Origin of the sequence: Neobacillus sp. 204 (genome assembly GCF_046562815.1) — a bacterium.
Classification (GTDB): domain Bacteria; phylum Bacillota; class Bacilli; order Bacillales; family Cytobacillaceae; genus Neobacillus.
In genome coordinates, this window is the sequence record NZ_JBJORY010000010.1 from 1 (window position 1) to 115,343 (window position 115,343).

The following is a 115,343-nucleotide window of genomic DNA, read 5'->3' on the forward strand; positions in this document are numbered from 1 at the left end:
TTACTTAATCTTTTTATGTACAGGAAGATAAATTTTTACAGTCGTACCTTCGCCTTCTTTACTTTCAATATCCATAGTTCCGTGATGGTTTTCGATGATGCTGAAACTAGTCATAAGTCCGAGACCCGTTCCCTTTTCTTTTGTTGAATAAAAAGGTTCGCCCTATTATGGAGGTTTCTGTAGGGGAAAATTGTGTATAGCTTCCGTTAATTAAGTTAAGCTACAGAACCATTCTGCAGCTTAACTTATTTAATCATTTACACACCTATCTAACCAACCAGCCGCCATCCACTGCTAAAATATGGCCATTCATATAGTCAGATGCCTTACTTGATAGAAATACCACCGTCCCCATTAAATCAAAAGGTGTTCCCCAGCGACCGGCTGGAATCCGTGATAGGATTTCTTGATCACGGGTTGCATCTTCCCGAATCGGTGCGGTATTTGCTGTTGCAATATATCCAGGCGCAATGGCGTTAATTTGGATATTGTGCTGGCCCAATTCATTAGCAAATGCTTTGGTTATACCTGCCACACCATGTTTACTTGCTGTGTAAGGAGGTACAAATTTACCCCCTTGGAACGATAACATCGATGCAACATTAATAATTTTCCCGCTTTTTTGCTCGACCATGACTTTCGCCACCTCTTGGCTTAAAAAGTATAGAGCATTTAAATTGAGATCGATTACGGCATTCCAATCTTCTTCTTTATATTCAAGGAGCGGCGCCCGACGAATCGTCCCTGCGTTATTGACCAGAATATCAATTTTTCCGTACGCATCTAAACAAGCCTTGACGATTTCATTGATTGTGTCGCTCTTTGTTAAATCCCCTTGAAAGAATGTTACCTTACGCCCATCCTTTTCAATGAGATCCTTTGTTTCTTCCCAATTGGATCCATGGGCAACAATGAACAAATCAGCACCTGCTTTCGCGAGTGCTACGGCATATCCTTGTCCCAACCCTGTATTTCCACCTGTCACAATCGCCACTTTTCCGTCTAAGCGAAAGAAGTCTATTGAAAATTCATCTAAATTAGCCATACACAACCTCCTGTCCATATGATTCTTATCGTAAATCTTCCATTTTCACTGCATCCATATCATCGTAGGTGATATTCTCGCCGCACATGCCCCAAATAAAGGTGTAATTGCTTGTTCCAACACCTGAGTGAATCGACCAGCTTGGCGAAATGACTGCTTGATCATTGCTGACGACTAAATGCCTTGTTTCATATGGCTGGCCCATAAAGTGGAAAGCACGGGTCTCCGGCTCCATATCGAAGTATAGATATACTTCCATGCGGCGTTCATGCGTGTGGCATGGCATCGTATTCCATGCGCTCCCCGCCTCTAGCATCGTCAATCCTAATTGAAGCTGGCAGCTTTGACATACATTAGGATGAATATATTGATAAATCGCTCGTTGATTTAATGTCCTTGCATTTCCCAAACGAAGTGGTTCAATGCTGTTAATATCGATTTTTACGGTTGGAAATGTTTGATGCGCCGGAACAGAGTTAATATAAAATTTGGCTGGGTCTGCTGCGTCTTTTGAATAGAACAAGATTTCTTGTGTTCCTTTTCCAACATATAAACCATCACGGCGTTTCATATAGTATTCGACACCGTCGAGCACGATCACACCTTCGCCGCCGATATTAATAACACCCATTTCACGGCGTTCCAAAAAGTAACTGACACCCAATTCTTTGCTTAAAGAAATCGTTAATCCTTCGGTCATCGGCATCACACCACCAAAAATCATACGATCTACATGTGTGTATGTTAAGTTCACATTGCCCTCTGTAAAGATACTCTCAACTAAAAATTGACTTCGCAATTGTTCAGTTGTGTACGTTTTAATATCCTCAGGATGATGGGCGTAACGAGTTTCCATGTTCATTCCCCTTTTCCTTTTTCATAAATTTTTTAGTTAGTGTAAAATATTCCCAGAACCATTTTCGGCAAATTGAAATACTTCTTCAAACGTAAAGTATTGCAATCACCAAAAATTTCTTTTTTTAAATCTAGGGACAATTCTCAAAGTCGACTTTCTTACTAACTAAAAAGAAACGAGACTATTTCTATTTTTAACCTTATCGAACCATGAGCTGGCTGACTCTTTCAAAACGGCATTTAGTTCTTCATTATTCTTTTTGCCGGTTTCTTGTAACCATGCACGCCCTGCTTGTTCACCATTGAAAGCAAAAGGTTCAACGCCGTCTTTCCAGGTTGCACGGCCACATAATACTCCGTTAAAGGTGGAACCGGATTCTTTGGCAAATTTCAATGTTTCTTGGAAAATTTCAGCGCTTACTCCAGCGCTTAAAAAAATAAATGGCAGCTCTGTTGCCTCACTTTGTTCTTTGAAATACGCTGCAGCTTCTTCCTTACTATAGACTGTTTCACCTTCCGTATAACCTTCGACAAAGTTCATATCCACTGGAACTTCTACTTTTAAAACATCGACATTGTACTGAGGTTTGGAAAATTCCCTCATTGCCTCAATCACTTTATGTGGCTTCACTTTTGCATACTGTTTACTTTTTACATCATCATTTTTGGCATCATAAGACACAATTTCCAAGAAAAACGGAATGTCTTCGGCTGTACACTCGGATCCAACACGTTCCATATAGACGTGTTTATAATCATTAATTTTCTTGTCTTCATCCACATCATAGTAGAGTAAGAATTTAATAGCATCTGCACCGGCGGCTTTCAACCGTTTTACTGACCACTCCGATAATAAATCTGGCAAACGCCCCACCGCTGTCGCATCATAGCCGGTCTTTTCATAGGCTACCAATAAACCTGCATCTTTGCTGCGGACCTTTGCAGCCGGGAGTCCATATTCTGGATCTAAAAGTATGGCAGTAGAATAAGGTGTCAATTCTTCAGAAACCAATTCCTTAAAGCGGATGATGCCTTCATCCCCGACATTTTTCGTACTTCCTGCCGTAATCATTTTTTTCAATGAGCCGCGTTGATCAATCGCTAAAGCTCCGATTACACCATTTTCATCGGACAAGCGCTTTAAAGCTGCCAATTTGTTATTGGTTAGTTCTAACATTGTTATTCCCCCTATCAATCTATTTTTTCTACTTTTACCAAATCAAAATACTGGTTAAACTTGGCCATGTTAATATAACCGGTTCCGGCTTCCATCGTATTTAACATTCCAGTGGTCATAGCCGTTTTCAGTACAACCTCTGTGGGCTGATTTCGATTCAGTGCAACGGATAATCCAGCAAATGTCGCATCTCCGGACCCAACTGGATTCACGACGTCTATTTTTGGGATTGTAATTCGATAATCATCCTCACCATGCCTTACAAAAGCACCTTCACTGCCCATCGAGACAACAACCCATTCAATCCCTTTAAATAACTCATTGTCTAAAGCTTGTTTCAAACTGCTTATCTTACCATCCACTTCAAACCCAAGCAGCTGAGACAACTCAGCAGTATTCGGCTTAATGGCAAATGGTTTCACCTTATGCAGCATGGCTAGCCTTAAGGGTTCTCCTGACGAATCCAATATCATGGGAATCCCCTTTTTCTGACTAATCTCTAACATTTGTTGGTAAAAACTAGTTGGAAGCCCCTTCGGTAAACTGCCAGAAACCGTCACAAATGAAACTTTAGACAGCAGCTCTTCAAATTTCCCTAAAAAATCCGCCCCTTCTTCTTTCGTTAAGGTTGGCCCAGATTCTAAAATTTCCGTTTGCATGCCTTCATGGAGAATAGCAATACAGTTTCTTGATTCTTTATTGATTCTTAAAAAGTCATTTGGAATGTTGCTTTTATTTAATTGCTGAACAATGTATTCACCAATGGTTCCGCCAAGCACACCTGTCGCCAGGACTGCTTCTTCCATTTGCGCAACTACCCGAGCAACATTCAAGCCTTTTCCACCGGCCGTTTTACGAACCGTTTCCACCCGGTTAACAGCATCTAACTTGAATTCATGAATCGGATAGGAAATATCGACGGATGGATTCATGGTGACAGCTAAAATCATCGCAATCCCTCTTTCAGAAAATTGTTAAGCTTGATAACGACAAACACCATCAAGGTAAGTCGCAGTTAATTCCAGCACTGGAGTCAGCACAATAAAGTCAGCCGCATATCCAACAGCAATCTTCCCGCATTCTCCATCCAACTGAATACTTTTGGCAGGTGCCGTACTCGCCATATATATTGCTTCCTCCGGCATGGCAATTCCCCAGTCGACGACATTTTTGACAGCATCTTTTAATTGCAAAATACTGCCTGCTAAACTTCCACTTTCCAAGCGGGCCGTCCCATCTTTGACTTCCACAGGGAATTCTCCCAGCTGATAGGATCCGTCCGGCATACCTCCAGCCATCATACAATCGGTCACCATAACGATAGTATCTCTGCCACGGGCATTCATTAAAATGTTTGCAGCAACGGGATGAACATGGTGTCCGTCACAGATAATTTCGGCAAAAACATCTTTTAAATTCATGGCTGCACCAACCATCCCCAGCTCCCGATGGTGCAGCGGACTCATCCCATTGTAAGTATGAACGAAAATGGAAGCTCCTTTTTCAACCGCTTGTTTTGCTTCTTCATAAGTAGCGGCACTGTGGGCTAATGCCACCGCAATCTCTTCTTTTACGGCATATTCAATAAATTCCGCTACACCTTTTCTTTCAGGCGCAATGGCTATTTTTTTTATCGTATCGTTTGATCGTTTCTGCCATATTTTCAACATTTCAACTGACGGGTCACGGAAATGGTTCTTGTTTTGCGCCCCTTTATGTTTTTCTGTAAAAAATGGCCCTTCCAAAAAGATGCCTCTTATTTTTGCGCCTTGTACTTTTGTATAATTTGCACCAATCATTTCAACAACGTCATTCAATGATTCGGTTGAGGAAGTTAAAGTAGTTGGCAAAAAGGATGTTACTCCACAGGAGAGCAGCCCCTCAGAGATGGCATTCAATCCCTTAAAGTCATTGTCCATTACATCATGGTTCTTGTAGCCGTGAATGTGCGTGTCAACTAAACCGGGAGCGATCCATAGCCCGCCATAATCAATGACTTCCGCTGCTTCATTAGGCAATACTTCAAAAAAAGCACCGAATTTCCCCTCTTTGATTTCCAGAAAACCGGGACCTGCTGCCTTTTCTTCAAGAAAGAATTTTTCTGCAAAAATAAACTTTTCCATTTATTCACACCTCCATTGAGAAGCAAATGCAGGAAAGGGCGAAGAATTCCTTTCCTTTTTTTAAAACTTCTAATCTATTTACTTGTATTCGTGAATGGTTACGCCTTTTACAACACGGTTGACTGTTCCGGATGGAGAAGGAGTGTCCGGTGTATTCCCCACTTTAATGGAAGCCAGCAGTGAGACCGTTTGACCGATCATGACAAACGGAAGCGCCAAGTACGCGTCTGGAACATCTTGGGCTTCACGGCCAAAAGAGAAGGTTTCACCATCATAATTTTTTTCTCCGTCCACTACGATGGCACAAATGTAGTTAGCAATGTTATCTTGTTTCAATTCTTGTAATAAATCTAAATCGTAAAGACGTGTATAAGGATGGTTGGAAACAAAAACACACACTAATGATTTTTCATTCACAAAAGATTTCGGACCGTGTCTGAATCCCAGCGGTGAATCAAAAGAGGTGGAAATTTTACCAGCAGTTAACTCCAATACTTTTAACTGAGCTTCTCTGGTTAAGCCTTCCAGGCATGCTGAGCCAAGATAAACGATGCGCTCAAAATCAGTATCGATCATTTTTTGTATTGCTTCTTCCCGATTAATGACACTTTCACCCATATGGCGGATTGTTCTAACAATTGCTAATTTTTCCCCAACGGACAATGGATCAAAAACGAGCAAAGCCGTTAACGCCATGCAAGTAAAACTTCCGGTCATGGCGAATCCTTGATCATTGGATTTTTCAGGCATCAATAACAAAAAATGATTCTCATCATCTTTTGCCCGCGTGGCTAGCTTGCCATCTTGTGAGCAAGTAATCGTTAACTGATACAAATCGGTTACGATTTGTTCAGCTAATTGTACGGCAGTCACACTTTCTGGACTGTTTCCGCTCCTTGCAAAAGAAACCAATAATGTTGGAAAATCTGCTTTTAAAAATTGATAAGGATTTGACACCAAAGTAGTTGTTGGAATACTTAGCAATTCCCACTGTTTCTCATCTACTTTTTCTTTTAGATAAGGGGTGACTGTCTCACCGACATAAGCAGACGTTCCGGCTCCTGTAAAAATGACCCTTACTCTGCTGTGTTTACTAGATAATTTTTGTAGAAACTCTCTAATCTCGATGCTTTTCTTTGTAAACAAGGCAAATGTTTCATCCCATAAATCGGGCTGCTGTTTGATTTCCGCAGTTGTTATGGATGCACCTAGTGGCAATAATTTATCTTTGGTTAATGTAAACATACCGACATCTCCTCTTTTTTTATTTATATCCTTTCAAAAACTCGCATCCCTGCTCCAATCACTCCATTATCCTGCTTCAATGTGCTGAAACTCATTTGATCTAATAGATGCTGCTGTTCAGGCAATTGATAGATTTTCAGCTTTTCTTTTATGATGTCGAGCAGAAAAGGATTGTTTATGATCACACTGCCTCCGAAAACGATTTTATGCGGGTCCAATAAGCAGGAAATCGCATAAATGCCTTGAGCTAAATTGTCTGTTACCTCTTCGATGATCGACACATATTCGAGTGCTCCTGTTGTATAACCGGTAAAGACATCTTTTGTTGAAAGATGTCTAACCTGTAATTGCGTTTTGGCTAAAGTTTGGATAGCTGGTCCGGCAGCGACTTTTTCCAGCCGTTCATTTTTCCTTCCGGCCCCCTTTGAAAGGACGGGTATTAATCCCAACTCCCCGGCAAATCCAGCTCCTCTGATAAAGGTTCCATTATGAATGATCGAGCAGGAGATTCCCGTACTGATGGTCATATAAACAAAGGTCTCAATCCATGTTCTCCGGGCAAACTTCCACTCGGCAAAAGCAGCCATATAAACATCGTTATCGATGGTTACATTCTCAATGAAAAACTTTTCTTGTAAACGTGATACGATCGGAAACCGATCCCAAGGCAAATTGTTTTGAAAAATCGCGATACCATTTTCCCAATCCACTTTGCCTGGTACACCTGCGCCGATTCCATCTATCTCTGACCATTTTAAAGATGACTTTTCCAGAACTTCTTCAACCGCTCGTACTACTTGTTCGAACATTTTTTCGCGGTCGGAAGGATCACTTGTTACTTCTGCACGGGAAAGCAGTTCCCCCGATTCCGTAATGATTCCCGCTGCAATCTTTGTCCCGCCAATATCAATACCAATTGCCTTTCTCATTTGTCTGCACCTCTAATTTTGATATCGCTTAAAAAACGTACCTTTTAAGGTATCATAATTTTTATGAGGTGGTTTCTATAGGTAATATTTAGGGCTGTTTGTGAAAAATTTTTACCTATTCGATTCGGGTGAAAAAGATAATGAAATAGCCAAGGCTTTTAAAAAGCCTTGGCTGACTGTCATGTATTTTACTACTTAAGCGGAAACCTTCTTAATTATGTGATTCTAACAGCATCGTTTTGCTCAGCAGAAAATTACCAAAAACAGGATTGATCATTTTTCCAGATTGAGCTTGAACTTGATTTTCTAGAGCTTTCACTCCTTCATTAATTAAGTCACTGTCATTTTTGTGTTTTTGAATCTGGTCAACCTTCGAATTTAAACTGTTATAGATTCCGTCATTCATAATCCAGCCGTTTTGATAGCCGAAATCGATAACTTGATCCAAACGCTCAATATCTTTCGTCTCATCATCTTGGAATTTCACAACGTGTGTTCTACCAATAGAGCCTGCAACATTGATCTCTACTTTTATAGTTGGAGATGTTTGCAGAACATTAACGGTATCATCTTTACTTATGACAGAAATACCTGTTTTATCTAAATCAATGATGACTTTGTCCTGCTTCTGTGTTGGATCCGAAACAGACAGCGTCAATTCACCTTGTTTCTCCTTCACCATAACAGAAGCTGGATTCTCAGCTGTGATGAAGTCTGCTGTACCAGGCGCAAAAAAGTTGGCAGCGGTTATTCCAAGCGACGTTTCTTTGACGGAATGAACATCCTTTGTATTGCTTAAGATTGTTACATTTGGATTCTGGCTGTATGCTTCTACATCTTCTTTAGATTTATTTGGCAGCAGTACATATGAGTATGAGGCATCCTGCGGGTTTATACCATGATTAAAAGCCAAGCTTAAGTAATTTCTTGTAATCGGAGTGGTTGGACCACCGCTATTAATATCTCTCCATGAACCGGTTCTTGCTTCGCGCAAACTATCAATACGTGCGGATTCAGGAAAATAATAGCCGATGTCTGAATGTTGAACGTTTCCCTCTAGATGAGCCCACTTGACGTTTTCCATCTGTTCTGACCAGCCAAGGCTACTTGGTTTTGTTTCTCCATTCACGGTTAACTGGTTGTCTCCGGCATCGCTCAATTGCCGGTTTTCAACAATCGTTTCCACTTTACGATTGTCCCCGCCTTTAATATCGGATCCGAGAGCAACGATTTCATCATCAAACATGAACCAAGACTTCTTACCTTGTAGACTGCTTCCCGTCACATTTGCAAGTGAGAAGTCCATACTTGCTGTTCCATAATACCCATCCATTGTGGATCCGCCAGCCCAAGTTCTGGTGTTATAATAAGCGGCCCAATCTTTTAATATTCCTTTTGACCCGTCTGTGGTTGTACCCGCTAATCGGAAGCTGTCGACCGTTGGCCAAAAATCGTTTTTAAATTGCTTAAGATCATTGTTGTATAAATTAGTCATGCCGATTCCTGTATACCAGCCCTTTGAGTTCTCGCCATTGCCGAATTCAAATGCGGATATCCGGTCGGAGAACATACTTATCGCAAAACCAAAGCCCGGCCGTAAATGTACGACGCGGTCCATACCGGCAAGTACCTGGTTTTTAAGTAATTCCCCTCTTGGCTGAATCGCAGAATCGGCCATCAATGATTTTACAAGATTAATATCATAAATCGACAAACCTGCTGTATAGTTAGGGAACGTAGTATCCGTTTGAATCCATTCTTTCACCATACGCTTAATGAAAGTTGATTTTTCCTGAGGAGCAGCATCAGCTAGGTTTAACAAACTTAATATGATGCCTCTGCCTTTATCATGATCATTTTCGTATTGGCGCGAAAGGGTTCTCCCATTCACCATGTCCATTACGGCCCCTTTATAGATAACCGGCTCAAAGGAATCCGTTGCCCAGTTAAACACATTATTTATGTTAGGGTCTGTAATTTCCCACGGAGAACCTTTTAACAAATAAAGGATATCTGCCGTACGAGTAAGCCAAACAGCTCCATAAGCTCCTGTGTAGGCAATATTAAAGTGCTGTACAAGCGATCCATCCTTGTAAACGCCATCTCCATGATCCACATAATCATATTCTTTAGAAAGCGCATCATGTCCCTGGGTGATTTTATCACTGTTTTTCCCGATCACACCCCCAAGGTTAGCGATAAAAATTTTGTCTAGCAGATTAGCTCCTGTTTCTTTCACACCGTTTAATGTTCTAACTTTCGGATCCGGATCAAATCGGTCAATTGCCCTTATATAGTTGTTTAGCTGTGTGGTTGTCAAATCATCGTACATTAACACCATGATGTCATTTAATCTCTTTGGCGTACCAATTTCCCAGTCCCACCAATTTCCATATTCGCTTTTTTGCTCGTTATAACGATTTGCGTACATCCAATCCAAAGCGTTTAAAAGGTCAACTTTCAAAGCTTCATTATGATATAAGTTTGAATCCTTGATCGAATAGGCGAGCGCCATATCTTTCAAGTTGTTATAAGCACTTGTGATTTCTGCTGAATTCGTGGTGCTCACTAAATTTTTCCATAAGCATGTCCGGTCATTTGACTTATTCAGTGTATCCCAAGATCCTGTATTTCCGGAATTTGTCACTCGATTGGATAATTTCAGAAGGTAATTATTCATATCCGGGTCGTTCGGATTGTATTTCTCATTTCCCGTTAATTTGTTAAACCATTTCGCTCGAGCTTGATCATAAGCCTCCATTGTGCCAGACTGTCCTCCCGTTGTGTTTGCTTGTGCGATGCTCTTAACAGAAATAAGTGATATGAGAAGCATAGAAATCATGAATAAAATCATAGATTTCCTTTTTTGTTGTTTAGCCATTGTCTTCCTCCTCAGAATAAATTGAAAATAAATGATCAGTTTTCTAATTTTCAGACTATACATGGAAGCGTATTCAAAAAAAACTAATAACCAGACTATTACTAAATTAATAGTCAACCAGTGAAGTTGCTGCCCGAACAGCCATCTTATGATTTTTACTGTTAGCAACAATACCTAACACTTTTTCCTTTGTATGGTAGCCTGCCCTCCCCAATTGCGGGTTCTTGGCTAGCTCAATTCCGTAACGATGTTCTTGCCCGTTCTCCATACTTGATAAAAACTGGGTGCCTTCTAAAAACTTACTTTCAAATCGATCAAGCGGCAAAAAAGACCCTTCACGAGCGAAAGCCAGGAAAGACTTTTTATCCATAACGACAATATCAACACTTTCTGTTGCAATCATCGCTGCCAGTTTTTTTGGGAATGTGCTATCTGAGAATAGCGTCTCGTCTCTAGTTGCCCAAAAATCAATACTGATGGCTGAATCTGAATTTGTTTTCCCAAGAATTTTTTTAGTAGTCGTCTGCAATTCCAGTTGCTTTTCCCCTTTTACGTAATTGCCAATGAACACTGCCTGTAAGGCTCTTTCTCTTGAGTGATGAAAAGATGGAAGAAGGGAAAGTATCATCCCAGCAACAACGATTCCTAGTAAGATAAATGATTTATAATGGAACCATATATTTCCAGTCTTTTTGATTAATTTTTTTATGTCCATTTTATCAAGTTCCCCCTTTCTTGGTTACCATTACATAAAAAATGTTACTGGAGCTTGGCACCAGTAACAATGTATGATTTTTACTCATATCGTGGAGAATTTTTACTTTTTCAATCATTTACCATTGCCCTTTTAATAGGAATAGATACTCGAATGGACAGGCCTGTATTTTCATTATTGTGAATATCCATTGATACCTCAGGTCCGTAGGTCAGTATTAGTCGTTGAAATACATTTTTTAAGCCAATATGTTTTTTACCTTCCTTTTGCTCTTCTTCATCATGAAGATTTGACTGCAACCACTTTATTTTTTCTTCCGACATACCGATGCCATTGTCCCGCACTTCAATGAACAATTGTTGATTCAAGCTGCGAGCTTCAATAATAATCGTGGGTTTATGGAGATCTTCATTAAAACCATGAATGATGGCGTTTTCCACTAAAGGCTGCAAAATTAAGCGCGGCACGAGAAAATCTTCCCATTCTTCTGGTATATCAATAAGCAAATCCAAATTCATGTCGTTTCGCATCTTCATAATATTTGCATAGTCAATCAATAACTCACACTCTTTCTTGAGGGGTGTTAGTTCATCCACCCTCATGTAACCGCGCAACAGCCTCATTAAAGAATCTATTTGACGGCTATGAATGTGATCATTGTTTAAAATCAAATTACATTTAATCGAATTGAGTGTATTAATCAAAAAATGAGGGCGGATTTGCGCAAATAAGGCTTGAAGCTCAATCAGCCGTTTTTCTTCCTGTTCTTTTTTGAATTTTCCAATCCATTGTTTTATTTGATCGAGCATGTTGTTAAAAGCATTTCCTAGTACAGCAATTTCGTCTTTCCCTTCTACAGGGAAACGAACACTTAGATTTTCATTTCCAAACTGTTCAGCTACTTTTCTTAATCTATTAAGGGGTTTGTAAATCGATCTGCCGATAAAAACAGAAATAATAAGAAAAATTAAGATACTTATAGAAAGAGAAATAGTATAGAATCGAAACGTTTGAGAAATCTCGCCTGTTATATTTCTGAAGGAAGAACGATATAGAAGCTTCCAATTGGAAGCAGGAACGGTTGCACTAACCTTTAATTCCTCCCCTTCCCTAGTTCCTATTTCCTTTTCCGGGTATTGAATAATCAACTTTTTTTTATCGTTGTACAATAGGAATGTACCTGTATCTGGATTTTTAAACAGCTGTTTAAAATATTTATGTGGGATTCCTACAAAAATAACACCTAAATTCTTGCCGTTGGAGAAGTCTTTATATGCTCTCACAGCAAAGTAATACGACTCATTTTCAGTCAATGGCGAGATACCTAAATCGGATTCTGTTATCCAATAGATTCTGTTAGGGTCGAGTGTGTTCCTCCATTTAGGATCCAGAGCCTTTGAATGGGGATTTTTTAGGAATGAGTATTCTAAGGTATTACTTCCAGAAATTAAAAAATTACTGTTATTCAAATAAAATACCTCTGCCTTTAGACCAGAAGTTTTTGAAAAAGATAATCTAAGAAAATCGGAGATTCGGGTATACCTTTGATAGTTTTCAAATGAAGATAACTGACCTAAATCTTTAAAAGCCCTTATATCTTCAAAAGTGCTATTTCCTGGTTTTCCATAAAGATTGGTAGCATAGACGATTTCCTCCACCGTTTGATTTAAATCACTAGCATAGACATTTACCACATTTTGGCGGGAATCCTTCACCTTTTCTACTACCACACTTCTTATGAGGGAATAAGAGAAAACCGTCGCAATCGCAAGGGGAAAAAGAATAAAAACAAAAAAAGAAATTTGAATTTTCCGATAAAAAGTTGATTTCAACAGCCATTTCAACATTCCCACCCCTCCTTTGCATCATCTGACGACAATTTAGTATACCACGAACACTGAACCTAATAATAAGGGAAAAAGCAGCCATTTTTCGGCTGCTTTTTCTAGAGATAAAAGTGTTTACTTGGATTTTGAAATGATATCGTTCCCCTGCTCAACCATCCATTTTTGAGCTTCTTCAGCACTTATACCATCTAACATGAATTTACTGAATCCGTTCTCCAACACGGGCTTTAATTGGCTGGCATAACTTGTCGTATAACTTGTATTATAAGGTACATAACTTCTATTATCGAATACGGAGCTCACTAGTGATTGTTTGTCTACTAGATTTGTGTCTTCCCCAATCATTTGGTCAATTACTGCATTCTTGTCCACATTCTTAGATCCTGGAATATCACTGATAACATCTGTTTGTTGTGCCATATAAAGAGCAAATTTGTACGATTCTTTCTTATGTTTAGAAGATTCTCCAATAGCGAGATAGTGTCCGCCAACATTTGTTGCACCAACCTTTGTATCCTTTGAAGATTGAGGTAGCGGTGCAAATACAGTTTCGAAATCATGTGGGAATTTTTGTTTATCTTTAATTAAACTAACGAAGAACGCAGCTGTAGGCAGCATGGCTGCTTCACCATTTAAAAATTCTGTCGAATAATTCAATTGGGCCGCAATGACATCCTTAAATGGCTTAACAGAGCCGTCCTTTTCCATGTTACGACGTAATTCAAAGAAATTCTTAAAAGATGGATCGTTAAATACTGGCTTTTGATCTTTTGTTAAATATGGATGTGGCAGCTCAGAGTAAGCAACGAAATTATCGTATTCTCCCCATGTATGGAAATATGCACCATACTGCTTGCCTTTGGTTAATTTTTTTGCATACTCACGAAAATCATCCCAAGTCCAGCCCCAAGTTGGTACAGGCAGCCCAGCTTCATCTAAAGCTTTCTTATTTAACGCGACCAGCCAAGGTTGTGAGGTGTCCTGGATACCATATGTCTTATTCTCATATTTCGGCACACTGTAGAATTCTTCATCTGGATTAATAGAATCCGCTTTCAAAAAATCATCTACAGGAGCCAACACGCCGCGGGCTGCACGCTCTACCAAGAAGTCCACATGGGAGAAAGCCACTACATCGATAGGTTGTCCAGTCCCCATCTTAATGTCCAATTTTTTGTAATATTCAAGACTGTTATTATTTGTGACGAGCGGCTCATAATTCACATCAATATTAGGGTTTGCTTTTTCAAAGTTGTCAATTTTCTTCTGGATCACATCATTTGTTTCCCAAGTATAGTAATTGATGGAAACCTTTTCATTTTTCTTTGCAGTTTTTTGATCAACCTTTTCTGTTCCAGCTGAGCAGGCCGATAGAAAAACAGAACCGATCAATGTCATACTCAACATCATATTTCTCATCTTTTTCATCTTCATTTATTATTCCCCCTTTTTCAATTTTCAAATTTATTATAATTTTCTTTTTGGTTTCAATCTGTGTAATATTTTGAGAACATTGTGCACTATTTTGCCTACCCTTTGACACCACCAACCGTGATTCCATCGATAACCTGTTTTTGAAGGATTAAGAATACAACAATCAGCGGAATAATCGCAGCAAGTGCTGCCATCATTGTCGCTGCATAGCTGGTGCCAAATTCATCTGCGAACATTCCCATACCAAGTGTAATAGTATATAATTTTTGACTGGAAAGAAAGATAAGTGGATTCTGATAATCATTCCAAGTCCAAATAAACTTAAGGATTCCTGCAGTTGCTAGAATTGGCTTAACCATTGGCAGCATAATCTGCCAATAAATCCGGAAAAATCCAGCCCCATCCATTTTTGCCGCCTCGATATATTCTGTACTGATTCCAATCATAAACTGACGCATCAGAAACGTAAGCGGGATGGAGAATGCAGACATGAGTATGAGCGCTTCATGAGAATCATACAGACCCAGCCAATTAATCAGGATAAATCTAGGGACAAGCGTCGATTCTGACGGAACTAAGAAAAACGCCATTAGTAAAAAAAACACTGTATTTTTAAACGGAAAATTTAATTTTGCAAAGGAATATCCCGCCATCGAAGAAATGATAAGCGTAATGACAGTAGAGATAATTGCAAGTTTTAATGAATTGAGATAAAACAATTCAAAAGGGACTTTTCCAAGCCACACTGTTTTAATGTTTTCAATTAAATTCCAGTTATTCGGAATCCAGTCTATTGGGTATGTCATTACATCCTTTTCTACCTTGGCTGCAGAAGAGAGCATCCATAGTAAAGGCGATAAGAACAGTAACGACAACATCCCAACTAAAATCGTTCCAATAACTTTTGATACTTTCAAGTTCGCCATATGATCATACCTCCTTAAAATTGTTCCTTTTGCGCTCTGGCGGTAACAAGAGTGATGACTGCAACAATTACAAACAATACCCAAGATAATGCACTTGCATAACCCATTCTAAAATTTTGGAATCCTTCTTGGTAAATATAGTAAACAAGTACATTTGTTGAATTATTTGGCCCACCATCGGTTAAAAAGGCGATCAAATCAAAGACTTTAAACGAGTTTACAATGGATGTAATGAGTAGAAATAGAGTTGTAGGACCGAGCATCGGAACGGTGATATGAAAGAATTGCTGAAGCTTGTTTGCACCATCTATTTGAGCCGACTCATACAATTCGGCTGACACACCTGTCAATCCTGCGATATAAATGACGACATTATAACCAACGATATTCCAAACGGCGATAATAATGATCGCCCAAAGAGCAGAATCAGTACTTCCGAACCAATCAGGCGGGTTTGAAATTCCAATGGAATGCAAGACTTTATTAATTACACCTAAAGATGGATGGAATAATACAGAAAACACGGTTGCTACAGCAACCATCGTTGAAATATAAGGAACAAAGAACGCCACCTTAAAAAATCCTTTAAAATAAACGGCTGATGATATTAAAACAGCGATAATCAGTGATAACCCAATACTGACTGGAACATAAACCAGAGAGAAAATAAAATTGTTTTTTAATGCTTGATAGAAAATCTTATCTTGGAAAACATTGATAAAATTGTCCAATCCAATAAAGTGAATGGCTTTGAGACCACCTACCAAATTCCATTCCGTAAAACTTAAGTACAATGAAAAAAGCAGCGGGAAAACACCTAACCCAATAATCCCAATAAATTCGGGAGCAATGAAAAGAAAGCCGCTTAACGATTCTCTGCGGGAGTTGGTCCAAAAACTCTTTTTATTAATAGACTTGCCAATAGACTTGCTAATCGTTTTTTGAATGTTTGTTTCCATAGATCCTCACCTCATCCTTTTTGTTTATACTCTTAATTTAATCGAATCAATAAAGGGTTCCCATTGACGATTTGTACCTCTGCGTGTAATATTTTTACCTTTTCAAAAGCCTGCTCCAACGTATTTTCGGAGTATTCCAAAGGGTAAAAATCTTGCACATGAGGGTCAAAATTCTCCATGACCGATTATTCCAATTTCCTTTATAATAAAAAAATTATTAAGGATGATTTTCCGTTCAAATAAAGGAGGAGTAAGGATGGAGTGGAAAGGAATTTTGGGCTTAATCTTCCGAACATGCGAGTGGATTATGCTTTTGGCTTACCTTAATATTCTTTGGATTCTATTCACTGTATTGGGCGCCGTTGCGTTTGGGATCTTCCCAGCTACGGCTGCGATGTTTGCTGTAATACGAAAATGGTTAATAGGTAAAAATGATATTCCCGTGTTCAAGACATTTTGGAATTATTACCGGGCTGAATTCTTTAAAACGAACGGATTGGGGCTGATGTTTTTCATTACAGGTCTCATCCTATATCTTGATTTTAAAATCATTGATTTCCAAAATGAATTAATCAATAGGATATTCATGATTGTTACGTTCGTTTTTACTAGTATTTACACCGTTATTTTGATTTATATTTTCCCAGTTTTCGTCCATTATGATTTGAAACTTCTCCAGTATGTCAAACATGCTTTTCTAATTGGTGTCGCTAACCCCATCCGGACAGCGTTGATGGTCTTGTGTCTTATAACCGCATACTTTATGCTTAGAATGGTTCCTGGTTTGCTTCCTTTTTTTTCAGGAAGTCTCCTAAGTATATTGTTGATGACTTTTGCTTATCAATCTATTAATAAAATTGAACGGATAAAAAATAACCTTGCTGCTAGTAATGATGGTTAACAATTGAAATGAAACATTCAGACCATAAGACAAACCCCATTTTCGACTTGGATGATAGAGATCTATCTTGGTCCAAGTAGTGAAAATGGGGTTTTTCATATGAATTTCATAAATTACAAAATAAACCTTCTTGTCTTTACGAATGGATGGAATCTGTTTGCCTGGATTTATATTCTCCAGGGCTATATCCTGTATGTTTCTTAAATATTTTGGAGAAGTATGTTCTGTCCGAATAGCCTAACTGACTAGCAATATTTTCAATGCTATCTTCTTTTTCCTGCAGCATTTTCTCGGCTGTTTTCATTTTAAAGCGATGGATATAATCTGTGAAGTTTTCACCTGCTAATTTTTTAAAATAACGGGAGAAGTAACTAGGGTTTAAGAAAAGGAAGTTAGCCATATCCGCTGAGCTGATATTATCAGACAAATGCGCCATGATATACTGATCAATTTCTTGTAACTTTGGTTTTTTCCTCGAATCGCATGTTTTGTCCTCTAAGCAGCCTTTTAATTGTACCGTTCTATTTTTTAGCAGTAAAATGACTTCATTCAATTTAACAGAATTCTTGAAGAAGTAGGCGAAGTCATCATTTTTTAAAGAGCTGCCGCTTTTTACTTCCATATAGTTAATCCAGCGTTCCCCATGTTCTTTAAGTTGTATAGGATTAATACATTTTTCAATAGTGAGAGCATCCAACTCTTCGATTGTTCTACTAATGGTTGGTAAATCGTTGTTATCATATGCCTTCATCAAAGTTCTTCCTAACGGATTCAACAATTCATTTGAATTAATATTCCATTCGTTTCGAAGGTTAGGTCGCAATTGGTTGATAGTCGAACGATTGTAAAAGGCCTGATAACGGGATTCACTCAAGTTGAAAATTTCATCCCCAAGATCTGTTCTCCTGACTATTTGCCCACTGTATAAAAAAGAGAGATCTATTTTCAAGTATTCTTTAACCCTCTGTTGCAATTCATCTAGATAACGATAATATTCTTCAAAACTGTTTCGGGAAATCGTATATTTAAAGTTCAAAATGAAATACAGATTTTTTTCTTTATCCAGTATGGGAGTCATTCCTTCCACATTTTGAGCCAACTCCTCTGCTATGTTCAAAATCCCATATTTTATAGAAGGAAAATCCCGAAGGCGATATTTTTCCGGTAAACTGGAAAAATCAATAAAAGAGATCCCCGCAATAAAGTCGGGAAAATTCCAATGAATACCTAACCTTTTGCCGTAACCAATTACATTTTCAATATTCTTTCCAGAAAGAATCTGATCTAAAAAGTTTTGCTTTAAGACATCTTTATTTATTTGTATCGTTTCACGGAATGAATAGAGTTCATGATTATCTCGTGAATTTTTTATATGTTGGAGAGATTTTCTAAGACTTTTTTCTAATTGTTCAGAAGTAAGTTCATCTTTAATCAGATATTCGTCTGCCCCTAATTGAACAGCGCGTTTAGCGTAGTGGAAATCTTCATGACATGTAAGGAAAATCGTTCGAACTTCTGGTTTGATTTCTCTAAATTTCTCTGCTAATTCAAGCCCGTTCATTTGAGGAAGTCCAATATCTGAGATGACGATATCTGGGTTTGTTATACCAAATAATTGAAGCGCTTTCAAAGAAGAGTACGTTGAAGCACAAATAGTTAACTCTAGACTGTTCCACTGAACTAACTTTTCTAAATATTTTAGCATTGGGACATCATCATCTATTATCATGATTTTGTACATAACAAGCCCCCCTTTACAAGGTTGTTTTTGGCAATTATTGTGTCGTTAATGGCCATATATACTTTTTGTAGAGAAAATAAGGCTTTATATAAATGGAAAATGATAATTGAAATAAAGACTATCATTAGTTAGATCATATTTATAAAAAAATAAATAACTATTGCCCCTAAAACAACGGATATCGACATTCCCCATAGACAACCTTTTACAAATAAAGGTTTCATTTATATAATTAGCTTCTCCAGTTGTTGCTTATGGTCAATCTCCCTTTGAGGAAATGGAAAATTGCGATTACTAGCGCGATCTTCTGTGTGATGGTTTTGTATATTATAATTTTTAGATGCGATAATCTTTTGATACAGAATGATTAATTGGTCAAGTTCTTTACTAACTTGAATTGTCTCATGTCCCGAGAGTCCATACTGCTCTGCGAGAGCTATCATCTTTTTTCTTTTCCTTTCGATTAACATTTCTAGCATTTTCATATATTTCAACTTCCTTAATCTCAGTAATGAGGAAATATGTGGTAATAAACAATTTGTACTTCTTATGTTTGAAAAATGTAGTTAGGGCTAAAAATGTATAAGCCCGTTATTATTTCAACAAAATGTGTATGAAAGAAACATATCTAATATAATTTTACATTCTTTTAAATATTAAATACATTTAAAATTTAAGAGGCTTTTATGAAGTAAAACTTAAGGAAAAGCTCAATATAAATGAACCATCAAAAAAGCGGCCGCTTGATGTAGTAGTGATAAATTAAAGCTAATGGGATACGTCTTACCATATCGGATAAAATCAAAGAGTATGAAAATTCCTGTTCATCCAATTTTCATACTCTCTTTATTGGTATATTTACTTAAGCTTGATTCATATAAAGCGTCATAGTTAAATATGACAGTTTTATTCATGCCCCTTCAAGTACTCGATATCTTTCAGAAGCAGGATGGCAAATCCCTTGTCTATATACTTTCCTGATTGGGCTCCGACCTCATTCTGCAGCGCTTCCAAGTTCCAAGCTTTAGAAAGCAGGCTTTGCAGAACACCTATATTCGGGACCAAGCCTTTGTCGCCTGCAGCACGGATTACATCATCCAAATGATCTGCATCGATTGTAACCGTAAAGGTGTACTCCTTTGAAAATTGATTCCCTTCTCGATCAAAAACCGTCACGCCAATCGTGTGGCTGCCAATAGAAAGCGAAATTGGTTCGATAACTAACGGATTCTCAGCTTGTTTCCCATCCAATGTGACCGTCGTATTCTCAATCCCACCGCCGATATCATTCACATTGACGCTTATTTCCGCTTTTTCTGACTGCAGTATCATTGACGGAGCATGGGTCGCAATCTCGGGTGGTGTCACAAATTCCGATTCATTTATGACAACATATGCTTTTCCTGGAATCGAAATTTTCGGATAAAATAACGTTTCGACAACTTCCCCTGTCAGTCTGAATGGCGTTAATTGCTCCACGGTAATAACTGTAGAATCGCCAATCTCTTTTAAGTCCTTTATCTTCATGCCATATCCAGATCCATCCCCAAATCTGGTTTGTAGCCATCGTCCCCTTAATTTGCTTGAATTTTCAATTTTCCCCTTGACGGTAACCGTATTTTCTCTTTCAGCCGGATCAATTCCAAGATTGGTAGAAGCTGTCGTTGTGCCCGTAATCTCCAGCTCTTGTGTTTCAATACCATTCAACTTCAGATCCTTGTCTAACACTTTCCCAGATCCATAAACGTAGGAATACACAAGTTTTCCTGTTGAGGCATCTTTTCTTGCGACCGCAATCTTTCCTGCAAACGTAATTTCATCGTAGCTTCGCTCTTTAAGATCGTTGCTTGTATAGATGATATCTACATAGTTATCGGTTTTGACAACGGCAATATTCGTCATTGGGTCTCCATCTTCTGGTTTGACCCATTCTACATTATTGATTTTGCCTTGTTGATCTTTACTAAATATTTCATGGACAGCCCCATACTCTGTAATTTCATTGCTGTCAGATACAAGGTGTCTTCTTACAAGATGAGGTGTCAAATACTTCTTTTCATCTGCTTTTGTTTCAATTTTTCTTGCCGTTGGAATCTCCGATAAAAATATGTCGGAACCACTCACCCCATTCATAAAGGTGTGAATGGATGATCTTGTTTGTTGTCCTGTCCATGTAAAAGAGAAGCTGTCATCTCCAGAACCGGCTTTCGGATCTAATAAAAGATTCCTGTCAGTGGAAAAGCCCTGCGTACTGTTGATACTAGTCAAATAGTCTTGTAAATTGGCTTTTCCGGTATCCGTGAGCTGGGCTCCTTCAACCTGAACATCCATATTTTCCAATTCTGAGCCACGCTGATAAATTTCGTGCGCCTGTCCGCCTTTCATGCGGGTCAAGTCAAAGGTATAGTTGCGGTTCCCCCCCAAATTGACAAGCATGATTAATCTTCTATTGATTTCTGCCCCTTTTCCTTCCGGACCAGGATCGGAAGCTTCCACGAGCTGCACCTTTTTTCCGTTCGCAACTCCGGAGTCGTAAGCCAGCAGCTCCGGTTTTTGCCACTCTCCTGTCGATACCGTATTGGCTCCATCCTGCCTCCATACCCACGGCGTATTTCTCCAAAGCGGCCGCATAGAAGGATAACGCAATGTTGGCCCGCTTCCATCCGCATAGCTGGTTCTATTAAGATAGCCTGTATACGGAAGCATTTCGACTCCACCGCCCCAAAGATCGAGAGATAAAAAGTTGGTATGAGTATGACCGCCGCTAAAACCCAATCCAGTAGGCTGAAACAGCAACCCGGCATGGGTGGCCTCATTCAAATCACCCTGGAACAGGCCAAAATATCCAAGACCCGGCAATTCTATGTTTTTCAACCCCTTGCTGACCATGGGCAGTGGTTGTGGATCTCCGGTTTTACCGTAAGTATCATTAACTGGAATCGCTTTCCCGTCTGGATAAATCAGCTTCTCGGTTCCAAAGCCAAGGGTCATTTGCAATAATGGCCACCTCGAGCTGAGATCAGTCTTATCCAGCTTTAGTCCGAATTTGTTATCTTGATATCCATCAGGATCGGTCCAGTCTTTTAGCACATCCACGGTCGTCTTAACATTATTAGCTACCTGATCTCCGTAGCTGGTGGTTTCTTCATACCACATACTGTCGAAAAGATAATGGTCGCTCGAAAGTAGACGGTCATAGAGGTCAATGACTTCCCGGATCAACACCGGGTCATTTAAAAGCATGGCCGTAACGGCAGAGGATCTGCCGCCATATGGCGTGATATTATTCAAAGGCATGCTGTTCATGAGTCTGATACATTCGTAGGCGCCTGGTTTGAGCCAAAGCTCTTCGATGGTTTGCTTAACCTCTGCTGCGGAAACATCAGGGTCAAGCTCTCCCCATATATTCATGTCAAAAAGCGCGCCATAAGTGTAGACTGCATCCTGCGGAAATTGATAATTTCCTCCCCAAAAATCGCTATAGTTTTTGTTTACCACAATACGGGGATAATCCTGCGCCTGATAATAAAGGATGAGGGCAGCCTTTCTAGCATATTTATTGTCATTTGTAAGCTTATACAGCTGTGCGAAATATCTCGCATATCGTTCAAACTTGGTATGGTTATCTGGAATGTTTATCTTGGCAGATGCATCCATGACCTCCTGAATGAAAGTGCTTTCATTCATATCTACGTATTTTTGGAGATCGGGATTAGCAGTCATGATTTGGTCGAAGCTGTAATTAAGCTCGGGCCGGTACGATGATGTCAGAACCGCTGCCAGATCTGGGTTACTGATACTATGAGAATTCCAAATATGATCCGGCTCTTTTACCGTTACTTGGAAAGACTTGCTTAAGCCGGATGCTTGTTCGGTCACCGTAATCGTTGCCACACCCGTTTGCAATGCTAACAGTCCGTTACCCACTACTTTCGCGACATCGGGATTCGAGGATGTCCAGTTTACTTTTTCTACATAAGCCTCCTCGGGAACCATCTGGCCGGATAAAATCGCGGCCCTGCCTTTATCTACCGTGATGTCAGAGACAATAATATCTTGAAGTGGAGGAACGATATTCCCAACTTTCATATACTCTACCATCATCTGGCTTGGTATATTGCTCGCATTTTTATTTTGAATGAGTTTATTTTGGTATACTCCGACCCAATTGCCCAAATCAAGATTATTGATTTTCAGCTCACCATTGATCCAGACACTGTAACGATGGTTGGGGCTGTCAAGATCAACAACGATGTCATACCATTGATCCGCTGTATAAGAACCAAGAACATTCCCTTTATAGTCTTTGATCTTTCCAAACTCATCAAAAACAATCAGCGTCGGCCAAGCTAGGGACCCTGACGGCGGGGTCATACTCTTCATCTCGAAGATGCCTCTCTTAGAATTCGTATTGTTAAATTTCAGCCGGGTTTGGATACCGAACCGGTCCGTTTTATTAATACCGCCTTTATAAGTGCTTACGCTGCTTCCGGCAGCTTCCAAATAAAATACTTTGCGTTCTCCGTCGGTGGTAAGACCTGTGCTGTTCGAACCGGCCGTGGTAGTTACTGTTCCTAAAAATCGGGAATCCACCGTAGTAACATTGTTATTAACTTGCAAATCATATTGGCTGAAATCGATGTTCACGTAGGACGGGTTGATAAGAAATGGTGAAGAAGACTGTTGTTCTAGTTGATTAATCGAGGAATATTCATTATTTGCATCAGTTGATGCAAAAACAGGCATGGCACCTTCTATCAATGTTCCAGATGCCATTAAAAAAGCTAAACACATTGAAAAAACTTTCTTGCGTTTTTTCATATAACCACCCCTGCTTAATAGATTTAGTTTAAATTATATTCTGTTTATTCCGTTTCTTCTGTGCACTTTTTTGAGAAGGTTGTGCATTATTTTGATTCTTTTTCTTTTCTCGCTGCCCTTGTAAAATCCAGACCCCAATATAAAAACTGCTAGACTAAATATCTAACAGTTCATTTAACAGCAGCAGAAGGAATGGGATATTCCAAATGGTATGCCATTCCCTTTTTAAAAATTGTTTAATACTATTTCCCATCTTCTAACGGACCATATAATTCAATCTCACTGATCTCACTATCATGCCATCGATACTTAACGCTGTATTTATTTACTGTTGTTGTATTTCCCCATGACTGAATCCGGATATACCGGCTTTTGATAGGTATTATAGGATAGTTCTGGAAATCTTTGCTACCTATGCTGTTTACACCATAAAAGATTCGTTCTTAGTTCACTCCTCATAATGTGGCATGTTGGTTTAATCTGCTTTAAGTGGAATTACCATGTTCCATGTTTCCGTCGCTTTTTCAAATCCGCCGGGTCCATCAGCTGTAGCGGCAAAAAGATGCGTCGGCTGTCCATCCTGGAACAATAAAAATGGCCGCTCAAAACTTCCCATAGTTTGTACACTTCCATCATCCCACAATACTTTACGGGAATAGGCTTTCGGATTTTCAAATACGGTCCAATCTACTCCGTCTTTCGAAAAGGCATGGATACCGCCGTGCTCCTCGTGACAAATATTCCCTTCCATATCCTTTGCGATTAATTCGTATCCATCTTTGGTTTTCCAAATAAATGGATCTTCAAGATGAATTTTATCTGATGAAAAGATCGGGCCAAAACGAGAGTATTCCTCAAGATAATGAGGTGCCCAAGCAACGCCTAATGACATGTGGTAGCTGTGTTTATATCCCTGATAGCTTCTTGATTTATAGATGAGAAGTACCGATCCATCTTCGTGAACGCAGGGTGCAGGATTAGATGTAAAGTAACTGTCATATTTACCAGGGCGCGGCAGCAAAAGTGGTTCATCCAGTCTCTTCCATGGACCAAACACACTTTTGGAAGTCGCGATTCCGACTCGTTTATTTGCACGTCCAACGATCACTCTTGGATCATGGAGTGCCAATTCCTCATCAGGAGCCACATCTGGGAAAGGATGTGTCGATCCCATATAGTACAGGATATATGTATCCGCATGTTTCGTAATATGCGGATTATGAGTAGTTCGTCCGTCCCAATACTCTGCTCCTCTGGCAGGAAACACTACTTCCTGGAATTCATAAGGCCCCTCCGGCAGATCTGCAACGGCGCGAACCACTTCGGAAGCTATCAGCCATCCGGGGTGCATGGGTAAAGATTTAGGCCATCTAGAGGCAAACATGTGGAAGCGCCCGTCCTCCCCTTTTACGACAGACCCGCACCAAACCCAGTAATCTTTAAGCCTAAATCCTCCATTTTTTGGGGCGGGCAACATCCGGCTGAATAAGTTGCTTTGCATATGAATCCCCCACTCCATTTAGTATTTTTAACCGTCTGGGTCCATGGGACTCCATACGATCCTCTCTTTAGCGATATTTGAATAGGCACGCCTTCCTCCCAATCAAATTCGAGACTATTCTTCTTTCTTGGCATCGATGTACAAGCTTGGGCAGATGATACCCGAATTATTTAATTTAAATTATATTGCGTCTATTTGGTTTTTTCTGTGCATTATTTTGAGGAGATAGTGCATTATTTTGATGAATCAAAGGGATTTATTTAACAACCAATTAATTTTTTCTGCTAACAAACTGGAAATCTTTTTATTTAGCATTCCTTCTCTCGTATGACCCGGGGTAAAGCAGCAGATCTTCCCATTTCCATAGGAATGCTTCCATCCTGAGATAGAATCTCCATCGACACCATTACTCCAAAGATCCACTTCTGTATTTGCTGCATCACAATGAACAAAATAATGCTCATCGGAAAGGGAAAATGTATTGTCTTCACTTTTTTCATTTCCCTTCAAAATGTAAGTAACATTTTGCAGTCCTAGTGGATGATAGACAAAATAACCCCCTAGCATTTTTATGTAGTTGGACTCACTTGAATATCCAGCCATACCGGCATGCCAAGCCAGGATACTTCCCCCCTCTTTGATGTAGTTTACTAACTTATTATCCAAATCCTCTGTTAACCAAGTAATCACCTGTTCATCCATTGGATTTAGCTGGGCCATTTTTGCATTGATAAATAAGTCCGGTTTACCATCGAGCACTTGTGAAAATTCTTCATATGTAACATATTGAAGGTCAATTTCTTCTTTGTAAGGTAGTCTTGAAAGGGCTGCTTCTAATCCAGTCTTTGCATCGTCACGATCATGCCAGTAATCTCCTAATAATGCTACTATTTTTACCATTCTGCTTTTCTCCTTACCAGTTCATAAGCACTAATAAAAAACTGCTAGATTATTCATCTAACAGTCCAGTTCATAGTCGTCTTTTTTATTTTTTTCACTAGTATGTTGAATCTACCAATAAAGCTCCCAGTCTTTAAGCACCCTTACTAATGCCTCCATATAGTAATAATCGCCCCAGATGTTACATTCATCAACACCGCCATTATGCGGAATACTGTAAACTGCGTGTAAAAGCAGGCCATTTGATTCAGGATGATCGATGGTCGTATAGTTTTCAATTAACGATTTCAACATATGCAGCGCGGCATTGCGATAGATTTTTTTCAGTGGATGATCAGCCGGAATCCATTTATCCGCTTCCAATAGTCCGCAAATGGCAATACTTGCAGCCGATGTATCACGATATTGATCACCTTTTGTAAAAATAAGATCCCAGTAAGGAATGTAATCCTCCGGCAGTCTATTGAGGAAATATTGGGTCACTTTTTGATACATTTCCATGAAGCGCTCATCTTTTGTATACATGTAACTTAAAGGGAATCCGTATACACCCCAGGCTTGACCGCGGGACCAACAAGAATCGTCTGAATACCCTTGAGCCGTCACTCCTTTTGTGGGTTCCCCTGTTTCCCGATCAAAATAATACGTATGGAACGTCGACGCATCGTCTCTGACTACGACATGCATAGCGGTTTTGGCATGTTTATAAGCGGCTTCATAGTAACGCCCGTCGCCCGTTACTTCACTCGCCCAAAAAAGCAGCGGTAAATTCAAGTAGCAATCGATAATCAATCGATAGTTATCAGGAGCATTCAGATCCCCCCACGCTTGGATAAATTCACCCTTTTCACTAAAGCGCTCCATTAATGCATCTGCAGCCTTAAGAGCAATGTTTTTTGCCTCTGTATTTCCTGTCAGCTTGTAAGCGGCTACGCATGAAAGTGTATAAAGAAACCCCAAATCATGGTGGTTTAGCCCTAATCGCTCATCGATTCTTTTACGAAAGGTTTCCACTTGGATCTCAGCCACCTCACGAAACTTTTCATCCCCAGTCATATCGTAGGAAAGCCAAATCATTCCTGTCCAAAAGCCCTGTGTCCATTCATGATCATTTTTAACCGGTTGATACACATTGTTGACACTTGCCGCATCCGGAAACGTATCCTTGAAACGGTCAAGACTTTCTTCCACTTTTCGAATGGCTTGGTATAACGCTCTTTCAACCTGTTCTTTTGTTAAACCAGGGTTATTAGTAAACTTCTCAAGCTGTTTAATCCCTTCTGCAATAACAGTTGACATGGCAGGTATCTCCTTTTTATAGAACTCAAAAAAATATACTGTCATTATAGCTTCAACCATTCCATCAAGCTGTGTAAAATTTTTCCCTAAATGTGAGGGTTTTTTACTTTTTTAAAAAATCCTTAGCTAAAAGGAAGTATCCCTTTCATCCTACTTCACAACGATAACCTCTTCTCGGCCATTTTTTCGTTTGATTAGAACGATTTCACCAAATATTTGTGTTCCATCAACAACATACGACATTCGGTGCTGTGAAGGCTTTTGATGACAAACGATAATCAAGTGCTCTTCATTTATATGTGGCAAACATATTTTACACGCTTGTGCATCATTTTCACTTACTACATCTCCCAACAAATCATGCACTTTAACGGTGGTAACAGTTGGCATCGACTGATCACCAGCTCTACATGGGTAAATCAGTTGCATCATAGCTGTTGTGCCTATAGACTTTAATTCATATTGAACACTTTTGTTCTGTTCAACTAAATTATATTCATATGAAATATTACCTTCCTTGATTGCAGCTGTTATTTGATTCGAGTAAATTGGAATGAGATATAGGTTTGCTTCATCCATATTTTGTGTGGAGGAGCTTATTATATCTTCATTTAATACTATTTCTCCAGGTGCAAAGTGAAAGTTTTGCGAAAAGCTGTGTTCCCCTTTACATTCAAACACATCGATAAGTAGCCAATAATACGGCTTTACAAAAATAATTTTTCTACTGACATAAACCGGATCCTCTAAATGGAAGTACCCGTTGTGGCTGCCTTCAACGTAATCAACTGCTTCTTCACTAACCCATTTCGTCGCAATCGGTGCGGCAATTCGGCCAAAGTTCCATGTGTCTAAACACTCCGTAAAGTCGATTCCATCAACGAGTGTTGTATTATGGGAATGGGCCCTTTTCAATTCTTTTCTTAATGGATAGCTGTCGCTGTAATTATATCTTCCAAGGTCTATTAGAAAGTCTATACCGAATGCATGGACATCTATATGAAGAAGATCTGCGTGCCCATGCCCGCCCCCTAGCTGCCCGCAATGAAAATATAGATATAAATCATTCTCGTCCCAGCCTGACCGCATGAAGAAGTTGCCAGTATCCTCAAATCCACAGGAAATATTCTTTGGTTTTTCAACAGGTAAATGGTTATATAAGTTGATTCCATTTACACCAAATGACCACATATTGTCAAAATCAATGGATGAGAATCCTCCCAACTTTAAGCAAGGATCTTTAAAAACGATTGCAGCCGTTGTGATGATATCTCTCAGGTCAAAATCATCACTATCACCCTTCATCGGCTGATGATGATTGGGTTTAGCCATGTAAAGGTCTGCAAATGCCATTTTCCTCGCTGCCTCGATGATTAATTTATCGATTTCAATCTCATTATCTTTACCAAGATGAACCGCTTCTAAATAACATAAAAGGACTTCATTATGATACATGGGAGACTGTTCCCAGTGCATACCATCTTTCATGACTTGAAGCCGAGCTGTTTTCTTTAGTCGTTCAAGGCTTAACCGCTGCCATTTATTCGCTTCTAAAAACTCGGATGCGAAGATTGCTAGTTCAAATAAACCTTTGCTTTCAATCACACCCCAATTACTAATCGATTTCCAATTGGTGAAATCATCTGCTAAACATTGTCCATGTTCATACAAGGATCCGATCATCTTCCCAAACAACTTAGGGGTAAAATGGATACTGTTTTTAAAATAGTAAAATGCTTTAATCCAATTGCTAGCCCGCAAACCTGCTTCTATCGTTCGCCATGTATGTGTGGATGATTTTGGAGGGTTCGAGTCGATCCAGTCTGAGAGATGTTCACAAAACGTATGGGCATACCTTTCATCTCCTGTTACTAAATAGGCCTGACCAAGAGGAATAAAATAGCGGTGTCTGTTTAACATATATGTCCACTCTGGATCTTCGAAAGGGATATGATTCCAATCGATTTTTCCTTCAAATGTAACAGGGACGTTTGTCCGCTCCATATCCCATGCTTCTTGAAAAATGAATGATTGATTCACTACTTGTTCAGCAACCTTCGTCACACGGTCAATTTCTTCTTGAAAGTGAATGTTTGCATACTCTATTAAGCTTTCTTTTTCAAGATCGTTAAAAGAAAGCTTCGAATCTTCCATTTTCATATAATAGTCTTTTAATAGACGAAGGGATTCCTCAGGTTGTTTTCGTCTGACTGCCTCTTTTACATCGATAAGTCTAGGATGATCTAAATGAATAAGGTTAAATAGGTTCATCATTTCACGCCTCTTTTTGTTGAGTCTTTATTCATAGGCAAACCGCTACAATAGTTGAATATAGTGTAATAGAGTAAACATCGTTTGGAATATGTTAAACTTGTAGAAAATCGTGTATTATTTTTACCTTTTGACGCATTTTTTCTAAAAATAGGGTTCCTTGCCATCTCTAAGAATTTATAATGACAATCCACAATTAAACGAGAATAAAAACCCCGGAATCTATATTCTAAATTCGGGGGTTTATCTAATTCCGTAGAAACCTTGGTTATTTTTTTGGAGTTTGGCTTAAACCAATAGACAAATATGATTGTTTTTTTCATAAACTGTTAAACTACCCTCTTGCTCCTTTTTTTTCCAACCACTTAAGTTAATTACTATGCGATATCTTAAAGGAATACCATTTTCTTCAGAAGCTGGAGACCATTTATATTCTTTGAACTCAGCGTTTTTCTTAAGTAAATCAGCGTTTTTAGGAACAGGAAAGCCCATAAATTTTTTTGATTTCTCATATGAGAATATCGTTATTGAAGAATACAGAATAATAATCAGAACAATTACAATTAATCCAGCTAATATTTTCTTATTAATGATAATTCTCCTTCCTACTACATCTTTATTACTCTATATGTCGAATAGGCTGTTATATCATTGAAACTTCTTTTCAGGTAATTATCTGTATGTCCAGAAAGTAGAAGGTTACTACTTTGTTTTTCAAAAACCTATATTGTGTGTGAGTACCGATCAGCCCCAGCTTTCTTAAACTGAATTACATCTCCAGATTTTGTATTATTGATTATATTTGTTTTGCTTGTACTAGAGTAAGCACTCTGTGTTCTAACTAAATGGGTAAGTAATTTCATTTCAATTATCCCAAAAGTATAATCGTCCCTATATGTTACAGAAGCCGAAGTTTGATCTCCAAATGTAAATTAACCTAAAATTAAACTGACAGTAATTATAAAGCAAAAATCTTTTTCATATAAAACCTCCTCGTACATTAATTCTCTCTCTTTCATATTTTCCCCTTACACTTGATGGAAAACAGTTATTAATACTTATATTTTTCTTAAATTGTAAGTATAACGTCAAACTTGAAAAACAGTATGATAAAAAGACGGTTCGGATGCCCATACCGTCCCTCTTTTGATTGTTTATTTATGCAGTTAATTTCCGTTTTTCGATGCTCCCCGTGGCAAGCATCTACTAGAAAGATTTTCCGACAATCTTTTTCAAATTTCTTGTTGCTATTTATAATAGTTGCTGATAATATAATAAGAGCGTAAATTGGAAAGCTATTATTCAATATGTCTGGATCTTTCCATGCAGATAATTTTTGACCACTTCCTTCAAGAAGTTAAGGCCATACGGACAGCCGGGTCAAATGCCGAATGGCAACTTTAGTTGCCTTATTGATTGAGTTAAAAGCTCAAATTTTATAAGTTGGTTACTTTACAACCAGTGCATATATGCACACAACTTGTGAAACGGTCAATAAGAGTAGTAAAAGTAATTATTTGCTATATAGACTCTGATCCTATTATGATATATTTTGAATATTATAAAGCTTCCTTACTTATTGTTCAAGGACCTTTATCGTAGTACGATATGATTTCTATTACGGTATAAATATGCTTTTTAATATTGATATTATATCTAAAGCAAGTGTTGTGCGCGATTATGCGTTATGCACTTGCTTTTTTTGTTGTGTTTCAAACGTTATTTAAGAGGTTATGACATTCGTCTTCATCGTTCGATCATCGTTATATTGTTATGGAATTCCTCTTTGCTTTGTCAAAATTCTATTAAGTTAGGAGATAAGAAAATGGGAAAAGCTCTTATAATTGGTTGTGGTGGAGTGGCATCAGTAGCCATCCATAAATGTGTTCAAAACAGTGAGGTATTTGAAGAAATTTGTATCGCTAGCCGAACAAAATCAAAATGTGATGATTTAAAGGCCAAATTAGATGGCGGCAAAACGAAAATTACAACAGCACAAGTTGATGCAGACAATGTTGACGAATTGATTGCATTAATCGAAGAGGTAAAACCAGATATCGTCATGAACTTAGCTTTACCATATCAGGATTTAACAATCATGGATGCTTGTTTAGCAACAAAAACTCACTATATGGATACAGCTAACTATGAGCCAGAAGATACGGCTAAATTTGAATACAAATGGCAGTGGGAATACCGTGAGCGTTTTGAAAAAGCTGGCATTACAGCTCTTTTAGGCAGCGGCTTTGACCCAGGTGTAACAGGTGTATTCTCTGCGTATGCACTAAAACATTATTTTGATGAAATCGAATATATCGACATTCTTGATTGTAACGGTGGAGACCATGGCTATCCGTTTGCGACAAACTTTAATCCTGAAATCAATATCCGTGAAGTTTCTGCGAACGGAAGATACTGGGAAAATGGTGAATGGATTGAAACCGAGCCAATGGAAATCAAACGCGAATATAACTTCGCTGAAGTTGGCCAAAAAGATATGTACTTGCTTTACCATGAAGAGCTTGAATCTCTTGCGCAAAACATGCCAGGACTTAAGCGTATCCGTTTCTTTATGACATTTGGGCAAAGCTACATTACTCACCTAAAATGTCTTGAAAATGTAGGAATGACTTCCATTGAGCCGATCGAATATGAAGGGAAACAAATCATTCCACTTCAATTTTTGAAGGCAATGTTACCAGATCCAGCTTCACTTGGACCACGTACAGTTGGAAAAACGAACATCGGCTGTATCTTCAAAGGGAAAAAAGACGGAAAAGATAAAACGTATTACGTTTATAATGTTTGTGACCACCAAGAGTGCTACCGAGAAGTGGGCTCTCAAGCCATCTCCTATACTACAGGCGTACCTGCGATGATTGGCGCCATGATGGTAATGACTGGAAAGTGGAATAAACCAGGCGTATTCAATATCGAAGAATTTAATCCAGATCCATTCATGGAAGAATTAAATAAATGGGGACTTCCATGGGTAGAAGACTTTAATCCTGTGCTTGTTGATGAATTGCCAGAAGAAAAAAAAGTGCCGGAGCTAGTTCGATAAAATGCGGTTCGAAGAATTACCAACACCGTGTTATGTAGTCGATGAAGAGCTAATTAAAAAAAATCTTAAAATTCTGAACGGTGTTATGCAACGTACTGGAGCGAAGATAGTTTTAGCACAAAAAGCTTTTTCGATGACAACCATGTATCCCCTCATTGGTGAATATTTAAGCGGCACAACAGCAAGCGGCTTGTTCGAAGCGAAGCTAGGTTACGAGGAAATGGGCAAAGAGAATCATGTCTTTGCCCCTGCCTATCGTGATGATGAGATTGACGAGATTGTCTCGATTTGTGATCATATTATCTTTAATTCCTTCTCACAATTGGAGAAATTTAAAGATAAAGCACTTCAAGCCGGCAGAAAAATAGGCTTGCGCATCAATCCGGAATGCTCTACCCAAATTGGGCATGCGATCTATGATCCATGTTCACCAGGTTCTAGATTCGGTGTGACAATTAAACACTTCTGTCCCGATTTGCTAGAAGGTGTTTCTGGTCTGCACTTCCATACACTTTGTCAGCAAAACTCTGACGACTTAGAAACGACTCTTAATGCAGTAGAAGAAAAGTTTGGTGAATGGCTTCCACAAATGGAATGGATTAACTTTGGCGGCGGTCATCATATTACAAGAGAAGATTATGATATTCCGAGACTAGAAGCATGTATTAAGAGAATGCAGGATAAATACGGTTTAGAAGTCTATCTTGAGCCAGGTGAAGCTATTGCTCTAAATGCTGGGTATCTCATTACTTCCGTACTTGATTTACATCAAAACGGAATGGAGATTGCGATTCTTGACACTTCAGCAACTTGCCATATGCCTGATGTATTAGAAATGCCTTACCGTCCACCTCTTTTTGGATCAGGAGAAGCTGGCGAGAAGCCATTTACCTATCGACTTGGCGGACAAACCTGCCTTACAGGCGATGTGATCGGAGATTATTCTTTCGATCAGCCATTAAAGAGCGGTGATCGCTTGGTTTTCGGTGATATGGCGATTTATACGATGGTCAAAAACACCACATTTAACGGCATGCCATTACCAGCTATCGCTATTCAAGCTAAAGATGGAGATTGTCGTATTGTGCAGCAATTTGGATATCAAGATTTTAAAATGAGACTAGCTTAACAGAATAATAGAAATGATGATCTGCGTTGGGAAGCACCTTTTAGAAGGCGTAACTTCCCATATCTGAATATCTATTCTATTGAAAGAACCAGATTCTAAAATAGGAGTCTGGTTCTTTTAATCATATCCCTAATAGTAATCTGAATTATTCATCAAATTTTAATATTTAGATAGTTTTACAACGATAATAAGTTATAATAATATCAACAAATTGGTAAAAAGAAGATGATACTTTGTTATGTAAGAGCCTAGAGTTCAAAAATATTGATGGGCAGAAGATAAAAGTTATTGAAATTCCTGTGTTAAAAACAAAAAATGCTTATTATTTTATGATACAAGTTCGTTTACAAATCTTTATTTCATTTCTTTATGAGCAACCTTATGAAAAAAGCTGCTATTCTTTCCGTGAATATTTGAAACGAAAAATGAGTTGGACGGATTACCAAGATTTATTTCGTTTTAAAGAGTTTCGAAATAATGCTTAATTTAAGTAAAATAATCCGCAGGGATTTTTTATATTATATGTACTGATTCAGAAGGAAAAATAAAAGGCCCCCATGCTACATGTTCAATTAAGTATCTGTCTGCCAATTGATATAAAATAATACCTATAGTGATCACGATTATTGTAATAATGGAGATCATATTCCGTTTAGGATGTCGTTTATTTTGAACCTCCTGGTTTGACACCCTCCTTCATTTTTCGAATATTAAATTGAAGGACAGAGCAATTAATTGCTTCTGCCCTTCATGCCAAACTAATGTTTAATTGTTATTTGTAACCTTGAAAAAGCTGATTATATTAATATACTTCTTTGTATAACTGCATTTAATCTTCTTTATATTTTTCTTTTATAAAGTTGGATCCAATTCCTGCACCTATCATTAAAATTAATGAGCCAAAATTCCAAAAAAATGATCCACCATATAAGGCAAAATCTAGCGCAGTAAATTTATTTAAGAAAAGAATACCTAATTTTACGAGCTATGAATTTCAGTCAAGCTTCATTCATGTCGTCCAAAGTATAAATATCTCATAAAAAAACAAAAACACCTGTTGCCTAAAAGGCAATCAAGTGCTTTATAGTTAGCTATATAAAGTTTTTCATTACTAAATTCTAGCTTTAAAACAACGAGCCTGTTTAATTTCGTAATTTTTTGGCTTGTACCCTGTAACAATACTTCATAAGTTTAAAATGTTATCTCGCCTAATTATAGTACATTTTTTCATAATCAAAATATCATTATACAAATCCTTGATGGTACAACCATCAAGAGTTTTTGATTTTCTTTAATCTCATTTATAATTTCTTTCTATTTATCTATCTTAAAGATCTCTTCCCACGCTTCTTTTGCATCCAATAACCTTTGTGATAAAAACTCATAAAAATTTTTTGCTGTATTGTAGTCATCAAGTCCCCCTTGTCTATTCCACGCTATTACTGGGCACTCTTTATTCTCCATATTACTTGTATCTAAACAATAAGCATATTCCCCTATATCTTCAATAACTACTAAATTCTCACTCATTCCTAAATCCCTATAACTCTCCGTTTCAATAACAACAGAAGCTATATTAGACTTAGCCACTCCTAAAATATCAACACCAAATAAACCACCAGATCCATAATTAGTTAAAAACCACTTATAACTTTCTGGCAATTCTAACTCTAGGGTATCTTGAACATAATCAACCTGTTTTTCATCTGCTCCACCAGTAAAATCATCTGATTCCATATTTCTCTTAATAAAATTGGTTAATTCCTCTTTATTCATTCAAGATTCCTCCTTTTACAATTCGGCTTTATCTATTTGTTTAGCTCTCCATCTCCAATATTTCGACCTAAAGTTTTCATATTGCTTTTTTAAAACAGGGGCATTTCTAAAACTTCCACCATTCTCCACTAAGCCATGCAATATTCTATCATATTCCATGCAAAAACCTCTTTTAGTTCTAAATATAGTTGTACTTAAACCTAAACATATTTTTCTGACAACACCATATCACAGTTATCATCATCCATATAAGGTAAATATTTACTATATTTTATAGCTGGTTTAGACTATCACTTATGGCTGAAGTGTTCATTTTCCATAAAATAGAGAAGAGGCTGACCCAAAAAGTCGTCATTAAACGACCTTTTGGGTCAAGCCTCTTTAATAAATAAAATTGATACGTAGCTTTTTAGAATTAATAATAACGAAAAAAAGCTTATAATGGGCATCAGTATACGGGGTGTGGATACATGCCAAACATTGATTCAATCATCTAAGCACCACTCCAGAGTTGCAGCATTATTACTATTTGGAAATCGTCTCAAAGTATTCTACTACTACCTTACGGAATTCCAGAGCAGCCCGAGAAATGTACCTACTCCTGTTCCATAATAAAGCTATCTCCCGTACCAATTCGTGATTTTCTACTGGGAGATATTTGATATGTTCCCATGTTAGTCTTGCTGTGCTTGGTATGAAGGCTATTCCAATATCTGCTTCCACGAGAGTGTTTAGCCTTGCAGGTTCATCTCCCTCATACACATATTTAGGTACAAATCCAACCGATTTGCATACAGAGTCCACTAAATCGCGAGTTCCGTAGCCTCTCTTAACACCGACAAACCATTCATCCTTTAGTTCTATCAAGGATACGCTACTTCGGTCTGCCAACCGATGCCCCTTTGGAACAGCTACAAGGATTGGGTCGATGAACACGATTTGACATTCAATGTCATCCCCTTGTATAGGAGGTGAGGACAAGCAGAAATCCACTTCTCCTCTTTGTAGAAGAGTAACCATTTCCTGCGTTGTCAGCATTTGCACATGAAATTGGATATAGGGCCGCTTTTTCCGAAACTCCCGAAGAATATTTGGTAACGTGCTTGCGGTGGTTACCGCCAATTCAAGTGTGCCATGTTCAGGGCTGGATAAATCGCTAATCTCCTGCTTCCCCTGGTCCAATTCAAACAAGGCCCTTTCTGCACGGCGAAGGAATCTGCTTCCGAACTCATTCAATCGTAGCTTCCTCCCTATTCGATCAAATAGAGGGGCTCCTAAATCCTCCTCCAAGCGTTGAATCGTTTTGCTTAGTGATGATTGAGTTACGTGCAGACTTCGTGCAGCTTCGGTCACATGTTCCAAACGAGCTACCTCGAGAAAATATTTCAGTTGAAGAAGTTCCATTTCGTACCACCCTCCATTCATTCCCTCAAGTCAATGAAATTATAACATGAAATGCGTTGGAATAAATAACCGGTTTCAAGTACGATGACATTATAACGAATATAGGGGGATCAAAATGAGTGTTCACAGCAGGTGGTTGATGATTTCCGTTGGATTGGGGGTACTATTGAACCCATTAAATTCTTCGATGATTTCTGTTGCTATTGCAAGGCTGCAAAATGTGTACCGTCTTGACTTTACAGTTGTTTCCTGGATTATTTTTTCTTTCTACATTGCCAGTGCTGTCGCTCAACCTGTCATGGGAAAAGCCAGTGATTTATTCGGTCGCAGAAAGATATTTCTTACCGGGCTTGTTGTAGCCTTCGTTGCATCACTGTTAGCTCCACTATCACCAACCTTTGGGTGGCTCATCGTGTTCCGCATTGTGCAATCCATCGGAACAAGCATGATTGTTTCAGTTGGAATGGCCATTGTGCGAATTCATATTACGGAGAAGCAAGCGACTGCGCTGTCAGTTTTGTCCATATTCCTATCAGGAGCGGCAGCAGTTGGACCCTTTATTGGAGGGGTCTTGATTCACTGGTGGGATTGGCCTGCTATCTTTTTCGTCAATATTCCGTTCGTGGTGATGAGCTTTCTATTAGCTTTGAGGAATATCCCTAAGGACGGACCGCCAACATCCGTTACACTCAACATGTCCTTTCGTAAATGGTTTGATTTGATTGATGCGTCAGGGATTCTGCTCTTCACAGTGGGTCTGGTTGCCCTACTCGTTGGATTACTGTCAGCAAAATCATCTGGGCATGTCTCATTTGGGCAAGTCATTATTGGATTGATAGGCCTCGTTACAATGGGTGCTTTCGTACGGCATGAGTTAAAAGCGACGTCGCCCTTTATTCCTTTACGCACATTCGCCAAATATCCTGCGATGACTTGGGTCAATATCGAATTCATACTCGTTAACGTACTTTATTACTCACTCTTTTTCGGGCTTCCGTCCTACTTGCAAATGGTACGTCATTTCAGCGAGTTGCATACAGGGATTCTCATGTTAAGCTTAGGTTTGTGCTCGCTCGTTGTTTCTCCAATAGCAGGACTATGGATTGATAAATCAGGATCACGACCCGCATTGCTTGTATCCGCAATACTGATGTCACTTGGGTCAGTATGGATAGTGACATTGAATCAAACTTCACCGGTTATCAGTGTGTGTTTGGCGTTAGCTGCATTCGGTATTAGCAACGGGTTGAACAATGTCGGTATGCAAACGGCCTTGTTCAAAAGTTCTCCAAAAGAAATAGTCGGTGTAGCATCCGGAGTATTTATGACATCGAGATACCTGGGAACCATTCTCTCTTCATTGTTGCTAGGCATCGTAATGGGAGATAAGTTCAGCGCCGGGGGATTTCGACTGCTTGGGGCTATCCTCTCGGTAATTGCATTGTCCTTGGTATTCATGAGTTGGCGGCGCCGGGAGTCAGGACAATTGGATTTGGAAAATTCGTAGATTACATCGGCTAAATTTTGTCGTCATCTTTTCCCTTATATAATTTACTAATTGTTCGGGAGAGATCTATAATGGCCGAAGATTAAATAGTGTGAACATATAGGCCTATCGGAAAGGGACCGGATCATTCGATCCTGATCCCCGCTTCCGATCCCCTCGATATTTCGCCAATTCACACACACAGCCAATGCGAAAAATTCGCCGTTACTTATGGTACGGTTCTCCGCAACACTTATACCGGCGGTTAAAGGACTTCTACAATCCATGAGGTTATTATTATATTTCATGCTAATATTACATGGGTATAACTTCGTTAATAAAGGATATATCATCCTCAGAAAGAAGTGGTCGAATGGAGGCTGCAGCGTTTAATTCAACCTGCCTAGTTGTCTTAGCCCCTGGAATGGCAACAGAAACAGCAGGATGATTAAGAACAAAGCGAAGTGCCAACTGTCCAAGAGTTCGATCTTCTTTCTCAAGGATCCGCAGACGTTCAACCTTCTCTAAACTATGCTTAAACCACTCTTCATTAGGCCAATTTTTCCGAATATCTCCTTCTGAAAAGGTCGTTTCATTCGAAAACTTCCCAGTTAGAACCCCCATTCTCAACGGACCTCGAACAACAACTCCTATCCCCTGATCTTGTAAGTAAGGAAGAGTCTCTTTTTCTGTTTGGCGGTTTAACAGGCTGTAATCTAGTTGTACTACATCAAGTCCACCATTTTGATTGAAATGCTTTATATATTCAAAATTCTCAGTAGATACTCCTACAGCTCTTACTTTTCCGTCTCTTTTTAGAATTTCAAATGCTTGAATAAATGCCTCGGTTTCTTCGTGTTTATCCCACCAAAGATGACAAAAATATACATCAATATAATCTGTCTTTAGACGACGTAGACTTGCCTCAAAAGCTTCAATAATTTTTTCTGGACGATGATAAACGGGATCACCCTTTGGATCCCGATGATGTCCCATTAGTCCGCCTTTAGTCGATAAAACAATTTGATCTCGCCTTCCTTTTATGACTTGTGAGACAAGGGTTTCGCTATGCCCTGAGCCATAAACATCTGCTGTATCAATGAAATTGATTCCAAGTTCAATTGCCTTTTCCATCGCTGCAATCGAATTGTTATCCGCTACAGGTCCCCATGCATCTCCGCCAATAGCCCAGGCGCCGAATCCAATTTCTGATACTTCTATATTTGATTTACCAAGTTTACGGTACTTCATAGAACCACTCCTTCTTTTATTAATTCCTGAATAAATGTTCCAAAATTATACTTCGGTTTATACTCCAATTCTTGTTGTTCTTTTGATAGGTCGGATACGTGAATTTCAGAAGGCAGTTTGAAATTATACATTTCAATTATCTTTTTGGCACCGGGGTATTTCATATCCAAAACCTGGACAGGCGACTGAGAATACGCCTCTACATCTTCTTGCGTAAAAGGGTCTTGGCGAACAATGTGGTATGCTCCGAAATTTCGCTTACATTCTGTTGCCAATATAACAGACTGTATCACGTCCCGACGATCCACACCGCCATGAAGCAATCTTTCTCCATATTGAAGTATATCTCGAAAAGGAGTAAAATCAGCCGGCCGCAGCATAATGACTTCAATTCCATGCCGCTCATGAAAGTACTGGCATATTTGCTCACCTATTTTTTTAGTGTATGCGTAAAAATCTGTTCCATAAAATGACATGCTTGATGCCCAAACAACCCGGCGAACTTTATTGCGAACAGCTGATTGGAACATTTGAAATGTCCCAGTGATGTTCAAATCATAAAACTCTTGCTCGGAATGATTGCCCAAATGTATACCATGGAATGCTGGAGTATGGACAATTAAGTCTACACCTTCTGATGCTTGATCCAATGAACCCATTTTGCGAATATCAGCCTGATAGAATGGATATGGAGTTTCTATTGGAATAATATCTGATAATCTAACTTCATGATTTTGTCCTAATAACTCCGCTACTCCAGAAGCAAGATTTCCCAATGCACCAGTAATTAAGATTTTCATTCATATGCGCCCCCTTATCCATAACTTTTTAAAAAAAATAACCCTAGTAATCTACTCTCCTATTAACACATTAGTATAAATTCAATTTTATGAAAAGTAGGTACTTTTAGTTAATTAAGTCACCTATAGGTAACTAATGTAACCTTTTAATCATGAAAATGATTGTTCCTTTGATAAACTTGATATATATTTTAGTTATTATTCTGTGAAGGGAGTTAAATCAAATGGAAAACAAAAGAATCAATAAGACTGGGACTCAAGAAATTGAATGCTCAATAGAGCGTGCTTTGAACATAATTGGAGGTAAATGGTCCTTCCTAGTTTTACGAGAATTATTCCATGGTACAAAACGATTTGGTGAACTCAAAAAATCCATTTGTGGTTTAAGTCCGAAATCATTAACAGAGACATTACGACATCTTGAAGAAAACGGGATTTTAATTCGAAAAGCCTATGCAACAGTCCCACCGACAGTCGAATATTCCCTTACAGAAAAAGGTCATTCTCTTCATTGTATTATTCATGAAATGAAAGTTTGGGGAACTAATTGGACTTAAATAGGTCCTCCCAACGGATTAGCTTCGGGAAAATAGGCAATAAAGCTCCTAAATTTTAATTCAGTAGATTCCTATATAAATAAAAAAATCCCACAAATTTGATGGGATTTTTTCATTTGTTTTTTTGGGGTGTGACCGAAGGAATTAGACTTTTACGAAAACAATAATCTTTGCGAAAATAGCCTTTACTTATCAATAAATTGTAAGACTTATTTAATATTTTGTTTTGATCCATGTAAGATTTGTTTTTTATGATTATAAATATCAAAAAACAAAGGAGAGAACAAAATGAAAAGTATGAAGGTATTAGGTATGACGGTGGCTATGGTAGGATTGTTATTCCTAGCAGGGTGCGGAAATGGGGATATGGGCGATTCAAAATCAGGTGAAATGAAACAAAGTGACATGAAGGAAGACACTGATAACAATAATAGCAAGGGGAAAGTTGAAAAGATGGATAAGAAAGAGGAGATGAGCAGCAAAGATATGGAGAGCAATGAGAAAATGGATGGGAAATAGGTTACCGCTTATTCCTTTTCCCTTGAGCATGTTAAAATTAAGGAAAATTTATTAAAGGGATGAATCGTGTTTGGAAAAGCGTATTTTACTTGTGGATGATGAACCCTCTATTTTGGATGTTTGCAAACGGTATTTGGATCGCGAGGGCTATCTTGTCTGGACGGCATTAAACGGGGAAGAAGCGATTAGGCTATGGAAGAATAATGATTTTACTCTTATCATTTTAGATTTAATGATGCCTATTATGGATGGCTGGAAAGTCTGTGAGGCCATTCGAGAAAGTGATGATATTCCTATTATTTTTTTGACAGCCAAAGGAGAGGAATATGATCGTTTGGTTGGTCTTACCATTGGTGCGAATGATTATATAACAAAACCTTTTAATCCAAGAGAACTAGTCCTTAGAGTCAATAGCATTTGTCGCCTTTTGGAATACCGAAACTATTCCCACGTAACTGATCAAGATCATTCATCAATGATAACAACCGATCCATTCACGATAAACGCGGTCAATCGAGAAGTTTTTTTGAATCATAAACGAATCGATTTAACGATGAAAGAATTTGATTTGCTATACCTGCTTGCTTCACATCCCAAGCAGGTATTTTCCCGCTCGCAACTTCTTTACCAGGTCTGGCAAACAGAATTTGATGGTGATACCACCACGGTTACCGTTCATATCAGAAGATTACGAGAGAAAGTGGAAGAAAATCCTTCTTTGCCAAAATTTATTCAAACCGTCTGGGGTATTGGCTATAAATTTATGCCATGTGAAATCCAATGAGAATAAAGTGGATTTTTTTAATTGCCAATAGTGTAAGTGTCCTTATAATGTTTACATTCTTATTCATTAGTTATTTGTATATGGTTTTACCTAATAAGGTAATCATGTGGTTGTCGTTCATTACGATTTTTTCTTCTGTACTCTCGAGCTTTATCCATTATTTATTTACGAAGCCAATTGAGAGCTCTATTCAGTTACTCACAACGCAATCGCAGCAAATTGCTAAAAGAAGATTTGCGGGCTCTCTTCCTGAAGAAGGACCAACAGAGATAAAAGAGCTTACGAGACACTTTAATATTATGAATACACAGTTGAATGAGGCATTTCTTCAAATTAAACAATCAGAAGCCTCTCGAAGACAATTAGTCGCCAATATTTCACATGATTTGCGAACACCCATGTCATCCATCAAGGCCTTCGTAACCGCGATTGAGGATGGAGTAGTTGACGACGAAGCAACATTCCAACGTTATTTAAAAACCATTTCACTGGAAACGGAAAGAATGGATCAACTTATTAAACAGCTCTTTCAGCTTTCTCTGTTAGATTCAGGAGCCATTAAGCTTAAGAAAGAAAGAATCCATGTTGATGAATTATTGCTTTCCGTATTACAGCACGAGCAAATCCATTTAGAAAAAAAGAACTTAGAAATTATAACCGACTTACCTAAACAGATTCCTGCAATTTACGTAGATGTTTCCTATTTTCAAAAATTGCTCTTTAATCTATTAGATAATGCAATAAGGTTTTCTGAAGTAAATGGGACAATTAATATCAATGTGTGCCTTTCTTCAGATCAAATGCTTGAAATTTCTATTTGTGATTTTGGTGAGGGATTATCTAAAGATGAGCTTCCACATATTTTTGAAAGAACCTATCGCGTTGAAAAGTCACGTAATCAACAGTTTGGAGGGGCTGGGCTGGGTCTAGCGATTGCAAAAACGATCGTGGAAAGCCATGACGGGACTATTAGTGTGACAAGTGAGCTTGAAAAAGGGAGTACTTTTACTGTTACCATCCCCATTATTAAACGTTAGGTCGGTGAAAAGGATGAATTATAGACTTTTTTTTCAAAGGAAGTTGAATTTCGGCAAAAGACTTATTCGACTACATCATTCTAATGCCATTTTATTTCTAGTATTAAGTGTAACAGGTTTTATCTTATTTTCTTCCTCCTTTCGTTCCATTTTTCCATCCGTCAGAGTATGGATCAGGGATCTTCATATTTGGATTGGAGTCATTCTTTGTCTACCTTTGATGTTTTATCTTCCTAAGATGAAGAAGCATCTCAAGACACTTCAAAAAAAGGAAAATAATCGTCGCAATCTCTATCTTATCTTTACGATCTTAATTCTATTGATTGCTTCAGGTTTTTTGTTAACCTTTCATAGACAATTTCCACCGTATATTAGCTCCTGGTCATTGTTCGTCCATGATATAGCCACATGGATTGGGGCCCCATATGCCATCTTTCACAGCATTACCCGCAGTAAATGGTTTAATCGACTAGGGGAAGGAAAACAATCAGAAAAGAGCTTACAGGAACCTATCATCATTGATGACCGGAATCCGATTTATAAAAGAAGAACCTTTCTAAAAGTGTTAAGCGGAAGCTTAATCGCTATTACCTTTTTTCCAACCTATACAAAATGGATAAGGTCTTATCTCCCAACAAACGGGGAGACAGAAGCTTTTACAGATGATAATCAACTAAAGCCCTTGCCCGATCCCGATCCAAATTCCTCCCCTCCTATTGGCGGTGGCAAGAAGGGAGATTTTCGGTATTATACTGTTACAGAGGTTCCGAAACTTACCAATGAGAATTGGAATTTGACGATTGATGGTCTAGTTGAACAGAAAAAACATTACAATTGGAGTGAATTTGTTCAGCTTCAACGGGATGTCCAAGTAAGTGATTTCCATTGTGTAACAGGCTGGAGCGTTTATGATATCACATGGGAAGGCATACCATTAAAGAAGCTTCTCGAGAATTCAGGTATTAAAAAAGAGGCAAAATACGTAAAATTTTATTCTGCTGATGGAGTTTACACCGATACCTTATCCCTAAAGCAAGCAATGGATAAGGATATAATGGTCGCCATGTTATTAGATGGAAAATTAATTAATCAACAGAATGGCGGTCCTGTTCGATTAATCGTCCCGAAAATGTACGCTTACAAATCCGTTAAATGGTTAAACCGGATTGAACTCATTAAAGATAAACATATTGGGTACTGGGAAGAACGTGGATACTCAGAAAATGCCTGGGTTGAAAAAACATAAAAAATGGTGCATTTCGCTTCTACTTGTGTGATGATCGTTCCCTTTGATGCACTGTGTCTACGTAAAAGCATCACAATTAAGTAAGAAGCGAGTATTTATTGTGTAAAAAAACCTCATTTACTGATGATAAGGTTCAACCCGATTAAAACCAAAGCCATACCCCTTTTTCTCCTTATCACTTGAAATCTACATTCGATAAAAATCAGCTATAATTTGCCTTAGGATTTATTTATCTTTAATTGCATACCGTTTTTCCAATTCCTATTCGTAAGTTTTGATCGTCGGAGGTAGATAGTTTAGAAATTGATCGAGTAATGCATCTGGTGTTTCTTCAATAATAGCCATCGTGCGGAACTTTTCTTGTAAGAACTTTTGGTCGATCATATGGTCAAATAAGCTGAGCAATGGGTCATAATAATGGTCAATATTAAGCAGGCCACATGGCTTTTGATGCAAACCAATTTGCCCCCATGTGAACATTTCAAAAAACTCTTCAAGTGTTCCCGTTCCACCAGGCAGAACAACAAATCCATCAGACAAATCGGCCATTTTTGCTTTTCTCTCGTGCATGGTTTCCACTTTAATTAACTCTGTTAGTCCTTTATGAGATATTTCACGTTCCTCCAACACTCTAGGGATCACACCGATCGCGTGACCGCCTTCGCTTAAAACAGTGTCTGCGACTGCACCCATCAACCCATTACTTGAACCGCCGTATACTAATGTAATGTCCCGTTTAGCTAACTCTTTTCCTAGTTGAATAGCTCCTGTTCTATAAGCCTCAGAAGCACCGAAACTTGAACCGCAAAAAACTGCTAATCGTTTCATATTCTGCTGCCTCCCTATTTTTTCTTTCTATTATAAAATATATATCATTCCCATTGGAACTAGAATACAGATATACCGACGATTACTGACTTCATATCTGTGAAACGAAGGACTTATAACAGGAGAGCCATACTTTCCTTACTAGATTCCTCTAAAAATATTGACAGTTTCTAAATTGTAAGAGACACCCATTTATTATCCCCCGTGTATCTCCTTGTAAAATTCATAAACAAAAAAACAGCAATGACTTTCCCTTGTGTGTTAATGATTAGCCTGAAATTTTTTGCGTAAACTGCCAACAAACCATAGTAAAAGTGGGATACCCACCATATTGACAGGCAGGGCAAAATAGATCCAATAGGTTTTATCATAGATGAAGGTATACGTAGGATTTGGAAAAATGACGGCTAAAACGAAAAAGAATGCCGAAGTAACCCAGATCAATTTCCGCCAGTTTTTTATATGGAACAATTGTGCTGTGCCATAATTGGCTAAAAAGAAGTAAAGCGATAACTTGATAAAGATACTAAGAATCCAGACTAGAACCGCAAGGATTTCTAAATTTTGAATAAAATTCATGACGGTAACATAACTGACTGCATCAAAAGCAGGGTGTCGCAGCTTCGATGCGATTTCGGGGCCCAAAATCAGCAATACCCAAATAGCGACGGTACTAACTAAACAGGAGGCTGCGGCAATTCCCAAAACCGCTCTTTTTGGACCCTTGTTCGGGTGATCCATAAATGAGAGCAGCATCAACATCATGACAGACTCCCCCAAAAAGGAAAGAGGAGGGAGAGTCCCTTTAAGGATAGGCACTAAGCCGGTATCTGAAAAAACAGGAAGAAAATTCTTGTAATTGAAAATTGACACGGATAAAATCAACAAAATAAACACGGATAGGAAGATGATGGGACCAAACACTTCGCTGCATCGTCCAATTCCTTCAATTCCACCGCTGTAGGTTATATAAATCAGTAACAACAACATTGTTAAAACCAATACCCACAATGGTGTGGTGGGAAGAAGGATGGTAATCGTGAATTCCGCAAATTTTCTTAAAATATCGCCAATTACGGAATACCATTGAATAAGATAGACAATCACAATGAACATTCCGAGCCACTTCCCAAAAATAAGTTTACTGTATTCAATAAGTGTTTTGCCGGGATACAGCAGGGCTGCCTTTGATGAAACATAAACAATCAGCATCCCCGAAACGCCGGCAAGGCCATAGGAAATCCAAGTATCTTGTTTAGCCTCTTGAAAGGTTGGGGATAGAGTAAGCAGAATCATATTTCCCGTTTCGAAAGTGAACATCAACCAAAAAATTTGCAGCCCTGAAAGTTTCATTTTTTTATCTCACTTTCTTTGAACAATAATGAGGGTCCATCCATTCCGAGCTCCTTGATCTTTATATCTGTCTTGACTATAATGTCCGCCTCTGAAAATTTCTTGTCCCAATCATACTTCAGGGATTTCCACTGGTTTGGTTTATTTCGGTGGATCACTTCACCCAATCCAAAGATATCAAGGCCGTATTTCTTTTGGACTTTTGTAACCGTTTGTTGAACTCGTTTTTGAGAAATTTTTTCAAATTCCTTTTCTAGCCGTTTAAGATTATTTGGGTACTGAACGTCCAAACCTGAATTATTTTCCTTCAGGGATCCTTCACCTTTTAAGGTGACAGTGAATGTAATCTGCTGATTTTTACTTATATGTGGTTCGATTTTACTGCTGAGTTTGATTAAGGTGAGGCTGGCATTGATATCCTTTTTTTTAGCACTTAATGTCAAATTTTTTAGGATTCCCATTACCCAAAGCATATGTCTGTTTTCTTCCATATTCAAAAGTCCTTGCATTTTAAGGTTTTTATCAAATATAGCAACTCCAGCCATTCGAAGTAGCGGGGGATTAGCTGAATCTGCTTTCCCTTTTTTTACTCCTTCTTGAGAACTGCTAAATTCAATAACAGGAATAGAAGGGCGTAAACCGTCACTGGTAGCGGCCACGAGGAGACTTAAATAAGCCGTGTTCCCTCTGCCGCCACTTAGGTTATGTTCACCTAGTATGGCAGTAATAGGTGGTTTTTCTAATGGATTGGATACAGAAAGGGCTTTCTTTGCTGTCGCCCCTTTGATCACAAAAACATCAGACCGCAAACTAACCTCGGCACGCCGTTGTGTGTTGTCGAGTTCTCTCTTAAGTCCCCGTCTAGCAAATTGTTCCCCAAATATAATAATGCGCCGCTGTCCAGAAAACGCCTCCCTTGGTAGTTTTGTCTGTATGTTTTGCAAAGCGTCGCTTAGATTTTTTCCGCTCGCGGATACTGTAAAAAAGCCCTTTTGCATTGTTCCTCCCCCGACGCCTTGGGTCTGAATGTTGGAGGGAATAACAATTTGTCCGCTGAATTCTACGCCGTCATTATTGGCAACATCCCAACCCGAACCAATCCAAATGGCCTGTTCATTTAATTCCTTGCGATCCCAGCAGCCAGAGATAAAAAGGACAGACAAACATAATCCTAAACGAAGAATGTTCTTCTTCAATCATCTCTTCCTCCTTTTTTGGGATCTGGCTTTTGTCCTGGAGGTACCCGCTGTTTATCCTTGCCAAAAGTAAAGATTGGCCCAGTCTGTAAAGCCCATCTTGGTGACCTGACTAATACATCCTTTAAATCGCGGGGAATCTGCGGGGCTACCGGAGTAAAGTACGGAACGCCAAAAGAGCGCAGATTAACCAGATGGATTGTCAGCGTAATAAAACCTAGGGTAATACCGTAAAAACCAAAGATTCCCGCTAATATCAGCATGGCGAACCTTATAAGCCGGAGTGCAGTTCCCAGATTGTAACGTGGAATCGCAAACGAGGCAATTCCAGTTGTGGCCACCACAATGACCGTTGGAGCAGAAACGATGCCTGCTTGTACAGCAGCCTGGCCGACGACAAGTGCCCCGACAATACTGACGGCTGAACCGACCGCTTTCGGCAGTCGGATTCCTGCCTCCCTTAGACCTTCAAACACAAATTCCATGAGCAACGCTTCGATGATCGTTGGAAACGGGACACCTTCCCGGGCAGCCGCAATACTAATAAGAAGTTTAGTCGGAATAAGTTTTGGATGAAAGGTTGTAAGGGCGACATAGATAGATGGTAAAAAGAGAGCCATATTAAACAAAACATAACGAACAAGCCGAATGAAGCTGGTATAGATAGGCCGTTCATAGTAATCTTCAACTGCCTGCATTCCATCCCAAAATGTCATTGGCACAATGAGGGCAAAGGGAGTGTTATCGACGATTATCGCCACCTTTCCTTCCAGCAGGTTGGCAATGACAATATCGGGTCTTTCAGTATTTTGGATTTGCGGAAACGGAGAATAAGGCATGTCCTCAATAAATTCCTCGATATATTCTGATTCTAGTATTGCGTCAATTTTAATGCGGTATAGCCTTTTGCGGACCTCTTCCAAGAGGGATTCACGAGCAATTCCCTCGATATAAGCTATTACAACATCAGTTTGAGAAAGCTCGCCAATCGAGAGGGGCTCGAATTTCAGTCTTGTGCTGCGGATTCTTCTGCGGAGAAGGGTGGTATTTGTACGTATTGATTCGGTAAACCCTTCTCTCGGACCTCTAATAGCAATTTCTGTCGTTGGTTCTTCAACATTACGCTTTTCAAATTCTGTTAAACTGGCAAGTAGAGCCTCTGACTCTCCATCTATTAACATTCCGACTTTCGCCTTCAAGATTCCGTTGACCAGGTCGTTAATATGTGAAACAGTTTTAACTGGAGTGGCAGAAAAAAGTTGCTTCTCCATTATTTGTACAATTGTACGCATTTCACCTAATTCGTTGGGAAAACCATCAGACAATATAGGCTTTAACAGAATATTTTCCAGTGTTATTGTGTCAGTTAGCCCATCTAAATAAATTAGAAGTATTTTAGGTTTTCCAGTTATATGAATAGCGCGAATAACAAAATCAGAGCATTTTTGAAACATTTCTTTTAAAATTTGCTCGTTTCTTGAAAGATCCGAACTGAACGGTTCGATTTTTTCATCTTCAGAAGGCAGTGAGGTTATCTTTTTCAACTTGTGTAACTTTATTCGTTTGCGGAACCGAACCATTATCAGGGCCCCCTTATTTAACTATATTTATTTTTCCAATTAATGGGGATAATATGCACATTGACCGAACCTAAGATGGAATATTATTTAATGATATCTAGAAAATTTTCACTAATTTGAATCCACTAATTAAGTGGTTCACTTTTTGAATCCGTTTTTTATAACACTAGAACTGTTCAAGCATGTTTTTTATAGGACAAGAATAAAATCAAGAAAAGGACAAATCACTGGAAAGGTGATAAAAGTGAAAGAGATTACCTTTAAAGCATTTGCCATTACGCATGAAATTGATTTGAACAAAATTGCCATCCATTGCGGTATTCCCAAAAAATTCACCTGGGAACAGCCACTAATCCTGAGAGGCGATATTCTAGAATCGATCCTCCATCAAAATGTAGATGATTCGCAAATGGTATTAGTCTTTTCTTTTGGCAGCATTGTCTTCATTAATCACTCACACGTGGATGAGATAACAGTCCTACTTCACTACATCCATTTCTTTGAACCAGACTTTGAAATCGAACAGGCCGACAGATATACAGACGACTACTGCCTTCATATTACTGAAACGGAGAATCTTGAATTAACCGATGAATATGTGGTTGTACCAGAATATGAGGATTTTTACCCTGAATTGATTTCTACCGTCATTGCAAAATCGGTGGCGCTTGAGAAAACAGAGGAACAACTTGGGAAAATCCATGACAAACTCGAAACCATGATTGATAGGCTGGAGAAAGGCAGACTGCGAATCGGCAACAAGGAATTGGCACGGACAACCGCGAAAATCGTGCGTCACGAGTATAATACGCTTGCTTATATCATGATTTTGGATAAGCCTGATATTACATGGACGAGCAGCACGGCCAGCGAATTTTACGACAAGATGGTCGAGTTTTTTGAGTTAAATGATCGCTATAAAATTTTGAAAAGCAAAACGGACATTTTATATAACATCATGGATGGTTTTTCGACAATTAGCCATTCGATCCGGGGACTTTTCGTGGAATGGATCATAGTAACTCTCATTGTTGTTGAGATTGGTCTGACGATCTTAGAAATTGGAGGATGGTTATAAAGGATTTATGTTTTAAAAAAGAGACACCTAATTGTCAGGGTGTCTCTTGCTTTGATTTGGTAATAAACCTCTAGCTAAGGCTAGCTTTCATTTCTTCTACAGATTCTACTTCAAATCCTAAATCAAGTAACATTTTGTGATCTTCCGTTTCAGCTTGTCCAGCAGTTGTTAAGTAATCACCGACAAAGATGGAATTGGCTGCATATAAACCCAATGCTTGGAGTGAACGAAGGTTGACTTCTCGTCCACCTGATATTCGAATTTCCTTTGTTGGATTAATAAAACGAAATAACGCCAAAACCTTTAAACAATAAAGAGGGTTCAATTCTTTTACTCCTTCTAACGGAGTACCATCAATCGCATGTAAGAAATTAATGGGAATTGAATCCGCATCAAGAGCTTTTAAGCTGTTAGCCATATCGACAACATCCTGCTTTGTCTCCTTCATCCCTACAATTACACCTGAACATGGGGACATTCCGTATTCTTTTACCGTTTCCACCGTAGTGATTCGATCATCGTATGTATGTGAAGTGGTGATGTTTGCATGATTGCTCGCAGATGTATTGATATTGTGATTGTAACGATCTACCCCGGCTTCTTTCAGTCGCTTTGCTTGCTCAGGTTTTAACAGCCCTAGACAGGCACAAACTTTCAATCCATATGTTGTCTTTATTTCTCTAACTGCGTCCACCACGTGATCTACATCTTTATTAGATGGACCTCTACCGCTCGCCACAATACAGTATGTCCCGATATTTAAATCATGTGCACGTTTTGCTCCTTCAAGTATCGCTGCCTTGTCTACCATTCTGTAAGAATTAATCGGAGCTGTCGAAATCGAAGATTGAGAGCAATAGCCACAATTTTCCGGACAGAGTCCAGATTTCGCATTCATGATCATATTAAGTTTTACTTTTTTCCCAAAATAGTGCTTTCTAATTTGGAAAGCAGCATGCATTAGTAGAAGTACGTCATCATCAGGACATTCTAAAATTGATAAGGCTTCCTGATTGGTTATTTCCAACCCATCTAACACACGATCTGCAAGATCCATCCATTTATTCATCTTTATACCCCCATTTCATTTACCGTATCCATCTGACAAATCAACAATGTTTTAGAGTTTCCTCAAATGTAAACCTAAATAATTAAATGGTTAACAATTAAATAGTAAAATCTTTAAATAACTCTGTCAATAGGGTATTGTTCTTATGCTCTAATTAAAGACAAGTCCTAGGTTCGTCGATACCCATTGATAGAACATGTCGTTAAATAAATTATAGTTGTCGAATTATCTAAGTGTAATTTCACACAAATTACTATTTTTTATTGAACTTCTCCTTGATATTGCCACATTTTTTACGTAAACAGTCTATAAAAAAACTCCAAATGACCAAACAAAAAAAAGCGGGAAAATATCCGCTTTTTTTCTTAAGGCTCTTTTCGTAAACTTTGTTGCTATTGGAGCTTTATAAGGGTCATAACTTAAGTTTCTAGGCAATTTTCGCACAGGTTCTTACGAAAAGATGCCACGAAGCATATAGGTATACGGGTTGATGAACTTATACGAAAAACAACAATCTATGCGAAAATAGCCTTTCTTAAAAATCATAACATTCAATTGAAAACTTTTTCTGTCTTTACTCACATTTTCTCGTCCCACACTTAACCAAGCTCCCTGTAAAGCACCTTTTGTTTTTTATCTATCTGATCGTCTAACCAACCAACCATATCTCCTAAAAACTCCTCTTTTCCCACTTCATCAAAGGGACGATGTTTGGCCAAAGGGTACTCATATAACTGCTTATCCTTAGATGCCACTCGGTGAAAAAATTGGTTTAATTTTGTTGGTGGTGTAATCTTATCTTCCAGTCCGTATTGCAATAATAAAGGCAGGTTAATTGACTGGGCTTGATGTTCTATGCGTGATATCGCTTCGATCAATCCACTTCCCAATCCTGGTGTAACGATATTGTGACGCAAACGGTCTGAATAGTATTTAGCACGAATAGCTGAATTTTTCTTCCGTAATTGGATCTTTCGAGATTTATTGATACGGTAGTCTGGTTTAAATTTCCCCATGAGGGTTATACCTAATTGCTCAAACGGCTTCACTTCGTAAGAAATGGCAGGAGATATAGCGATAATTCCCGAAATGCCGTCACTATGGTCTAAGGTATATTCGAGAGTCATCAATCCTCCAATACTATGTCCTACAATATACAAAGGCAGTTCAGGCTGATCCAGAAAAACAAGTTTACGGAACTCATGTAAATCTCCTCTAAAATCATCCCAACTCCGAATAAATCCCCTTTTACCAGCACTTTTTCCGTGACCTCGTAAATCAAAGGCATAAACGATATATTCGTTTTTAACCAAGCTTTCGAAAAGATTCTGCATCCCTCCGCTATGGTCCCCATGCCCGTGAACTAAAATAACTGCTGCTTTTGGAGCTGTTAATGGTTCGATCACTCGAAAGAAAAGTTCTTTTCCATCGACCCCATTAAATGTCCCTACTGTTGTCATTCCAAGTAATCCTCCTGTTACAAACACTATTAAAAAATGTATTATTGACTAATTTTACCTTAGAAAGCTTTTTAATACATTTTAGTATAAAACAAAGCAAAAGCCATCGCACTTTAAAAATATGAAATAAAAGAGACACCCCATGCCTTCAGGAAGGGTGTCTCGTTACCTAGACCGCTCGTTCTTTATAAAGATTTTACAAGGTTTTTTAAGGGAGAAATTCAATATGACGACGCTTACCTTTTTAAATAGTTTGACATTTTAAAAACTTAGATGTACAATTTAAACATAAGTTTATATTTTAAACATAAGTTTGTGAGGTGAGTTTATGCCTGAAAAGTTGACTGAAAAAGAACAAGTTATTTTCGATTTGATACGAAAGAACCCTTACATTTCACAACAAGAGCTTGCCGCAGTATTAGGCTTATCTCGGCCCTCCATTGCCAACATTATTTCTGGTTTAATTAGAAAAGGAAATATTCTAGGCAGGGCCTATATTTTAAATGAATCACAACAGGTTATTTGTATTGGCGGGGCTAATATTGACCGTAAACTTCACATCAAGGATATGGCTCAATTAGGTACCTCCAATCCAATTTTCTCCACTCAGAATGCGGGCGGGGTGGCCCGAAATATCGCTGAAAACATAGGTCGGCTTGGGTTGGAAGTGTCACTTATATCGACAAGTGGAAATGATATGGACTGGTCATTTATTGAAGAATCATCCTCTCTTTATATGAACTTAGATAATGTGGCATCATTCCCTGAAAAATCAACAGGTTCCTACACGGCTGTTTTAGATTCTAATGGAGAATTAATTATTGCATTAGCTGATATGGAAGTATATGAAGCAATCTCACCTGACTTATTGCTTAAAAATGATGTTTTACTAAGCCGTTCCAAATGTATCATAGTCGATTTAAACTGTCCGAAAGATACCATTCAATTTTTGTGTCAATTCGCCAAAAGCCATAATATACCGATCGTCTTAATACCTGTTTCATCACCAAAGATGAATCGATTACCAGATGAATTAGATGGTGTGACATGGCTCATTACGAACCGTGATGAATCGGAAACTTACTTTAACACGGAAATAAAAAATGAAGAAGATTGGAAGAACACCTTAGAAAAATGGCTTTCATTGGGAATATCTAATGTCGTCATCACGAATGGAAAAGAAGGCTCAATGATTGGTAATAAGAAAGAGGGAATATTTCATGTTCCATCGATTGAAGTTAATGAAATAGTGGATGTAACTGGTGCGGGAGACGCTTTTTCCTCCGCTGTAATATACGCTTGGTTAGAGGGCAAATCATTACTCGAAATTGCCAAAGTCGGAAGTATTAATGCCGCTAAAACGCTGCTATCAGCTTATACAGTCAGACATGATTTATCAGCAGAACAACTACAAAAAGAGATGGAGGAATTATCATGAAACAATATATTACATTATCTGAAGAAGTACGTGTCGCCAAAGAACAAGGGAAACCAATCGTTGCCTTAGAATCTACGATTATCTCCCATGGTATGCCTTATCCACAAAATGTGAAAACCGCTCGTGAAGTGGAACAAATTATCCGTGATAATGGAGCCGTTCCGGCAACGATCGCGATTGTAGATGGAAAAATTAAAATCGGATTATCCGATGAAGAGTTAGAAATGTTCGGCAAAAGTACTGATGTTGCAAAAGCATCAAGACGTGACTTAGCTTATTTACTCGCGACAAAAAAACTGGGGGCAACAACAGTAGCGGCAACCATGATCTGCGCGGAAGCAGCAGGAATTAAAATCTTCGTAACCGGCGGTATTGGTGGTGCTCACCGCGGTGCCGAGATCACGATGGATATCTCAGCAGACCTAGAAGAACTAGGACAAACAAACGTAGCCGTTATTTGTGCGGGTGCCAAATCGATTTTAGATTTAGGGTTAACGATGGAATATCTCGAAACAAAAGGCGTACCGGTTATTGGTTATCAAACTGATGTACTACCTGCCTTCTATACACGCAATAGTGAATTCTCAGTGAATTTCCGTGCCGACGACGTGGAAACAATCGCGTCTACGTTAAAAGTAAAGTGGGATTTAAACCTAAAAGGTGGAGCAGTGATTGCCAACCCAATTCCAGAAGAATTTGCCATGGATGAGAAAACTATTACTGCCGTGATTGAATCCGCATTAAGAGAGGCAGAAGAAAAACACATTTCAGGTAAAAATGTAACGCCATTCCTGCTAGGTAAAGTAAAAGAATTAACAGAAGGCAAAAGCCTAGATGCAAACATTGCCTTAGTTAAAAACAATGCAGTAGTTGGAGCAAAACTAGCGGTAAGTTTTAATAAAATGAAATAAAAACAATTTTATAGGCAACTGCTTTCAGCTTGCAGACAAAATCTAGGTTCTAGATAAGTCTGCAAGCTTTTTTTACCCACTAAAATAAGTAGCCGGTTCCCGACTATTTCTCGTATATCTTCAATAAAGCCCATCTTTAACCTACAATAATTTCCTTATCATAATTATAATCTAGCAATTTGGTGCCTGACACCGATTTTGACACCCAATTATAGGTAATTTTTAAAATTGCTTCTTTTCTTGGTATAATAGATAGTGTTTTTCAAATAACACTTGAGGTGAAGTTGAAATAAATAAATTAATGTTTGATAACGAATTGAATATGAATCTCCAAAAAGGAACGTCGTATATATATACTTTAGCCTGTTCTGAGGATGAACGCTCTTTGTGTGCTTTGGAAATGCGCTCATTATTCGGTGAGGCGTCTCAATCTAACGTCTTGGAAAGCTTCGTAAAAATTGAACCAAGTCGAAGCCCGTTTATTAAGGAAAGAATCGCGGTGCTATATAAGGCCGATAGCCTTGAGGATCTTTTTATACAGGTAGAAAATTTACAATTAAGCGGAGCAACGTTTAAAGTCACCTATGTGAAAAATAGTGGTCAGGCAAAAAGTGAACAAGAAGGATTCGAGAACCGACGTGCCATTGAACGAAAGATTGGATTACACGTCAATGGTCAAGCAGATTTTCATCAGCCCGATCAATTGTTTGGCGTCATGAATGTTAACGGAGGTTGGGTATTCGGTGAGTATGTCAAAAGTAAGTCGGTTTGGTTTCGGCATCAACAGAAGCCAAATGGTTACTCCACTGCGCTCAACACACGTGTTGCAAGAGCGGTGGTAAATATCGCCATCCCAAATCCTAACGGGATTAAAGCCATCGATCCTTGCTGTGGAATTGGAACCGTCCTAGTTGAAGCCCGGTCGATGGGAATGGATATTGTCGGAAGTGACCGCAATTCGTTGATCCTTCCTAGAGCACGAGAAAACATGATACACTTTGGTCTTAGTGGAGAAATAAACTTAGCTGATATTCGCGACATCACCAATCATTTTGATGTAGCCATCATTGATTTGCCTTATAATTTGTGTTCAGTGATAACCCCGGATGAACAGCTGGAAATGCTCCAAAGTGCACGTAGGTTTGCAAACAAAGTTGTGGTCGTTACCGTTGAACCTATCGATGAAATCCTTTTAAAAGCTGGTTTTTCGATTATTGATCGAGCCATTGCTAAAAAAGGGTTATTTATTCGAGAAGTGATAGTATGTAATTAAAAGGGCTCTATCTTTGCCTATTCATAAATAATATAACATAATCTTTAATAAGTTTTATCGTTACAGAAAAGAGGGGAATGTATGAATAAACAGTCCATATATGGATTAACTATAGATCAATTGGCTAATTGGCTTACCGAGCACGGTAAGAAGAAGTCAAGAGCACAACAAGTTTGGGAATATCTATATCGAAAGCGTGTGACCGATTTCTCGGAAATGACGGAAGTAAATCAAGCGTGTGTTCAATTACTAGCCGACAACTTCACGCTCCAAACCTTACAGGAGCACATTAAACAAGAATCAGCTGATGGCACGATTAAGTTTTTATTTAAATTGCAAGATGGCAACTTAATTGAAACGGTTCTCATGCGCCAGAAATATGGCCTATCAGTTTGTGTGACAACACAAGTCGGCTGTAACATCGGCTGCAGTTTTTGTGCGAGTGGTTTATTAGCAAAAAGCCGGGATTTATCTAGCGGGGAAATTGTTGAGCAGATTATGAACGTGCAACTGCATTTGGACAAAAAAGGCCAAGGAGAAACGGTCAGTCATGTCGTCGTAATGGGGATTGGTGAACCATTTGATAATTTTGAAAACCTATTAGACTTTATCAAGGTCATTAAAGATGATAAAGGACTTGCGATTGCAGCTAGACGTATCACCGTATCAACCAGCGGTCTTGCGGACAAGCTTATTGAATTCACGGATAAAGGGTTGCAAGTAAACTTGGCCGTATCCTTGCATGCGCCAAATAACGAACTTCGAACACGGATTATGAAAATAAATCGGGCGATTCCAATCGAAAAACTGATGAAGGCGATGGAGTATTACGTAGACAAAACAAACCGTCGAATTACGATTGAATATATTCTGTTGCGAGATGTCAATGATCATAAACAAGAAGCCGAGGAACTAGCTGAGCTTCTGCGTCCTCTAGGGCAAAAAGTCTATGTAAATTTAATTCCATATAATCCAGTTGATGAACATAGTCAATATCAAAGAAGTGAGCAGGAAGCGGTCCTGTCATTTTATGATACATTGAAAAAAGGCGGGGTTAATTGCAAAATCCGCCAGGAACATGGAACAGATATTGATGCAGCATGCGGACAGTTACGAAGTAAACAAATCAAAAAAACAGAAGCAAAATAATTTCATTTTAAAAGGTTGTGTTAAACAAGTATTTCTGTTTAACACAACCTTTTTTTATCTGTATAAAGTTGTCCCGCTTCTGCCGGTATCGACGCTGGCCCCTACACTACCATTTACCACTCAGCTACACTGCCATCACGATGGCGCCATACAGGATTTTGCCATTGATGGCCTACTTTCGCCATTTCACGGACATACGCTTCATTTACCTCAATTCCAAGCCCAGGGCCTTGTGGGATTTTTACATAGCCATCTTCATAATCAAAGACAGATGGATCTTTTAGGTAATCTAATAAATCACTGCCCTGGTTATAGTGAATTCCCAAGCTTTGCTCTTGAATAAAGGCATTATGGGCTGTTGCATCTACTTGGAAGCAGGCCGCTAGTGCAATGGGTCCTAATGGACAATGCGGAGCAGCAGCAACATCATAAGCTTCGGCCATACTGATAATTTTTTTACATTCTGTGATACCGCCTGCATGTGATAAATCAGGCTGGATAATATCGACATACCCGCCGTTTAATAAAGGTTTGAAGTCCCATCTTGAGAACATCCGCTCACCAGTCGCAATAGGAATGGACGTTAATCCAGCAATTTCTTTTAATGCTTCGTTATTCTCTGGCAATACAGGTTCTTCTATAAACAGAGGGTTAAATTCTTCGAGGGCTTTGGCCAATACCTTTGCCATTGGCTTATGCACACGCCCGTGAAAATCAATACCAATCCCAATATTTTTACCAACAGCTTCACGAACAGCTGCTACGTTTTCTAATACTCTATCAATCTTTTCATAAGAATCAATGTATTGTAATTCTTCCGTTCCATTCATTTTTATTGCTTGGAATCCTTTTTCGACACATTCCTTCGCAGCTCTTGCGGTATCACTTGGACGATCTCCTCCAATCCAAGAATACACCTTGATCGAATCGCGGCAAGCCCCCCCTAATAACTGGTAAACTGGGGCATTGAAATATTTCCCTTTAATATCCCAAAGAGCTTGGTCAATACCGGCAATCGCACTCATCAAGATTGCGCCGCCTCGATAGAAACCGCCTCTGTACATGACATTCCAATGATCTTCAATTCTTAACGGATCTTTCCCTATTAAATAGGTCATAAACTCTTCGACCGCAGCTTTTACTGTCGCTGCCCTACCTTCAATTACTGGCTCTCCCCAGCCAACAATTCCTTCATCTGTCTCAATTTTTAAGAATAACCAGCGCGGTGGGACTATGAATAATTCATAACCTGTTATTTTCATAGTTAACACTCTCCTTTAATAGTTAGTTTTGGGCAGCTAATGTAAATTGCTTTGCCTTTTCCGTTAATTGCATAAGGTACGCTTCTGTAATTTCTGTTTTGGTCTTCACCAGCGAACTGCCAATACCAAGTCCAGCAGCTCCTGCATCTAAATAGTCCTTGATATTATCTAAACCTACACCACCTGTTGGCATTAATGGAATTTGCGGGAGAGGTCCTCGAATATCCTTAATAAACTTAGGACCTAATACAGTGGCAGGAAAAACTTTAATAATATCGCCGCCTCTTTCATAGCCCTCTAAAATTTCTGTGGGCGTGAATGCCGCAGGGATGCTAACCGCCCCATATCGTTTTGTCATCTTAATCGTTTCAGGATTTAGCGTCGGTGATAAGATAAACTGAGCACCTGCAAGAAGGGCACATCGAGCAGATTCCGGATCCAAAACAGTTCCTGCACCAACAGCCATTTCTTTGCCAAATTCATCATATACCATCTCTATTGCTGAGAGCGCTTTCGGGGAATTCATGGTGATTTCAACGACTCTTATTCCTCCTTCATATAAGGCTTGAACAATTTTGATCGTATCCTTAGGACTAGCGCCGCGTAAAATAGCCACTAATTTGTTATCTAAGATTTTTTGCAGTGTACCCATTAGTAAATACCTTCCTTCTTAAAAACTATCGATTGACCTCATCATTTAAGTTAGAATCGGTAAACTGATTTAATTCCTTCCTATTAGGAAGCCCTTCTATATCCCCATTTATAGTCGTAACCATAGCACCGATTGCACAGCCTCGTTTTACTGCTTCAGCGATCGTTAAGTGATCTAGAAGCCCTGATAGAACTCCGGCAGCAAAGCCATCTCCTGCTCCAACTGGATCCACTACATTTTTCACTGTAAAACTATCTATATATCCTTTTTCAGCTGCAGTGGTATAATAAGCCCCTTTTTCACCAAGCTTTACAACAACCAGCTTTGCACCTAGAGTAAGAAAGGAATTAGCTGCCTTCTCGCAATTCCTTGTACCAAATAAAAATTCACATTCACCAATACCAGGTAAAATGATATCCGCTTGACCGGCTATTTCTAAAAGCGTTTCCCGGGCTTCGTCATCTTCCCACAGTTTCCTGCGTAAATTAGGGTCAAAAACAATCTTAACCCCATTGTCTTTCGCTATTTCGATGGCACGAAAGATTGTATCTTTGCAGGACGGACTTAGCGCTGGGGTAATCCCGGTTACATAGAGAAATTTTGCTTTAGCGATATATTCCCTATCTAGATCGGCGGGAGTAAGCTGACTAGCCGCAGAATTTTTTCGATAATAGTATATATTGACATGATCTCGATTGATGATTTCTTTGAAAAATACTCCTGTTGGTACGCTTTCATCCAAAGCTACCCTACTAACGTCTACGCCTTCTCCTCTGACTAATGTTAAAATTTGTGCTCCAAATTCATCTTGCCCGAGCCGGCTGATCCACCCTGTTTGATGTCCAAGCTTAGATAACCCAATTAGAGTATTTGTTTCCGCACCGGCAATCTTTGAAGTAAATTGGTTTAAATAGCGCATTTTCCCATGCAGATTTGGAGTAAAAAGAACCATCGTTTCTCCAAGACTAATAACATCCATGATTTCACCAACTTTCTCTGAAAAAGAGGCACCCTCCTATTATGGATGGCACCTTTTGTTGCTTTTAATCTAAGACTATATTACTTATAAATTTAACACCTGTTGCAGTAATTTTATTTCCTCAAGATTCAGTTTTCTGAATGGTTTTCTGCAATCTCCACATGGAATACCCATCATCTCAAGTCCTGCTTTTACGCCTTGAAAAACACCAATACGAATTAATACGTTAATAATTTGATTGACTTCATCCTGAAGGATCCGAGCTTCTTCTAGCTTCTGAGCTTCATATAAATTCTGGATGTGAATGAATTTTTCTGCCATAAAATTAAAGGTGCTTCCAATCGCAGCTTTTGCTCCCATAGCCAAACTTCCTAAAAATACTTCATCATGTCCATTGAAGATGGTTAAATTAGGATTTTCACTTAACATTCTCTGCATCTGAAATAAATCATAAGAAGTCCACTTTACCCCAATTACCCGGGAGTCAGTCAACAAATCACTAATATTCTGACTCGTAAATGTTACCCCCGAAAGCGCTGGAATATTATAGATAATCATCGGTAAGTTAACGTCATTCACGATGTCTAAATAATAGGACTTAATTTCCGCGAGAGAGAACTTATAATAAAAAGGTGGAACAGATGAAACTGCATCAACTTTGAGGTCAGCGGCATGCCTGGCTAATTCTATTGCATGATCTGTCGCAATACTACCGATATGTGCAATAATCTTTGCCTTTCCCCTCGCTTCATGGGACACGATTTCTAAAATAGCTTTCCTTTCCTCCACACTCAATAGAAAGGACTCCCCTGTACTTCCCCCCACATAAAAACCACTGACACCCTTATCTAGATTCAGTTTCACCAATTGCTGGAGTGCCTTCTCATTTATTTTCCCCTGTTCGTTAAAAGGCGTTATCAACGCAGGGTATATCCCATAAAACTTCTCCATCTGCGTATCCCCTCTATTAGAAATAGTATGGTAACTTTTATTCCTATTTGCCAAACACCTGAAATTCACTATGCCCAGCCCAAATCCCTTGTGGCCGTCCATTATAAATGATACGGACATATCTTGCAGACTCATTAAAGCTATCTTCTCTAACTTTATCGTTGATTTTATCACTAGTTTGTTCTGCCGCTAATCTCCAGTGATCTCCATCGGTTGACACCATAATTTCATAGCGGTAATTCCCTTCCTCTAGGAAAGTAACTCTTGTACCGGTTATTTCATGCACTTCGCCCAAATCTACCTGCCACCAGTGTCCTAATTCAGAATCGGCTGCATTCCAGCTAGTTGTTGGATTACCGTCATTTCCCTTAGAAGCTGCATAGTTCAACGACTTTTCACTATTTGAACTAGCGGGTTTCAAATAAGCTAAATCCTTTCTTCTATCCTCTTTACTTAATCCTTGATCGTCCTCAATAAATACTTCCTTCATATCCTCAACGGTTAAAGTGTGTTTAGGAGAAAACTTATCACTAGCTACATACTCAAGAATACTTCTTTTTAATTGTTTTGCTTCCAAACGCTGCTCTAAATCTCTTGTAATATCAATGGAACAGACAAGTATCTTGCCTTCGCCTACTCTTGCTTCAAATAAGTTTGTTGCTTTATGATTGTTGTAAAAGTTAGGAATAATATTAACGATTGATTCAAAGTCTGCTGGGAAATTTTCAATCGATATCGAGAATGAATTTTCAAGCAAGGATTTCCACTGGTACTGCGCGTAATCATTTGTTGGGAAGCGCTTAAACACTGGATGGTCATAGTCACAGATAATCCCACATGGATCTTTACTTAAAAAATGAACAGGACTCCAAAATATTGGGAAAAATTTACCTGCCGAAATTCCTGTTACTTTCCGTACATCGGGAAGCAATAAAACACTCATTCCATTCTGCAAATGTTCGACTACTTTCGTATCGAATTGACTGGCAATAAGGATGTCTGATTCATTTATTATTTCTTCCTCATCGATTAATGCTGTTTCCGGATACACCCAAAGATCCCAATCGTTTTTATACTCCGTGCCTTCTATTTGAAGGGAGAGACGCAGCATAGATGCTTCTTCAATCCCTTTGAAACTTACATTTTCAATCTTTCCAACACTAGACACCGTTCCTTGTGTAATCTTAACTGCATTAAATTCGCCGGAAGCAACCACCCCATTGTGATTAGTAATCTTCCAAGAAACCGTTGTATTTTCAATAGCAGCTGGACCGTAGTGGCTGATTTCAACAAGGCCCGAAAATAAGTCATTATTCGAATAGATTCGTTTTTCCGTCCTTAATATTGGTACAGTTGGAGAGCAAAACTTTCTAAACTCTTCACCACTTATAATCCCCTTTGATTTCCAAAAGGAGTTCAGCAATCCGACTGTAGCAGTGCTTTGTCCTGGAAAATCATGAAGATCTAATAACTGAAATCCGCCAAAATCTTTTGTTCTTAATGCTGCTTCGATCTCATCTTTGTATAGCTGAGCCGCTAATTTCCCCGATCCCAAAGTGAATTGTTTCGCATATTTCAGCATCTGCTTCTTTTCCAAATCCAGTTTAATAGCTTCAAAGTTTACCGGTTTCAACACTCCATTGTATAGCGGAATTTCCTCCACATCGGGATAGACCGAATATTGTCCAACCTCATGGGAAACAATCGGAATCTCTCTAAGCTTTACTCCTTCCGAGAAATCAAGCATTGTTCCCTCTACCATTTTGTCCATGAAATACTGTCCTCGAATCCCTACACCATCAACCGTTTGGGCTGCAAAGTAATCTTCAGCAGGATCTACTTTCCTATCCCAGTTCGTCATTAAGGTATAGACCATTCGATTGTCTCTTCCCCTTAACTCTGCAATGATATCATGAAGTAATCCAAAATCACCGTTTAATTCATTTCCGTTACTAAACATGCAGAAACTCGGATGATTACCGTACGTATCGATAATTCTTTCCGCTTCCTGGGGCAGATATTGATAATGACTCTTATACTTCCCTACGGTATATTGTGTCCACGTGTCCATCCACACGGGTCCTTCTACATTTAAATATACCCCTATTTCGTCTGCTGCCTCAAAAGCGGCCTCAGGAGGGCACCATGAATGGAATCTCACATGGTTTAGGCCGTACTCTTTTACAGCTAGAAATACATCCTTCCACGACTCTTTATCAGTAGGAGGAAATCCAGTCAACGGATAAATACAGCAATCCAATGTTCCCCTTAAAAACGTTTTCTTACCATTTATCAAGAATTGTCTTCCTTCTGCCTTAAACTCTTTCATTCCAAATACAATGCTTGTTTGATTGCTATGGTCCTCACTAGGATTAATGGCATTTACTTGTAAATGGAACGTATATAAATAGGGATTAAACTCATCCCAATATTGAATTTGTTCTCCCATTTCATACTTAATCTCAATCTCTTTTTTACCTGAATCAATTGTTTCATTTATTTCAATTGGAACCCCGATAATATTATGATTTTTATCAGTCACTTTTGCTGAGATAATCGTGTTTACATTGACGTCACAACCATTATTTACGATTACTTTTGCCTTTACAGAATGACTTTGAATTTCAGGATATAATTGAACTTCGCCGAAATTCACTTTATCTGTTGCTTGCAATTCCATTTTTCCAATGATGCCATTCCAGATGGTTTGTGTTTCGTCTGTATATGCACTTGGAAATGGACCGATTTTTTGCACATCTCGATTGTCAATGCGGATTGTTAACACACATTCTGTTCCAGGAACTACATGCTTTGTCAGGTCATAAACATGCGGAACGGATAGACTATCAAATGTTCCCACTTTTTGACCATTTACCCAAACTTGCGATTCAAACATGACTCTTTCTAAAAATAAAGTAACATCCTTGTTGTTCCATGTTTCTGGAATAGATATCCTTTTTTGATACCAGACGGCACCAACATAACGATGATGTTGTCTTAAGCATTTTACGGCTTCTTTCGTCATTTCTGGCTCCAATTCCAACGGCTCGCCTACTTGATTAAGGGCTGTTGTACCAGGTAATCGAAAGCCAGACTCCTGTAAAATCCTTTTATTCCAGTTTTCTTGTAAACCGATATCATTTTGATCAAGCTCATAGTTCCAAATTCCAGATAAACTGACAATATCTATGGTTTGCATTGTTTTTAATGACACTTAGAACAACCTCCTTTGAAGATGGTACTTATTTTAAAGCTTTCATTTTTTTAAAAGAATAGGAACGAGTTCCCTTTGCATCCAGACGAATTGAAAATAATCCACCTGCGTAAGGCTGCTCTTGCAATTCCTCTTCTGTCAACCCGATACTAGCTGTTGTGATATATAAAGTTTGAAGGTCCTCTCCCCCAAACACACAAGAGGTGACGAGACTTGCAGGCACGTTAATGGTAAATAGCCACTCACTCGTCACCGGGTTAATTCTTGCAACCTTGCTGCCTCCCCATAAAGCAACCCATAACATTCCTTCAGAATCAATCGTCATGCCGTCTGGAGATCCGTCAGTAATATCAAAGGTGTAGACAACATTTTTGTTGCTTATCATTCCGGATGTCTCATCAAAATCATAAGAAACAATTTGCTGTGTCGGTGTGTCAATATAATACATTTTCCTTCTGTTTACATCCCATCCCAATCCATTGGAGATGCTTACACCCGTCAAGACCTTTTCAAGCGTTCCATCTTGATGAAAACAATAAAGCTCCCCTTGATGTTTTTTTCCGTTCATATTCATAGTCCCCGCCCAGAATCTTCCCTGTGGGTCACATTTAGCGTCATTAAATCGATTTTCCTCTTCAAGTACATCAGGCTTTGCAGCTACGGTTAATTCTTCTGTTTCTTCATTATAAAAGTAGATCCCGTCCTTTAAAGCAAGGATAAGATGACCGGTATTACTTTTTGCAACAGCACATACAGGAATGGGAAATTCGATTGCTTTACCTTTCTTTGTCTCTGGGTCAAAGATGTGGAGTTTGTTTTTCAAAATATCGACCCAATACAGTTTATTTTCATCCTGATCCCAAAACGGCCCTTCTCCCAATTCTGCCCTTGCTTCGATCTCAAGCACTATGTTCATATTTTTCACCTCAACATATTTTTGAATTGTAAAGTCTGGAGGATAAGCCGCCATCAAGGGTAATGGTTTCACCTGTCATTTTTTCTGAATCCTCTGACCCTAAAAAAACGGCTAAATTCCCAATATCTTGTGGAGTACAAATTTTTCTATGTGCATGTAGGTTCAGCACTTCCGCTTCCACTTCTTCCGGATTCCCCTGATTAAGGAGCCATGTTCTATAATGCGGTGTATCCGTAAATCCAGGGCAAATAGCATTTACTCGAATGTTCTTCGGCCCTAAGCTTAATGCCATACTTCTTGTCATGGCGTTGATGCCGCCTTTTGCCGCTGCATAAATTTCCGTGTTTGGCAATGTGGCAATGGAATGATTGGAGGAAATATTAATGATAGAACCTCTGCCTGCTTCAATCATGTATGGAACAACATATTTACTGCAAAGGAAGGTCCCCCGTAAATCTATGTTAATAACATTTTCCCAATCATCTAGTGTCGAATCTATCAACGATTTAAATAATGTTATCCCGGCATTGTTTACTAGAATATCAATTCTCCCGAAGAAATTTACCGTTTTCATTACCATTTCACCGATACTTTGTTCAGATGAAACATCCGTCTGGATAAATAATGCATCTATTCCTTGATTCTTTAACTCACGTTCTAACAATAAACCCTCTTCTTCTTCAATCGTGGCAATAACCACTTTTGCTCCTTCTTCTGCAAAGCTAAGTGCAATTCCTTTCCCTATCCCTCTTCCTGAGCCTGTTATCACAGCTACTTTGTTGTCTAAGCGCTTCAATGCTTTCCACTCCAATCTTTTACTTAACAGAACCATTTGTTAATCCAGCAATAAAATGCTTTGCCATAAAGATAAATGCAATTAAAATCGGTAAAATGCTTAGCGATGTCCCTAACATGACAGCTGGTATATCCGTTGAATACAGCGACCTTAAATTTGTTAAAGCTATCGGAAGAGTAAGTTTTGATTCATCGGTCAAAACGAGTAAAGGCGTTTGAAAATTCTGCCACGAGTTTAAAAACGTTAAGATCCCTAATGCTGCAAGTCCTGGACGAATCAACGGAACGACTATGGACCAATAGGTTCTCAGGTCAGAAGCCCCATCAATTTTTGCAGCTTCATAGGTATCCGTCGGAATGGCTCCTCTAATGTACTGATACATCCAAAACACTCCAAAAGCATTGGCAGCTGGGGGGATAATTAACGGCCAATGCGTGTCAATCCAACCAAATGATTTCATAATCATGAACCATGGAATTAATCCAGCCATTGGCGGAATCATAATCGAACCAACCATTATTCCAAATAAAATTTTCCTGCCTGGAGCATTTGTATACTTGCAAAATCCATATGCTGCAAAACTACTAATAAACAAAACCAAGAGCGTCTGAAACCCTGATACAAATATGCTATTCCAGAGATTTTGGAAGAATGGAATCCCTTCAACCAGCCTTTGGAAGTTATCTAACAATGAATCCCCAAATGTAATCGGAGGCGGAAATTTATAAACATCTTCCCGGCTATTCGTACTTAAAATAACCATCCAAATTAAAGGGATTATAAAAAAAATTGAAAGCAATGCGACAAATATGTTCACAATTATTCTACTTAATCGGTTTGCTGGCCCATCTAACATATTTCACACATCCTAATCTCTTTTTCTAAATAATTTAGAGTTTATTAACGTCACAATTAAGATAATTCCAAACAAAACATATGATGTTGCTGATGCTAAGCCAAAGTTAAATTCTTGAAATGCCGTATTATAAAGATACATTCCCATCGTTGTTCCTGATTGAAGGGTTCCTCCCGTACCATCTGTGAGGACAAACGGTTCATCAAATAACTGTATTCCACCAGTAGTTGCCGTGATCAGACTTACTAAAATAACAGGAGCCATCATTGGAACGGTAATGGAACGAATAATTTGTAAACCCTTTGCACCATCAATCTTTGCCGCTTCATATAACTCTTTCGGAATGGTTTGGAGTCCAGCCATGAAAATAATAAAATGCCATCCCGTCCATCTCCAAACAATCATTAGAATAATAATTGGTTTAATCCAGAACGGGGAGTTAAGCCAATTAATGGTTACATCATTTTGAGTAAAAAGGCTCAAAAACGCGTTAACTAAGCCGGCATTCGATGAAAACAAAATGCTAATAATGATGGAGGTTAAGGCCGGAGCAACCAATAGGGGAAATAAAAACGCAATTCTATAAAAGCCTTTCAATCTCCGAATATAGTAATTCACCAAAAATGCCAACAAAAAGGCTAAGCCTAACGTTATTATTGTTGAAAAAAACCAGATATATAGGGTATTGAACAATGATTTCCTAAAAACAGGATCATTAAATAGTTGAATATAGTTCTTTAAACCAACGAATTCAGGTAAACTGATTCCGTCCCATTTTGTAAATCCAATAAAAAGAGAAGCTATGATTGGAAAAGCATTGAATACTAGAAATAGAAGAAAAAAGGGAGCGATACTAATATAAAGAAATAAGTAATCTTTTTTCTTATAAAATTTACTTTTTTTATCTAGTGCTTGAATTGGGAAACTAGTTTCATTTTTCATTTGCAACAAAATCGCCTCTCTTAAAAAGAACGGTGAGGATTTCTCCTCACCTATTCTATTAATTTTGTACTTTAGCCTTGATTTGCTTCGTTACATCTTTCAAGGCTTCATCCACGCTCTTTCCACCATGAGTAATATTCGTAATCATCGTTTCAATAGCTTCTTTTGCAATTGGATCATTTGGGTTCGTAATAGGTGCATGCATTTCACTAGAAACTTGACTAAAGATTTCATTTAAAACCTGATTCGCAAAAAATCCATCAGGCTGTTTAAGCCATTCAGCTTGTTGTGCATCTACCCATGCTGGATACAAATCATTCTTGGTATACATTGTTTCTAATGAGTCTTTATTTTGCGTTACAAATTGAATGAATTCCCACGCCGCATCTTTATGCTTGCTTGACTCTAACATTCCAATGAAATCCCCGCCATTATTGAACGCACTAACCCCATTGTATTCTGGTGCTAAAGTAACTCCCCATTTCCCATCCGTTCCTTGCGCAAAAACATCCTTCAACAGCCCGCCAAACCAGTTACCTATAAAATATGTAGCGACTGTTCCATTTTTCATGGTAGCATTCCATTCCTCTGACCAAATTTTATCAAATGGAGAGACAATTCCTTCTTTATTCGCTTTGTCTACATATTCTAATGCCTTAACCGCATCAGGCTTATTAAGCTGTAGTTTGCCTTTTTCATCAAAATTGGATATGTTCGCTTGATTTAAAATTGTTGAATAAAGTTCATTAGGGGTAGCAACCATCCATTGTTTATCTTTTTGTGTTAATTTTTTACCAACTTCTAGGTAATCATCCCACGTTTTCATAAGTTCATGGACCTCTGCAGGTTCTGTAGGCAGTCCAGCTTTTTCAAACAAGTCTCTTCGATAAAACATGGCTCCTGGTCCTGTATTTTTTGGAAGAGCGAAAATCTTACCATTTTCCCCATTTACATAATCCCAAGCGAAATCAGCATACTTCCCTTTTAAATCTCCTGCATTATATGGAGCTTTTGAAAGGTCTACAAAACCGTTACTTGATTTAAACTTCGCCACACTGCCAATTTCAATCATGGCAACATCTGGCCCTTTTCCAGATACTAATCCCGATAACAATTTTTCAACATAATGATCATTTGCAAATGCCTGTACTTTTACCTTGATATTAGGATGTTCCTTTTCAAAAAACGGAATTGTTTTTTCAAAAGTCTTATCATTGTCCGGCCACGTCCATACTGTTAACTCTACTTTTTTACCGTCTTCGTCTTCATTTGCCCCGGTACTGTTTGAGCATCCACTAATTATAAGTGCGGCCAACATACTAATTACCAAAAATACGATACCTGCTTTTCTTTGCATCTGAATCCCCCTATCTTTAATTGTAATCGCTTACTAAACTCATTTTATTAAATTGACTTTAATAAATCAATTGTTTTTTTGATTTTTCTAAAAATTATTCTTTTATAGAGGAAAATAGCAATTATTTACACAAAAACAAATTGAATACTCTATATTTTTACGATAGAATTAACGGAGATAATACTTTTTATTAAAGTTACTTTATTAAAGTTATTTTCAATAAAAGATTGAGGTGGATTTTTTTGCATTATACTCCAACAAAACTAACTCGCGATGCTATGCGAATATATAATCAAAAACTTATTTTAAAGCTTACCCAAGATTTTGGCCCAATCTCAAAAGCTGAACTATCTAAAATTACTCAACTAACAATTCCTTCCGTTACTGACATTTTGTCCGAATTAGAGTTTTTTGGCATCGTTCAAAACATTGGTCACACTTCCATAAAAAGAGGCCGTTTTCCTGCTCTCTATCAATTAAATAGTAAAGCCATGAACTTTATAGGCATTACAATCGGTTCCACATCAATAAAAGCGGCTATTATCAATTTAGAAAGTGAAATTATGGATTTCCAAACCGTTCCATTACCTGCAAATCCTATTCCTGAAAATGTGCTTAACGAAGTAGTTTATCTGGTTAATAAATTACGAAAAACCGATTGTACAATCTATGGTATTGGTTTAGGCATGCATGGAATCGTTGATTTTATAAAAGGAATCTCTATTTATCCCCCTCACTTAAATTGGGACTGCTTCCCTATCGGAGAGAAATTATCACAAAAAGTGAATTTACCCGTATTGGTTGATAATGACTGTAATACCCTCTTACTAGCTGAACGGTGGTTTGGAGAAGGGAAAGATACAAATGCATTTATCACAATCAACGTAGATTATGGAATTGGCGCTGGTGTGATGATCCAAGATCACTTGTTTCACGGGGTGAACTTCGGAGGGGGTCAAATCGGGCATACCATTGTTACTGAGGACGGACCAAAATGTTCATGTGGAAACTATGGTTGTTTAGAGGCTGTCGCAAGTGAGCCGGCCCTATTAACAAGTATCTTAAAAAAAATAAAAAAAGGTTTTCCAACGAAACTAACAGAGATTACAAATAATCCAGATACGCTCACAATAGAGCACATCTATGAAGCCGTTGAATTGGGTGATGAATTGGCCATACACGAGCTTCAAACAGCTGGCCGATATATCGGAATTGGGATCTCGACCATGGTAAATTTATTTAATCCTCAAAAAGTCATCTTAACTGGAGGAATATTAAATGCTAAAGATATCGTCCTCCAACCACTTAAGGATGCTGTATATAAACATTCTTTAAAAACGAATACCGAAAAGCTATCACTTGTTCCTTCGAAATTAGGAAAACATGCAGAGGTAATTGGGGCCGCTACACTTTGTATTAACGAGGTATTTAATGGGGAACAATCGATTGAAAATTTATTTAAACATTCCAATAAGGAATAATAAATGGTGTGCGAAGGGGCCAGTTTCAATGGCCATTTTATACAAAAAAGACCTAGTCATTCTTTGAAACTAATAGAAAGACAGGTCTTTTTATGTTGAATCAGATGTCGATGCTATTTTCGACATCCTTTTCTCCATTTCCCGGGAAAAATCCTTTTGATATATGGGCTTATCTTTAATCTAATCAAACGTTTGGTTAGTAAGGAAAAATCAGCTACTCTGTCGAAGTGTGATTAAATACCGAAGAAACCACTTTTATCGACTTTTTTCTTATATTTTAAAAAAATCGGTGTAATCTCGCTAATAAAAGGACTGGAATCGCTGATAAATCCCTATAATTTGCTGATAAAATTGAATCGAACTAGTTGTCTATGTGTAATTCCCTTGTAATTGGTAATCAAAATTGTTTTCGCAAATAAAGATGGGAGTTTCGCAAATAAACCAAGTGTTTTCGCAAATAAATCCTACTTTTTCGCAAATAAAAGGCAAACGTCGTTTTTGACCTTCGATTTAATTGGTTGAAATATATCAAAAAGCATATTTTTAAATAGATCATTTTCATTTAGCGAATAAATATCATCTCCTTTTGCAAAAACGTACAAAAAGGTATCTAAATGATATTTAGACACCTTCGTTTTAGTTACTGCTAATGTTATTCGTTAAACTTTTTAAATATCAATGTGGCATTATGGCCGCCAAATCCTAATGAGTTGGTTAGCACAACTTGAAGATCCTTCTTCTTTGCCACGTTGGGGACATAGTCTAAATCAAGTTGTTCATCCGGGGTTTGATAATTGAGTGTTGGCGGGATGATTCCTTCCTTGATGGCTAAAACAGAGAATATGGCTTCGATAGCCCCTGTTGCTCCCAACATGTGACCGGTCATCGATTTGGTGGAACTAACCGATAAATGATAGGCGTGTTCTTTGAATACCTCTTTAATGGCTAACGTTTCATATAAATCATTATAATAAGTGGATGTCCCATGAGCATTGATGTAGTCGACTTGCTCAGGGGAAATATCCGCATCGTCTAATGCTAATTTCATTGCCCTTCCCGCACCTTCCCCGTCTGGTGAAGGTGTGGTAATATGATGGGCATCACCGGTCGCACCATACCCTATCAATTCTCCATAAATCTTAGCACCACGGGCAATCGCGTGTTCTAATTCTTCTAGGACCACTATTCCTGCGCCCTCTCCAATCACAAATCCATCACGATTCTTATCAAATGGACGGCTTGCTGTGTTCGGATCAGGATTTTTGGAGAGAGCAGTCATATTAGAAAATCCAGCAATGGTCATCTCCGTAATCGTTGCTTCTGTTCCACCGGCAATCATCATATCCACATCCGCCTTTTGAATGACGCGGAATGCATCACCGATAGAATTGGTACCTGACGCACATGCGGTTACCGAACAATTGTTGATACCTTTTGCACCAAGTGCAATCGAAACTTGTCCAGCTGCCATGTCTGGGATAAACATTGGAATCGTAAACGGGTTGACTCTTCTTTGACCCTTTTCAATAAATTTCCGATGCTGTTCCTCGAACTCACCTAAACCGCCAATTCCTGAGCCAATCCAGACACCCACACGTTCAGGTCGAATATCCTCTCCAATTTGGATCCCAGCATCCTTTACAGCCATTTGACTTGCTGCGACAGCAAACTGGCTATAACGCCCCATCCTTCTCGCTTCTCGTTTATCCATAAACTCTTCTGGTGCAAAGCCTTTAACTTCGGCTGCGATTTTGACATCGACTTTTTCAACATCAAATATGGTTGCTGGCCCAATCCCTGATACACCATTTTTAATGTTTTCCCATGTTGTTTGAGCATCATTCCCCAAAGGTGTGACTGCTCCAATACCTGTAATCACTACTCTTTTACTCATTTAATGCTCTCTCCCACCCATTTATTAGGTACCTACAAAAAAATTCATTCCTCTATAGTGTAACTAATTCAGAGTGGTTGGACAAATCGAGATTGGATTATCTTCAGATTTAAGTGATATCGTTTTAATAATTTAACAATACAGCAACTATTTTGGACAGGTAAACGTTGTTTTCAGTTTCATGAATCCGTACATAAGACGTGCATGTCTACCTTTTTGCGTATGAGGATTGATTTTTGAACTGAGGCATTTCATAAATTGCTTATCACAGTAACAAGGGGAGTTCCCGCGGCTCAGACAGCGATCATGATGGTAACAGCAGTTATCCACATCATTAATAGGTCTTCCCGGCCCGCTGCAACCTGGCCCACACCATCGATACCCTGGAAAAATACAGAGCGGGAGCAGACTCTTTTTTTTACGTGTCAATATCTCCACCTCCTATAAATTAATTACTATATTAATATGAAAAAATATAAATCCTGATTAGACTAGTATTCTAAAAAGGTGCTTGCCTCCGGCTGTTGGGATAGTAAGTCGGTAGAAGAACAGTAATTAAATCCTCCTATTCCCGTAGGGATTGAACAAATGATTATTTGTTAAAGCTTGCAGGTACATGGTTCTCTAACAAGCTATGTTGGAATATAAATAAACATATAGCTTTAAATTTATTAAAATTTCACTTGAAAGGGGAATCAATTCTTATGGATTTTTGCATTTCATGTGGGAGTGAACTGTGCAAGTATGAAAGGAATAGAAGTGAATGTTGGGAGTGCATGGATACGACCACGGAAGCCTATACAGAAGAGGAATAGCTTATGTTAAAGACATGAAAATATAAATGGCCCCTATTCCTATATGGAAACGGGCCATTTGTATATTTATTTAGCAATGGTCTTATTGACTGACATCAGGTTCCAAATTCAGATACTATCATCCATCTACCTCTTCACCTATTTTTTTAACACATAAGTCATTTAAAATTGTTTATTTTAGAGTTCATGGTTATAATAAATATATATAACATATAATAAAAAAGGCCCCAGCGGGTAACTGAGGCCTAGATGCACAGCAAGACTGCATAAAGTGCAGCGGCGTTTTTGAAGTAAATAAGTAGTCACAAAAAGTAACCCTTTATCTTACAACATCCGGCCAGATGGTAAGTGGGGTTACTTTTTTGTGTTAGTAACCGCGATTACTGCGACGATTAGAGAAGCGAATGCTATCATTATCTCTATTGCGTCTTTAATGGTAATCACCAGCGTCACCCCCTTTCTATCTCTAAGGGAATGGCCGCTACCCACTATACCGAATTGCTATGCATCCTTATTATACCAATGTAGGCAAAAAATGCATAGATTAACCGCACTTCTGTTCGTATTAAATCGCTCAACAACATACTAAACGTTTCATTATGATAATAAATATATAGCTGACCCTATATTTATACCATCCTGTCATTCCCATGAATGAAGCAATGAACCGGCTATACTTGCTGCAGCTAGAAGCAAGTTCGGCCAATATGGCCCTTAACATAAAGAAAGAGCACAATTCTTACTGCAGAATTGCGCCCGATTGCGGAAGATCGTTTTACGTATGTTGGCTGTACTTTTATTCCTGAAAAGCCCTCGTTTGTTCAATAAGAAATAAGAGGTTTAATATTAATTTAGGAGGATAGAAAAATAATATATAGGATTAGGTTAACTTTATTACTATAAATCCAAAACACCGTCCAACAATGAACGGTGTATTTTTCATTGTGGTTTACTTTTTTTCCATGACTGCAAAGTAATTTTCTTCATTATCGGCAAAGTTAAATACCCTACCAGAAGGCATATTTACAATTTCACCGACTTTGATATTTTTATTGGATAAATCGGTATATAATTCATCAAAGTTTTCCGAGAAAAACATTAACGAAGGCGTACCAAGATTTAATCCAGGTGACATTTTAGCAACGAATTCCTTATTGTGCAGAATGATGCTTGTTTCTGAGTCCTTTGTTGGAGCCATTTCAATCCATCTCATTCCTTGACCGTTATCTTCATTAGAAATTACGCTAAACCCTACTTTTTTTGTCCAAAAATTCACTGCCTCATCTTGGTTATTTACATACAACATAATTTGACCGACTTTACTAATCATTGATTTTTCCACTCCCTTGTATAAGTAATTACCAAACTCCATGCTCCTAATCATTACTATAAATATAGTTTTCTTTACTGTACCGGCCTGCCGTGCGCGTGGTATTTCCTTATTTCAGGTGCTGAAGAACTTCTTCCAGGCGGTCCCAAGTTTCGGTGATTCCTTGCATCATGCCCATGTCAGTGACGGTCTTGAGTGTCTCCGCCGACACATATTCAGCACGGTTGATCAGCTTCGTCTTGCCGCCGCCCAAATCGATGAATTCCAATGTAACATCAGACGATGGCATGGCATCATTCGTATTGCCTTCGGCATCCGAGAAGAAATCGACGTAGATGATCTTCTCAGGCTCGATAATCTCCTTATAAACCCCTTTTCCCCAAGATTCCATACCGAAAAATTCACCTTGGTTTTGATCGACGCACTTCATGCAGTAGTGCCAAACGCCGCCCGACCGGAAATCCACGTTGCATACAGGAAGCTCCCAGCCTCTGGGCCCCCACCAGCGTTTGAGATGCTCGGGGTCTTTAAACATATTGAACACGAGGTCGCGCGGCGCATCGAAAATCCGCTCCAGCACAAGTACCCGATCGTTCTCCACCCTTGAAATCATAGTGTTGTTGGACATTTCCATTCCTCCCAATAATTTTTGTTAAGTTATTTCGAATGACTTAATGAAACGGCATTTTGTTTTTTATGGTAAAAAACATAGGACCCGGCAATCAAAATGTAGCCAATAATGAAAAATACCCAAGGATCGCCCACTGCTATAGTTGAATACATGGCACCCGTTAAATCGATGACAAATCCGGCATAAGCCCATTCCTTAATTCGAGGAAAGCCGGGAATCAGTATCGCTATTACACCTAACAATTTGGCAACACCAATAAAGGGAAGAAGGTATGCAGGGTACCCTAAATGTTTGAATAAAGCAACTGCTTCAGGGGCGGACATTATATCAGGAATAGAACCTAAAAGCATTAATGCTATCAATAGCCCCGTAAAAAACCAGTATCCTATTGTTATATTCTTCAGAGATACCTTATTTCCTTTATTGGTTTGGTCATTCCTAATAAGTTTCCGATCTTCTACAGACGTCAAAAGGTTTTCCATGATCTCATTCCTCCAATATCGTTTTTTTAATCTTTGGCAGGACTCCTACTTATCGTCATGGTTCAATCCTTTCTTTGTAGGTCCTGCAGGTAATCGTCAAGGCGGTCAAATCTCTCGTTCCAAATGTTACGGTAGGACTCTAACCAAGAATCAAGCTCTTTGAACGGCTCGGCCCTCAGCTTGTAGATCCGTCGATTGGCGATTGCATTTACCTCGACGAATCCTGCATTACTAAGTACCCGAAGATGTTTGGAAGCTTGAGGCTGGTTTAGCCCAAGTCGGTCAGCAATTTCCCCTACAGTGAGAGGGCCGTCACGTAAGAGTTCGATAATGTGTAGCCGGTTGGGCTCAGCAAGAGCATTCAAAGTTGTTTTCATGAATTGAATATACCTTAAAAGGAATATTCATGTCGAGGAATATTCAAAATATTTTTTAACAACGGTTTTCTGATGTTCGATAAAAAAGAATAGAGGCCATTAACACCAGGAATTAAAGGTTCTTATGCCCTCTAACAAAAAAGGATTTTATTATTTCCGCTGAGATCACAGATATCTTGGGTAGCGTCAGGAAAATGCGGATTTACAACGTTAAGGAAATTACAATATTAAAAAGTCCAATTTCTCAGTATTAAAATTGAGAAATTGGACTTTTTTCGTTACTCCAGAAAAGCGCCCGATTCTTGAATAATCAACAAATCTTCTATTAACTGATATTGAGAAATAAGAAAAGCACAGTTATTTGTATACCTATTTCACATAATCAGATAAGAACACTAAATTATTTTGTTTCTATACATTACCTTATTTACATTATGCCTTACGGTATTATGACCGGCTTTAGTACCTTTACCAATAGCTATAAGCATAACATCCAAATACCTATCAGAAATATTTAAGATTGCTTTTAATTTCTTTGAATCATAGCCTGACATAGTAATTGTTTCAAAACCTGCTTCATTTGCTAACAAAATTAATGACATTGACGCAAGACTTACATCTCTAGTTAATTCTAACTTTAGATCTTCATTTGATTTATTTTCATAATATTTTATTGCAGCATTCGCTAGATAATCTCTTAGCGATTCATCAAAAAAACCTGCTTGAAAGCCTTCTTCATGTATCTTAATAATATTATCTTTATCAAATGCTTGATAATCACCCAACATAACAATTAAAGTTGAAGCTTCTACCACTTGATGTTGATTAAAAGCTATAGGTAGCAATAAATTTTTTAAGTCTGGTTCATCAATAATTAAGTATCGAGTTGCTTGAATATTATTTCCGTTAGGTGACTTACTTGCACTTTCAATTAATGAGGTTAGAATTTCTGAACTTATTTTATAACTTGAATCATAATGTCTAACTGTTCGTCTTTTTTCCAAGATATTTTTTACACTCATTTTATCAACTCCGAAATTTTTATTTATTGCTCCTTTAATTATAGTAAGCAATAATAAAAGAGAAAATAACGCACAAAAATGTGGTATAGCCACTTTTAAGTGCCTATTCAGGAGGGACAGCACATGGTTAACTATAATACTGGAATCAACATTTTTATGAACATTGCAGGTGGAAAATGGAAATGATTAATACTCTTTTTCTTGAGCCAAAAATCAGTAAGGACAAAAGAGTTTTACGAATTAATACCTGGAATTACACAAAAAGTCTTAACAGATCAATTGAAACAATTAGAAAGAGATGGACTTGTACGAAGAGAAATATTTAAAGAGGTACCACCAAAAGTAGAATACAGCTTAACTGATCTAGGAAGATCATTTGTACCAGTATTAAACACAATGTGTGAATGGGGTAATAAGTATGCAATTATAAAAGGTATAGATAAAGATCCACAAATTTATTGTGATCATAATTAAACCTAAATTCACATTTTTGACTTCTGAAGAAGCCTGGCGGCTGCATAAAAAAGTGGGGTTCTATGCAACCTCTTATTCAATATAATGGCCCTTTTCATGCAAAATAAGCGCAGATCCTTATTCTGGAAATGCGCCCTATTGTTGAATAGTATTGATTTATTTCATTGCAGTAATGCTGACCATTGGTTAAAGAAAAAGAGCTGTGCAAACGCTCTTTATATACTAATTGTAAAACATCTTAGAATATTAAATATTTGTTTTATGTATTAAACAATGTTCCATTTAGTGCATTAATATACCTGGCTGCCGATTTTTGAACACGTTGATCAGCCTCTTCTTTAATAACACGGTGAAAAGCGTCATACAATCGATCGAATTTAATTTGATTTAACTTACTTGCAATTCTTTCAACCGTAGCACTTGGCAGTGGAATAAAGTTAGGATAACTATACATAAAGCTTACCCATTGACGATCAGCAACGACTCTAATAATATCGCCAGTCATTATTACTCCTTGCTGGTTATTGCCATTCTTCCATTCCAAAACAGTGCCGCCTTTAAAATGTCCACCAATCCTCTGAAGTATGACACCTTTACGTAGTTCAAGAGAGTCACCAGACCAAAATACGATTTTTTCACTCGGTCTAGTCACCCATTCTCGATCATCTTCATGAATATAAATCGGAGCATCAAAAGTTTCGGCCCATTCTACTTGACTAGAATAATAATGTGGGTGAGATAAAACTATAGCATCAATCCCACCTAAATCATTGATTTTCTCTATAGTAGCTTGATCAAGATATGTAATACAGTCCCACATTAGATTAATACTCTTATCTTGAATTAGATAAGCCGTTTGTCCGATTCCAAAGCTCGGAATAGTGTTTACACTATATAATCCCTTTTCTTCAAGATTAATAGCATTATTATATGCTCCACACTCTATCATCGACTCTAACGTTGTCCATGTTTGTCCTTTAGAACTAATATATTGTCGGTCTTCCTCACAAATCTTACATCTTATAGGTGCTTCAGAAGAACTTTCATATTGAACTCCACAAGTCTCACAAATATAGTTATTCAAAACCTTTCCCCCTAATAAATAAAAACCTTTACAATAATTATTATAATTAACAGTGTAAATATTTTGAAATTTAATGCTCTCAAACTAACTGATTATTTTTACTATTACAATATAATTGTACAATCTCTTACATTACAAAATGGTGCTAACATTATAAAGAGCACAATTCTTGTTGCAGAATTGTTCCCGATTGTTATATTGAACTCCCTTAGTTGAAGATAAGCTAGGATGTTAAGTTGATTCCTATTTTTTAACCTCTCCAAAAGTAATTTTCATATTGGGAGCGTATATTAATGATGAATCAATGTTAAATACTTGTGAAAACAGTAGTTCAGCATCATATTGTTCCTGTGCCTCCTTTAATTTGACCCCACGGTTTTTCAAACCTTCAATAAACGCTTCTCTATGAGACGGTACTTCACCCAAGCCATCCTCTTTTAGAGAATTATATAATTTTTCTTTATCTTTTTGAGTTACATTAGGATTGAGGAAGTTAACTTTATCACTAACTCTACACTCAATGTTTTCCACACCTAACTCAGATAAATATTGAGGTACTTTAACACCAATATTTCCATCTTTTCCATTTCGTTTTGTATCCTCTTCAAATAATTTTTGTAGAATTCCAAGTGAGACAATTTGTGATTGTTCATGCCCGTTAATGTAGTATGATGACAATCCTGAAATCCAATGTGGCTCAAAGCAAATGACTTTGCCTCTGTTGGACAACTGAACTAACCATTTTTTGAAGCTTTTTTTTTGGGGTTCGGACATGTGTAAAAGAAATGCATGGCAAACAGCAATGTCATACTTACTCTCTAATTCTATCTCATTTGTATCTGCTACAAAAAATTCAGTTTCATATGGAAGACTATGAAAAAGCTCTTTCTTCTTATTAATATGTTGTTGTCCTTTATCTATTCCTGTATATTTTGAACCTGTTGGGAAAAGAGGTAATAATTTAAGTCCTAGATATCCATACCCACAACCAAAATCAATAATATGTATTGGTTTAGATAGCTTCCAAACATTATTTACTAAAAACTCTAAGTAGTCATCATTATAATATAAATCTCTCATTATTCCAATATATTCCAGCTGAGTATCCCAATAATACTCCTCCATTTAAGTCCTCCTTTTTTAATAGGTTAAATTGTTCTATAAATTAAAGATATTATCGAGCATAAAGAGTTTCATAAAAACATACAATCTCCCCAAAATTTACTATATTTCTCTTACTGCTTAACAAATCCTTGGACCATTTCCCTAAAACGCAAGAGAATAATTTGGTAAATATGTATCAAAATTCAAAAAAATGAAACTCTTTCTCCCTTAAAGCGTATCTCTACATGGAAAGAGACAACAGGGATTTTACAGAGCGTCCTAACATAACTCTTTTCTATGATGATTCCGGGTAACAAAAAAGTCTTTAAAGGAGGTTTTTTACAACTATGATTTCTCGTTTCAAAAGTTGATAAAAGAAATAGTAAAGGTTATGAAACATTGTCGGACTGGAAATTAGCTTTGTCCTTTTTACTTGTGAAAAACTATACAATATAGAAATGGAAGGATGTAATAAATGGTTTCATCTAAAAGGTTTTCTGGATACAACTTACGCTATCTTCAAAAAGATTTGATTGCCGGGTTAGTTGTTGGGATTGTTGCGATTCCTTTAGCAATGGCTTTCGCTATTGCTTCAGGGGTAAGACCAGAGTATGGACTCTATACGTCGGCAATTGCCGGAATCCTTGTTTCTCTTTTTGGAGGTTCTAAATTTCAAATTGCAGGCCCGACTGGAGCCTTTGTCCCGGTTTTATTGGGAGTGGTGATCCAGTTTGGATATGAAAAGCTGTTAATCGCCGGCTTCTTGGCAGGGTTTTTAATTCTTCTTATGGGTGTGTTTAAATTAGGAAGGTATATTAAATTTATCCCTCGTCCAGTGGTAATCGGCTTTACTGCTGGAATTGCCGTGATTATCTTTTCTGGCCAGATTGCCAATTTCCTGGGGCTTGAAAACTTAAAAAAAGAAGAAGCCTTTCATTTGAATATGAAAGAAATTTTAATTAATTTAAATACAATCAATTTTTATAGTATTTTTACCGCAAGTATATGTTTAGCTATTGTCATATTAGCACCAAAATATTTGCCTAAAATTCCTGGTGCCTTGTTAGGATTAATGGTTTCAACTGTTGTTGCTGCACTATTCTTCCCAAATCAGGTTGCAACCATCGGTTCAACTTATGGAGCCATTCCAAATGAATTACCAAAATTTGAGTTCCCTGAGTTAACGGTCAATGTAGTGATTGAACTCCTTCCTGCTGCGTTCATCATTGCCATGCTTGGGGGGATTGAATCATTATTATCTGCCTTAGTAGCAGACAACATATCCGGCAGTAAGCATGATAGTAACAAAGAGTTGATTGGACAGGGATTGGCCAATATGGTCACCCCTTTATTTGGAGGAATTCCTGCCACTGGTGCGATTGCGCGAACGGCAACAAATATAAAAAACGGTGCGTTCTCCCCTTTATCGGGTGTCATACATGGTGTTGTTGTAATACTAGTGTTAGTATTATTTGCCCCATATGCCTCTTCCATTCCTTTGGCGAGTATGGCTCCCATTTTAATGTTTGTCGCTTGGAATATGAGTGAGAGCAAGGAATTTGCCCATATCTTACAATCAAAAACGATGGATTCCCTTGTATTAGTCTCTACTTTTCTGTTAACCATTTTTATGGATTTAACTACAGGCGTTGGAGTAGGTCTGCTTTTAGCTCTCCTCGTTTTTGTCATCCGAATAAGCAGTACGTTAAAAGTATCAAAGGTTTTACCGGATCCAAACGATAAACTAGTAAAACCCGAAATGGTCAAGCAAGATTCAAACTGCCCACAAATTAATATATACACTGTAGAAGGTCCATTATTCTTTGGCACCACCGAGCAGTTTGAGGAGGAAATGGAAGAAATTTTGCGTTTAGAACCAAGAGTGCTCCTGTTAAGATTGAGTAAAGTTTCAATCGTGGATTCGTCTGGCGAGGCCCTCCTCATGAATCTTGTAAAAAGATTCAAGGATAGTAACCAACAAGTAATATTTTCTGGTATCCAGCCGCAATTGGAAGATTTATTTAAGAAAACTGGTTTTTATCAATTGGCAGGTGAGGAAATTTTCTTTGCCCATACAGGTGATGCTATCAATTATGCTCTCTCAAAACTGGATGTTAAGCGATGTAAAGGGTGTAAACATTTTTCTTTTGCGGAATGTTCAACCCTCTCAAAAGAAGAAGCAAACCCTAAAGCAAAAAGAAAAACAAAAAGTGAGCTTGGGTTAATTTAATTGGACATCCCCCTTTTTAGGGAGCTGATGTTAATAAAACATCTAAATCATTAAATGGAGGAAAAAATTATGACCACGATTTCTAAAATTCTCGATTTCAACAAGGATTTTGTTGATCAAAACCGGTATGAGGAGTTTAAGACGACAAAATTTCCAGATAAAAAACTAGTCATCCTAACTTGTATGGATACTCGTTTGCTGGAATTGCTCCCCAAAGCAATGGGTCTAGGAAATGGGGATGCGAAAATAATCAAAAACGCCGGGGCTGTTATCTCTCATCCTTTCGGCAGTATCATGCGCAGCATTCTAGTCGCTATTTATGAACTGAAGGCTGAAGAAGTGTGTGTGATCGGTCATCATGGATGTGGTATGGTAGGTTTAGAAGCATCCTCTATTCTAAAAAAAGCAAAACAGAATGGAATTGACGAGGAGCGGATCGATATTCTCACAAACGCTGGGATTGATTTGTCCAGTTGGCTGACGGGTTTTCAATGTGTAGAAGAAAGTGTCGCCAACAGTGTCCGTTTAATTAAAAGTCACCCATTATTCCTTAAAAATATCTCTGTTCATGGGATGGTGATTGATCCTGAAACAGGAAAATTGGATCTGGTGATCGACGGATATAAAGATATAAAGTCAAACACACAAACATACCCAGTCTTATAAGTAAGGTGTCTAAATGATTCCCAACTAGGAGGTTTCAAGGGTATAACTTAGGACATTTTCAGATAGATGCAGTTGTTGGATTGATCGTCGGTGTTGTAGCGATTCCTTTAGCGATGGCCTTTGCCATTGCTAATGGAATAAGACCGGAATATGGAGAGAGTGACCTACCAAAAGAGCAGAAACAGAAATTAGCTCCAAATCATGCTGTATTAAAAGGAACAGTAAAACGAAAAATCTAAATGTCTTATCTACTACACAGCTATTAAAAGTGACAAAGAAAGATGGTAATGAAGTAAAGTGCTATCACCGTTGTTTTCATTTTTTCGGACAGCACTAACAAGAAATTGCTTTGCATTGTTCGAATGCGGGGCTCATTCGGACAGAACCAGCTGGAATTCACTCAAGTTTGTCCGAATCACACAAAACTCCAGCCAAAAAACGGCATAAAAAAGAATGGCTTGGAGAAAACTTCGGAACCATTCTTACGTGTATATTACTAAGTTTTTTAATCGAATAGTCTTGTGATCGGTATTGAGATTCTCCAGTACTCGATTTAAGAAGTTTTAATGTTCTCGCTTCGATACTGATAATTCTTTTATTTTTCCAACCCACTCCTTGAAACTTCCAAATTCACTTGGATCAAATCCGAAATGTGTCTTTATGATATGGACAAACTCGCTTTCATGATCGTGGAAAACTCCATCTGAATAAATGAGCTGGAAGATTTCCGTTAAGACAATATATTTGGAGCGTTCACTTTTAAATTCCTTTAAAATGTCTTCTATGGAGAGACCCTTGATCTTATAATCCTCTAGCTCCATTTCTCTTTGATATTTTTTTATTAAAGAATTTTCATATATAGATAATTTACCATCAATTCTGGCAATCAGTGAAGCCAGTTCCAGAAATGCAATTTTCTCCTCTTGTTGAAGTTCTTCTAAAAACATTCATACCTCTCCTTTTTATCTTTGTATTATTTATACGAAAAAATTCCCATTAAGTTTCAATTATTCCGAAAGATAAAAAAAGCGAACAAAGACACCGTTCGCCTTTTGCTATAAATATCACGTTGTTTTTCAGGTTCACGTTACCAAATTTGCACCAGTATAAGGAGAGGTAACTCTTTTACCAAACAAATAATCCCACAATCATGGCACTTAATAAGGATACTCCAACGCCACTCACCAAGAGCTTCCAGACATTTTTTCCGATGATACTTGATTTTTCTTCACTTAAGATCGAATTAAAGGTTCCATAAATCATCCCGACTGTACTAAAGTTGGCAAATGATGTCAAGAAAGTAACGGCAACAGCCACCGTATGAGGAGCAAGTCCAGCAATTTTGCCTTTTAGGTCCAGCATCGCCACAAATTCATTGGTAGCTAGCTTTATTCCCATTAATTGTGCCACATACATAGCATCATCGCCACCTAAACCTAACAAAAAGGCAAAGGGGCTAAAGATAATTGAGAATATTTTTTGGATGGTTAAACCCTTCACTATGAATCCTAAAATTCCATTAAGACCGGCAGTTAAGGCAACATAGCCAATCACCATTGCCATGATAACAATAACCATTTTGACACCGACTAGCATGCTGTTTGAGATGGTGGAAAAGAAATCTTTCCGCTCCTCTTTAGAAGGAACATAAACGATATCTTCCTCTTTACTCACCTCAACTGGGTTCAGCATGTTCGCAATCAAGAGTGCGTTCAAACAATTCAACGGAATTGCCACAAAGACATACGTCGCTGGAACCATAGTTAAGTACGCGCCGATAATTGATCCACTGATACTGCTCATACTCATGATTCCAAATGTCAGCAGGCGATGTTCTTTTAAAACGGTAAGCTGCTGCCGGATAACGGCCAGTGCTTCTGTGTTTCCAAGAAACATCATTTGGATCGAGAAGAAACTCTCAAGCTTTGGCAAACCTGATATTTTTGAAATTAGCCAGCCCACTTTATCTATAATCCATGTTAAGATTCCAAAGTACGTTAAAATATCAAAGAACGTGATAATGAAAATGATCGGCATTAAAGCACTAAAAAAGAAATCCACTTGCTCATTTGCCATAACCGAAGGGAATACGAATGAGGTCCCTTCATTTGCACAAGCAATTAACCAGTTAAAGAATGATGCTATTTTATTAATGATCCATGACCCAATCTTGGTCGATAACATAAACCAAGTGATCAGTAATTCAACGACCAATAATGTCAAAATCGATTTCCATTTCACTTTTCTTTTATTAGGCGAGCAAAAGTAAATAAGAACTATCATAACAAATAGTCCGATTACATTAAACAAAAAGTACACGTGATCAACTCCTTTGGCATATTATTCCCTAAAACTTTTTTTGTATAGAAAAAAGTCCTTACCTTTTCTCTTTTCCTTGGGGATCAAGTCATAGTTGTAATAGTGTAACTATAAGGAGCAATGTTTGATAAATAGAGAATAGCAGTTAGGAAAGGTCAGCACTAATTTAAATACAGTAAAAATATCACAAAAAGGCATCCGAATGGGTTATTTCGGCTGCCTTTTGTCTACAAACTGAATTAATAATTTAATTGATTTATTTTATACATAATCTTTCCATGAATTTTATTCAAAATAACAACCTTTTAAAGTTGTCCAAATACAACTTTACCTTTAAAAATAACTGCTTCCCGCTCGGGCGTTCTTGCAACGGCTTCGGCTGAACATGACGCATTTACAAGAACAAGATTTGCTTCATCTCCTACCAGAGGCCAGGCTACTTCACCGTCTTTCGTTAATGGGGTTGGTCCCCCAGTAGCATACTTTAGTGTCTGAGCTAATGCACGTTCGTCACTTTTCCGATACAGCTCACTATACCGAGTTGCCTTTTCTAAAACATCCCCTGTTCCATATGGCCCCCAAGAGTCATAGAAACCATCACACCCTAGATACACATTTACTCCCCTTTGATCTAATAAATCAATGGGGGGCATTGTTTTTGTAATTGGAATCGTAGACATAACCGACATTCCTAACTTGCTCAATTTATCGGCGATTTCTTCCTGTTGTGGAACTGGTACTTCTCCTAGACTGAATGCATGACTTACAGCCACGCGATTGTACCATTTCGCTGCATCTACCATTTCTGTCAATTTATCTACCGTATAAAAACCAACATGGCCGCTGTCATGCAAATGGATATCTACATCTGCATCAAATTCTGTTGCTAGATTCATCACTTCATAGAGTGATTTTTCGATATTGCGGTCAATTCCAGCTGGATCTAACCCACCAACTAATTGGGCACCTGATCTCATTGCCTCTTTCATAAATGGAATGACATTTTCAGTTAATAATCCATGCTGCGGGAAGGCAACAATCTCATAGGTTAGCTTATCAGTGTAATCCTCCAATGCTGCTTTTACGCCTTCTAAATTTTTCAAACCAATATAAGGGTCAATATTTACATGGGTGCGGATGTGTGTCGACCCATGTGAAATCAGTAAGTCAATCATGGCACTAGCACGCTGTTTTGTTGTTGGCGCCAATTCCTCGAGTTCCATTGCTTCCATACGTAATCGGTCCTTCAAATTTTTTGCAGGTATCGGGGCCTTCCAATCAAGTGAAAGATAGGTTTTATCCAAATGGTTGTGCATTTCTTTAAAGGCAGGTAACGCCAAATAACATTTTCCGTCCACTGTATTCTCACCAGAAGGAATCTTAAAACTAAGCTTTTGCTTTTCAACAATTTTTCCACCCTCAATTTTCAAATGGAAAAGCTCTGTCTTTGTTTCATAGATTCCTTTTTCATCCTGTACATAGCCTGTCTCTAACCGAACATTCGTCAACCAATATGAGGTAGTCATTCTTTCTCCTCCTTTAAAAGTTTATACACGCACTAGATCTGTGTCTTCTAATTTACTTTCAACCTTTTTCCCTTTGAAAAACAATGTTTCTACGGGTGCTCTTCTTGCGACTGCTTCTGCGGAACAAGTTGCCTTTACTAGCATCATCGTTGCGTAATCGCCAATCTTTGGCCAGACACGCTCACCTTTTCCATTCAGTGGTGTTACTCCACCAGTTCCGTATTTAAGGGCAGTTGATAATGAATATTCATCACTCATGCGGAATCTTTCAGCAAGAATCCCTAGCTTTTGGATTGTGTTTCCAGTTCCAAATGGGGACCAGTGGTCTGTGATACTGTCATGGCCAACAGATACACGAATCCCTAATTTATCAAGGGCTGGTATCGGAATTGTCGCCCGATTTATAGGAACAGTGGTGGTAACATCCATCTCTTGTTCTTTTAAAATAGCAGTAATTTCATTGAGAGTTTCACCATCGAGGTCACCTAAAGCAATCCCATGGCTGATCGTGGCTCTACCTTTAAGTCCAGATTCCTTCGTATAATAAGCCATCCGTTCAAATGTAAATGCCCCTAATGTATTCGGATCATGTAAATGAATATCTACGCCCTTATTGTTTTCAACAGCAATATCAAAAATAGTGTTTAAAGATTTTTCAATGTTCCGATCCACAGTCGCAGGGTCGACGCCTCCAACTAATGTCGCGCCATTCCTCATCGCATCACGAAGGAGCTGAACTGAGTCACTTTTTAATAAACCGTGCTGTGGAAAGGCAACAATCTCATAAGAAAGAACATCCTCATATTTTTTCAAGGCATTGACGGTTACCTCAAGATTTTTTAGTCCAATCACCGGGTCAACATTACAATGGGTGCGAATATGGGTATGGCCGTTTTTTATCAATAATTCAATCATTTTCTCTGCACGCTCTTGGGCTGTCGGCAGGAGCATTGGCAGCAATTCTTTTTCTTCTTCTAATCTGGTAAAAATGCCTTTTGTGAGCGGAGTACATGCTTTCCATGGTCCACCATAATAGGTTTTATCGATATGAATATGCATATCTCTTAAGGATGGCAGTAATAGCTGACCATAAGCATCATGCTGCTTAACCTTTGTATTAGGAATTTCATTCGTAATTTCAGTAATTTTACCGCCTTCAATTTTCAAGTGGCAAATTTCTGTCTCAGTTGCGACAATACGATCATTTTCATAAATGAAACCTTTTTCTAAGCAGACATTCGTTAACCAAAAAATTGTCATTCCTGTTCCCTCCTGTTATAGAACTAGGAAAAGTACTTTTGTTAAAAAAGTACTTTTCCTTCTAGAACACTATCAATTTCTTTATAAAGTCATTTATTTAATTACTACATCATCAATCATTAGATAGTTGGCAGCATTTAACCAAAAACCACTTACATTTTTACTATAGGCAGCCAAATGTTCATAATTTCGGATAGGAACATAAACGGCATCATCAATCTCTTTTTGCATAACTTCTTCATATAGCTTTAATCGCTTTTGCTCATCTGTTTCTTTTCGTGCTGATTCAATCATTTTATCGACTTCTGGATTACTATAGTAGAAATGGTTCCCTGCAGCTCCCTGTGATGCTGAATGGAATAAGTTGTACTGGTTGTAATCTCCGTCACCTGTTGCATTTCCCCATCCACCAATAGCCATATCGTGCTCACCTTTATCAATCATGTCGATATACGCACCATATTCCATTACCTGGATTTTCACATTTATTCCAATCCCTTTTAATTGTGATTGCATTACTTCAGCCATGTTAATACGTTCTTTTCGGTCACTGGTTAATAAAGTGACATTTAATCCTTTTTCATAGCCAGCTTCTTTTAACAATTTCTTTGCTTCATTCAAATCATAGTCATAGGCTTTAACCTTATCACTGTATCCAAGCACCTTAGGGCTCATTGCTACATTGGCAAGGGTTCCAACGTTATTATAAACACCTTTAATAATGGCTTCTCTTTCGATGCCGTGGCTGATTGCCTTACGAACTCTTACATCATCAAACGGTTTTTTCTTTGTGTTAAATCCAAGATATTCAACAGCTAGTCCTTCTGTACGATAGAGGCCCATTTTATCAGAAGCCTCAATGCGCTCAATCTCGGTTACAGGTACCTGGTCATTAATTTGTGCTTCACCTGTCTCAATCATAGCTAGGCGAGTTGCATCTTCAGGAACGACTTTGAATACTACTCTATCAATATTAGGTTTCTTCCCCCAGTAGTTTTCATTTCTCTTCAATGAAATTTCTTGTCCAGTCTTCCATGATTCAAACACAAATGGACCTGTACCGACTGGGTGCTGTGATAAGGAATCCGGATTTTCTTTAAGTGCTTTTGGACTAATAATACTACCTTCTTGGCTGGCCAAAATAGATAGCAGTGGTGCATAAGGATATTCGAGTAATAATTGAACTGTAAAATCATCCACAACTTTTACTTCCTTAATCATTGCGAACTTCTCGCGTTGCGGTGATTCCGTTTTCGGATCTAACATACGATCAAATGTTGTTTTAACAGCTTCAGCATTGAATGGTGCACCATCATGGAATTTAACGCCTTCTTGTAATTTAAATTCCCATGTTGTGTCATTTACGACTTTCCATTCTTTCGCTAACAGTGGTTGAATTTTGAAGTCTTTATCTGGTGCAACTAGTGTCTGATAAACTTTTTGATAAATGATATTCGCAGAAGGAATATCTGTGATAAAATGCGGATCAAGTTTTGTAGCATCAGAAAGCCTTACAACTGTTAATGTACCGCCTTGTTTCGTTGCTTCTTTTTTGCTTGCTGAATCAGTTGAAGAAGTTGATTTTGTGGAACAAGCTTGAGCAAATATCATCATTAAGCCGATTAGAACAAATAGCATCCCTTTATTAATACTGCGTCCCTTTTTCTCCATTTTTTTATGCTCCCTTATTATGTTATTTTGTAAATTCTGACTCTTCAATCGGTTATCCACCATCCTTCCGCTAGTACATATCTGCATTATAAAAGACAATCGACAATAATATTTACAGAATATTTACTTAAATTTTAACTATATTGACATATTATTTAAAAAATATTTACTTTTCGCCTAATTTTGATAATTTGAACATAACCCAATTAAAAGTCTAAAGTTTAGAAGGTGGTTAACAGCAACGATAAATTTCGCCCCATCTTTCAAAAAATAATTAAAATAAGGAGGGTTTTACATGTCAGTTGAAGTAAATACTGAAAAACCAATTGTAATCACACAAACAATTAATCTACCCAAACGATCTAAATTTAAAGACTTCCTTTCTATTTTAATGGTTAATAAAGCAGCGATGGTCGGTGCAATGATTATCCTCTTTTACATTTTTATCGGATTATTTGCACCACTCTTAGCCCCCTACAATCCATATGAAATTATATTAGAAGATAAATTACTGCCTCCATCGATTGATCACTGGATGGGAACCGATGATAAAGGGAGAGATATATTAAGTCGTATTTTGTATGGCTCAAGACTTTCGATGGGAGTCGGTTTTGCTGCGGTAGCCTTTGGCTCATTCTTCGGAATCATTTTTGGACTAGTTGCCGGCTATTATGGAAAATGGGTTGATTCACTAATTATGCGTATGATGGACGTCATGCTCGCCTTCCCTGGAATCTTACTAGCTTTAGCCATCATAAGTGCTCTAGGACCAGGTCTGATGAATGTTACGATTGCGGTTGGAGCATTTTCCGTTCCATTATTTGCACGAATTGTCCGCGGTTCTACATTAGAAGTGAAACGTCTCGAGTATATCGACGCCATTCGGTCGCTTGGCGCAAATGATTTAACAATTATTTTCAAACATATTTTACCGAATATACTTTCTCCAATCATTGTCCAAGGAACATTACGTCTTGCGACCGCGATTTTATCTGCTGCTGGCTTATCGTTTTTAGGTCTTGGCGCACAGCCTCCTTCTCCGGAATGGGGAACGATGCTAAGTAATGGAAGGGATTTCTTATTCTCTGCACCATACATTGCGATTTTTCCGGGTTTAGCGATTTCTATCCTCGTTTTAGGTTTTAATATCTTTGGTGATGGATTACGCGATGCTTTTGATCCAAGAATGAAAAAGTAAAATAAAGGAGGTTTGATGACGATGATGATGTTTATTTTACGCCGTTTAATACAAACGATTCCCGTAGTAATTGGGGTAACTTTTGTCGTATTTTTTATCATGCAACTAGTTCCCGGTGATCCTGCTGTTTTGCTTGCAGGTGAAGGAGCGTCAAAAGAAACAGTTAATGCCATTCGCGAGCAATTGGGGTTAAACCGGCCATTACTGGTTCAATATTTTGACTACCTTTTGAATGTTTTTCAAGGAGACTTTGGTACTTCACTTAAGAATAGCCAGCCAGTACTTGATGAAATAATGGTTAGACTGCCTATCACTATGGAGTTAGCATTCTTTAGTATCATTATCACAATCGTTTTAGGTATGGCAGCGGGAATTATTTCAGCGGTTAAACCTTATTCACTTACAGATACAAGTGTTATGTTAGTTGCCTTACTTGGAATTTCCTTACCGAGCTTTTGGTTTGGTTTAATGATGATGTATTTCTTCTCCGTAAAACTGCAAATTCTTCCGGTTGCAGGTTGGGATAGTATCCTTCACGTCATTCTTCCTGCTCTAACTTTAGGAGCAGGGGGTGCAGCGATTGTTGCCCGGATGACGCGTTCTAGTATGCTTGAAGTCATCAGACAGGATTATATCCGTACAGCACGAGCAAAAGGACTGCGCGAACATGTCATTATTTATAAGCACGCATTACGGAATGCCTTAATTCCAGTAATAACGGTTGTTGGGTTACAGTTTGGTGCTTTGCTTGGCGGAACTGTATTAGTTGAATCAATCTTCGCGATTAACGGACTTGGCAGAATGATTGTTGATGCGATCCGAATGCGGGATTTACCAGTGGTTCAAGGGGGAGTTTTAGCTGCCTCACTAATCTTTGTTATCGTGAACTTATTTGTGGACGTATTCTATCGGTTCTTTAATAAACGAATTGAACTAAATTAACGGGTGGTGAATAATAGTGAGCGAGAAAAACAGTCCAATTTTAGAAGTAAAAGGATTAAAAACACATTTCTTTACAAAACATGGTGTAAGTAAAGCCGTTGACGGGATTGATTTTACCCTTCGAAAGGGAGAGACTTTAGGTATTGTCGGAGAATCGGGCTGTGGAAAAAGTATGACATCACTTTCCATATTACGACTAATCCCCTCCCCTCCAGGGAAAATTGCCGATGGACAGGTTCTTTATAAAGGGAAAGATTTAGTCACACTCTCAGAGGATGAAATGAGGAAAATCCGTGGAAATGAAATCTCGATGATTTTCCAAGAACCGATGACATCATTAAATCCCGTCATTCCTGTCGGAGAACAAATTGCTGAGGCATTAAGATTGCATCAAGGTATGAGAAAAAAGGAAGCGTGGATTAAGGCAGTTGAAATGCTGAAGCTAGTGGGAATACCTTCTCCTGAAAAAAGGGCAAAACAAGAACCATTCCAATTAAGTGGAGGTATGCGCCAGCGTGTAATGATTGCGATGGCACTTGCCTGTACTCCAGAAGTGTTAATTGCCGATGAACCAACAACAGCCTTAGATGTAACCATTCAAGCACAAATATTAGAGCTAATTAAAGATTTACAAAAAAAGATCGGTATGGGCGTTATTATGATTACACATGATTTAGGAGTTGTTTCTGAAACATGTGATAAAGTTGCAGTAATGTATGCCGGCAATATTATTGAACATGCGCCAACTGAAAAGATATTTACAAATCCAAAGCACCCCTATACACAAGGATTGTTAAATTCTTTACCGAAGATCCATGAGGACCAAGAAGAATTGCAAACGATCGAAGGGAGTGTACCAAGTCCGTATAATTTGCCGACAGGCTGCCGTTTTGCTTCAAGGTGCCCCCATCAGAAACCATTATGTCACTTGCAGAAGCCTGATTTAATTGAACAAAATGATGGTGTTACAGTACGTTGTTGGATGTACACTGACGAATGGACGAAACATACGGAAAAAGAGGGGGCTGTTAAATAATGGTGACTGCTACAGAGAAAAAAGTATTATTAAAAGTGGACCATTTGAAACAATATTTCCCTGTTAAATCAGACTCCATTTTTAAACCTAAGGCATTTGTAAAAGCAGTTGACGACATTTCTTTTCACCTATACGAAGGAGAAACACTAAGTATTGTTGGGGAATCTGGCTGCGGTAAATCCACTACAGGACGAGCGATTTTACGTCTCGATGAACCAACAGACGGGAATGTATTTTACTCTGGTAAAGACATTTTAAGCCTCAATAATAAAGAGATGAGAAAGCTTAGAGGAGACTTGCAAGTAATTTTCCAAGATCCCTTTGCCTCCCTTAACCCCCGTCAAACGGTAAAGCACATTTTAAATGAAGCAATGGCCATTCAAAATGTCGTTGAAAAACCGAAAAGGCTGGAAAGAATGTTAGAATTACTGGGGTATGTCGGTCTACCCCACGAAGCGCTTGATCGCTATCCTCATGAATTTAGTGGAGGGCAGCGTCAGCGAATTGGGATTGCCCGTGCACTTGCAGTCGATCCTAAATTAATTATTTGTGACGAAGCAGTATCTGCTTTGGATGTTTCCATCCAGGCCCAGATTCTAAATCTATTAAAAAAACTACAAAATCAGTTTCAGCTTACCTTTTTATTTATCTCACATGATTTAAGTGTAGTAAGGCATATCTCCGACCGAGTAATGGTTATGTATTTAGGAAAAATTGTTGAGATTGCTGATAAAAAGAATCTATTCGACTCACCGCTTCATCCATATACAAAGGCATTATTATCATCAATTCCTGTACCTAATCCAGTCCTAAAAAGGGAACGTGTCATCTTAAAAGGAGATGTCCCTTCCCCTATTAACCCTCCGAGCGGATGCCGTTTCCATACTCGCTGTCCGTTTGCAACAGAGAAGTGTAAATTAGAGGAACCTGCTTTACGAGAATTAACTGAGAATCATTTTGTCAGCTGCCATTTTGCAGAACAACTTTCACAATAAATGTTATATTAGAAATAAAAAAACTTTATAAAATAAAATATAATATTAAAAAAGGGAGTATTTTTAGACTCCCTTTTTCTACATCTAAAGGAGAATTTCGTTTAATGCTTAATATTGAAGCTTTCTCCATCTACATTATGCTATGTGTCTTAGCCCCATTACTAGGTGCATTTACTTTGCTGTTTTTATTTATATTTGAAAAACGAATTGATCTTTTAGAAAAGCAAACACGGGAAATTGCTCTCGAGAAAGAATTGCAAACAGCCCTTTATAATCAATTAAATCAGGAAATCCAACCGCATTTCCTCTTTAATACATTAAATTCTATTTTAAGCCTTGCAAGATTGGACAGAAAAACAGAATTAATTCACTCGATTGAGACACTTTCAAGATTGCTTAAGTTTAAATATAAGACAAATACACCTTTAATAACAATTAATGAGGAATTATCCTATATTAATTATTATTTGGAAATACAAAAAATAAGGTTCCGGGACAGACTTCATTACGAAATATCAATGGATTCAACGGTCGGACAGGCTGTTATCATCCCTTTTTTAATTCAAACTCTTGTTGAGAATGCTTTTAAGCATTCATTTGACAGACATATTGGTGAGGCTATTTTAAAAATAATTATTGAAAAGAACGAGAAGGAAGTTTATGTAACTGTATGGAACAATGCCTTAGAAGGACAGATGATCCAATCTCATAAAGATGGACTTGGTTTGGATAATATTGCAAAAAGACTAGATCTTCTCTTTCCAGGAAAACATACTTCAGTAAAATTAATAACTTTAGATGACGGTACTAGTGTTATAGCCGTTTTCCCATTTGTACTAAGATAGGGGGTGCATCCAAATGAATATCCTTTTAGTAGATGATGAACCACTTGAATTAGAAATGCTCGAATATTTAATTCAAAAAAAGTTTCCAAACTGGAAGTTTTTTAAGGCTCTAGATGCTTCACAAGCCATTCAAATCATCAAACAGCATGAAATCTTCCTTGCATTTCTTGATATACAGCTCCCAGGTAAATCAGGTTTGGAATTAGCGATAGAACTTACACGAAATTACTCAATGGATATTATCATGGTTACAGCTTTTCAGAATTTTGAATATGCTCAAATCTCGATAAGAATTGGGGTTGTTGATTATATTACGAAGCCTGTCATTGAAGAAGAGCTTTTAAACGTATTAAACAGGTATGAGCGATTGGGACGATACACGGAACAAATCGTAAACGCATTACAAATTATTCATCAGGAATATAGTGAAAAATTAACATTAAATTATTTAGCTTCAAAGATTCACATTAACCCTGCCTATTTAAGTAGAAAATTCCACGAAGAAGTAGGGATGGGCTTCTCTGAGTATTTAAATGATTATCGTTTAAAGGAAGCTCAAAAAATGTTAATTAATCATCCTGATTTAAGCATAAGCACGATTTCAGAAAGATGTGGATTTAATAGCCAGCATTACTTTAGTCAAATCTTTCGGAAATTGACAGGACAATCACCGAGTGACTATCGCTTAAAGGAGACATACCGTTGAATAGAAGTTCTTATCAATTATATATAGGCGGTACAATTAAATTAGGGGTAGGCTTTGGGGTTGTTAGTCTATTAGCGAGGTGGATAACAGGCAATACGATCCTCTCTTCTCCCGAAACGTTAATTAAATACGGATTAACTGGTGGAATTGGCTATTGCTTAATGGGGGCTTTAGCACTTATTTTGTTTGGATTTTTAGCCAAAATCATTAGAGAAAAATTTCCCGATGAGCAAACGATTGGAGATGTACTGAGAAAAAGATTATCACCAAGCGGCTACTGGTATTTCATCACCATCCTTCTCATTACCAGCCTGCAATCCTTATTTGTCCAAGCAATGGGGGCGGGAATCCTCATTCATATCCTGTTCCCTATGCCCATTTTTATAGGAATGCTTTTGTTTTTAGGCTTTTGTTTTTTTGTAGGCGGTGTTGGTGGGATGCAACGGCTGCATCAGTTATCAGGTGTGAATGTCTCATTGATATTCGGAGCTGTCTTAATCATTCCTGTCTATTTTTATATTCAGGAAGGTGTCCATCCTGTTTATGAAGGGATTAAACTTTTTCATCCTTATATTTTATTCTATAAAAATACAGATACGAGTTGGTTTATTTTCACGGCTATTTTGATTGGCTTTGGACAGGTCATGATTGATCGAGCAACATGGCAGAGAGTATTTATCATCAAAAAAGAAAAAGTTCAAATGACCTTTACTCTAGCAGGAATAATATGGGCCACAATCCCACTTGCCCTAACCTCTCTGCTAATGATTATTATGTTTGGCAGAAGCTATAAAGATATTTATTCGTTGCTGTTTGAACTTGTTGATAAAATACAATCAACCATGCTAATTGTTTTATTTGTTTTATTTTGCTTTAGTGCGATTTCTTCAGCAATTAGTGCAGAACTACATGCGACGACTACGTTAGTTGTAAAAAATATTATTGAATTATTTCATCCTTTATCTGACCATGAAAGATGGAAATTCACTTATATTTTTTCAGGAAGTATTTGTGTATGTTTGCTAATAATCGTGAGTACTTTTAAACCTACTCCGCTACAATTATTGTTTTTCTCTGGGAATATCTACGCTGCCATCATTGTGCCGATGTTATTTATAATTCTAAGTAACAAATCGATTCCAGCAATCATTCCTTTTTCCTCTTTGATTGGTGCCTTGGGAGGCTATATGTTTATTCCGATGAATGATAACTTAACGATCATATGGATAAGCTTCATAATTTCTGGTGTTATTTGTTTATTGGTTTTTATTTTCCAAACAGTATCCACTAGGATAAAGCATTAATGGAAGATTGGAGGGAAGTAACATTGCCTAACGGAAGTCAGCATTTTATCAAGCGTCGAACCATTGGAAGCATCAATTGTCTCTGTAACATGGCTGCTGGAGCCGTTCGGATTTTATTAAATCATTGGGAGTATACTGATCATTTTATTACGGCAGTATTATTGTCAATACCAAAAAAAATCCCTGCTTCTTCAGGTATATCTCCTGAAAAAGCAGGGTAACTTTTCAAACAGGGTGAAGGAGCCTGTGCCCCTTTACTCTATGTTTAAGCTGATTTTATAAAGGGAAATCACCGCTAATGTTTGTAGTTTTGCAATTTAATAACCCCTGCAGTTTTTACGCCTTAGCATGTTACCAGCACCCTATGTTCGGCTTTATTAGACTTAAAAGCGGCCCTCTCTACCGCATCGGCTACCATTTCATGGACTTTTGAATCCAGCGGATGGGGTACCAAATCTCCTGGTTTGGTGCCTGCTGCAATTGCTTCCGCCGCAGCGACTAACATCTGATGGGTGATTTCGGCGGCCCGGGCATTAAGCGAACCGCGGAAGATACCAGGAAAGCCAAGGACATTATTAACAGAACGGCCGTCTGCCGCATAGGCAGCCCCGGCTTGCAGAGCCTCTTCCGGTTCAATTTCTGGTTTCGGGTTAGACAACGCGAGAATGATTTGCCCTTGATGCACCCACTCCTTTTTAATGAGTCCAGGAACGCCGGTAGTTGCGATGATAATATCAGATTTTCCCATCAACTCTTCAAGGCTGTCAACAGGATTCCCTCCGTAGCCCTTCAGTCTCTCCTTCGCTTCGGAAGACTTATCCGCTCCGAAAACATTTTTTACTCCGTAGGCCATAAACATTCGACAGATAGCCAGGCCTGCTGCCCCAAGACCAATTTGCCCTACTTGTGCTTTTTCCAGGTCGACGCCGGCACTTTTACAAGCGGAAATGGCTGCGGCTAGGGTCACAACCGCCGTACCATGCTGGTCATCATGCATAACCGGAATGTCCAGATCCCTCTTAAGGCGTTCTTCTACCTCAAAGCAATGCGGAGAGCCGATATCCTCCAAAAGGATCCCGCCAAAGCCAGGTGAAATATGTTTCACCGTCTGTACAATCTCATCTGGATCTTTCGTATTTAAAAGGATTGGAATGCCATTGATACCGGCCAACTGATCGAAAAGGGCAGCTTTCCCCTCCATCACAGGCATCCCCGCAACCGGGCCAATATCCCCAAGGCCGAGAATCGCCGTCCCGTCAGTGACGATGGCTACTGTATTACCGATATTCGTATAAATTTTCGCTTTCTCCGGCTCCTTCTCGATCACACGGCAAACGTTTGCCACACCTGGCGTGTATACACGTCTTAAGTCAGCAAGCGATTGAATCGGCATCTTGCTTTTCATCTGAATTTTGCCGCCTTCATGCGCACGAAGAACATCATCTGAAACGGTATGAAGACGGATGCCCTCTCCGAGTTGGCGAACTGTCTCCAATAATGATTCGAGCTTCGCTTCATTCTCCACTTGAACCGTAATGTTGCGCTTCGTATAGTTCGCTCCTACATGTACTGTTTCAATGTCTCCGATATCACCCCCGGCAAGCCCGATTGCCGTCGCTACCTTCCCAAGATTTCCGGGAGTGGACGGGGTTTGTACAAGTAAAGTGCGAATGATGTTTTTATTAATCATAACGGAATACCTCCAAATGATTAGAGCGAAGGAAGAAGTCCTTCGCCCCAAAATATTGATTATCTGAAATCTAGCATTTAAAAGTTAAAGAAAATTAGTTGTTTTTTGTGGATGGTATTGTTCGCGATTAATTAGCACGCTTATGCAATGCTTGTCCATCCATATTAATCTTTTCGGTATACCAAATAAACTTTCCTGTGTATCCATAAATTAAAGCAATGGCAAGTGAAACAAAACTTAACCACATGAATGGCAAATAAGATAATGTAGATACACCTAGAATTCCCGCCATAAAAATACCGTTGTCAGACCAAGGAACCATCCCCGATGTCATCGTACCGCCGACCTCTGAGTTGCGAGACAGCACTCTTCGGTCAATTCGTAATGTGTCGTAGCTCTCTTCCATGATTTTAGGTGTTAAAATTAATGATACATACATCGCACAACCAAATACGTTTGCTAAAAAAGCCACAATTTGTGTTGAAAGGGTCACATTTCCCGCGGATGTTAGCTTGTGCTGGAACTTGGAAACGATCACTTTTAAAACACCTAAATGCTCTAGTAGACCACCAAATCCCAGACCGAAAATAATGACAACGACAGACCCGAGCATTCCTTCAATTCCACCGCGATTCAAGAGCTTGTCCATAAAATCGATGCCGGTATCAGCAGAAAAGCCAACATAAGCGGTACCAATTGCATCATCAAAACTCATCCCCTGGAACACAGAAGCCCAAATGGCACCAAGGAGAGCACCAGCGGTAATAGTCGGCAAAGAAGGCTTTTTTAGCGCAAGTAGAATGATGACAAATACAGCCGGTACCAACATCCAAATTTGAATATCAAACATTTCAAGTAATGAAGACTTTAGAAAATCGACCTTTTCCAAATCGACATTTTTTCCACCGTACATAAATCCTGCGATGGTGAAAAGAATTCCGGTAATAATAAAGGCAGGTAGAGATAAATACAACATAGCGCGTACATGCGCAATCACATCCACTTTCGACATTGATGCTGCGAGCACGGTACTGTCAGATAATGGCGATAGTTTATCCCCGAAATAAGCACCGGAAAGAACTGCTCCCGCTACAAGCGGAAGCGGAATTCCAAGACCTTCCCCGATTGCCATCATCGCTATTCCCGCCGTTCCAACCGTTCCCCATGACGTACCAGTTGCCACAGACGTAATAGAGCAGATAACAAGAGTTGCAAGTAAGAAAATGCTTGGATGAATAAACTCCAACCCATAATAAATAAGTGTTGGCACAACCCCGCCGGCAATCCATGTCCCAATAAGGGCACCAACCGCGACTAGAATTAATATGGCCTCAAGGCCTTTTGTAATCCCCTTTGTGATCATCTCTTGCAGCTCTTGATAACGATAGCCTAATCGTATTCCAAGCAAAATAACAAGAAACCATGAAATAAATAGCGCAAGCTGTATTGGCAAGTTAAAAATCGCCGTAAATGAAAAGACAACAGCTAGAAACAAACCGAGGACAAAAATAATTTCTAACATGGATGGTAATCGTACACTTTTCAACCCAATTCCCCCTTGAAATAGACAAAACAAAACGCTTTCAAATCATTGATACAAAAACAGACCGTATCTCTCCCTTTATTAACCTATAGAAAATTGCCTTATTTAAGATTATAGTAAACACTCAAACTACTCTTTTTCATCGAACGGAATGATAATATGTACCTATAAGCCTATCAAGGGTTTCTGTTTTGATAGGCCTATCACCACACCTCAAAAGCCAAACTCGACTTATCTCTATATATTTAGCTCCTATTGAAAAGAGCACTACCGGCAATACCAGGATTCGTCATTTCATAAGGATTTAAAATTAAATCTAGCTCTTCTTCTGTTAACACATCATATTGCAAACAAAGCTCCCGTACCGATTTACCTTTTAAAATAGCTTCGCGTGCAATACGCGAAACGACTTCATATCCAAGATGCGGATTAACAGCCGTGATAATACCCACACTTTTTTCTACATATTCTTTTAACCTATCTTCATTTGCTTCAATACCTGCTAAACAATAAAATGTAAAGCTGCGGAAAGCATTATTCATAATGCTGAGGGACTGAAGTAAATTAAAGACAAGTACAGGTTCCATAACATTTAATTCAAGCTGTCCTGCTTCCGATGCCAGGCAGATCGTATGATCGTTTCCGATTACCTGAAATGCAACCTGATTGATGAGCTCCGCCATTACAGGGTTGACTTTTCCGGGCATAATGGAAGAACCCGGCTGACGTGCGGGCAATGTAATTTCACCAAGTCCCGCGCGCGGACCAGATGCCATTAAACGCAAGTCGTTTGCAATTTTTGACATGTTCATCATGCATACTTTTAATGCCGCTGATACTTCTGTATAGGCATCCGTATTTTGTGTCGCATCCACAAGATGGTCCGCTCCGACAAGCGGCAAACCACTAATATCTGCAAGATGTGCGACAACATTTTCGATATAGCGGGGGTCTGCATTTAATCCTGTTCCCACTGCCGTTGCACCCATGTTTACTTCATATAAATGTTGGCGCGTTTGCCCAATACGCTTAATATCACGTTCTAATACACGGCTGTAGGCTTCAAATTCTTGTCCAAGGCGAATGGGCACGGCATCTTGAAGATGTGTGCGTCCCATCTTAATAACATGATCAAACTGTCGGGATTTTTCTTTAAAGGTATCAAGCATGCTTTGCATGGTATTTAACAACTTGTCTAACAGATTAAGCGTTGAGATATGAATGGCTGTCGGGAATACATCATTGGTTGATTGCGACATGTTCACATGACTATTTGGGCTTAACTCAGCATAATCACCTTTGTTATGGCCAAGCAACTCAAGTGCACGATTCGCGATGACTTCATTCGCATTCATGTTCATCGAGGTACCTGCCCCGCCTTGAATGGGATCAACGATAAAATAATCATGCCATTTGCCTTCAATAATTTCATCCGCTGCTTGGACAATCGCCTTTCCTAACCCTTCATACAGACGTTTAACGTCCATATTTGCAAGTGCAGCTGCTTTTTTCACCATCGCCAACGCTCTAATCATCTCTACGTGCACACTGTATCCGGTAATAGGAAAATTCTCTACAGCTCGTAATGTTTGGATGCCGTAGTACACATCTTCCGGGAGTTCCTTTTCTCCGAGAAAGTCCTTTTCAAGTCGGTATGCCACTGCATTTTTCAACATATTTTACCTGCTTCCTCATCGTTCTGAAGTGTTATATCATCTGCAATCGGTGTTTCTATCATTTTTTTGACTTCTTGAGGGTTCTTTGTCTGGCCTAAAACCCACATTAATTTAGGGACGATAGCTTCTGTATTCATATTTCTAGAGCGAATGATTATACTTTGATCCACTTTTCGCCCTACTTCATATATACTCATATCTTCCCCTTCCTCTAAGCATTGTGTAGTAATCACGACTGAGATTCCGCATTCTGTCATTTCGTTCAATTTAGCCAAAATGTCTCTTCCTTGAAATGGAATGCCACCGCTTCCATAACTCTCAATCACAATACCTTGATATAAGTTCTTTAAAGAGTCAAAGAATTCCGGTTTTATCCCCGGATGCAACTTCATCAGAAAAACATCTGTACAAAGGGACGTATTTAGCTTAATTCCTTTCTGTTTTGTCACATTAATTTGTTTATGATACTCAATCGTATTTTCGGTGATAAATGCAATATAAGGGTAGTTAATACTTTCAAATGCATCGTAGCTTTTTGTTCTCAGTTTAATGGCTCTTGTCCCTTGAATGACTCTGCCATCAAACACAACATATACTCCTCCTACGCCTTCGCAAGCAAATCGAATGGCATCGGACACATTTTTCCTTGCATCTGTTTTCTTATACGAAATAGGAATTTGAGAGCCTGTAATGATAATAGGTTTATCCACATCTTGCAGCATATAAGAGAGAGCTGCTGAAGTGTAAGCCATAGTGTCTGTTCCATGAGTGATAACGAACCCATCATAGTCATTGTAATTTTCATAGATAGTTTCTGCCATTTTCACCCAGTATTCCGGCTGCATATTTGTGCTATCGATGTTCATCAAAGCAATATCATCAATCTTGTAGCTTTGATTTAATCCTGATAAATGACTTAAGAGTTCCTCCGCTTTGGCTGCCGGAACCAGTCCGTTTTCCCCTTGGACTGAAACAATCGTTCCGCCAGTGGTTAACAACAGTAACTTTTTCACCTATATCTCCTCCTTTAAAAAATCGCTTGCCACAACCTGGAAGTGGCAAAAAGTACCATTACTACAAAATTAACATAGCTAAAAATTAAGAAGAATTAATCATTTTATACGCTTTACGCGTACGTTAAAGGTAATTATAGTAAGGATATATCAAAAAATCAAGTAAATTATTATTCAATACGCGTACATTTTATTTGATTAAGATGTTATAATAAATTCAGATAAAGGAGCGTAGGAAGATGATTTTAGGTAGATTAACTACATTAAGAAAGAGTAAAAACTGGTCCCTGCAAGAGACAGCTGATCAGCTTGGAATTGCCAAAAGCACCTATGCAGGATATGAATCAGGTTATCGCCGGCCCTCATTAGAGGCAATTAAATTAATGGCTGATTTGTTTGGAACATCCATTGATTACTTACTCGGCAGAGTCGACCATCCAACCTTCCCATCCGAAGAAGATAAAAAAGGGTCAGTTGAACAACTTGAATTAACTGAATTATCTACATTTAAATTAGCGGTCGATGGAACCCCGCTTTCTGAAGAAGAAGTACAACAATTTGTTGCCTTTATGAGGGCTAAGCGAGAGATAGAGGAGAAATCCCGCCAACATTTGTGACGAGCAATAATCTACTAGAAGTATGCATTATATGAGTTTCTTGTTAGTCACTTTAGGCTGCAGAACGACAATCAGCCAAGGCTTTTTTGAAAAAGCGCTTCACTGACTTCGGATTTCTTATTTCACTCCCATAAAGGCAGCGGCTGATACGTGGACATCCATTGACCTTTCACTGTTACAACCCAAAATTGGTCCTATTATCGGCGGTGTGATTGGTGGATTCTTTCCCGTTCAAAGTGTATTTGTGGTTACAGGTTTCTTACTGTTGGCTGCTACGGGTGCGGCTTATTGGAAAGGTAATGATTTACTAAGTGTTTCAAATAGAAGAGAAAAAAATGCTTAGAAAAGTGACTCTTCCAATTTGTTAAAAAGGATACGAATGGACTGGACGGAACTGCCTATTCGTATCCTTTTTTATTTACTATTTATTTATTTGAGCAAACTGTTACACGCCAGTAGAACAGAAAAGGATTTGGCAAGTATAACAAAAGGGGGATGATTTTTTCATCCCCCTTTAAAATTAATATCTAGCAAATGGAACCTGAAACCAAGTTACCTTGATAAAAGACTGCCTTACGGTTTGAACGTCTGGCAACGACTTCAGCGGAACAACTTGCTTCTACTAAAATCATATTGGCTGCATCCCCTTCTTTTGGCCATTGCTTTCTGCCATCTCTATCTAAAGGCGTCAAACCACCAGTAATATATTTTAATGCTTGAGAGAGAGAAACTTCATCTGTCCATCGACACCGTTCAATTAGTCGGCCTAGCCTTTCAAGAACGTCTCCATTCCCAGTCGGCCACCACGAATCAAAAATATTATCGTTTCCTATGGCAACCTTAACACCACATTCTGACAGCAGGCTTACTGGAGGAATATTTCTACCAATTGGGAGACTCGTAACAATCGAAATACCCGCCTCCCTTAATAACTCTGCTGTTTCTACGGCTTCTTCTCTTGATATATCTCCAAGCCCAAAGGCATGACTGATTGCTACTCTTCCTTCCCAGCCTGCCTGCTTCGTTAAATAGGCAAGACGTTTCATTGTGAAAGTACCTAAGTGACCTGGGTCATGTAAATGCAAATCAATATCGGCATCACCTTCAACTGCTAAATCCATTAACTGTACCAATGATGCTTCAATATTATTGTCGACCGTTGCTGGATCGACAGCTCCGACAATCCCTGCACCATTTCTCAAGGCATCTCTTACAAGCGCTACTGTTCCTGGACGGAGCAGGCCATGCTGGGCAAACGCAACAATTTCAGAGCTTAATTTATTGGAATAAGATTCTAGAGCGTGCTGAACACCTTCTAAATTTTTCAATTTCACCTCAGGATATATATCAACGTGCGTTCTGACATGGGTGGATCCGTATGATAGTAATACCTCAAGCAAGGCTTCAGCACGTTCTTGTGTGCTGGATGAGATTGAAGCTAGGATATTCTTTTCAATATTACAGCGTTCAATTACGCCTGAAGCAGGGATACAAGCCCTCCATTTATCACCTAAATAGGTTTTATCAAGGTGAACATGCTTTTCGATGAAAGAAGGAAGCAAAAGCATTCCTTTTGCATCTATTACAGGTAAAAACCCAAGTTCAAATTGCTCAGAAGGTTTTATGATTTTTGAAATTTTCCCATCCTCTATTAATAAATGACACATCTCAGTCATAGTTCCTACAACTCTTCCATTTTCTTTCTTGTACCCTGTTTCTATATATGCATTCTTTAACCAATACTCGGTATTCATTTCTATTCACCCTTTCATTGTTAACTATCACGATAAAAGAGGTTACCCAAAATGGGTATCCCTCTTGTAAGCTGTATCTTATTGAATTGACACATCATTTATTTCTAAATAGCCTGATGGACTAATAGAAAAACCTTTTACATCTTTTCCAACAGCCGCTAAATTTTCAATCACTCGAACAGGAATATAAACTGCCTCTTTCATTTCTATTTCTTGTGACTGCGCATATAGCTCTTTTCGTTTTTCCTGGTCTTTTTCACGGCGCGCATCTTCTATTAAACGATCGACCTCTTTATTACTGTAAAAGAAGGTGTTTCCCGCTCCACCCTGCGAGCTTGTATGGAAAAGGTTATACTGATTATAATCTGCGTCACCTGTAGCATTTCTCCAGCTAAGGATAAACATCTCAGAGTCACCCTTATTTACTTGGTCAACAAACGTACCGTACTCCAGCACCTGTATTTTTATTTTGACACCAATACCTTTTAACTGTGATTGCAATACTTCAGCCATGTTCACTCTTTCTTTGCTATCCATCGTTTTAAGTGTAACTTCAAAACCATTTGGATAACCTGCTTCAGCTAGTAATCTTTTTGCTTCATTTAAGTTATATTTATACGATTCCATATCAGGATAGTAACCGAAAACCTTTGAGCCTAATAAAGAATTAGCCCTTTTTCCCACATTATTATAGACACCTTTAATAATCGAATCCATTTCAACAGCATGAGCGATGGCCTTTCGAACCTTTTCATCATTAAATGGTTTCTTTTGAACATTAAAGCCAATATACTCTGTTCCATATCCTTCACTACGGTAAACATCGATTGCTTGTGAAGTTTTTACGGTATCCATCATTTGTACTGAAAGGGGTTCAGCTATTTGAGCTTCACCTGTTTCTAGCATGGAGATTCTAGTAGTTTCCTCAGGTACAACCTTAAATACGACTTTATCAACCTTCGCCTTTTCTCCCCAATAACTATTGTTTTTTGTTAATACAATTTCTTGTCCAGGTGTCCATGATTTAAAAACAAATGGACCTGTCCCATTTGGTTCTTTAATAATGCTTTTCCCGTATTTCTCGATCGTTTTTGGACTAATAATCCCGCCTTCATGACTAGCTAAAATAGAGAGTAATGGAGCAAACGGCTCTGTTAAAATAAACTGAACGGTGTAGTCATCAATTACCTTTACTTCTTTTACCATTTTAAAAACAACAGCTCTAGGTGATGCCACCTTTGGATCTAAAAGTCGATCAAAGGTAGCTTTTACAGCATTGGCATTAAAAGCTGACCCATCATGAAATTTCACACCTTCTCGTAATTTAAACTCCCATTTCGTATCATCTAATTGCTCCCATTTTTCCGCCAGCAAGGGCTGGATTTCAGCATTATTATCACGGCCAACTAAACCCTCATAGATTTTGCGATGGGTAACACTTGCAGCATTGATTGTTGACATAAACTGTTGGTCTAAGTTTTCAGCATCTGACAATCGGGCAATAACTAATGTACCCCCGACCTTAGATTCTTTGCTTTTACCATTACTTTTTGTGCTGACATCTTTACTTGTCGAACAGCCGGTAATGACAAACACCATCAATATTAATAAAAATAATCGTCCAAGCCCCTGTCTAGCTTTCATAATCTCTACCTCCTGAATATTTTTATTATCTTCATATCTGTTTGTCTAATTATAAAAAATATTCAGATAATTTTATTTCGAAAATTTCTACTATATTTTTTAATATTTTTACTACTTTCTTTAATTTTTGATAGAATCCACAATTTTAAAGGAAGGAGGAAATAATTCCCTTTCTGTCAATTGCTGATAATCTCTTTCTAAATATCCTTTTCTCATTTTGTTAAAATAATGTTGTCCCTTGGTTTTCATTTCTTCTAAATCAAAATTAGGTATTTTTTGGTCCTTCATTACAACCCTTCCGTTAATAATGGATAATTTCACGTCTCTTCCTGTTCCGCTGACAATCATCGCCCGGATTGGATCGTCGAAAGCCCCCAAATGATATCCATTTAAGTCAATGGCAATAATATCTGCTTTCGCCCCAACTGCTAAACGGCCGAGGTCATTTCTCCCCAGGAATGCAGCTGACCCAAGTGTGGCCGCCCGGAAGAAATCGGCGTATGTTGAACCCTCTACTTCCTTTTCAATGAATCGGGAGAACATGCTGCCTGTTCGAATGTTTTGAAACATATCTGGAGGAAAGGTATCTGTTCCTAGCGCTAAATTAATACCTTCCCGTTTATATTTAGCAAATGATTCTAATGCCGAAGCATGCCTGCCAATGATCAAAGGACAATGAATGACCGTTGTATTTGTTTCTTTCAGAAGTGCTATATCATCACCTTCACCAGACTGTGCTTCACTATATCCAGCAATAAAGTGAGCATGCGGAATTCCTGTTTTTGCACCTAAAAAACCAAGGTCATATAAATAGCGAATAGGCGTTACACCGTACTTTCTAACGATGGTATGATATTCAAAGGTTCCTTGTGCTGCATGAAGTTTAATTGGCACTCCTAATTGATCACTATAGTATTTTGTATGTTTCAAACTATCTGGCGTTTGACACTCAATTCGTTCGGGCGCAAGCATCCCCCTAACTAATCCATCATAAGCTCCGTCAAATTCTTCTATAAACCTTACAGCATCTTTTAACCCAGCTTTTCCTGCTTCTTCATCCCAGTACAGATGGATTGTACCATCAGGTTTTACCACCCTGATTCCAGATTGGTAGCTTGGGCCAAGATAGATTCTTAATCCCAAACTTTTAGCATGATTTGCTGCAGCAGCAAGCTCTTCATACGTTTCTGCCCATTCTTTATAAAGTACCGAGGTAATTGGCATCGCAGTAGTAACCCCATGGAGAATCAGTTGTGAGTAGGCATAAAGAGATTTAAAATTTTCTTCTTTAGCTGTCATGACTTCATGGTGTCTGTTTTTTATATACTGTTCAGACCAAAGCAGGTTATTCTGTCTGTTTGTCCTTGCCTCTAAATGTAAAATATCGTGGTCAATATCGCCTAATGCATTTAAATCGATAAACCCTGGACTAATGACGGAGTTCCCCATATCGATTACCTTGTCCACAGCGCCAAGATAATTTTTGCCGACAAAGATGATCGTATCATTTTCAAAAACGACTTCTGCGTTTTCAATTAAGACGTGGTCTTCTCCATCGTAACCAATAACGTACCTTCCCTTTAGTTTTGTTTTCAATTCAATTAACTCCTTTCATTAAGCAGAAGTAAGCTTGTTTAACTTCCATTAGTATCATTATAAAAAATATCACTATTTTATATATTCGAAATCATTACTCTTTTTTATAATATTTCAACTTCTTAGTGCTCAAATAAAATTACACTAGTAAAAAAAGTTTCGTCCAACTCATACGTGGACGAAACTTTTTTAGGTATCGGGTACACTTAGCTATTTCATCATTTTTCCCCTTGGTTTAATTTGCTAATTTCCTTAGCAATTCAAGAGATTGCTCCTTATGCAAATGATATAACGGGTTAGCCGGATCATTTGCAATCGCATTCTCTATTGCTTCTATTGCTTCTTGGTGTTTACCAAGCGACCTGAGGCTATTTGCCTTATGAAATGAAAAATCGTAGCGATTTGACTGCAGTGCCAGCAATTTATCCATTTCAATAACTGCTTCTTCGTGTCTGCCTAGTTCTCTTAAGTAATTTGATTTATGATAACGATAAAAAGTCTCAACAGGGTTTAATTCACAGGCTTTATCGTATTCTAAAAGAGCCTCCTCTGGTCTCCTCATTGCTCTTAAACAGTTGGCTGTATAGAAATAGAAGTCTAGATCCGTCGGGTCCAGTGATAATGCTTTGTTGTACTCCTCTAGCGCTTCCTCAAATCTCTTTAGTTCTTGTAAGAAATAGCTTTTGTAGTAAATCAAATCAAGGTTTTGTTTATCATGTTCTAAACCTTTTTCTATTTCTGAGATGGCTTCTTCATACTTATCAACTCTGGCAAGTTTTTTCGCCATTTTAATAGATTTACTTTTTTCGATATATTCTTTATTCAAGATATTTACAACTTTTTGGTGCTCCATTTCTTGAGCATGCTGCAGCGCTGACTTCCCGTCCCTATCTGGAAGATTTACATCTGCCCCTGCTTCCAAGAGTTCTTGAATAATATCAGAATAAAGTCTGCCGCCATTACCTAAAATCACAGACTCTAGAAGGGCGGACCAGCCTAAATCGTTCACATGATTTACCGGAACCCCAGCATCTAAGCAGACTTGGACAGTCTTTAAGTAGCCTTTTTCACTAGAAGGTAACAATGCCGTACCCCCAAATCGATTAACACTGTTTAGGTCAGCACCAAACTTAAGCATCATACTTAAAATTTCATGAAATCCGTTCGCACCAGAACATATAAATGGAGTTAATTGGGTAATATCTCTAGTATTGACGTCGCTTCCAGCCTCTAGTAACAACTTCACTACGGCAATTTGGTTTTTTTGTACGGCCGCCATTAAGGCTGTCCGGCCGGCCACATCCTTATAATCAATGCTGGCTCCTTCATGTAAGAGCTGTTCTACAGCAACATAATCCCCCTGCTCACTTGCATGAATAAGTTCTCTGTCCATGGTATTAATTTCCAAGTTCATTCTCTCCTTTTGTAAATAATTCGCCATTTTCGTTACAATGAATATAAATTGTCCTTTTAAATGTGGTCAAAAAGGACAGATTCTCCTGCGGAGAAGTCTGTCCAAAGTCATGTGAAATTCATTCAGCAATGGATTGGATTAATAGCTTAACAGTCTGACAACCGAAGATTTTGTACGTATTTTTATTTAATTTACAGTTTTTTTACATCACCCCGATAGTATCAGTAGTATATTCCAGTTTAATGGATCTCTTACACCAGACCCACTCTACTTAATATTCTCTATATATTGATCAAGTTCATCATGAGAATCTAATTGATTCTTCTTTCCACGATTTTTAATATAGTAGAAAAAATAGCATAAAGCAATGAAGGGTACTCCGCTATACAGGGCAATTCGTTGGCTTTGATCGAAAGCAAGTCCTACACAAGAAGCGAAACATAAAACAAAAGCAGTGATGGGCACGAAGGGATAAAGTGGTGTTCGGAATTTCAAATTTTTAATATTCCCACCCTCTTCAATAAAACGCTTGCGGAACATATACTGCGATAACACAATTCCCATCCATACGATTACCACAGCAAATCCTGATATAGCCACAAGCACTAAATAAACCGTATCTGGTGCAACTACACTAGAGAATAATGACAAGCAGGCTACTGCCATACTAACAATTAAAGCATTAAGCGGCACTCCTCTTGAAGTTACCTTTCCTAAGAGAGGGCTTATTGTTTTTTCATTTGAAAGCGACCATACCATACGGGTAGATGCATAGAGACCGGAATTTGCTACGGATAGTAAAGCGGTAAGAATAACAAAGTTCATAATATCAGCAGCATAAGGAATCCCTATATTATCCCAACCGCTATATGATAAGACCTAGGCTCGGCCGCACACCTGCCAGTTAGTGGAACAAGAAAAGCAGCCATAATGACAGCTCTGTTGCTATTTATAAGATCAATAAAAGTCTTCTTTAATTCTGGAAGATGATCCAATTTTTATGTTCCAGGATTAAGCCAAAATCAAGATCCATACAAATTCAGGCATTTTAGCTAATTACAACGGAAAACTTAAGAACTAAAAAAACAAGGTTCCCGTACTCAATCACTAAGAGAAAAGGAACCTTGCATTTTTTTACTTAATCTTTTTGAATTTAGTTACTTTTGATTCTTCTATCCATCCGATCTCACCGGCGAAATCACCCGAATCAATTTCAACTTTTAACCAGTTGTTCTTTCTTTCAACAATGGTTAACACTGTTTTTGTAGATATTTTTTCCTTTAATGCAACTGAAGCTTTCTTAGAGGCGCCGCACCGCAGGAAAGCCTCTTTTCGAAGGAAAGCAACTTGATCAGTGGGATTCACTTTGACATACTTAATGATTACTTTTCTCATATCCGTTACGGCTTTGGTTTCCTGAACAGTATCAATTATTTCTGCTTTCACCTCTGCATTGTATTGACCGGTAACTGTCGTTAACATAAAGGCAAACACAACTTCCAGGATGACTTTTGCTGCATCATTAACATATTCCGAATAAAGACCAAATATAAAAGCAACGATGGAGAATTTCTTAGCAGCATCCATAGAACGTGTAATGATTTTGTTTAAATCTTCTTCAGTCATATCCGTTAAGGTCTTCTTTGGTTCAATCAAACCTGCACCTTCGGAATAACTGCCATTACCGCTAGGATCATCAAGTTCCCCGTAAAAATCTGTAAAATCATCAAAATTTAAATCATTTAAACCGGAGAAATCAATATTTCTTATATTTGCTTCAGCAAAAACCGAACCCAACGATGAAGTGATCCTAGTCAAATGAGAAGTGTCCAAAGACTTAAGAAGATGTTGATGCTGATTAAGCCTTTCAAGAGCAGCTGAATATTGCTCCCAAATCTGTTTTTGCCGTCCCAATACATCTAATCCTGAAGAATTAAGATATTTTGAATAATTATTTATCGCTTTAACCATAGGAGATACAGCATCCAAATACCGAGAATGTAGATCTCCCATATTTTTTATAGCCGGCAGCAAGCCAACTCTTAAAACGTCAAAGGATTTATTATAAGACTCACTTATGGTACGCAAAGAAGCCTGAAATTTTTCTAAATCCCGCTGACCGGTAGGAAAAAATTTAGTTGTGCTATACAAAGTATTCATCCTTCCTAATAAAGAGTAAAACCCTGCTCTATGTCCCCTAAAAACTCTTAGTTATTTTTCTAACGCTATTTTAATCCGTTGAATTAATTCAGACCGACCATTTGATGCCAATCGTACTTTATTAGATGCAAAGAGATCCTCCAAGGCAGACTGAAGAGAGGCCACATTCCTTCTTGAAATGTCTAAAGTGCTTTTATCAGTATGACGGAAGAGTTCATTCTTCCAGAATTCAATATCCTTACAAAGAATATCTAGGTCTTCAAATAACTCCGCATTCATAAATTTAAACTGTTCACTCCCTTTTACGAAATCATGGTAAGCTTTCATTTTTAATTACTTTTCATTGCACAATAAAAACCACCCGAATTGGTAGTTTGCGGGTGGTCTGGTGGTGAACACACCAATGGAATTTCTAATTCTTATTTTACTATTTTCAGTTAATTTTTGCACTTGTTTTGAACATAAATAGAAGAACCCCTGTTGGAGCAGGGGTTCAGGAAAAAAAGTAAAAAAACACCTTGTCCAACGGCAAGAATTCAAATAAAGAAATAACCCGCTGCAAACAATTTAGTCCCAATGAAATAAAACCATCAAGATATGACGATAATCCGGTAATAGCAGCCAGCTCTTTAAGTAAAGCACCCGTTACTTGAAGAAGGGTTAGAATTATTTAAAGCTTAGTATATATAAGATTATCATCCCTCAAATATGAAAAGCCTGTTTCGTCAAAAGCGTTAAAAATCGAAAAATAACTTGAACCAATACCAAAACCTAACCCATTTAACAACAGGTTAGAATGAAGTACATTACCTTTTGAGTCTATTGCCTCTTGAGTCATTTCAATTACTTCAATTTCCTCAATTTGCTTTCCAATAAATAAAGAAAAGTTTCCAAACGAATTCTTTCTCCATTCCAGATTTAATTCATCATTACCGTACCAATCTAACTTTTCCTTTAAATCAATTTCATTCCAAGTAACTGCAATTTCTCTATCATTAAATGAACAAAACTCTAATTGTCTTCCACCTAAAACTAATATAACAGGACAATCAGCCCAAAATTCACCATCAGAAATTTCATGCACTGTCCAAATTCCCTCAATTGTTGAACCAATTAATTGCCTTAAACTGTCACCATGAAAATTAATAAACTCATTTATATCGGTATAGAAAATTGGTTCGTAATCTTTAATACCCAGCATGAAATCAACCTCAATTCGTAATGGGAAAATTATGTTAAAGCACCCCGTTAGTTATCATGAACAAAACTAGCTCCTTACTCGTAACACCGTAGGTTAATTTGGTTACACTGTTTACTGGAAAAAACAAGCCAAATCAGAGCTACATTACGGAAGGAGCTAGTTATTATGAAGGATACCATAAAATATGTAGGTTTAGACGTTTCAAAAGAAAAAATTGCCGTTGCCATTGCAGACGAAGGTCGTGATGAGCCAAGGTATTGGGGGATGATTCCTAACACTCCGGAATCCATTAGAAAGTTAGTAAAAAAGCTTGGAGAAAAAGAGAATCTTCGAGTGTGCTATGAAGCTGGTCCAACTGGCTATGGTTTATATCGTGTTTTTCTTAGCCTAGGAATTGAATGTGAAGTGATCGCCCCATCCTTAATTCCTAAGAAACCAGGTGAACGCATTAAAACGGACCGTAGAGATTCGATTAAACTAGCAAAATTGTTCCGAGCTGGTGAATTAACTTCTGTTTATGTGCCAACAGAAGATGACGAAGCGCTTAGAGATTTAGTCCGTGCTCGTGAAGATGCCAAAGAGGATGAATTGAGAGCAAAACATCGCTTAATCAAGTTCCTTTTACGTCACGATATTCGTCCTCCAAAAGGTGTGAAAAAGTGGACAACAAGATATTGTGAGTGGAGACTATATAAATGAAGGATAGCTCTTGACATTCTTTTTCCGCTTTTGGATAGGATAGCATTGAAGCGGTTCTTGTCCATATTTAATCAAACGTTTGATTAGGAAGAAACAAGGTAGAATTGAGTTGAAATTTGTAGATTTAAGGGACAGAATCCATTTCATGCTCTAGTTTTTTTAGGCCCCCGTCCTCTAAAATCCGTAAACCTAAATATAAATATATTTCTAATTCACTCAATAAATTTAACAATCTGTTCTTTTTATTTTTTTTAATAAGCCTTCTACATAATTAGGCTGATTCATTATTTTCCTGGCAAGGGCAATAAAGTCTACTTCTTCTTTTTCCACCATATCTGATGCGATTTCAATGTTCTCTAATTCGCCTGCACCAATAACAGGAATATTTATATGTGTCCATCGCATACCATGCTTTTCTTTCACATCGACAAGTTCCGTTTATTCTCTGCTCCAGCTTTAACAATTTCCCATTACTGAGTATCTAAATCTTTTAATATAACAACTACTTTTGGTTTTTCGTCTTCCAGGATTCATTCAACAAATAAAAAAAGCGGTTATTAGCCGCTGGTCATTGCATATAAAAACTATACTTTTTTTTTACTAGTAAAAGTGTTTTGCTGGCAGAATACACGATCATCTAAATGAGATTCCATTTCTACATTGGCAAGAAATAACCATCCTCATCAAACTGAAGTTCATGCAAGCCCTTTATGACTTCGATATTCTCTTTATTTTTCAACTCATTATAAATGACTTCAGAGACGAATAACTCTCCAATATGCAGCGTATTTGGAACACGGACGATTCTAGCCTCTTCAGAAGCAATCCCCCAGTTTGCCCTTAGTGCAGCATTTAATGCTTCCCTGTCATTTTCTAGTACAATGGGAATTTTAGCACGATCCAAGAATGTGCTGGTAACCACATTTTCATTCATTTTTTGCAAATCGATTTTTTCTAATAAACGCTTCGTTGTTAAATCAGCCAAACCAATCCCCAATGCATTGCCATGACTGGCCTCACTTAAGTTAGATGCAATTACATATTTAATAATCGGCTTTTTC

The 115,343-nt window shown here is 38.3% G+C and carries 100 protein-coding genes and 3 pseudogenes (1 of these 103 running past the window's edge); 31 read left to right on the forward strand and 72 right to left on the reverse strand.

Going from position 1 to position 115,343, the window contains the following annotated elements; all coding sequences use genetic code 11:
- The 14 genes and pseudogenes from ACJ004_RS20075 to ACJ004_RS20140 form a co-directional block, all read right to left on the reverse strand.
- A pseudogene (locus ACJ004_RS20075) lies at positions 1 to 162 on the reverse strand (ATP-binding protein); the annotation flags it as partial.
- 103 nt (positions 163 to 265) lie between these two features.
- Positions 266 to 1,045 carry a 2-dehydro-3-deoxy-D-gluconate 5-dehydrogenase KduD gene (kduD, locus tag ACJ004_RS20080; RefSeq protein ID WP_410894913.1) on the reverse strand — a complete coding sequence of 260 codons (780 nt, stop codon included), beginning with the start codon at positions 1,043 to 1,045 and terminating at the stop codon, positions 266 to 268.
- Between the two features lie 25 nt (positions 1,046 to 1,070).
- Positions 1,071 to 1,901, reverse strand: coding sequence for a 5-dehydro-4-deoxy-D-glucuronate isomerase (kduI, locus tag ACJ004_RS20085; RefSeq protein WP_410894914.1), 831 nt, complete (start codon positions 1,899 to 1,901; stop codon positions 1,071 to 1,073).
- A 165-nt stretch (positions 1,902 to 2,066) separates the two neighbouring features.
- Positions 2,067 to 3,077 (reverse strand): tagatose-bisphosphate aldolase, encoded by a 1,011-nt coding sequence (gene lacD, locus ACJ004_RS20090; RefSeq protein WP_410894915.1) that lies wholly within the window; start codon positions 3,075 to 3,077, stop codon positions 2,067 to 2,069.
- Positions 3,078 to 3,091: 14 nt separating this feature from the next.
- On the reverse strand, positions 3,092 to 4,027 hold the full coding sequence (gene lacC / locus ACJ004_RS20095; RefSeq protein WP_410894916.1) for a tagatose-6-phosphate kinase: 936 nt from the start codon (positions 4,025 to 4,027) through the stop codon (positions 3,092 to 3,094).
- 24 nt (positions 4,028 to 4,051) lie between these two features.
- Positions 4,052 to 5,200: an N-acetylglucosamine-6-phosphate deacetylase gene (gene nagA / locus ACJ004_RS20100; RefSeq protein ID WP_410894917.1), complete on the reverse strand. Its 1,149-nt coding sequence runs from the start codon at positions 5,198 to 5,200 to the stop codon at positions 4,052 to 4,054.
- Positions 5,201 to 5,278: 78 nt separating this feature from the next.
- The gene (locus ACJ004_RS20105; protein WP_410894918.1) at positions 5,279 to 6,445 is read right to left on the reverse strand and encodes an SIS domain-containing protein; all 1,167 of its coding nucleotides are present in this window, start codon (positions 6,443 to 6,445) and stop codon (positions 5,279 to 5,281) included.
- A gap of 23 nt (positions 6,446 to 6,468) precedes the next feature.
- Complete coding sequence (locus ACJ004_RS20110; RefSeq protein WP_410894919.1) at positions 6,469 to 7,374, reverse strand: ROK family protein; 906 nt, start codon at positions 7,372 to 7,374, stop codon at positions 6,469 to 6,471.
- 211 nt (positions 7,375 to 7,585) lie between these two features.
- Entirely contained in the window at positions 7,586 to 10,255 is a 2,670-nt protein-coding gene (locus ACJ004_RS20115; RefSeq protein WP_410894920.1) for a polysaccharide lyase 8 family protein, read from the reverse strand.
- 106 nt (positions 10,256 to 10,361) lie between these two features.
- Positions 10,362 to 10,970, reverse strand: a complete 609-nt coding sequence (locus tag ACJ004_RS20120) for a hypothetical protein (protein ID WP_410894921.1) — start codon at positions 10,968 to 10,970, stop codon at positions 10,362 to 10,364.
- Between the two features lie 110 nt (positions 10,971 to 11,080).
- Positions 11,081 to 12,817 (reverse strand): sensor histidine kinase, encoded by a 1,737-nt coding sequence (locus tag ACJ004_RS20125; protein ID WP_410894922.1) that lies wholly within the window; start codon positions 12,815 to 12,817, stop codon positions 11,081 to 11,083.
- 114 nt (positions 12,818 to 12,931) lie between these two features.
- Entirely contained in the window at positions 12,932 to 14,251 is a 1,320-nt protein-coding gene (locus ACJ004_RS20130; protein ID WP_410894923.1) for an ABC transporter substrate-binding protein, read from the reverse strand.
- A gap of 95 nt (positions 14,252 to 14,346) precedes the next feature.
- A complete protein-coding gene (locus tag ACJ004_RS20135) occupies positions 14,347 to 15,177 on the reverse strand; it encodes a carbohydrate ABC transporter permease (RefSeq protein WP_410894924.1) in 831 nt (276 codons plus the stop codon).
- 14 nt (positions 15,178 to 15,191) lie between these two features.
- On the reverse strand, positions 15,192 to 16,136 hold the full coding sequence (locus ACJ004_RS20140) for a carbohydrate ABC transporter permease (protein WP_410894925.1): 945 nt from the start codon (positions 16,134 to 16,136) through the stop codon (positions 15,192 to 15,194).
- 256 nt (positions 16,137 to 16,392) lie between these two features.
- Here ACJ004_RS20140 and ACJ004_RS20145 point away from each other — a divergent pair, with 256 nt between their 5' ends.
- The gene (locus ACJ004_RS20145; protein WP_410894926.1) at positions 16,393 to 17,037 is read left to right on the forward strand and encodes a YesL family protein; all 645 of its coding nucleotides are present in this window, start codon (positions 16,393 to 16,395) and stop codon (positions 17,035 to 17,037) included.
- Positions 17,038 to 17,173: 136 nt separating this feature from the next.
- Here the strand turns inward: ACJ004_RS20145 and ACJ004_RS20150 are convergent, their stop codons facing one another.
- The 8 genes from ACJ004_RS20150 to ACJ004_RS20185 form a co-directional block, all read right to left on the reverse strand.
- On the reverse strand, positions 17,174 to 18,778 hold the full coding sequence (locus ACJ004_RS20150; protein WP_410894927.1) for a response regulator transcription factor: 1,605 nt from the start codon (positions 18,776 to 18,778) through the stop codon (positions 17,174 to 17,176).
- Between the two features lie 224 nt (positions 18,779 to 19,002).
- Entirely contained in the window at positions 19,003 to 19,263 is a 261-nt protein-coding gene (locus tag ACJ004_RS20155; protein ID WP_410894928.1) for a Spo0E family sporulation regulatory protein-aspartic acid phosphatase, read from the reverse strand.
- Between the two features lie 421 nt (positions 19,264 to 19,684).
- Positions 19,685 to 23,599, reverse strand: a complete 3,915-nt coding sequence (locus tag ACJ004_RS20160; RefSeq protein WP_410894929.1) for an Ig-like domain-containing protein — start codon at positions 23,597 to 23,599, stop codon at positions 19,685 to 19,687.
- A 475-nt stretch (positions 23,600 to 24,074) separates the two neighbouring features.
- On the reverse strand, positions 24,075 to 25,100 hold the full coding sequence (locus ACJ004_RS20165) for a glycoside hydrolase family protein (RefSeq protein ID WP_410894930.1): 1,026 nt from the start codon (positions 25,098 to 25,100) through the stop codon (positions 24,075 to 24,077).
- A 246-nt stretch (positions 25,101 to 25,346) separates the two neighbouring features.
- Positions 25,347 to 26,000, reverse strand: coding sequence for a ThuA domain-containing protein (locus tag ACJ004_RS20170; RefSeq protein ID WP_410894931.1), 654 nt, complete (start codon positions 25,998 to 26,000; stop codon positions 25,347 to 25,349).
- 111 nt (positions 26,001 to 26,111) lie between these two features.
- Positions 26,112 to 27,299, reverse strand: coding sequence for a glycoside hydrolase family 88 protein (locus tag ACJ004_RS20175; protein WP_410894932.1), 1,188 nt, complete (start codon positions 27,297 to 27,299; stop codon positions 26,112 to 26,114).
- Positions 27,300 to 27,449: 150 nt separating this feature from the next.
- On the reverse strand, positions 27,450 to 29,570 hold the full coding sequence (locus ACJ004_RS20180; protein ID WP_410894933.1) for an alginate lyase family protein: 2,121 nt from the start codon (positions 29,568 to 29,570) through the stop codon (positions 27,450 to 27,452).
- A gap of 288 nt (positions 29,571 to 29,858) precedes the next feature.
- Entirely contained in the window at positions 29,859 to 30,062 is a 204-nt protein-coding gene (locus tag ACJ004_RS20185; RefSeq protein WP_410894934.1) for a hypothetical protein, read from the reverse strand.
- Positions 30,063 to 31,395: 1,333 nt separating this feature from the next.
- Here ACJ004_RS20185 and ACJ004_RS20190 point away from each other — a divergent pair.
- From ACJ004_RS20190 to ACJ004_RS20200, 3 genes are all read left to right on the forward strand, one after another.
- On the forward strand, positions 31,396 to 32,634 hold the full coding sequence (locus ACJ004_RS20190; protein ID WP_410894935.1) for a saccharopine dehydrogenase family protein: 1,239 nt from the start codon (positions 31,396 to 31,398) through the stop codon (positions 32,632 to 32,634).
- A gap of 1 nt (position 32,635) precedes the next feature.
- Complete coding sequence (nspC, locus tag ACJ004_RS20195; RefSeq protein ID WP_410894936.1) at positions 32,636 to 33,763, forward strand: carboxynorspermidine decarboxylase; 1,128 nt, start codon at positions 32,636 to 32,638, stop codon at positions 33,761 to 33,763.
- Positions 33,764 to 33,996: 233 nt separating this feature from the next.
- Positions 33,997 to 34,248 (forward strand): DUF2535 family protein, encoded by a 252-nt coding sequence (locus ACJ004_RS20200; protein ID WP_410894937.1) that lies wholly within the window; start codon positions 33,997 to 33,999, stop codon positions 34,246 to 34,248.
- Between the two features lie 829 nt (positions 34,249 to 35,077).
- On the opposite strand, the gene ACJ004_RS20205 is transcribed toward ACJ004_RS20200, so the two are convergent.
- The 3 genes from ACJ004_RS20205 to ACJ004_RS20215 all read right to left on the reverse strand — a co-directional run bounded on the left by ACJ004_RS20205 (position 35,078) and on the right by ACJ004_RS20215 (position 36,943).
- Positions 35,078 to 35,539, reverse strand: a complete 462-nt coding sequence (locus ACJ004_RS20205) for an SMI1/KNR4 family protein (protein ID WP_410894938.1) — start codon at positions 35,537 to 35,539, stop codon at positions 35,078 to 35,080.
- A gap of 15 nt (positions 35,540 to 35,554) precedes the next feature.
- Positions 35,555 to 35,698 (reverse strand): HNH/ENDO VII family nuclease, encoded by a 144-nt coding sequence (locus ACJ004_RS20210; protein WP_410894939.1) that lies wholly within the window; start codon positions 35,696 to 35,698, stop codon positions 35,555 to 35,557.
- Positions 35,699 to 36,064: 366 nt separating this feature from the next.
- The gene (locus ACJ004_RS20215) at positions 36,065 to 36,943 is read right to left on the reverse strand and encodes a LysR family transcriptional regulator (RefSeq protein WP_410894940.1); all 879 of its coding nucleotides are present in this window, start codon (positions 36,941 to 36,943) and stop codon (positions 36,065 to 36,067) included.
- A gap of 115 nt (positions 36,944 to 37,058) precedes the next feature.
- Between ACJ004_RS20215 and ACJ004_RS20220 the strand changes: the two genes are divergently transcribed.
- Complete coding sequence (locus tag ACJ004_RS20220) at positions 37,059 to 38,450, forward strand: MFS transporter (protein WP_410894941.1); 1,392 nt, start codon at positions 37,059 to 37,061, stop codon at positions 38,448 to 38,450.
- 294 nt (positions 38,451 to 38,744) lie between these two features.
- Here the strand turns inward: ACJ004_RS20220 and ACJ004_RS20225 are convergent, their stop codons facing one another.
- Positions 38,745 to 39,680, reverse strand: coding sequence for an aldo/keto reductase (locus ACJ004_RS20225; RefSeq protein WP_410894942.1), 936 nt, complete (start codon positions 39,678 to 39,680; stop codon positions 38,745 to 38,747).
- Positions 39,677 to 40,480, reverse strand: a complete 804-nt coding sequence (locus ACJ004_RS20230) for an NAD-dependent epimerase/dehydratase family protein (RefSeq protein WP_410894943.1) — start codon at positions 40,478 to 40,480, stop codon at positions 39,677 to 39,679. The genes ACJ004_RS20225 and ACJ004_RS20230 overlap by 4 nt, the downstream gene beginning before the upstream one ends.
- Before the next feature lie 224 nt (positions 40,481 to 40,704).
- On the opposite strand from ACJ004_RS20230, the gene ACJ004_RS20235 reads away from it, so the two are divergent.
- From ACJ004_RS20235 to ACJ004_RS20255, 5 genes are all read left to right on the forward strand, one after another.
- The gene (locus tag ACJ004_RS20235; RefSeq protein WP_410894944.1) at positions 40,705 to 41,037 is read left to right on the forward strand and encodes a winged helix-turn-helix transcriptional regulator; all 333 of its coding nucleotides are present in this window, start codon (positions 40,705 to 40,707) and stop codon (positions 41,035 to 41,037) included.
- Positions 41,038 to 41,325: 288 nt separating this feature from the next.
- Positions 41,326 to 41,556 (forward strand): hypothetical protein, encoded by a 231-nt coding sequence (locus ACJ004_RS20240; protein WP_410894945.1) that lies wholly within the window; start codon positions 41,326 to 41,328, stop codon positions 41,554 to 41,556.
- Positions 41,557 to 41,626: 70 nt separating this feature from the next.
- Positions 41,627 to 42,340: a response regulator transcription factor gene (locus ACJ004_RS20245; RefSeq protein WP_410894946.1), complete on the forward strand. Its 714-nt coding sequence runs from the start codon at positions 41,627 to 41,629 to the stop codon at positions 42,338 to 42,340.
- Positions 42,341 to 42,387: 47 nt separating this feature from the next.
- Positions 42,388 to 43,377, forward strand: a complete 990-nt coding sequence (locus tag ACJ004_RS20250; protein WP_410894947.1) for a sensor histidine kinase — start codon at positions 42,388 to 42,390, stop codon at positions 43,375 to 43,377.
- Positions 43,378 to 43,390: 13 nt separating this feature from the next.
- Entirely contained in the window at positions 43,391 to 44,623 is a 1,233-nt protein-coding gene (locus ACJ004_RS20255; protein WP_410894948.1) for a molybdopterin-dependent oxidoreductase, read from the forward strand.
- A 261-nt stretch (positions 44,624 to 44,884) separates the two neighbouring features.
- Here ACJ004_RS20255 and ACJ004_RS20260 read toward each other — a convergent pair whose 3' ends face one another.
- The 4 genes from ACJ004_RS20260 to ACJ004_RS20275 form a co-directional block, all read right to left on the reverse strand.
- Positions 44,885 to 45,451, reverse strand: a complete 567-nt coding sequence (locus ACJ004_RS20260; protein WP_410894949.1) for an LOG family protein — start codon at positions 45,449 to 45,451, stop codon at positions 44,885 to 44,887.
- Positions 45,452 to 45,712: 261 nt separating this feature from the next.
- The gene (locus ACJ004_RS20265) at positions 45,713 to 46,804 is read right to left on the reverse strand and encodes a GerAB/ArcD/ProY family transporter (RefSeq protein WP_410894950.1); all 1,092 of its coding nucleotides are present in this window, start codon (positions 46,802 to 46,804) and stop codon (positions 45,713 to 45,715) included.
- Positions 46,801 to 48,000 carry a Ger(x)C family spore germination protein gene (locus ACJ004_RS20270; protein WP_410894951.1) on the reverse strand — a complete coding sequence of 400 codons (1,200 nt, stop codon included), beginning with the start codon at positions 47,998 to 48,000 and terminating at the stop codon, positions 46,801 to 46,803. The genes ACJ004_RS20265 and ACJ004_RS20270 overlap by 4 nt, the downstream gene beginning before the upstream one ends.
- Positions 47,997 to 49,580, reverse strand: coding sequence for a spore germination protein (locus ACJ004_RS20275; protein ID WP_410894952.1), 1,584 nt, complete (start codon positions 49,578 to 49,580; stop codon positions 47,997 to 47,999). Before ACJ004_RS20275 ends, ACJ004_RS20270 begins: the two co-directional genes overlap by 4 nt.
- Before the next feature lie 244 nt (positions 49,581 to 49,824).
- On the opposite strand from ACJ004_RS20275, the gene ACJ004_RS20280 reads away from it, so the two are divergent.
- Positions 49,825 to 50,658 (forward strand): RMD1 family protein, encoded by an 834-nt coding sequence (locus tag ACJ004_RS20280; RefSeq protein WP_410894953.1) that lies wholly within the window; start codon positions 49,825 to 49,827, stop codon positions 50,656 to 50,658.
- Positions 50,659 to 50,728: 70 nt separating this feature from the next.
- On the opposite strand, the gene bioB is transcribed toward ACJ004_RS20280, so the two are convergent.
- Both bioB and ACJ004_RS20290 read right to left on the reverse strand, forming a co-directional pair.
- Complete coding sequence (bioB, locus tag ACJ004_RS20285) at positions 50,729 to 51,727, reverse strand: biotin synthase BioB (protein WP_410894954.1); 999 nt, start codon at positions 51,725 to 51,727, stop codon at positions 50,729 to 50,731.
- Positions 51,728 to 52,326: 599 nt separating this feature from the next.
- Complete coding sequence (locus ACJ004_RS20290) at positions 52,327 to 53,187, reverse strand: alpha/beta hydrolase (protein WP_410894955.1); 861 nt, start codon at positions 53,185 to 53,187, stop codon at positions 52,327 to 52,329.
- A gap of 328 nt (positions 53,188 to 53,515) precedes the next feature.
- Here ACJ004_RS20290 and ACJ004_RS20295 point away from each other — a divergent pair, with 328 nt between their 5' ends.
- The 4 genes from ACJ004_RS20295 to rlmN all read left to right on the forward strand — a co-directional run bounded on the left by ACJ004_RS20295 (position 53,516) and on the right by rlmN (position 57,958).
- Complete coding sequence (locus tag ACJ004_RS20295) at positions 53,516 to 54,625, forward strand: carbohydrate kinase (protein WP_410894956.1); 1,110 nt, start codon at positions 53,516 to 53,518, stop codon at positions 54,623 to 54,625.
- Complete coding sequence (locus ACJ004_RS20300; protein ID WP_410894957.1) at positions 54,622 to 55,536, forward strand: pseudouridine-5'-phosphate glycosidase; 915 nt, start codon at positions 54,622 to 54,624, stop codon at positions 55,534 to 55,536. The genes ACJ004_RS20295 and ACJ004_RS20300 overlap by 4 nt, the downstream gene beginning before the upstream one ends.
- 301 nt (positions 55,537 to 55,837) lie before the next feature.
- On the forward strand, positions 55,838 to 56,809 hold the full coding sequence (locus ACJ004_RS20305; protein WP_410894958.1) for a TRM11 family SAM-dependent methyltransferase: 972 nt from the start codon (positions 55,838 to 55,840) through the stop codon (positions 56,807 to 56,809).
- A gap of 81 nt (positions 56,810 to 56,890) precedes the next feature.
- Complete coding sequence (gene rlmN, locus ACJ004_RS20310) at positions 56,891 to 57,958, forward strand: dual-specificity RNA methyltransferase RlmN (RefSeq protein ID WP_410894959.1); 1,068 nt, start codon at positions 56,891 to 56,893, stop codon at positions 57,956 to 57,958.
- A gap of 113 nt (positions 57,959 to 58,071) precedes the next feature.
- On the opposite strand, the gene dgoD is transcribed toward rlmN, so the two are convergent.
- The 10 genes from dgoD to ACJ004_RS20360 all read right to left on the reverse strand — a co-directional run bounded on the left by dgoD (position 58,072) and on the right by ACJ004_RS20360 (position 69,883).
- Entirely contained in the window at positions 58,072 to 59,220 is a 1,149-nt protein-coding gene (dgoD, locus tag ACJ004_RS20315; RefSeq protein WP_410894960.1) for a galactonate dehydratase, read from the reverse strand.
- 22 nt (positions 59,221 to 59,242) lie between these two features.
- On the reverse strand, positions 59,243 to 59,872 hold the full coding sequence (locus tag ACJ004_RS20320) for a bifunctional 4-hydroxy-2-oxoglutarate aldolase/2-dehydro-3-deoxy-phosphogluconate aldolase (RefSeq protein ID WP_410894961.1): 630 nt from the start codon (positions 59,870 to 59,872) through the stop codon (positions 59,243 to 59,245).
- A 25-nt stretch (positions 59,873 to 59,897) separates the two neighbouring features.
- Complete coding sequence (locus tag ACJ004_RS20325; protein WP_410894962.1) at positions 59,898 to 60,851, reverse strand: sugar kinase; 954 nt, start codon at positions 60,849 to 60,851, stop codon at positions 59,898 to 59,900.
- A gap of 84 nt (positions 60,852 to 60,935) precedes the next feature.
- Positions 60,936 to 61,802 (reverse strand): N-acetylneuraminate lyase, encoded by an 867-nt coding sequence (locus ACJ004_RS20330; RefSeq protein WP_410894963.1) that lies wholly within the window; start codon positions 61,800 to 61,802, stop codon positions 60,936 to 60,938.
- Positions 61,803 to 61,845: 43 nt separating this feature from the next.
- Positions 61,846 to 65,016: a discoidin domain-containing protein gene (locus tag ACJ004_RS20335; protein ID WP_410894964.1), complete on the reverse strand. Its 3,171-nt coding sequence runs from the start codon at positions 65,014 to 65,016 to the stop codon at positions 61,846 to 61,848.
- 28 nt (positions 65,017 to 65,044) lie between these two features.
- Positions 65,045 to 65,932: an SMP-30/gluconolactonase/LRE family protein gene (locus ACJ004_RS20340; RefSeq protein ID WP_410894965.1), complete on the reverse strand. Its 888-nt coding sequence runs from the start codon at positions 65,930 to 65,932 to the stop codon at positions 65,045 to 65,047.
- Between the two features lie 10 nt (positions 65,933 to 65,942).
- A complete protein-coding gene (locus ACJ004_RS20345) occupies positions 65,943 to 66,728 on the reverse strand; it encodes an SDR family NAD(P)-dependent oxidoreductase (protein ID WP_410894966.1) in 786 nt (261 codons plus the stop codon).
- Positions 66,729 to 66,747: 19 nt separating this feature from the next.
- On the reverse strand, positions 66,748 to 67,491 hold the full coding sequence (locus ACJ004_RS20350; protein WP_410894967.1) for a carbohydrate ABC transporter permease: 744 nt from the start codon (positions 67,489 to 67,491) through the stop codon (positions 66,748 to 66,750).
- A gap of 105 nt (positions 67,492 to 67,596) precedes the next feature.
- Positions 67,597 to 68,526: a carbohydrate ABC transporter permease gene (locus tag ACJ004_RS20355; protein ID WP_410895072.1), complete on the reverse strand. Its 930-nt coding sequence runs from the start codon at positions 68,524 to 68,526 to the stop codon at positions 67,597 to 67,599.
- A gap of 58 nt (positions 68,527 to 68,584) precedes the next feature.
- Positions 68,585 to 69,883, reverse strand: coding sequence for an ABC transporter substrate-binding protein (locus ACJ004_RS20360; RefSeq protein WP_410894968.1), 1,299 nt, complete (start codon positions 69,881 to 69,883; stop codon positions 68,585 to 68,587).
- Between the two features lie 242 nt (positions 69,884 to 70,125).
- Between ACJ004_RS20360 and ACJ004_RS20365 the strand changes: the two genes are divergently transcribed.
- Positions 70,126 to 71,364, forward strand: coding sequence for an ROK family protein (locus ACJ004_RS20365; RefSeq protein ID WP_410894969.1), 1,239 nt, complete (start codon positions 70,126 to 70,128; stop codon positions 71,362 to 71,364).
- A 652-nt stretch (positions 71,365 to 72,016) separates the two neighbouring features.
- On the opposite strand, the gene fabF is transcribed toward ACJ004_RS20365, so the two are convergent.
- The 8 genes from fabF to ACJ004_RS20405 form a co-directional block, all read right to left on the reverse strand.
- Positions 72,017 to 73,258 carry a beta-ketoacyl-ACP synthase II gene (gene fabF / locus ACJ004_RS20370; RefSeq protein ID WP_410894970.1) on the reverse strand — a complete coding sequence of 414 codons (1,242 nt, stop codon included), beginning with the start codon at positions 73,256 to 73,258 and terminating at the stop codon, positions 72,017 to 72,019.
- Positions 73,259 to 73,405: 147 nt separating this feature from the next.
- On the reverse strand, positions 73,406 to 73,696 hold the full coding sequence (locus ACJ004_RS20375) for a phospholipase A2 family protein (RefSeq protein WP_410894971.1): 291 nt from the start codon (positions 73,694 to 73,696) through the stop codon (positions 73,406 to 73,408).
- A gap of 731 nt (positions 73,697 to 74,427) precedes the next feature.
- Positions 74,428 to 74,562 carry a putative holin-like toxin gene (locus ACJ004_RS20380; RefSeq protein ID WP_410894972.1) on the reverse strand — a complete coding sequence of 45 codons (135 nt, stop codon included), beginning with the start codon at positions 74,560 to 74,562 and terminating at the stop codon, positions 74,428 to 74,430.
- 460 nt (positions 74,563 to 75,022) lie between these two features.
- Positions 75,023 to 75,403 carry a VOC family protein gene (locus ACJ004_RS20385; protein ID WP_410894973.1) on the reverse strand — a complete coding sequence of 127 codons (381 nt, stop codon included), beginning with the start codon at positions 75,401 to 75,403 and terminating at the stop codon, positions 75,023 to 75,025.
- 109 nt (positions 75,404 to 75,512) lie between these two features.
- Positions 75,513 to 76,031, reverse strand: coding sequence for an SRPBCC domain-containing protein (locus tag ACJ004_RS20390; RefSeq protein ID WP_410894974.1), 519 nt, complete (start codon positions 76,029 to 76,031; stop codon positions 75,513 to 75,515).
- A gap of 29 nt (positions 76,032 to 76,060) precedes the next feature.
- Positions 76,061 to 76,516 carry a DoxX family protein gene (locus tag ACJ004_RS20395; protein WP_410894975.1) on the reverse strand — a complete coding sequence of 152 codons (456 nt, stop codon included), beginning with the start codon at positions 76,514 to 76,516 and terminating at the stop codon, positions 76,061 to 76,063.
- A 62-nt stretch (positions 76,517 to 76,578) separates the two neighbouring features.
- Positions 76,579 to 76,893, reverse strand: coding sequence for an ArsR/SmtB family transcription factor (locus ACJ004_RS20400; protein WP_410894976.1), 315 nt, complete (start codon positions 76,891 to 76,893; stop codon positions 76,579 to 76,581).
- Positions 76,894 to 77,288: 395 nt separating this feature from the next.
- Positions 77,289 to 78,008, reverse strand: a complete 720-nt coding sequence (locus ACJ004_RS20405; RefSeq protein WP_410894977.1) for a nitroreductase family protein — start codon at positions 78,006 to 78,008, stop codon at positions 77,289 to 77,291.
- Positions 78,009 to 78,104: 96 nt separating this feature from the next.
- Here ACJ004_RS20405 and ACJ004_RS20410 point away from each other — a divergent pair, with 96 nt between their 5' ends.
- Complete coding sequence (locus ACJ004_RS20410) at positions 78,105 to 78,389, forward strand: winged helix-turn-helix transcriptional regulator (protein ID WP_410895073.1); 285 nt, start codon at positions 78,105 to 78,107, stop codon at positions 78,387 to 78,389.
- A 259-nt stretch (positions 78,390 to 78,648) separates the two neighbouring features.
- On the opposite strand, the gene ACJ004_RS20415 is transcribed toward ACJ004_RS20410, so the two are convergent.
- Both ACJ004_RS20415 and ACJ004_RS20420 read right to left on the reverse strand, forming a co-directional pair.
- Positions 78,649 to 79,473 (reverse strand): MBL fold metallo-hydrolase, encoded by an 825-nt coding sequence (locus ACJ004_RS20415; RefSeq protein WP_410894978.1) that lies wholly within the window; start codon positions 79,471 to 79,473, stop codon positions 78,649 to 78,651.
- 243 nt (positions 79,474 to 79,716) lie between these two features.
- Positions 79,717 to 80,598 (reverse strand): methyltransferase, encoded by an 882-nt coding sequence (locus tag ACJ004_RS20420; RefSeq protein WP_410894979.1) that lies wholly within the window; start codon positions 80,596 to 80,598, stop codon positions 79,717 to 79,719.
- A 454-nt stretch (positions 80,599 to 81,052) separates the two neighbouring features.
- Between ACJ004_RS20420 and ACJ004_RS20425 the strand changes: the two genes are divergently transcribed.
- The 3 genes and pseudogenes from ACJ004_RS20425 to ACJ004_RS20435 all read left to right on the forward strand — a co-directional run.
- Positions 81,053 to 82,807 carry a SulP family inorganic anion transporter gene (locus ACJ004_RS20425; protein ID WP_410894980.1) on the forward strand — a complete coding sequence of 585 codons (1,755 nt, stop codon included), beginning with the start codon at positions 81,053 to 81,055 and terminating at the stop codon, positions 82,805 to 82,807.
- A gap of 69 nt (positions 82,808 to 82,876) precedes the next feature.
- Positions 82,877 to 83,473 (forward strand): beta-class carbonic anhydrase, encoded by a 597-nt coding sequence (locus tag ACJ004_RS20430; RefSeq protein ID WP_410894981.1) that lies wholly within the window; start codon positions 82,877 to 82,879, stop codon positions 83,471 to 83,473.
- Between the two features lie 62 nt (positions 83,474 to 83,535).
- Positions 83,536 to 83,628, forward strand: a pseudogene (locus tag ACJ004_RS20435) (SulP family inorganic anion transporter); the annotation flags it as partial.
- A 408-nt stretch (positions 83,629 to 84,036) separates the two neighbouring features.
- On the opposite strand, the gene ACJ004_RS20440 reads toward ACJ004_RS20435, so the two are convergent.
- The 5 genes from ACJ004_RS20440 to ACJ004_RS20460 all read right to left on the reverse strand — a co-directional run bounded on the left by ACJ004_RS20440 (position 84,037) and on the right by ACJ004_RS20460 (position 90,249).
- Positions 84,037 to 84,420 carry a hypothetical protein gene (locus tag ACJ004_RS20440; protein WP_410894982.1) on the reverse strand — a complete coding sequence of 128 codons (384 nt, stop codon included), beginning with the start codon at positions 84,418 to 84,420 and terminating at the stop codon, positions 84,037 to 84,039.
- A 178-nt stretch (positions 84,421 to 84,598) separates the two neighbouring features.
- Complete coding sequence (locus ACJ004_RS20445) at positions 84,599 to 85,756, reverse strand: nucleoside transporter C-terminal domain-containing protein (protein ID WP_410895074.1); 1,158 nt, start codon at positions 85,754 to 85,756, stop codon at positions 84,599 to 84,601.
- 341 nt (positions 85,757 to 86,097) lie between these two features.
- Entirely contained in the window at positions 86,098 to 87,318 is a 1,221-nt protein-coding gene (locus ACJ004_RS20450; protein WP_410894983.1) for an amidohydrolase, read from the reverse strand.
- A gap of 21 nt (positions 87,319 to 87,339) precedes the next feature.
- Positions 87,340 to 88,578, reverse strand: a complete 1,239-nt coding sequence (locus ACJ004_RS20455) for an amidohydrolase family protein (RefSeq protein ID WP_410894984.1) — start codon at positions 88,576 to 88,578, stop codon at positions 87,340 to 87,342.
- A gap of 93 nt (positions 88,579 to 88,671) precedes the next feature.
- Complete coding sequence (locus ACJ004_RS20460; RefSeq protein ID WP_410894985.1) at positions 88,672 to 90,249, reverse strand: glutathione ABC transporter substrate-binding protein; 1,578 nt, start codon at positions 90,247 to 90,249, stop codon at positions 88,672 to 88,674.
- A 295-nt stretch (positions 90,250 to 90,544) separates the two neighbouring features.
- Between ACJ004_RS20460 and ACJ004_RS20465 the strand changes: the two genes are divergently transcribed.
- The 8 genes from ACJ004_RS20465 to ACJ004_RS20500 all read left to right on the forward strand — a co-directional run bounded on the left by ACJ004_RS20465 (position 90,545) and on the right by ACJ004_RS20500 (position 97,496).
- Positions 90,545 to 91,447: an ABC transporter permease gene (locus tag ACJ004_RS20465; protein WP_410894986.1), complete on the forward strand. Its 903-nt coding sequence runs from the start codon at positions 90,545 to 90,547 to the stop codon at positions 91,445 to 91,447.
- Positions 91,448 to 91,468: 21 nt separating this feature from the next.
- A complete protein-coding gene (nikB, locus tag ACJ004_RS20470) occupies positions 91,469 to 92,389 on the forward strand; it encodes a nickel ABC transporter permease (RefSeq protein WP_410894987.1) in 921 nt (306 codons plus the stop codon).
- A 16-nt stretch (positions 92,390 to 92,405) separates the two neighbouring features.
- The gene (locus tag ACJ004_RS20475; RefSeq protein ID WP_410894988.1) at positions 92,406 to 93,425 is read left to right on the forward strand and encodes an ABC transporter ATP-binding protein; all 1,020 of its coding nucleotides are present in this window, start codon (positions 92,406 to 92,408) and stop codon (positions 93,423 to 93,425) included.
- Positions 93,425 to 94,420: an ABC transporter ATP-binding protein gene (locus tag ACJ004_RS20480; RefSeq protein WP_410894989.1), complete on the forward strand. Its 996-nt coding sequence runs from the start codon at positions 93,425 to 93,427 to the stop codon at positions 94,418 to 94,420. The genes ACJ004_RS20475 and ACJ004_RS20480 overlap by 1 nt, the downstream gene beginning before the upstream one ends.
- A 104-nt stretch (positions 94,421 to 94,524) precedes the next feature.
- Entirely contained in the window at positions 94,525 to 95,265 is a 741-nt protein-coding gene (locus tag ACJ004_RS20485; RefSeq protein WP_410894990.1) for a sensor histidine kinase, read from the forward strand.
- A gap of 13 nt (positions 95,266 to 95,278) precedes the next feature.
- Positions 95,279 to 95,971: a response regulator transcription factor gene (locus ACJ004_RS20490; protein ID WP_410894991.1), complete on the forward strand. Its 693-nt coding sequence runs from the start codon at positions 95,279 to 95,281 to the stop codon at positions 95,969 to 95,971.
- Positions 95,968 to 97,275, forward strand: coding sequence for an SLC5/6 family protein (locus ACJ004_RS20495; protein ID WP_410894992.1), 1,308 nt, complete (start codon positions 95,968 to 95,970; stop codon positions 97,273 to 97,275). The genes ACJ004_RS20490 and ACJ004_RS20495 overlap by 4 nt, the downstream gene beginning before the upstream one ends.
- Positions 97,275 to 97,496: a hypothetical protein gene (locus ACJ004_RS20500; RefSeq protein ID WP_410894993.1), complete on the forward strand. Its 222-nt coding sequence runs from the start codon at positions 97,275 to 97,277 to the stop codon at positions 97,494 to 97,496. Before ACJ004_RS20495 ends, ACJ004_RS20500 begins: the two co-directional genes overlap by 1 nt.
- Before the next feature lie 122 nt (positions 97,497 to 97,618).
- Here ACJ004_RS20500 and ACJ004_RS20505 read toward each other — a convergent pair whose 3' ends face one another.
- The 4 genes from ACJ004_RS20505 to ACJ004_RS20520 all read right to left on the reverse strand — a co-directional run bounded on the left by ACJ004_RS20505 (position 97,619) and on the right by ACJ004_RS20520 (position 103,197).
- The gene (locus ACJ004_RS20505) at positions 97,619 to 98,965 is read right to left on the reverse strand and encodes an NAD-dependent malic enzyme (RefSeq protein ID WP_410895075.1); all 1,347 of its coding nucleotides are present in this window, start codon (positions 98,963 to 98,965) and stop codon (positions 97,619 to 97,621) included.
- A 127-nt stretch (positions 98,966 to 99,092) separates the two neighbouring features.
- Entirely contained in the window at positions 99,093 to 100,511 is a 1,419-nt protein-coding gene (gene nhaC / locus ACJ004_RS20510) for a Na+/H+ antiporter NhaC (RefSeq protein ID WP_410894994.1), read from the reverse strand.
- Positions 100,512 to 100,753: 242 nt separating this feature from the next.
- Positions 100,754 to 102,184 (reverse strand): aspartate ammonia-lyase, encoded by a 1,431-nt coding sequence (gene aspA / locus ACJ004_RS20515; protein WP_410894995.1) that lies wholly within the window; start codon positions 102,182 to 102,184, stop codon positions 100,754 to 100,756.
- The gene (locus tag ACJ004_RS20520; protein ID WP_410894996.1) at positions 102,178 to 103,197 is read right to left on the reverse strand and encodes an asparaginase; all 1,020 of its coding nucleotides are present in this window, start codon (positions 103,195 to 103,197) and stop codon (positions 102,178 to 102,180) included. The genes aspA and ACJ004_RS20520 overlap by 7 nt, the downstream gene beginning before the upstream one ends.
- A gap of 239 nt (positions 103,198 to 103,436) precedes the next feature.
- On the opposite strand from ACJ004_RS20520, the gene ACJ004_RS20525 reads away from it, so the two are divergent.
- The gene (locus ACJ004_RS20525; RefSeq protein ID WP_144554983.1) at positions 103,437 to 103,814 is read left to right on the forward strand and encodes a helix-turn-helix domain-containing protein; all 378 of its coding nucleotides are present in this window, start codon (positions 103,437 to 103,439) and stop codon (positions 103,812 to 103,814) included.
- Between the two features lie 208 nt (positions 103,815 to 104,022).
- Positions 104,023 to 104,157, forward strand: coding sequence for a hypothetical protein (locus tag ACJ004_RS20530; protein ID WP_410894997.1), 135 nt, complete (start codon positions 104,023 to 104,025; stop codon positions 104,155 to 104,157).
- Between the two features lie 184 nt (positions 104,158 to 104,341).
- On the opposite strand, the gene ACJ004_RS20535 is transcribed toward ACJ004_RS20530, so the two are convergent.
- The 8 genes and pseudogenes from ACJ004_RS20535 to ACJ004_RS20570 form a co-directional block, all read right to left on the reverse strand.
- On the reverse strand, positions 104,342 to 105,568 hold the full coding sequence (locus ACJ004_RS20535; protein WP_410894998.1) for an amidohydrolase: 1,227 nt from the start codon (positions 105,566 to 105,568) through the stop codon (positions 104,342 to 104,344).
- A gap of 78 nt (positions 105,569 to 105,646) precedes the next feature.
- On the reverse strand, positions 105,647 to 107,212 hold the full coding sequence (locus ACJ004_RS20540) for a glutathione ABC transporter substrate-binding protein (RefSeq protein WP_410894999.1): 1,566 nt from the start codon (positions 107,210 to 107,212) through the stop codon (positions 105,647 to 105,649).
- A 120-nt stretch (positions 107,213 to 107,332) separates the two neighbouring features.
- Complete coding sequence (locus tag ACJ004_RS20545) at positions 107,333 to 108,808, reverse strand: amidohydrolase family protein (RefSeq protein WP_410895000.1); 1,476 nt, start codon at positions 108,806 to 108,808, stop codon at positions 107,333 to 107,335.
- Positions 108,809 to 109,043: 235 nt separating this feature from the next.
- Positions 109,044 to 110,216 carry an ankyrin repeat domain-containing protein gene (locus ACJ004_RS20550; RefSeq protein ID WP_410895001.1) on the reverse strand — a complete coding sequence of 391 codons (1,173 nt, stop codon included), beginning with the start codon at positions 110,214 to 110,216 and terminating at the stop codon, positions 109,044 to 109,046.
- 273 nt (positions 110,217 to 110,489) lie between these two features.
- Positions 110,490 to 111,083, reverse strand: a pseudogene (locus tag ACJ004_RS20555) (amino acid permease); the annotation flags it as partial.
- 273 nt (positions 111,084 to 111,356) lie between these two features.
- The gene (locus ACJ004_RS20560; RefSeq protein WP_410895002.1) at positions 111,357 to 112,373 is read right to left on the reverse strand and encodes an SH3 domain-containing protein; all 1,017 of its coding nucleotides are present in this window, start codon (positions 112,371 to 112,373) and stop codon (positions 111,357 to 111,359) included.
- Between the two features lie 60 nt (positions 112,374 to 112,433).
- The gene (locus tag ACJ004_RS20565) at positions 112,434 to 112,709 is read right to left on the reverse strand and encodes a hypothetical protein (protein WP_410895003.1); all 276 of its coding nucleotides are present in this window, start codon (positions 112,707 to 112,709) and stop codon (positions 112,434 to 112,436) included.
- 343 nt (positions 112,710 to 113,052) lie between these two features.
- The gene (locus tag ACJ004_RS20570) at positions 113,053 to 113,583 is read right to left on the reverse strand and encodes a hypothetical protein (RefSeq protein WP_410895004.1); all 531 of its coding nucleotides are present in this window, start codon (positions 113,581 to 113,583) and stop codon (positions 113,053 to 113,055) included.
- Between the two features lie 165 nt (positions 113,584 to 113,748).
- Here ACJ004_RS20570 and ACJ004_RS20575 point away from each other — a divergent pair, with 165 nt between their 5' ends.
- The gene (locus ACJ004_RS20575; RefSeq protein WP_410895005.1) at positions 113,749 to 114,282 is read left to right on the forward strand and encodes an IS110 family transposase; all 534 of its coding nucleotides are present in this window, start codon (positions 113,749 to 113,751) and stop codon (positions 114,280 to 114,282) included.
- A 225-nt stretch (positions 114,283 to 114,507) separates the two neighbouring features.
- On the opposite strand, the gene ACJ004_RS20580 is transcribed toward ACJ004_RS20575, so the two are convergent.
- Complete coding sequence (locus ACJ004_RS20580; protein ID WP_410895006.1) at positions 114,508 to 114,705, reverse strand: hypothetical protein; 198 nt, start codon at positions 114,703 to 114,705, stop codon at positions 114,508 to 114,510.
- A 232-nt stretch (positions 114,706 to 114,937) separates the two neighbouring features.
- Positions 114,938 to 115,343, reverse strand: partial view of a nickel pincer cofactor-dependent isomerase, group 22 gene (locus ACJ004_RS20585; protein WP_410895007.1) — the 3' portion only. The gene runs 845 nt beyond the window's last position; the window shows 406 of its 1,251 coding nt (coding positions 846–1,251); its start codon lies off the right edge, out of view — the gene reads right to left on this strand; it ends in the stop codon at positions 114,938 to 114,940.

Coding starts and splice junctions, on each gene's coding strand:
- kduD (WP_410894913.1), bottom strand. CDS start 1,045: ATGGCTAATTTAGATGAATTTTCAATAGACTTCTTTCGCTTAGACGGA.
- kduI (WP_410894914.1), bottom strand. CDS start 1,901: ATGGAAACTCGTTACGCCCATCATCCTGAGGATATTAAAACGTACACA.
- lacD (WP_410894915.1), bottom strand. CDS start 3,077: ATGTTAGAACTAACCAATAACAAATTGGCAGCTTTAAAGCGCTTGTCC.
- lacC (WP_410894916.1), bottom strand. CDS start 4,027: ATGATTTTAGCTGTCACCATGAATCCATCCGTCGATATTTCCTATCCG.
- nagA (WP_410894917.1), bottom strand. CDS start 5,200: ATGGAAAAGTTTATTTTTGCAGAAAAATTCTTTCTTGAAGAAAAGGCA.
- ACJ004_RS20105 (WP_410894918.1), bottom strand. CDS start 6,445: ATGTTTACATTAACCAAAGATAAATTATTGCCACTAGGTGCATCCATA.
- ACJ004_RS20110 (WP_410894919.1), bottom strand. CDS start 7,374: ATGAGAAAGGCAATTGGTATTGATATTGGCGGGACAAAGATTGCAGCG.
- ACJ004_RS20115 (WP_410894920.1), bottom strand. CDS start 10,255: ATGGCTAAACAACAAAAAAGGAAATCTATGATTTTATTCATGATTTCT.
- ACJ004_RS20120 (WP_410894921.1), bottom strand. CDS start 10,970: ATGGACATAAAAAAATTAATCAAAAAGACTGGAAATATATGGTTCCAT.
- ACJ004_RS20125 (WP_410894922.1), bottom strand. CDS start 12,817: ATGTTGAAATGGCTGTTGAAATCAACTTTTTATCGGAAAATTCAAATT.
- ACJ004_RS20130 (WP_410894923.1), bottom strand. CDS start 14,251: ATGAAGATGAAAAAGATGAGAAATATGATGTTGAGTATGACATTGATC.
- ACJ004_RS20135 (WP_410894924.1), bottom strand. CDS start 15,177: ATGGCGAACTTGAAAGTATCAAAAGTTATTGGAACGATTTTAGTTGGG.
- ACJ004_RS20140 (WP_410894925.1), bottom strand. CDS start 16,136: ATGGAAACAAACATTCAAAAAACGATTAGCAAGTCTATTGGCAAGTCT.
- ACJ004_RS20145 (WP_410894926.1), top strand. CDS start 16,393: ATGGAGTGGAAAGGAATTTTGGGCTTAATCTTCCGAACATGCGAGTGG.
- ACJ004_RS20150 (WP_410894927.1), bottom strand. CDS start 18,778: ATGTACAAAATCATGATAATAGATGATGATGTCCCAATGCTAAAATAT.
- ACJ004_RS20155 (WP_410894928.1), bottom strand. CDS start 19,263: ATGAAAATGCTAGAAATGTTAATCGAAAGGAAAAGAAAAAAGATGATA.
- ACJ004_RS20160 (WP_410894929.1), bottom strand. CDS start 23,599: ATGAAAAAACGCAAGAAAGTTTTTTCAATGTGTTTAGCTTTTTTAATG.
- ACJ004_RS20165 (WP_410894930.1), bottom strand. CDS start 25,100: ATGCAAAGCAACTTATTCAGCCGGATGTTGCCCGCCCCAAAAAATGGA.
- ACJ004_RS20170 (WP_410894931.1), bottom strand. CDS start 26,000: ATGGTAAAAATAGTAGCATTATTAGGAGATTACTGGCATGATCGTGAC.
- ACJ004_RS20175 (WP_410894932.1), bottom strand. CDS start 27,299: ATGTCAACTGTTATTGCAGAAGGGATTAAACAGCTTGAGAAGTTTACT.
- ACJ004_RS20180 (WP_410894933.1), bottom strand. CDS start 29,570: ATGAACCTATTTAACCTTATTCATTTAGATCATCCTAGACTTATCGAT.
- ACJ004_RS20185 (WP_410894934.1), bottom strand. CDS start 30,062: ATGGGCTTTCCTGTTCCTAAAAACGCTGATTTACTTAAGAAAAACGCT.
- ACJ004_RS20190 (WP_410894935.1), top strand. CDS start 31,396: ATGGGAAAAGCTCTTATAATTGGTTGTGGTGGAGTGGCATCAGTAGCC.
- nspC (WP_410894936.1), top strand. CDS start 32,636: ATGCGGTTCGAAGAATTACCAACACCGTGTTATGTAGTCGATGAAGAG.
- ACJ004_RS20205 (WP_410894938.1), bottom strand. CDS start 35,539: ATGAATAAAGAGGAATTAACCAATTTTATTAAGAGAAATATGGAATCA.
- ACJ004_RS20210 (WP_410894939.1), bottom strand. CDS start 35,698: ATGGAATATGATAGAATATTGCATGGCTTAGTGGAGAATGGTGGAAGT.
- ACJ004_RS20215 (WP_410894940.1), bottom strand. CDS start 36,943: ATGGAACTTCTTCAACTGAAATATTTTCTCGAGGTAGCTCGTTTGGAA.
- ACJ004_RS20220 (WP_410894941.1), top strand. CDS start 37,059: ATGAGTGTTCACAGCAGGTGGTTGATGATTTCCGTTGGATTGGGGGTA.
- ACJ004_RS20225 (WP_410894942.1), bottom strand. CDS start 39,680: ATGAAGTACCGTAAACTTGGTAAATCAAATATAGAAGTATCAGAAATT.
- ACJ004_RS20230 (WP_410894943.1), bottom strand. CDS start 40,480: ATGAAAATCTTAATTACTGGTGCATTGGGAAATCTTGCTTCTGGAGTA.
- ACJ004_RS20235 (WP_410894944.1), top strand. CDS start 40,705: ATGGAAAACAAAAGAATCAATAAGACTGGGACTCAAGAAATTGAATGC.
- ACJ004_RS20240 (WP_410894945.1), top strand. CDS start 41,326: ATGAAAAGTATGAAGGTATTAGGTATGACGGTGGCTATGGTAGGATTG.
- ACJ004_RS20250 (WP_410894947.1), top strand. CDS start 42,388: ATGTTTACATTCTTATTCATTAGTTATTTGTATATGGTTTTACCTAAT.
- ACJ004_RS20255 (WP_410894948.1), top strand. CDS start 43,391: ATGAATTATAGACTTTTTTTTCAAAGGAAGTTGAATTTCGGCAAAAGA.
- ACJ004_RS20260 (WP_410894949.1), bottom strand. CDS start 45,451: ATGAAACGATTAGCAGTTTTTTGCGGTTCAAGTTTCGGTGCTTCTGAG.
- ACJ004_RS20265 (WP_410894950.1), bottom strand. CDS start 46,804: ATGAAACTTTCAGGGCTGCAAATTTTTTGGTTGATGTTCACTTTCGAA.
- ACJ004_RS20275 (WP_410894952.1), bottom strand. CDS start 49,580: ATGGTTCGGTTCCGCAAACGAATAAAGTTACACAAGTTGAAAAAGATA.
- bioB (WP_410894954.1), bottom strand. CDS start 51,727: ATGAATAAATGGATGGATCTTGCAGATCGTGTGTTAGATGGGTTGGAA.
- ACJ004_RS20290 (WP_410894955.1), bottom strand. CDS start 53,187: ATGACAACAGTAGGGACATTTAATGGGGTCGATGGAAAAGAACTTTTC.
- ACJ004_RS20295 (WP_410894956.1), top strand. CDS start 53,516: ATGCCTGAAAAGTTGACTGAAAAAGAACAAGTTATTTTCGATTTGATA.
- ACJ004_RS20300 (WP_410894957.1), top strand. CDS start 54,622: ATGAAACAATATATTACATTATCTGAAGAAGTACGTGTCGCCAAAGAA.
- ACJ004_RS20305 (WP_410894958.1), top strand. CDS start 55,838: ATGTTTGATAACGAATTGAATATGAATCTCCAAAAAGGAACGTCGTAT.
- rlmN (WP_410894959.1), top strand. CDS start 56,891: ATGAATAAACAGTCCATATATGGATTAACTATAGATCAATTGGCTAAT.
- dgoD (WP_410894960.1), bottom strand. CDS start 59,220: ATGAAAATAACAGGTTATGAATTATTCATAGTCCCACCGCGCTGGTTA.
- ACJ004_RS20320 (WP_410894961.1), bottom strand. CDS start 59,872: ATGGGTACACTGCAAAAAATCTTAGATAACAAATTAGTGGCTATTTTA.
- ACJ004_RS20325 (WP_410894962.1), bottom strand. CDS start 60,851: ATGGATGTTATTAGTCTTGGAGAAACGATGGTTCTTTTTACTCCAAAT.
- ACJ004_RS20330 (WP_410894963.1), bottom strand. CDS start 61,802: ATGGAGAAGTTTTATGGGATATACCCTGCGTTGATAACGCCTTTTAAC.
- ACJ004_RS20340 (WP_410894965.1), bottom strand. CDS start 65,932: ATGAACATAGTGCTTGAGATCGAAGCAAGGGCAGAATTGGGAGAAGGG.
- ACJ004_RS20350 (WP_410894967.1), bottom strand. CDS start 67,491: ATGGTTATTTTAAGTACGAATAGCCGGGAAGATGTTTATAAATTTCCG.
- ACJ004_RS20355 (WP_410895072.1), bottom strand. CDS start 68,526: ATGAAAAATGAAACTAGTTTCCCAATTCAAGCACTAGATAAAAAAAGT.
- ACJ004_RS20360 (WP_410894968.1), bottom strand. CDS start 69,883: ATGCAAAGAAAAGCAGGTATCGTATTTTTGGTAATTAGTATGTTGGCC.
- fabF (WP_410894970.1), bottom strand. CDS start 73,258: ATGAGTAAAAGAGTAGTGATTACAGGTATTGGAGCAGTCACACCTTTG.
- ACJ004_RS20385 (WP_410894973.1), bottom strand. CDS start 75,403: ATGATTAGTAAAGTCGGTCAAATTATGTTGTATGTAAATAACCAAGAT.
- ACJ004_RS20390 (WP_410894974.1), bottom strand. CDS start 76,031: ATGTCCAACAACACTATGATTTCAAGGGTGGAGAACGATCGGGTACTT.
- ACJ004_RS20395 (WP_410894975.1), bottom strand. CDS start 76,516: ATGGAAAACCTTTTGACGTCTGTAGAAGATCGGAAACTTATTAGGAAT.
- ACJ004_RS20400 (WP_410894976.1), bottom strand. CDS start 76,893: ATGAAAACAACTTTGAATGCTCTTGCTGAGCCCAACCGGCTACACATT.
- ACJ004_RS20420 (WP_410894979.1), bottom strand. CDS start 80,598: ATGGAGGAGTATTATTGGGATACTCAGCTGGAATATATTGGAATAATG.
- ACJ004_RS20425 (WP_410894980.1), top strand. CDS start 81,053: ATGGTTTCATCTAAAAGGTTTTCTGGATACAACTTACGCTATCTTCAA.
- ACJ004_RS20430 (WP_410894981.1), top strand. CDS start 82,877: ATGACCACGATTTCTAAAATTCTCGATTTCAACAAGGATTTTGTTGAT.
- ACJ004_RS20440 (WP_410894982.1), bottom strand. CDS start 84,420: ATGTTTTTAGAAGAACTTCAACAAGAGGAGAAAATTGCATTTCTGGAA.
- ACJ004_RS20445 (WP_410895074.1), bottom strand. CDS start 85,756: ATGATAGTTCTTATTTACTTTTGCTCGCCTAATAAAAGAAAAGTGAAA.
- ACJ004_RS20450 (WP_410894983.1), bottom strand. CDS start 87,318: ATGACTACCTCATATTGGTTGACGAATGTTCGGTTAGAGACAGGCTAT.
- ACJ004_RS20455 (WP_410894984.1), bottom strand. CDS start 88,578: ATGACAATTTTTTGGTTAACGAATGTCTGCTTAGAAAAAGGTTTCATT.
- ACJ004_RS20460 (WP_410894985.1), bottom strand. CDS start 90,249: ATGGAGAAAAAGGGACGCAGTATTAATAAAGGGATGCTATTTGTTCTA.
- ACJ004_RS20465 (WP_410894986.1), top strand. CDS start 90,545: ATGTCAGTTGAAGTAAATACTGAAAAACCAATTGTAATCACACAAACA.
- nikB (WP_410894987.1), top strand. CDS start 91,469: ATGATGATGTTTATTTTACGCCGTTTAATACAAACGATTCCCGTAGTA.
- ACJ004_RS20480 (WP_410894989.1), top strand. CDS start 93,425: ATGGTGACTGCTACAGAGAAAAAAGTATTATTAAAAGTGGACCATTTG.
- ACJ004_RS20485 (WP_410894990.1), top strand. CDS start 94,525: ATGCTTAATATTGAAGCTTTCTCCATCTACATTATGCTATGTGTCTTA.
- ACJ004_RS20490 (WP_410894991.1), top strand. CDS start 95,279: ATGAATATCCTTTTAGTAGATGATGAACCACTTGAATTAGAAATGCTC.
- ACJ004_RS20500 (WP_410894993.1), top strand. CDS start 97,275: ATGGAAGATTGGAGGGAAGTAACATTGCCTAACGGAAGTCAGCATTTT.
- ACJ004_RS20505 (WP_410895075.1), bottom strand. CDS start 98,965: ATGATTAATAAAAACATCATTCGCACTTTACTTGTACAAACCCCGTCC.
- aspA (WP_410894995.1), bottom strand. CDS start 102,184: ATGTTGAAAAATGCAGTGGCATACCGACTTGAAAAGGACTTTCTCGGA.
- ACJ004_RS20525 (WP_144554983.1), top strand. CDS start 103,437: ATGATTTTAGGTAGATTAACTACATTAAGAAAGAGTAAAAACTGGTCC.
- ACJ004_RS20535 (WP_410894998.1), bottom strand. CDS start 105,568: ATGAATACCGAGTATTGGTTAAAGAATGCATATATAGAAACAGGGTAC.
- ACJ004_RS20540 (WP_410894999.1), bottom strand. CDS start 107,212: ATGAAAGCTAGACAGGGGCTTGGACGATTATTTTTATTAATATTGATG.
- ACJ004_RS20565 (WP_410895003.1), bottom strand. CDS start 112,709: ATGAAAGCTTACCATGATTTCGTAAAAGGGAGTGAACAGTTTAAATTT.
- ACJ004_RS20570 (WP_410895004.1), bottom strand. CDS start 113,583: ATGCTGGGTATTAAAGATTACGAACCAATTTTCTATACCGATATAAAT.
- ACJ004_RS20575 (WP_410895005.1), top strand. CDS start 113,749: ATGAAGGATACCATAAAATATGTAGGTTTAGACGTTTCAAAAGAAAAA.